Origin of the sequence: Ensifer canadensis (genome assembly GCF_017488845.2) — a bacterium.
Lineage (GTDB): Bacteria > Pseudomonadota > Alphaproteobacteria > Rhizobiales > Rhizobiaceae > Ensifer > Ensifer canadensis.
This window is the reverse complement of the sequence record NZ_CP083370.1, coordinates 845,132-958,353: the sequence shown is the minus strand read 5'-3', so window position 1 is coordinate 958,353 and position 113,222 is coordinate 845,132. Positions and strand designations below refer to the sequence as shown.

At 61.8% G+C, this 113,222-nt stretch carries 105 protein-coding genes and 1 pseudogene (1 of these 106 cut by a window edge); 52 read left to right on the top strand and 54 right to left on the bottom strand.

Annotation, left to right across the window (positions count from 1 at the left end):
• The 5 genes from glyA to J3R84_RS04625 all read right to left on the bottom strand — a co-directional run.
• Positions 1 to 701: the 5' portion of a serine hydroxymethyltransferase gene (gene glyA, locus J3R84_RS04645; RefSeq protein ID WP_057211440.1), read on the bottom strand. The gene continues 595 nt to the left of window position 1, outside the view; only the first 701 of its 1,296 coding nucleotides appear in the window; its start codon is at positions 699 to 701; the stop codon falls past the left edge of the window.
• A gap of 183 nt (positions 702 to 884) precedes the next feature.
• Positions 885 to 2,210, bottom strand: a complete 1,326-nt coding sequence (locus J3R84_RS04640; protein WP_025426519.1) for a L,D-transpeptidase family protein — start codon at positions 2,208 to 2,210, stop codon at positions 885 to 887.
• Between the two features lie 389 nt (positions 2,211 to 2,599).
• Positions 2,600 to 3,112 carry a transcriptional regulator LdtR gene (gene ldtR / locus J3R84_RS04635; protein ID WP_025426518.1) on the bottom strand — a complete coding sequence of 171 codons (513 nt, stop codon included), beginning with the start codon at positions 3,110 to 3,112 and terminating at the stop codon, positions 2,600 to 2,602.
• Positions 3,113 to 3,242: 130 nt separating this feature from the next.
• A complete protein-coding gene (locus J3R84_RS04630) occupies positions 3,243 to 3,680 on the bottom strand; it encodes a DUF6163 family protein (protein ID WP_025426517.1) in 438 nt (145 codons plus the stop codon).
• The gene (locus J3R84_RS04625) at positions 3,670 to 3,828 is read right to left on the bottom strand and encodes a hypothetical protein (RefSeq protein WP_156585923.1); all 159 of its coding nucleotides are present in this window, start codon (positions 3,826 to 3,828) and stop codon (positions 3,670 to 3,672) included. Before J3R84_RS04625 ends, J3R84_RS04630 begins: the two co-directional genes overlap by 11 nt.
• 35 nt (positions 3,829 to 3,863) lie before the next feature.
• On the opposite strand from J3R84_RS04625, the gene hemB reads away from it, so the two are divergent.
• From hemB to J3R84_RS04605, 4 genes are all read left to right on the top strand, one after another.
• Positions 3,864 to 4,880 carry a porphobilinogen synthase gene (gene hemB, locus J3R84_RS04620; RefSeq protein WP_025426516.1) on the top strand — a complete coding sequence of 339 codons (1,017 nt, stop codon included), beginning with the start codon at positions 3,864 to 3,866 and terminating at the stop codon, positions 4,878 to 4,880.
• Between the two features lie 103 nt (positions 4,881 to 4,983).
• Entirely contained in the window at positions 4,984 to 5,448 is a 465-nt protein-coding gene (locus J3R84_RS04615; RefSeq protein ID WP_025426515.1) for an RDD family protein, read from the top strand.
• Positions 5,449 to 5,582: 134 nt separating this feature from the next.
• On the top strand, positions 5,583 to 6,371 hold the full coding sequence (locus J3R84_RS04610; protein WP_025426514.1) for an arginyltransferase: 789 nt from the start codon (positions 5,583 to 5,585) through the stop codon (positions 6,369 to 6,371).
• A gap of 3 nt (positions 6,372 to 6,374) precedes the next feature.
• Positions 6,375 to 7,271, top strand: a complete 897-nt coding sequence (locus tag J3R84_RS04605) for a DMT family transporter (protein ID WP_025426513.1) — start codon at positions 6,375 to 6,377, stop codon at positions 7,269 to 7,271.
• A gap of 50 nt (positions 7,272 to 7,321) precedes the next feature.
• Here the strand turns inward: J3R84_RS04605 and J3R84_RS04600 are convergent, their stop codons facing one another.
• Positions 7,322 to 7,651, bottom strand: coding sequence for a helix-turn-helix domain-containing protein (locus tag J3R84_RS04600; RefSeq protein ID WP_371412276.1), 330 nt, complete (start codon positions 7,649 to 7,651; stop codon positions 7,322 to 7,324).
• A 145-nt stretch (positions 7,652 to 7,796) separates the two neighbouring features.
• Complete coding sequence (gene parC / locus J3R84_RS04595; RefSeq protein ID WP_203527286.1) at positions 7,797 to 10,073, bottom strand: DNA topoisomerase IV subunit A; 2,277 nt, start codon at positions 10,071 to 10,073, stop codon at positions 7,797 to 7,799.
• A 451-nt stretch (positions 10,074 to 10,524) separates the two neighbouring features.
• Between parC and J3R84_RS04590 the strand changes: the two genes are divergently transcribed.
• From J3R84_RS04590 to groL, 5 genes are all read left to right on the top strand, one after another.
• Positions 10,525 to 11,718: an aq_1923 C-terminal domain gene (locus J3R84_RS04590; protein ID WP_057211441.1), complete on the top strand. Its 1,194-nt coding sequence runs from the start codon at positions 10,525 to 10,527 to the stop codon at positions 11,716 to 11,718.
• 526 nt (positions 11,719 to 12,244) lie between these two features.
• Positions 12,245 to 13,675: a cytochrome P450 gene (locus J3R84_RS04585; RefSeq protein WP_025426509.1), complete on the top strand. Its 1,431-nt coding sequence runs from the start codon at positions 12,245 to 12,247 to the stop codon at positions 13,673 to 13,675.
• Positions 13,665 to 14,672, top strand: a complete 1,008-nt coding sequence (locus tag J3R84_RS04580; RefSeq protein WP_025426508.1) for a lysophospholipid acyltransferase family protein — start codon at positions 13,665 to 13,667, stop codon at positions 14,670 to 14,672. Before J3R84_RS04585 ends, J3R84_RS04580 begins: the two co-directional genes overlap by 11 nt.
• A 171-nt stretch (positions 14,673 to 14,843) precedes the next feature.
• Positions 14,844 to 15,062 carry a hypothetical protein gene (locus J3R84_RS04575; RefSeq protein ID WP_025426507.1) on the top strand — a complete coding sequence of 73 codons (219 nt, stop codon included), beginning with the start codon at positions 14,844 to 14,846 and terminating at the stop codon, positions 15,060 to 15,062.
• Positions 15,063 to 15,177: 115 nt separating this feature from the next.
• The gene (gene groL, locus J3R84_RS04570; RefSeq protein WP_057211442.1) at positions 15,178 to 16,806 is read left to right on the top strand and encodes a chaperonin GroEL; all 1,629 of its coding nucleotides are present in this window, start codon (positions 15,178 to 15,180) and stop codon (positions 16,804 to 16,806) included.
• Between the two features lie 186 nt (positions 16,807 to 16,992).
• Here groL and aspS read toward each other — a convergent pair whose 3' ends face one another.
• Positions 16,993 to 18,780, bottom strand: a complete 1,788-nt coding sequence (aspS, locus tag J3R84_RS04565; protein ID WP_057212547.1) for an aspartate--tRNA ligase — start codon at positions 18,778 to 18,780, stop codon at positions 16,993 to 16,995.
• A gap of 316 nt (positions 18,781 to 19,096) precedes the next feature.
• On the opposite strand from aspS, the gene J3R84_RS04560 reads away from it, so the two are divergent.
• The 4 genes from J3R84_RS04560 (at position 19,097) to J3R84_RS04545 (ending at position 24,288) form a co-directional block, all read left to right on the top strand.
• Entirely contained in the window at positions 19,097 to 20,335 is a 1,239-nt protein-coding gene (locus tag J3R84_RS04560; RefSeq protein WP_025426504.1) for an MFS transporter, read from the top strand.
• A 103-nt stretch (positions 20,336 to 20,438) separates the two neighbouring features.
• Positions 20,439 to 21,839: a multicopper oxidase family protein gene (locus tag J3R84_RS04555; protein WP_025426503.1), complete on the top strand. Its 1,401-nt coding sequence runs from the start codon at positions 20,439 to 20,441 to the stop codon at positions 21,837 to 21,839.
• A 78-nt stretch (positions 21,840 to 21,917) separates the two neighbouring features.
• Positions 21,918 to 23,069 carry a ribonuclease D gene (gene rnd, locus J3R84_RS04550; RefSeq protein ID WP_038575996.1) on the top strand — a complete coding sequence of 384 codons (1,152 nt, stop codon included), beginning with the start codon at positions 21,918 to 21,920 and terminating at the stop codon, positions 23,067 to 23,069.
• Positions 23,070 to 23,241: 172 nt separating this feature from the next.
• Positions 23,242 to 24,288 (top strand): adenylate/guanylate cyclase domain-containing protein, encoded by a 1,047-nt coding sequence (locus tag J3R84_RS04545; protein ID WP_025426502.1) that lies wholly within the window; start codon positions 23,242 to 23,244, stop codon positions 24,286 to 24,288.
• A gap of 3 nt (positions 24,289 to 24,291) precedes the next feature.
• On the opposite strand, the gene J3R84_RS04540 is transcribed toward J3R84_RS04545, so the two are convergent.
• A complete protein-coding gene (locus tag J3R84_RS04540) occupies positions 24,292 to 24,699 on the bottom strand; it encodes a DUF2000 family protein (protein ID WP_057211443.1) in 408 nt (135 codons plus the stop codon).
• Here J3R84_RS04540 and J3R84_RS04535 point away from each other — a divergent pair.
• The 3 genes and pseudogenes from J3R84_RS04535 to J3R84_RS04525 all read left to right on the top strand — a co-directional run.
• Positions 24,611 to 25,153: pseudogene (locus J3R84_RS04535) on the top strand (AraC family ligand binding domain-containing protein); the annotation flags it as partial. The gene J3R84_RS04540 and the pseudogene J3R84_RS04535 overlap by 89 nt on opposite strands.
• 74 nt (positions 25,154 to 25,227) lie before the next feature.
• Positions 25,228 to 25,593, top strand: coding sequence for a helix-turn-helix domain-containing protein (locus J3R84_RS04530; RefSeq protein WP_239637567.1), 366 nt, complete (start codon positions 25,228 to 25,230; stop codon positions 25,591 to 25,593).
• Positions 25,594 to 25,799: 206 nt separating this feature from the next.
• Positions 25,800 to 27,158 (top strand): esterase-like activity of phytase family protein, encoded by a 1,359-nt coding sequence (locus tag J3R84_RS04525; RefSeq protein WP_025426500.1) that lies wholly within the window; start codon positions 25,800 to 25,802, stop codon positions 27,156 to 27,158.
• Positions 27,159 to 27,217: 59 nt separating this feature from the next.
• On the opposite strand, the gene ppx is transcribed toward J3R84_RS04525, so the two are convergent.
• The 4 genes from ppx to J3R84_RS04505 form a co-directional block, all read right to left on the bottom strand.
• The gene (gene ppx, locus J3R84_RS04520; RefSeq protein ID WP_203527288.1) at positions 27,218 to 28,741 is read right to left on the bottom strand and encodes an exopolyphosphatase; all 1,524 of its coding nucleotides are present in this window, start codon (positions 28,739 to 28,741) and stop codon (positions 27,218 to 27,220) included.
• 11 nt (positions 28,742 to 28,752) lie between these two features.
• Positions 28,753 to 30,939: an RNA degradosome polyphosphate kinase gene (locus tag J3R84_RS04515; protein ID WP_203527290.1), complete on the bottom strand. Its 2,187-nt coding sequence runs from the start codon at positions 30,937 to 30,939 to the stop codon at positions 28,753 to 28,755.
• A gap of 65 nt (positions 30,940 to 31,004) precedes the next feature.
• The gene (gene hdaA / locus J3R84_RS04510) at positions 31,005 to 31,694 is read right to left on the bottom strand and encodes a DnaA regulatory inactivator HdaA (protein WP_025426497.1); all 690 of its coding nucleotides are present in this window, start codon (positions 31,692 to 31,694) and stop codon (positions 31,005 to 31,007) included.
• 27 nt (positions 31,695 to 31,721) lie between these two features.
• Positions 31,722 to 32,843, bottom strand: coding sequence for an AI-2E family transporter (locus tag J3R84_RS04505; RefSeq protein ID WP_038575993.1), 1,122 nt, complete (start codon positions 32,841 to 32,843; stop codon positions 31,722 to 31,724).
• Between the two features lie 260 nt (positions 32,844 to 33,103).
• On the opposite strand from J3R84_RS04505, the gene purM reads away from it, so the two are divergent.
• Positions 33,104 to 34,174, top strand: a complete 1,071-nt coding sequence (gene purM, locus J3R84_RS04500; protein WP_025426496.1) for a phosphoribosylformylglycinamidine cyclo-ligase — start codon at positions 33,104 to 33,106, stop codon at positions 34,172 to 34,174.
• Entirely contained in the window at positions 34,174 to 34,845 is a 672-nt protein-coding gene (gene purN / locus J3R84_RS04495; RefSeq protein ID WP_025426495.1) for a phosphoribosylglycinamide formyltransferase, read from the top strand. Before purM ends, purN begins: the two co-directional genes overlap by 1 nt.
• Positions 34,846 to 34,852: 7 nt before the next feature.
• Here purN and J3R84_RS04490 read toward each other — a convergent pair whose 3' ends face one another.
• From J3R84_RS04490 to J3R84_RS04470, 5 genes are all read right to left on the bottom strand, one after another.
• On the bottom strand, positions 34,853 to 36,238 hold the full coding sequence (locus J3R84_RS04490) for a virulence factor family protein (protein WP_025426494.1): 1,386 nt from the start codon (positions 36,236 to 36,238) through the stop codon (positions 34,853 to 34,855).
• Positions 36,235 to 38,844: a bifunctional lysylphosphatidylglycerol flippase/synthetase MprF gene (gene mprF / locus J3R84_RS04485; RefSeq protein WP_203527291.1), complete on the bottom strand. Its 2,610-nt coding sequence runs from the start codon at positions 38,842 to 38,844 to the stop codon at positions 36,235 to 36,237. Before mprF ends, J3R84_RS04490 begins: the two co-directional genes overlap by 4 nt.
• Positions 38,845 to 38,947: 103 nt before the next feature.
• Positions 38,948 to 39,544, bottom strand: a complete 597-nt coding sequence (locus tag J3R84_RS04480) for an NUDIX domain-containing protein (RefSeq protein WP_025426492.1) — start codon at positions 39,542 to 39,544, stop codon at positions 38,948 to 38,950.
• Positions 39,545 to 39,592: 48 nt separating this feature from the next.
• Entirely contained in the window at positions 39,593 to 40,486 is an 894-nt protein-coding gene (locus tag J3R84_RS04475) for a cation diffusion facilitator family transporter (protein WP_025426491.1), read from the bottom strand.
• 21 nt (positions 40,487 to 40,507) lie between these two features.
• Positions 40,508 to 42,643, bottom strand: a complete 2,136-nt coding sequence (locus tag J3R84_RS04470) for a molybdopterin-containing oxidoreductase family protein (RefSeq protein ID WP_025426490.1) — start codon at positions 42,641 to 42,643, stop codon at positions 40,508 to 40,510.
• A gap of 69 nt (positions 42,644 to 42,712) precedes the next feature.
• Here J3R84_RS04470 and J3R84_RS04465 point away from each other — a divergent pair, with 69 nt between their 5' ends.
• From J3R84_RS04465 to J3R84_RS04450, 4 genes are all read left to right on the top strand, one after another.
• Positions 42,713 to 43,585 carry a 23S rRNA (adenine(2030)-N(6))-methyltransferase RlmJ gene (locus J3R84_RS04465; RefSeq protein WP_203527292.1) on the top strand — a complete coding sequence of 291 codons (873 nt, stop codon included), beginning with the start codon at positions 42,713 to 42,715 and terminating at the stop codon, positions 43,583 to 43,585.
• A gap of 47 nt (positions 43,586 to 43,632) precedes the next feature.
• Positions 43,633 to 44,079 (top strand): hypothetical protein, encoded by a 447-nt coding sequence (locus tag J3R84_RS04460; RefSeq protein WP_025426488.1) that lies wholly within the window; start codon positions 43,633 to 43,635, stop codon positions 44,077 to 44,079.
• Between the two features lie 2 nt (positions 44,080 to 44,081).
• The gene (locus tag J3R84_RS04455) at positions 44,082 to 44,798 is read left to right on the top strand and encodes a ribonuclease T2 family protein (protein ID WP_057211525.1); all 717 of its coding nucleotides are present in this window, start codon (positions 44,082 to 44,084) and stop codon (positions 44,796 to 44,798) included.
• A gap of 106 nt (positions 44,799 to 44,904) precedes the next feature.
• Positions 44,905 to 45,495, top strand: coding sequence for a glutathione S-transferase (locus tag J3R84_RS04450; protein ID WP_025426486.1), 591 nt, complete (start codon positions 44,905 to 44,907; stop codon positions 45,493 to 45,495).
• Positions 45,496 to 45,545: 50 nt separating this feature from the next.
• Here the strand turns inward: J3R84_RS04450 and J3R84_RS04445 are convergent, their stop codons facing one another.
• A complete protein-coding gene (locus J3R84_RS04445; RefSeq protein WP_203527293.1) occupies positions 45,546 to 46,184 on the bottom strand; it encodes an outer membrane protein in 639 nt (212 codons plus the stop codon).
• A 364-nt stretch (positions 46,185 to 46,548) separates the two neighbouring features.
• Here J3R84_RS04445 and J3R84_RS04440 point away from each other — a divergent pair, with 364 nt between their 5' ends.
• The 5 genes from J3R84_RS04440 to J3R84_RS04420 all read left to right on the top strand — a co-directional run bounded on the left by J3R84_RS04440 (position 46,549) and on the right by J3R84_RS04420 (position 50,878).
• On the top strand, positions 46,549 to 47,313 hold the full coding sequence (locus tag J3R84_RS04440) for an SDR family oxidoreductase (RefSeq protein ID WP_025426484.1): 765 nt from the start codon (positions 46,549 to 46,551) through the stop codon (positions 47,311 to 47,313).
• On the top strand, positions 47,310 to 49,334 hold the full coding sequence (uvrC, locus tag J3R84_RS04435; RefSeq protein WP_025426483.1) for an excinuclease ABC subunit UvrC: 2,025 nt from the start codon (positions 47,310 to 47,312) through the stop codon (positions 49,332 to 49,334). Before J3R84_RS04440 ends, uvrC begins: the two co-directional genes overlap by 4 nt.
• Before the next feature lie 230 nt (positions 49,335 to 49,564).
• Entirely contained in the window at positions 49,565 to 50,152 is a 588-nt protein-coding gene (gene pgsA, locus J3R84_RS04430) for a CDP-diacylglycerol--glycerol-3-phosphate 3-phosphatidyltransferase (protein ID WP_025426482.1), read from the top strand.
• The gene (gene moaD / locus J3R84_RS04425; protein ID WP_057211447.1) at positions 50,149 to 50,409 is read left to right on the top strand and encodes a molybdopterin converting factor subunit 1; all 261 of its coding nucleotides are present in this window, start codon (positions 50,149 to 50,151) and stop codon (positions 50,407 to 50,409) included. The genes pgsA and moaD overlap by 4 nt, the downstream gene beginning before the upstream one ends.
• Positions 50,410 to 50,413: 4 nt before the next feature.
• On the top strand, positions 50,414 to 50,878 hold the full coding sequence (locus J3R84_RS04420; RefSeq protein WP_025426480.1) for a molybdenum cofactor biosynthesis protein MoaE: 465 nt from the start codon (positions 50,414 to 50,416) through the stop codon (positions 50,876 to 50,878).
• Positions 50,879 to 50,880: 2 nt separating this feature from the next.
• On the opposite strand, the gene J3R84_RS04415 is transcribed toward J3R84_RS04420, so the two are convergent.
• Entirely contained in the window at positions 50,881 to 51,777 is an 897-nt protein-coding gene (locus J3R84_RS04415) for a branched-chain amino acid ABC transporter permease (RefSeq protein WP_025426479.1), read from the bottom strand.
• A gap of 68 nt (positions 51,778 to 51,845) precedes the next feature.
• On the opposite strand from J3R84_RS04415, the gene J3R84_RS04410 reads away from it, so the two are divergent.
• Together J3R84_RS04410 and J3R84_RS04405 are read left to right on the top strand one after the other, a co-directional pair.
• Positions 51,846 to 52,403: a CGNR zinc finger domain-containing protein gene (locus J3R84_RS04410; protein ID WP_025426478.1), complete on the top strand. Its 558-nt coding sequence runs from the start codon at positions 51,846 to 51,848 to the stop codon at positions 52,401 to 52,403.
• 29 nt (positions 52,404 to 52,432) lie between these two features.
• On the top strand, positions 52,433 to 52,912 hold the full coding sequence (locus J3R84_RS04405; protein WP_225906181.1) for a hypothetical protein: 480 nt from the start codon (positions 52,433 to 52,435) through the stop codon (positions 52,910 to 52,912).
• A 75-nt stretch (positions 52,913 to 52,987) separates the two neighbouring features.
• Here J3R84_RS04405 and ndk read toward each other — a convergent pair whose 3' ends face one another.
• The gene (gene ndk, locus J3R84_RS04400; protein ID WP_025426476.1) at positions 52,988 to 53,410 is read right to left on the bottom strand and encodes a nucleoside-diphosphate kinase; all 423 of its coding nucleotides are present in this window, start codon (positions 53,408 to 53,410) and stop codon (positions 52,988 to 52,990) included.
• A 103-nt stretch (positions 53,411 to 53,513) separates the two neighbouring features.
• A complete protein-coding gene (locus J3R84_RS04395) occupies positions 53,514 to 54,203 on the bottom strand; it encodes a glutathione S-transferase family protein (protein ID WP_025426475.1) in 690 nt (229 codons plus the stop codon).
• 141 nt (positions 54,204 to 54,344) lie between these two features.
• Here J3R84_RS04395 and J3R84_RS04390 point away from each other — a divergent pair, with 141 nt between their 5' ends.
• Entirely contained in the window at positions 54,345 to 54,857 is a 513-nt protein-coding gene (locus J3R84_RS04390) for a DinB family protein (RefSeq protein ID WP_025426474.1), read from the top strand.
• On the opposite strand, the gene J3R84_RS04385 is transcribed toward J3R84_RS04390, so the two are convergent.
• Entirely contained in the window at positions 54,798 to 57,464 is a 2,667-nt protein-coding gene (locus tag J3R84_RS04385) for an AMP-binding protein (RefSeq protein WP_025426473.1), read from the bottom strand. The genes J3R84_RS04390 and J3R84_RS04385 overlap by 60 nt on opposite strands.
• 248 nt (positions 57,465 to 57,712) lie before the next feature.
• Here J3R84_RS04385 and J3R84_RS04380 point away from each other — a divergent pair, with 248 nt between their 5' ends.
• The gene (locus J3R84_RS04380; protein ID WP_203527294.1) at positions 57,713 to 58,798 is read left to right on the top strand and encodes a GGDEF domain-containing protein; all 1,086 of its coding nucleotides are present in this window, start codon (positions 57,713 to 57,715) and stop codon (positions 58,796 to 58,798) included.
• 22 nt (positions 58,799 to 58,820) lie between these two features.
• Here the strand turns inward: J3R84_RS04380 and J3R84_RS04375 are convergent, their stop codons facing one another.
• From J3R84_RS04375 to J3R84_RS04365, 3 genes are all read right to left on the bottom strand, one after another.
• Positions 58,821 to 59,291, bottom strand: a complete 471-nt coding sequence (locus J3R84_RS04375) for a MarR family winged helix-turn-helix transcriptional regulator (RefSeq protein WP_025426471.1) — start codon at positions 59,289 to 59,291, stop codon at positions 58,821 to 58,823.
• Between the two features lie 88 nt (positions 59,292 to 59,379).
• Positions 59,380 to 59,658, bottom strand: a complete 279-nt coding sequence (locus J3R84_RS04370) for a hypothetical protein (RefSeq protein ID WP_025426470.1) — start codon at positions 59,656 to 59,658, stop codon at positions 59,380 to 59,382.
• Positions 59,659 to 59,727: 69 nt separating this feature from the next.
• A complete protein-coding gene (locus tag J3R84_RS04365) occupies positions 59,728 to 60,015 on the bottom strand; it encodes a hypothetical protein (protein ID WP_025426469.1) in 288 nt (95 codons plus the stop codon).
• Positions 60,016 to 60,338: 323 nt separating this feature from the next.
• Between J3R84_RS04365 and J3R84_RS04360 the strand changes: the two genes are divergently transcribed.
• The gene (locus tag J3R84_RS04360) at positions 60,339 to 62,228 is read left to right on the top strand and encodes an ABC-F family ATP-binding cassette domain-containing protein (RefSeq protein WP_057211449.1); all 1,890 of its coding nucleotides are present in this window, start codon (positions 60,339 to 60,341) and stop codon (positions 62,226 to 62,228) included.
• A 39-nt stretch (positions 62,229 to 62,267) separates the two neighbouring features.
• Here the strand turns inward: J3R84_RS04360 and J3R84_RS04355 are convergent, their stop codons facing one another.
• Complete coding sequence (locus J3R84_RS04355; protein WP_203527295.1) at positions 62,268 to 63,110, bottom strand: GNAT family N-acetyltransferase; 843 nt, start codon at positions 63,108 to 63,110, stop codon at positions 62,268 to 62,270.
• A 329-nt stretch (positions 63,111 to 63,439) separates the two neighbouring features.
• Here J3R84_RS04355 and J3R84_RS04350 point away from each other — a divergent pair, with 329 nt between their 5' ends.
• Positions 63,440 to 64,366 (top strand): Gfo/Idh/MocA family protein, encoded by a 927-nt coding sequence (locus J3R84_RS04350; RefSeq protein WP_025426466.1) that lies wholly within the window; start codon positions 63,440 to 63,442, stop codon positions 64,364 to 64,366.
• 76 nt (positions 64,367 to 64,442) lie between these two features.
• Here the strand turns inward: J3R84_RS04350 and J3R84_RS04345 are convergent, their stop codons facing one another.
• A complete protein-coding gene (locus J3R84_RS04345) occupies positions 64,443 to 64,892 on the bottom strand; it encodes a DNA polymerase III subunit chi (protein WP_203527297.1) in 450 nt (149 codons plus the stop codon).
• Between the two features lie 41 nt (positions 64,893 to 64,933).
• The gene (locus J3R84_RS04340) at positions 64,934 to 66,424 is read right to left on the bottom strand and encodes a leucyl aminopeptidase (protein WP_025426464.1); all 1,491 of its coding nucleotides are present in this window, start codon (positions 66,422 to 66,424) and stop codon (positions 64,934 to 64,936) included.
• A gap of 325 nt (positions 66,425 to 66,749) precedes the next feature.
• On the opposite strand from J3R84_RS04340, the gene lptF reads away from it, so the two are divergent.
• The 6 genes from lptF to rsmA all read left to right on the top strand — a co-directional run bounded on the left by lptF (position 66,750) and on the right by rsmA (position 74,343).
• Positions 66,750 to 67,919 (top strand): LPS export ABC transporter permease LptF, encoded by a 1,170-nt coding sequence (gene lptF / locus J3R84_RS04335; RefSeq protein ID WP_025426463.1) that lies wholly within the window; start codon positions 66,750 to 66,752, stop codon positions 67,917 to 67,919.
• Positions 67,916 to 68,998, top strand: coding sequence for an LPS export ABC transporter permease LptG (gene lptG / locus J3R84_RS04330; protein WP_025426462.1), 1,083 nt, complete (start codon positions 67,916 to 67,918; stop codon positions 68,996 to 68,998). Before lptF ends, lptG begins: the two co-directional genes overlap by 4 nt.
• Entirely contained in the window at positions 68,998 to 71,346 is a 2,349-nt protein-coding gene (locus J3R84_RS04325; RefSeq protein WP_025426461.1) for an LPS-assembly protein LptD, read from the top strand. The genes lptG and J3R84_RS04325 overlap by 1 nt, the downstream gene beginning before the upstream one ends.
• Before the next feature lie 184 nt (positions 71,347 to 71,530).
• Positions 71,531 to 72,472, top strand: coding sequence for a SurA N-terminal domain-containing protein (locus J3R84_RS04320; RefSeq protein ID WP_025426460.1), 942 nt, complete (start codon positions 71,531 to 71,533; stop codon positions 72,470 to 72,472).
• A gap of 15 nt (positions 72,473 to 72,487) precedes the next feature.
• Positions 72,488 to 73,516: a 4-hydroxythreonine-4-phosphate dehydrogenase PdxA gene (pdxA, locus tag J3R84_RS04315; RefSeq protein WP_025426459.1), complete on the top strand. Its 1,029-nt coding sequence runs from the start codon at positions 72,488 to 72,490 to the stop codon at positions 73,514 to 73,516.
• On the top strand, positions 73,516 to 74,343 hold the full coding sequence (gene rsmA / locus J3R84_RS04310; RefSeq protein WP_025426458.1) for a 16S rRNA (adenine(1518)-N(6)/adenine(1519)-N(6))-dimethyltransferase RsmA: 828 nt from the start codon (positions 73,516 to 73,518) through the stop codon (positions 74,341 to 74,343). The genes pdxA and rsmA overlap by 1 nt, the downstream gene beginning before the upstream one ends.
• Before the next feature lie 202 nt (positions 74,344 to 74,545).
• Here rsmA and gmk read toward each other — a convergent pair whose 3' ends face one another.
• The 7 genes from gmk to fabD form a co-directional block, all read right to left on the bottom strand.
• The gene (gene gmk / locus J3R84_RS04305; protein WP_203527299.1) at positions 74,546 to 75,205 is read right to left on the bottom strand and encodes a guanylate kinase; all 660 of its coding nucleotides are present in this window, start codon (positions 75,203 to 75,205) and stop codon (positions 74,546 to 74,548) included.
• Between the two features lie 3 nt (positions 75,206 to 75,208).
• Positions 75,209 to 76,096, bottom strand: a complete 888-nt coding sequence (locus J3R84_RS04300) for a YicC/YloC family endoribonuclease (RefSeq protein ID WP_025426456.1) — start codon at positions 76,094 to 76,096, stop codon at positions 75,209 to 75,211.
• Positions 76,097 to 76,199: 103 nt separating this feature from the next.
• Positions 76,200 to 77,390, bottom strand: a complete 1,191-nt coding sequence (gene mltG, locus J3R84_RS04295; RefSeq protein ID WP_025426455.1) for an endolytic transglycosylase MltG — start codon at positions 77,388 to 77,390, stop codon at positions 76,200 to 76,202.
• A gap of 366 nt (positions 77,391 to 77,756) precedes the next feature.
• Positions 77,757 to 79,022, bottom strand: a complete 1,266-nt coding sequence (fabF, locus tag J3R84_RS04290; RefSeq protein WP_025426454.1) for a beta-ketoacyl-ACP synthase II — start codon at positions 79,020 to 79,022, stop codon at positions 77,757 to 77,759.
• Positions 79,023 to 79,243: 221 nt separating this feature from the next.
• A complete protein-coding gene (locus tag J3R84_RS04285) occupies positions 79,244 to 79,480 on the bottom strand; it encodes an acyl carrier protein (protein ID WP_003531676.1) in 237 nt (78 codons plus the stop codon).
• Between the two features lie 336 nt (positions 79,481 to 79,816).
• Entirely contained in the window at positions 79,817 to 80,554 is a 738-nt protein-coding gene (fabG, locus tag J3R84_RS04280; protein ID WP_057211450.1) for a 3-oxoacyl-[acyl-carrier-protein] reductase, read from the bottom strand.
• Between the two features lie 27 nt (positions 80,555 to 80,581).
• Positions 80,582 to 81,526 carry an ACP S-malonyltransferase gene (gene fabD / locus J3R84_RS04275; RefSeq protein WP_025426452.1) on the bottom strand — a complete coding sequence of 315 codons (945 nt, stop codon included), beginning with the start codon at positions 81,524 to 81,526 and terminating at the stop codon, positions 80,582 to 80,584.
• Positions 81,527 to 81,775: 249 nt separating this feature from the next.
• Between fabD and J3R84_RS04270 the strand changes: the two genes are divergently transcribed.
• The 6 genes from J3R84_RS04270 (at position 81,776) to rplI (ending at position 86,111) form a co-directional block, all read left to right on the top strand.
• Positions 81,776 to 82,819 carry an aldo/keto reductase gene (locus J3R84_RS04270; protein WP_057211451.1) on the top strand — a complete coding sequence of 348 codons (1,044 nt, stop codon included), beginning with the start codon at positions 81,776 to 81,778 and terminating at the stop codon, positions 82,817 to 82,819.
• Between the two features lie 14 nt (positions 82,820 to 82,833).
• Positions 82,834 to 83,346 carry a ClbS/DfsB family four-helix bundle protein gene (locus J3R84_RS04265; RefSeq protein WP_025426450.1) on the top strand — a complete coding sequence of 171 codons (513 nt, stop codon included), beginning with the start codon at positions 82,834 to 82,836 and terminating at the stop codon, positions 83,344 to 83,346.
• 284 nt (positions 83,347 to 83,630) lie between these two features.
• The gene (rpsF, locus tag J3R84_RS04260; protein ID WP_025426449.1) at positions 83,631 to 84,077 is read left to right on the top strand and encodes a 30S ribosomal protein S6; all 447 of its coding nucleotides are present in this window, start codon (positions 83,631 to 83,633) and stop codon (positions 84,075 to 84,077) included.
• 27 nt (positions 84,078 to 84,104) lie between these two features.
• Positions 84,105 to 84,353, top strand: a complete 249-nt coding sequence (rpsR, locus tag J3R84_RS04255) for a 30S ribosomal protein S18 (protein WP_025426448.1) — start codon at positions 84,105 to 84,107, stop codon at positions 84,351 to 84,353.
• Positions 84,354 to 84,617: 264 nt separating this feature from the next.
• On the top strand, positions 84,618 to 85,502 hold the full coding sequence (locus tag J3R84_RS04250; RefSeq protein WP_225906189.1) for a YybS family protein: 885 nt from the start codon (positions 84,618 to 84,620) through the stop codon (positions 85,500 to 85,502).
• A 33-nt stretch (positions 85,503 to 85,535) separates the two neighbouring features.
• Positions 85,536 to 86,111: a 50S ribosomal protein L9 gene (gene rplI, locus J3R84_RS04245; RefSeq protein ID WP_025426446.1), complete on the top strand. Its 576-nt coding sequence runs from the start codon at positions 85,536 to 85,538 to the stop codon at positions 86,109 to 86,111.
• Positions 86,112 to 86,184: 73 nt separating this feature from the next.
• On the opposite strand, the gene J3R84_RS04240 is transcribed toward rplI, so the two are convergent.
• From J3R84_RS04240 to J3R84_RS04230, 3 genes are all read right to left on the bottom strand, one after another.
• The gene (locus J3R84_RS04240; RefSeq protein ID WP_025426445.1) at positions 86,185 to 87,249 is read right to left on the bottom strand and encodes an HlyD family secretion protein; all 1,065 of its coding nucleotides are present in this window, start codon (positions 87,247 to 87,249) and stop codon (positions 86,185 to 86,187) included.
• 18 nt (positions 87,250 to 87,267) lie between these two features.
• Positions 87,268 to 88,854: an MFS transporter gene (locus tag J3R84_RS04235; RefSeq protein WP_038576834.1), complete on the bottom strand. Its 1,587-nt coding sequence runs from the start codon at positions 88,852 to 88,854 to the stop codon at positions 87,268 to 87,270.
• Between the two features lie 119 nt (positions 88,855 to 88,973).
• Positions 88,974 to 89,417 carry a MarR family winged helix-turn-helix transcriptional regulator gene (locus J3R84_RS04230; RefSeq protein ID WP_025426443.1) on the bottom strand — a complete coding sequence of 148 codons (444 nt, stop codon included), beginning with the start codon at positions 89,415 to 89,417 and terminating at the stop codon, positions 88,974 to 88,976.
• Positions 89,418 to 89,745: 328 nt separating this feature from the next.
• On the opposite strand from J3R84_RS04230, the gene J3R84_RS04225 reads away from it, so the two are divergent.
• Positions 89,746 to 91,248 carry a replicative DNA helicase gene (locus tag J3R84_RS04225; RefSeq protein ID WP_025426442.1) on the top strand — a complete coding sequence of 501 codons (1,503 nt, stop codon included), beginning with the start codon at positions 89,746 to 89,748 and terminating at the stop codon, positions 91,246 to 91,248.
• A gap of 18 nt (positions 91,249 to 91,266) precedes the next feature.
• Here J3R84_RS04225 and J3R84_RS04220 read toward each other — a convergent pair whose 3' ends face one another.
• The 3 genes from J3R84_RS04220 to J3R84_RS04210 form a co-directional block, all read right to left on the bottom strand.
• Positions 91,267 to 91,572: an AzlD family protein gene (locus tag J3R84_RS04220; RefSeq protein WP_025426441.1), complete on the bottom strand. Its 306-nt coding sequence runs from the start codon at positions 91,570 to 91,572 to the stop codon at positions 91,267 to 91,269.
• The gene (locus tag J3R84_RS04215) at positions 91,569 to 92,222 is read right to left on the bottom strand and encodes an AzlC family ABC transporter permease (RefSeq protein ID WP_051509157.1); all 654 of its coding nucleotides are present in this window, start codon (positions 92,220 to 92,222) and stop codon (positions 91,569 to 91,571) included. Before J3R84_RS04215 ends, J3R84_RS04220 begins: the two co-directional genes overlap by 4 nt.
• Positions 92,223 to 92,345: 123 nt before the next feature.
• Positions 92,346 to 93,203, bottom strand: a complete 858-nt coding sequence (locus J3R84_RS04210; protein ID WP_025426439.1) for an AraC family transcriptional regulator — start codon at positions 93,201 to 93,203, stop codon at positions 92,346 to 92,348.
• A gap of 154 nt (positions 93,204 to 93,357) precedes the next feature.
• On the opposite strand from J3R84_RS04210, the gene alr reads away from it, so the two are divergent.
• The 5 genes from alr (at position 93,358) to J3R84_RS04185 (ending at position 99,205) form a co-directional block, all read left to right on the top strand.
• Positions 93,358 to 94,497, top strand: coding sequence for an alanine racemase (gene alr, locus J3R84_RS04205; RefSeq protein WP_025426438.1), 1,140 nt, complete (start codon positions 93,358 to 93,360; stop codon positions 94,495 to 94,497).
• A 158-nt stretch (positions 94,498 to 94,655) separates the two neighbouring features.
• Positions 94,656 to 96,059, top strand: a complete 1,404-nt coding sequence (gene radA / locus J3R84_RS04200; protein ID WP_025426437.1) for a DNA repair protein RadA — start codon at positions 94,656 to 94,658, stop codon at positions 96,057 to 96,059.
• Between the two features lie 134 nt (positions 96,060 to 96,193).
• Complete coding sequence (locus tag J3R84_RS04195; RefSeq protein WP_025426436.1) at positions 96,194 to 96,817, top strand: CvpA family protein; 624 nt, start codon at positions 96,194 to 96,196, stop codon at positions 96,815 to 96,817.
• Positions 96,818 to 96,961: 144 nt separating this feature from the next.
• Positions 96,962 to 98,452 (top strand): amidophosphoribosyltransferase, encoded by a 1,491-nt coding sequence (gene purF / locus J3R84_RS04190; protein ID WP_025426435.1) that lies wholly within the window; start codon positions 96,962 to 96,964, stop codon positions 98,450 to 98,452.
• A 12-nt stretch (positions 98,453 to 98,464) separates the two neighbouring features.
• Positions 98,465 to 99,205 carry an SDR family NAD(P)-dependent oxidoreductase gene (locus J3R84_RS04185; RefSeq protein WP_025426434.1) on the top strand — a complete coding sequence of 247 codons (741 nt, stop codon included), beginning with the start codon at positions 98,465 to 98,467 and terminating at the stop codon, positions 99,203 to 99,205.
• Positions 99,206 to 99,445: 240 nt separating this feature from the next.
• Here J3R84_RS04185 and pssA read toward each other — a convergent pair whose 3' ends face one another.
• The 4 genes from pssA to J3R84_RS04165 form a co-directional block, all read right to left on the bottom strand.
• Positions 99,446 to 100,324, bottom strand: a complete 879-nt coding sequence (pssA, locus tag J3R84_RS04180; protein ID WP_025426433.1) for a CDP-diacylglycerol--serine O-phosphatidyltransferase — start codon at positions 100,322 to 100,324, stop codon at positions 99,446 to 99,448.
• Between the two features lie 9 nt (positions 100,325 to 100,333).
• Positions 100,334 to 101,032, bottom strand: coding sequence for a phosphatidylserine decarboxylase (locus J3R84_RS04175; protein WP_025426432.1), 699 nt, complete (start codon positions 101,030 to 101,032; stop codon positions 100,334 to 100,336).
• Positions 101,033 to 101,146: 114 nt separating this feature from the next.
• Entirely contained in the window at positions 101,147 to 103,039 is a 1,893-nt protein-coding gene (locus J3R84_RS04170) for an ABCB family ABC transporter ATP-binding protein/permease (RefSeq protein ID WP_025426431.1), read from the bottom strand.
• A gap of 219 nt (positions 103,040 to 103,258) precedes the next feature.
• Positions 103,259 to 105,025 carry a LysM peptidoglycan-binding domain-containing protein gene (locus J3R84_RS04165; RefSeq protein ID WP_025426430.1) on the bottom strand — a complete coding sequence of 589 codons (1,767 nt, stop codon included), beginning with the start codon at positions 105,023 to 105,025 and terminating at the stop codon, positions 103,259 to 103,261.
• Between the two features lie 243 nt (positions 105,026 to 105,268).
• Between J3R84_RS04165 and J3R84_RS04160 the strand changes: the two genes are divergently transcribed.
• A complete protein-coding gene (locus J3R84_RS04160) occupies positions 105,269 to 105,889 on the top strand; it encodes an LOG family protein (RefSeq protein ID WP_203529440.1) in 621 nt (206 codons plus the stop codon).
• Positions 105,890 to 106,065: 176 nt separating this feature from the next.
• Here J3R84_RS04160 and rarD read toward each other — a convergent pair whose 3' ends face one another.
• The 8 genes from rarD to cysS all read right to left on the bottom strand — a co-directional run bounded on the left by rarD (position 106,066) and on the right by cysS (position 113,200).
• Positions 106,066 to 107,004 carry an EamA family transporter RarD gene (gene rarD, locus J3R84_RS04155; protein ID WP_025426428.1) on the bottom strand — a complete coding sequence of 313 codons (939 nt, stop codon included), beginning with the start codon at positions 107,002 to 107,004 and terminating at the stop codon, positions 106,066 to 106,068.
• A 234-nt stretch (positions 107,005 to 107,238) separates the two neighbouring features.
• Positions 107,239 to 108,855, bottom strand: a complete 1,617-nt coding sequence (cimA, locus tag J3R84_RS04150) for a citramalate synthase (RefSeq protein WP_025426427.1) — start codon at positions 108,853 to 108,855, stop codon at positions 107,239 to 107,241.
• A gap of 26 nt (positions 108,856 to 108,881) precedes the next feature.
• Positions 108,882 to 109,844 carry a prolyl aminopeptidase gene (gene pip / locus J3R84_RS04145; RefSeq protein WP_203529442.1) on the bottom strand — a complete coding sequence of 321 codons (963 nt, stop codon included), beginning with the start codon at positions 109,842 to 109,844 and terminating at the stop codon, positions 108,882 to 108,884.
• A 2-nt stretch (positions 109,845 to 109,846) separates the two neighbouring features.
• Positions 109,847 to 110,344, bottom strand: coding sequence for a GFA family protein (locus J3R84_RS04140; RefSeq protein ID WP_025426425.1), 498 nt, complete (start codon positions 110,342 to 110,344; stop codon positions 109,847 to 109,849).
• On the bottom strand, positions 110,341 to 110,817 hold the full coding sequence (locus J3R84_RS04135) for a GFA family protein (RefSeq protein WP_025426424.1): 477 nt from the start codon (positions 110,815 to 110,817) through the stop codon (positions 110,341 to 110,343). Before J3R84_RS04135 ends, J3R84_RS04140 begins: the two co-directional genes overlap by 4 nt.
• Entirely contained in the window at positions 110,814 to 111,305 is a 492-nt protein-coding gene (locus J3R84_RS04130; protein ID WP_025426423.1) for a GFA family protein, read from the bottom strand. Before J3R84_RS04130 ends, J3R84_RS04135 begins: the two co-directional genes overlap by 4 nt.
• Positions 111,306 to 111,317: 12 nt before the next feature.
• Complete coding sequence (locus J3R84_RS04125) at positions 111,318 to 111,698, bottom strand: VOC family protein (protein WP_025426422.1); 381 nt, start codon at positions 111,696 to 111,698, stop codon at positions 111,318 to 111,320.
• 110 nt (positions 111,699 to 111,808) lie between these two features.
• Positions 111,809 to 113,200, bottom strand: a complete 1,392-nt coding sequence (gene cysS, locus J3R84_RS04120; protein ID WP_203529444.1) for a cysteine--tRNA ligase — start codon at positions 113,198 to 113,200, stop codon at positions 111,809 to 111,811.
• Between the last annotated feature and the right edge of the window lie 22 nt (positions 113,201 to 113,222).

Genomic DNA, 113,222 nt, shown 5'->3' with positions numbered 1-113,222 from the left:
GTGGTCGTCGTTGCAACGTGGCAATGCGCAACCGGCGACGGATGCTGGTCACCGGCAACGAGGCCGGCAATGTGCGCCATGTCGACCATCAGATAGGCGCCGATTTCGTCGGCGATCTCGCGGAAACGCTTCCAGTCCCAGATGCGGGAATAGGCGGTGCCGCCGGCGATGATCAGCTTCGGCTTATGCTGGCGCGCTTTCTCGGCGACGGCGTCCATGTCAAGCAGGTGATCGCTCTCGCGAACGCCGTAGGAAACCACGTTGAACCACTTGCCGGACATGTTGACCGGCGAGCCGTGCGTCAGGTGACCGCCCGAATTGAGGTCGAGACCCATGAAGGTGTCGCCTGGCTGCAGGAGTGCCAGGAACACGGCCTGATTCATCTGCGAGCCGGAGTTCGGCTGCACGTTGACGAACTTGGCACCGAAGAGCTTCTTGGCACGCTCGATCGCCAATTCCTCGGCGATATCAACGAACTGGCAGCCGCCGTAATAGCGCTTGCCCGGATAGCCCTCGGCATATTTGTTGGTCATGATCGAGCCCTGGGCCTCGAGCACGGCGCGCGAAACGATGTTCTCGGAGGCGATCAGTTCGATCTCGTGGCGCTGGCGACCCAGCTCCTTTTCGATCGCACCGAAGATTTCCGGATCGCTGTCGGCGAGAGAGCGGGTGAAGAAGGCATCATTGTTCTGTGCAAGCATCGGGCGAGGCTCCTCTCAAAGGTGGCAGTTCTTTAGCTTCCTCGCACGGCGAGAGCAATATCCGCTGTGCGGTTTGCGTCATTTCCCCCATCTGCCGCGCCTAAACATCGCAGCCATGGACCAACGAAAAAGCCGCACTGCCAAGGCAAGCGCGGCTTTTTCAAATTATTGTCCCGACTTTGCTTATTGCGGCAGAGCGTCCTGCTCGACCGAGCCGGAGGACTGCTCGACGCCATAGGGCGTCTGCAGTGCAAGTTCTGTCGCGCCATCGCGCTGATAGATGTCGTCGCGGAACTGGACGACGCCATCTGTCGCCGACCAGGCGGTGATGTAGGTGAAAAAGACCGGAACTTCTTCGGCCAGCGTGATCGGAGTGTTGACGCCGGTCTTGATCGTGGCTTCCATCTGCTGGCGCGACCAGCCGGGTGTTTCCTTCAACAGCCAGCTCGAAAGGTCGCGAACGTTCTGGACGCGAACGCAGCCGGACGATTCGAAACGCATCAGCTTGTTGAACAGGCCCTGCTGCGGCGTATCGTGCATGTAGACCTGATGCTCGTTGTGGAAGTTGATCTTCGTCGACGACATCGCGTTGATCTTGCCCGGATCCTGACGGAACATCAGGTTCGGCGCCTTCTCGGCATTCCAGTCGACCGTTTCTGGCGACACTTCGCCACCGCTGCCATCGAACAGGCGGATGGCATTGCGCTTCAGGTAGGTCGGATCCTTGCGCATCAGCGGCATGATATCCTTCTGGATGATCGAGCGCGGCGCGGTCCAATAGGGGTTGAGAATGACCTCGTAGATCTTGGAATTGAGGATCGGCGACTGGCGGTCGATCTTGCCGACGATGGCGGTGTGGCGCAGCGCGACGCGGCCGTTCTCCACAGCTTCGATGTAGGCAGCCGGGATGTTGACCATCACGTAGCGGCGGCCGAGGTCACCGGACATCGACTGCAGGCGCACGAGATTGGTCTGCAACTGGCCGAGACGGGTGGTCGCCGGAACGTTGATGGCCTTCAGCGTGTATTCGCCAATGACGCCGTCCGCCGGGAGGCCGTGGCGGGCCTGGAAGCGCTTTACGGCGCCGTCGACGTAGGAATCGAACTGCGACGAAATGCCGGCCGAACGCGGCAGGTCGCCGGAAACCATCAGGCGCTGGCGCAGTTGCTGCACCGAAGGATCGGTAACGCCGATCTCGAGCTTGAGGCTGGTTGCCACCATCGGCCAACCGCCTGACGAAACGATGTTCTGATAGTCGAAGATCGCCTGCTGGACATGGCTGATCGTCTCCGGGCCGAAGACCGGCGTATTGGACACGACCGTGGTCGCCGTGCGCGATGCCTTGGCGTCGTACTGGTCGTCCCAGGAGCCGCGGCGTGGCGAATTGATGATCTCGTTCAGGGCGTCCTGTGCGCCCGCGGCTCCCGCGCAAGCGACGGCACCGAAGGTTGCGGCCGAGCGCAGAAATGCACGGCGCGAGAATGCATCAATTCCATTCTTTTTCGACATATTCCTACCATCCCAATGCGTTGGCACGCGCCCTATGCGCAGGCACGCATGTTGCCGGAGCCCTAACACGATCGTGGTTAACAAAGGTCAACCAACGAGCCACCCTGCCCTCGCATTTCACGATACCGCGAGCGAGGTCCCTCATCCGGCAGGCGTACGCGAAACGAAACCACATCGATGAAAACACGTGGGCGCACCTACCGCATGCTCTCGTCGCTGTCACACCAATATGGCCAATTCGTGTCTCGGGCGGCGGCCGAAGGCATGTGGCACGCCTCTTGCTTGGGCCCACTGCGGCCTTTCGGCAACATCGCCGGGACCGAAAAACGGCAAAGGCCGGACACGCAAGGATTGCGTCCGGCCATTGAACTGGAGGTAAGCGACGCCGATTACAGGCGGTACATGATCGAGTCGTTCCAGAAGCGATCGAGGCGCTGCAGCAGCTTGTTCATCTGGGTGAACTCATCTGAACCGATGCCGCCAACCTTCTGGATCGAGCCGATGTGACGCTCGTAGAGCTTGGCGACGGTTTCGGCGATTTCCTGACCGTCTTCCGTCAGGCTGATGCGGACCGAACGACGGTCGACCCGTGAGCGCTGGTGGTTGATGAGACCGAGGTCGACGAGCTTCTTGACGTTGTAGGAGACGTTCGAGCCGAGGTAGTAGCCGCGGGAGCGAAGCTCGCCGGCGGTCAGCTCGGAGTTGCCGATGTTGAACAGCAACAGAGCCTGGACGGCGTTGACATCGTCGCGACCCTGACGGTCGAACTCGTCCTTGATAACGTCGAGCAGACGGCGGTGCAGACGCTCGACGAGGTGGAGGGATTCCATGTAGAGACCGCGGATGGTTTCTTCCTGAGGGTCTCGGGGCGCAGCGACCTGCGGCTTCATCTTCGTGTTCATTTGACTGCCTCACTGTTTTGTTTGGCGGTGTCTGTTTGTCTTCCCGCCTTGAGTGAGACCCTATCGAATACGTCTAAAATTCTACTTAAACCGCAGCCTTAACATGAGCTTACCATTCGGCGAGTCTGTCTCAGGGTGAATCAACTCTTACCTGTCTCGCCTGCCGGTAGCGTTGATAGAACAGCGCGGCCCTGAAAAGGATGAAGGTAACGGCGACGGCCCCGTGCAGCGCAATCAGCAACGGACGGGCGCCGAAACTGACGGGATAGAACTCGTACATCGCGATTTCGATCGCTGCCGCTACCACCCAGACCACCGGTCCCCAGGAGACCAGCAGCCACAGCCCGAGGGCAGCCACGGGGTAGACCACGGCAAGCGCGGTAGCCGCTGCCCGCCACTCCGGCGTCAATAGATCGAAACGGCCGGCACCGCCATGGGAGAAGCCGATCAGCATGGCCCAATAGTTCAGCGCGAACCAGAAGCACGAGGCCGACACCAGCCGCAGGAACAGACCGAAAAGGATCTCGGTCAGCGATGGTTTCGGCACATGGGCAGAATCATGAAGCATGGGCGGCAAGATAGGGCGGGTCGACGCCATCCGCCAGCACGAAGGAAGCCCCTCCCCCCCTTTGTCGATTGGCGACGGGGAAGAAATGCCGCAGGCCGGTCGTGCGCGGCGCGGTTTCCAAGCGTGGCCCCCACATGATAAAGCGCATGCCACCTCACAGTTTCCAAGGAAAGGCGCGGCGCGATGAACGACAGGACGAATCTTGTGGACAGGATTACCGGACACCGCCGCATGCGCCGCAACCGCAAGGCCGATTGGACGCGCCGGCTGGTGCAGGAAAACCGCCTGACGGTCGACGACCTGATCTGGCCGATCTTCATCGTGCCGGGCAGCAACATCGTGCAGCCGATCGATGCCATGCCTGGCGTCAACCGCATGAGCATCGACACGGCGGTGGAAGCGGTGAAAGAAGCCGCCGATCTCGGCATCCCGGCAATCGCCACCTTTCCCAATATAGATCTGTCGCTGCGCGACGAGACCGGCTCCAACAGCCTTGCCGCCGACAATCTCATCAACCAGGCGACGCGCGCCTTCAAGAAGGCCGTGCCCGAGATCGGCGTCATAACCGACGTGGCGCTCGACCCGTTCACCAGCCACGGCCACGACGGCATCCTGCGCGATGGCGAAATCGTCAACGACGAGACGGTGGAGACGATCGCCAGGGCCGCTGTCGGCCAGGCCGACGCCGGCGCCGATATCATCGCGCCTTCCGACATGATGGACGGTCGCATCGGTGCGATCCGCCAGGCGCTCGACGCGGCGGGCCACCAGAATGTCGGCATCATGGCCTATGCGACGAAATTCGCTTCCGGCTTCTACGGTCCCTATCGCGAGGCGATCGGCACCGGCGGTCTGCTCAAGGGCGACAAGAAGACCTATTATATCGACCCGGCCAACGGCACCGAGGCGATCCGCGACGCCGCACTCGACGTCGAGGAAGGCGCCGACATGCTGATGGTCAAGCCCGGCCTGCCCTACCTCGACATCTGCTGGCGCATGAAGGAGGCCTTCGGCCTTCCGGTTTTCGCCTACCAGGTGTCGGGCGAATACTCTCAAGTCAAGGCGGCGGCCGCCAATGGCTGGATCGACGGCGAGAAGGTGATGCTCGAAACGCTGCTCGCCTTCAAGCGCGCCGGCTGCGACGGCATCCTCAGCTACTTCGCCATCGAGGTCGCAAGGATCCTGGCCAAGGGGCGGTAACGCCCTCACCTTTGCAAACTGCAGGCGGCGCGTGGCGGGCAATCCTTGTTTTGCACGCAATGCCAACCCATATCGAGCTTACAACTATGCGGGGCCTATAGAGATGACGATGCACAACGAAGAACTGCGGCTGCCGAGCAATGACTGGCGCGCCTATCAGGGTGTGCTGTCGCGGCGGGTGTTCGCCTTCATTCTCGACTATGTCATCATCGCGCTCTTGTGGATCCCGGCCGCCGTCGTTGTGTTCTTCCTCGGCATCCTGACGCTCGGCCTCGGCTTCCTGCTCTATCCCGTGCTTTTTGCGCTGGTAGCGATGCTCTATTTCGGCGTGACCGTGGGCGGCCGCGAGCAGGCATCGCCCGGCATGCGGATGATGGGACTGGCGATTGCGCGCACTGACGGACGACCAATGGACTTCCTGACGGCGATCGTGCATCTCGTCATCTTCTGGATCGCCAACGCGCTGTTGACGCCGCTGATTCTGCTGATCGGACTGTTTACAGATCGCAGCCGCCTGCTGCACGATCTGCTGATTGGCACCGTAACGGTCCGTCGCGACACCTACTGAACCCTGCCGAAGCAATCGACGACGAACAATCCGCGCGCAAGGGGCGACCGCCCCAAACGTGTGAGTTGACGTTTTCCATTCTTCCGCCATGCTACTGTCATGAACAACCGCGCGAAGAGTGACCGCCGCACTCGATGAACACACAGACCACACCGTCTCCGCAATTCTATCTCACTGCACCGGCAGCCTGCCCTTATCTGCCGAATGAGATGGAGCGAAAGGTGTTTACCCACATGGTGGGCGAGCGCGCACCGGAGCTCAACGACCTCCTGACCCAGGGCGGCTTCCGCCGCTCGCAGAACATCGCCTATCGGCCCGCCTGCGAAACCTGTCGCGCCTGCATTTCCGTTCGAATTCTCGCCAACGAATTTTCGCCGAGCCGGTCGATGCGCCGCGTGCTCGCGACCAACAGCGACGTGATCTCATCGGAATATCCGGCCGAGCCGTCGAGCGAACAGTACAACCTCTTCCGCCGCTATCTCGACCGACGACACCAGAAGGGTGGCATGTCCGACATGTCGGTTCTCGACTATGCGATGATGGTCGAAGACACCCATGTGCACACCAAGATCATCGAGTATCGCTTAAGGACCGAAGGCGACGGCATCAGCGAGAGAGCGCGCGGACCGCTGATCGCGACAGCGCTGACCGACCGCATGGGTGACGGGCTTTCGATGGTCTATTCCTTCTTCGACCCTGCGCATGAGGAGCGCTCGCTCGGCACCTTCATGATTCTCGATCATATCCGGCGCGCCAAGGAGCGCGGCCTCCCGCATGTCTATCTCGGCTATTGGGTCAAGGGGTCGCGCAAGATGGGATACAAGACGAAATTTTTGCCGCAGGAGCATCTTATGCCGCGCGGCTGGGAGCGCTACGATGGTCCTGACGCTCCTTCAGAAATGCCCTCGACGGAAACGGATTGAAAATTGAACCCTTCCACTGATGCCGCGCTGCACCGGCGCGGACTTGCGATCACCGGCCTTGGCGGCCTTGCTCTCTCCTTCGACATTCCGCTCATCCGATCCGCCGGCGGCGAGGTCTGGTCGCTGCTCGCGGTGCGCAGCCTTTCGACTTTCTTCATCGGCCTCCTGGCATGGTTCGTGCTCAATCGGCTGCTTCGCCGCAAGATCTCACTCATTCCGGGCAAGACCGGGCTGGTCGTCGGTCTGTTTTACGGCATCAACTCGTGCACGTTCCTGCTGGCCGTCTTCAACACGTCAACGGCAAACGTCGTCTTCATTCTTGCCTTCACGTCGATGTTCGCGGCACTGCTTTCCTGGATCTTCCTGAAGGAACGCCCTTCCAACGCAACGCTCGTGACGATGGCAGCCATGGTGATCGGCGTGGGGCTGATCGTGCAGGACGGGCTTGAAAGTGGCCATATCTTCGGCGACGCGATGGCGGCAAGTTCCGCCTTCCTGCTCGCCAGCGCCATCACCATCAGCCGGGCAAGCGGCCGCGACATGGCTTTGGTGCCGCTGGTGACCGCCATCTTTCCGGCCGCAGTCGCGCTTCTGCTCTTGCCTGCCGGCGGCTTCGCGATCGCGGCTCCGCAATACATCCTGTTCAACGGCCTGGTGATGATCCCGCTTGCCTTCTTCTGTCTGGCAACAGGGCCGCGGTTCCTGTCGGCACCGGAAGTGGGTATGTTCTATCTGCTCGAAACCATCCTGGCACCGATCTGGGTCTGGCTTGTCTTCGCCGAAAGCCCGACGACGCAGACGCTTGCCGGCGGCGCCGTCCTTATCCTTGCGCTTATCGGCCACTCTCTCTGGCAGATGCGCAGCCGCCCCGTCCGCGCGGCTCTGCCCTGCCCCGAATAGGTAGCGGCCGTCCGCAAGGCGGCGAAATAACGATTGTCAGCGAAGGTTCGTCAGGCTGACGTTCTACCGCCCTCCAAAGAGTACGCCACTTGGCTGTGCATCGACCAAAGCGCACGGTTCATGTCGATCCAGGCGGCAGCGACATCAAGAGGTGCGGGATTGCCGCACACGGCCTCGCCATCACGGGCAGGTAGACGCGAAACCAGGCTGGCTTCCTCAAGGATGCGCAGGTGCTGCTCGAGTGCATCCGGCGTCACGGCGACGGCGGCGGCCACCTCGACAACCCGCGTTTCTCCGCCGAGCAATATCTCGAATATCCGCCGGCGAACCGGATTCGCGAGTGCGAGCAGAATGTCGTCAAGGGCAGCAGAATTTGGCATGGTCTTCATCCTGTTGGACGATTATTGATCCACGACCGCACGTTGCTTTCAAGCGCCGAAAACGGGGCATTCTACTAAATTTCAGATTGCTTTAGAAGCAGATGGGTATCGGCCTGCGCAGCCAAGCCGCGCAGGCAGCGATGGATCAGCCGCTGAACTTGCCGCTGCGCGGGAAGCCCTTGGGCACGACGCGACCGGCAGAGGCGCGATCGGCCAGCCACTCAATCAGTTCGTCCTTGCCCTTGGTGAAGACGCGGCCGGCGCTGTCTTCCCAGACGAGGCCGTCTGCGATTGCAAAGCAGCGGATATCGGAGATGCCGCCATCCTTGTAGCGCTGCAGCCGGACGCCCTTGCCCCGCGCCATTTCCGGAATCTGCGCCAGCGGGAAAACGAGCATCTTGCGGTTTTCGCCGACAACGGCGACATGGTCGCCCTTGACGGAAACAACCAACTTCGCCTCATCGTTGTTGGCGACATTCATCACCTGCTTGCCCTTGCGGGTATTGGCGACGATATCGCTTTCCGTCACGACAAAGCCGTTACCGGCAACAGAGGCCACGATGAGCTTTCTCGCCGGGTCGTGCACGAATGCCGTCAGCACGTCCTGGTCATTTTCCATATCGACGATGATGCGCAAGGGTTCGCCATGACCGCGACCGCCGGGCAGCTTGTCGCCGCCGAGCGTATAAACCTTGCCGCCCGTGGTGAAGACGAGGATCTTGTCGGTCGTCTGCGCTGGGAACGCCACCTTGAGCGCATCCCCCTCCTTGAATTGCAACGTCGAGGTATCGGAGATGTGGCCCTTCAGCGCCCTGATCCAGCCCTTTTCAGAGATGACGACGGTGATCGGTTCCTTCTCGATCATCGCCTGCTGGATGGCTTCGATGTCGGCGTCCGGCGCATCCGCAAAGGTGCTGCGCCGCTTGCCGATCTCGGTCGCCTTGGCAAACTTTTTCTTCACCTCGCCGATTTCCCAGGCGACAGTCTGCCACTGCTTCTCCTCGGAAGCGAGCAGCGCCTCGATCTCGGCCTTTTCGTTCGACAACGCGTCGAACTCCGTGCGAATCTCGAATTCTTCCAGCTTGCGCAAAGAGCGCAGCCGCATGTTGAGGATCGACTCGGCCTGGAGGTCGGTGAGCGAAAACCGCTCCATCATCACGGCCTTCGGCTCATCCTCCTCGCGGATGATGCGAATAACCTCGTCGATATTGAGATAGGCGACGAGATAACCGCCAAGAATCTCGAGGCGCCGCTCGATCGCAGCCAGGCGGTGGCGCGAACGACGCTGCAGGACGTCGCGGCGGTGAGCAAGCCACTCCGTCAACACTTCGTTGAGCGCCATGACGCGCGGCACGCGTCCCATCGACAGCACGTTCATGTTGATCGGGATGCGGCTTTCAAGCTCTGTCAGCTTGAAGAGCGATTCCATCAGGATGCCGGCATCGACGGAACGGCTCTTCGGCACCAGCACAATGCGGATATCTTCCGCCGATTCGTCCCGGATATCCTCCAGCAGCGGCAGTTTGCGCGCAACGAGCAGTTCGGCGATCTTCTCGATCAGCCGCGACTTCTGGACCTGATAGGGGATCTCGGTGATGACGATCTGGTAGCCGCCGCGACCGAGCTCTTCCGAAACCCAGCGCGCCCGCACGCGAAAGCCACCGCGACCGGTGCGATAGGACTCCGCCATGCTCGCACGGCTTTCGACGATGATGCCGCCGGTCGGGAAATCCGGCCCTTCGATCCCGCCCCGCTGCGGATTGGCAGGATCGTAGAGCAGATCCTCGACGGTCGCCTCGGGATGGCGGATCAGATGCAGCGCTGCGTCGCACAGTTCATGGGCGTTGTGCGGCGGGATCGATGTCGCCATGCCGACGGCAATGCCGGTCGCACCATTGGCAAGCAGGTTCGGGAAGGCGCCGGGAAGCACCGCCGGCTCCTGGTCTTCCTCGTTGTAGGTGGGACGAAAATCCACCGCGTCCTGATCGATGCCCTCAAGCAGAAGCGAGGCGACGTCGGTCATCTTCGCTTCGGTGTAACGCATGGCAGCGGCGTTATCGCCGTCGATATTGCCGAAGTTGCCCTGCCCGTCCACCAGCGGATACCGGATCGCGAATTCCTGGGACAGGCGCACCAGTGCGTCGTAGATCGAGGCGTCGCCATGGGGGTGGAACTTACCCATGACGTCGCCGACGATGCGGGCGCATTTCTTGAACGAGGTGTTCGGCCTGAGCCCCATCTCGCTCATGGCATGAACGATGCGTCGATGCACCGGCTTCAAGCCGTCGCGGACATCAGGAAGCGCGCGATGCATGATGGTCGACAAGGCATAGGCGAGGTAACGCTCTTCCAGCGCCGCCTTCAGGTCAACCGGCTGAATATGATCATCCCCGCCAGACGGGGGAGTAAGGCTTTGTCCCATATGTTCTTGCTAGCGCAACAAACCCGGAACATCAAGGATTTCAGGGGATCGCGCTGTGGAGAACCACAAGTCGCCGCCGGCGCGCTATTGAACGGCGCAGACCGGGCGCTGCAATGTTCATGCAACGCTTAGACGGTTATGCCATGGATGAGCGATCGCCACCAGTAACGCCCTGGAAAGCATCCGGGCGCGGAAGCTGTGTGATTTCATCAAGCGAATATAATTTCGCCCTGTTTCGTATTAGGTTCGGCTGCTGTTGATTTGGATGATTTGCGAGGGGGACATTGCGGGACGCGAACTGAGGGGAGATGGAGCCATAGGCACGGCATATTTCGTCGGCCGACACGGCTGTCCACCTCAGTTGACGCAGCTTGCCGATATGAACCAGATTAGCGACACCGCTTCTTCAACACAGCTAAACAATCAAATATTTTCACGAAGGAACTCCACAATGATGCATACGCGCAAGATCCGCCTGATGATGGCCAGCGCCGCACTCCTGACCCTGACCGGCCCGGCCTTCGCGCTTGATGGTGCGGACATGATGAAGAAGCTCGATGCGGCGACGAACTCGAACGGCACCACGCTCACCTTCGACAAGGCCGAAGTCAGCGGCGACACCGTCACGGCCTCGGGCGTCCAGGTCAAACTCGCGGGCCAGCCCGGCGACGCGCTGAAGATCGGCGACATCACTTTTGAAGGCGTCGAAGAAACCGAAGGCGGCGGCTACTATGCCGAGACCGTCTCCTTCCCCGACGTCAATGTCACGCAGGACGCGGGCAGCTTCGCCGTCAAGGATATTCTCGTTTCGGGTCTGTCGATCCCCGCCAACCCGGCCGGCGGCACGATCAACGATATCCTGCTCTACGAGAGCGCCAGCACCGGCCCGATCACGGTCAGCGCCAAAGGCAAGGAAGTTTTCTCGCTCGAAAGCAGCGAAGCAAACCTCGCCCGCCAGGAAAACGATGCCGGCTTTGACTTCGACGCAACGGCTGCCGGCCTCAAGGCCGACCTTTCCGAAGTCGAAGACCCCAAGACCAAGGACGCCATCGAGAAGCTCGGCCTGACCAAGCTTGATGGCGCCGTGACCATGAAGGGCAGCTGGGAAATCGAAAGCGGCAACGTCGCGCTGGAAGAATATGCCTTCGACTTCAAGAATGTCGGGCGGCTGAACCTCGCCGTCGACATCTCGGGCTACACGCTTGCCTTCATGAAGTCGCTCCAGGAAGCCATGAAGACCGCAGAAGCCAACCCGAACAAGGAAGAGGCCAATCAGGCCATGGGCCTTGCTATGATGGGGCTGATGCAGCAGTTGACCTTCAACAGCGCCGAGGTCCGCTTCGACGACGCCTCCATCACCAAGAAGGCGCTCGACTATGCGGGTTCGCAGCAGGGCGTTACCGGCGATCAGCTGGCCCAATCGCTGAAGGGCCTCGTTCCATTGATGATGGCGCAGCTCAACGTGCCGGAACTGCAGAATCAGGTATCGTCCGCGGTCAACACCTATCTCGACGGCCCGAAGAGCCTGACGATCAGCGCCGCACCGGAAAAGCCGGTGCCGTTCCCCATGATCATGGGTGCGGCAATGGGCGCGCCGAACACCATCCCTTCGGTGCTGGGCGTCAAGGTGACGGCGAACGATTGATCGCTAAAGTCATAGTCTGACAATCGCCGCCGGCGACTTCGCAAGACACTGTTGTCATCGAAGTCGCCGGCGTTTTAGCATCGGCGCCCGGTGCCGGCGCTGCCGGTTAAACGGACGATCAAGCCGGCCGGCGCGTACTGGAATAGCTGTTGCCCCGCGCTTTTCGGTTGAAAACCCGCATTTCCGTGCGCCGTTTTATTTCGCCTGCCTTGCTTCCCCATGTCCGCGCAGCCACTATTACTGGCGCGCCTCTCGCGGGCGACTGCATCTTTTTTCAGCATGACTTGCAAGCGTAAGACCTGAATGGCGCTTTGCCTGACACCTCTTTCTGCGCGACTTTTTCGACCGCATACCGATACCGACAGCCAAACAAATCCACGCTGACGACTTCGATCCAAGGAAGAACAGCTAAGAATACAAGCGGCGGATTTCCTGTTTGGAGAGCCGTTTTCTTGCGAACAACCAGCTGAACTGAACGCCGAACGCAGAAGTAATCATCTCTCTTTTTTCGACAGATCGGACGTCAATGGCTGGGTGGTTCCATCAACCGGTAAAGTTCAGGGAAGAGCTGTCGGAAGAAAAATTTGAGCCTGCGCGCGCCGAATATTATGCAGGCCCACCAGGCAAGCCCCTCAGACTTCTGCTTCAGGCGAGAACAGATTTCCTATCCATCTGGCGAAACAACGACTTTACCGAGAAGGTTTCCCAGATCCGGCTGATCGGCCGGCAGGTCATTCTGGTCAACTCGCCCGACCTCATCCGTCAGGTCGTCGTCAAGCGTCATGAGAACTTCGAGCGCAAGAGCCCGCAGATGCGCCGGGCGCTCGAGTTCCTTTTGGGCGACGGCCTCTTCATCTCGGACGGCGAAACCTGGAAACAGCGGCGTCCCCTGGTCGCCGACATCGTGCATGCCAAAAGAGTGCCGGCCTTCGGTCCGGTGATGGAGCGCACGACCACCGAATTGGTCGAGCGCTGGAACGGGATGCCGGACGGCACGCAAGTCAACGCCCTGCACGAAATGGCTGGACTGACCGCCGAAATCATTGCCCGCAGCGTTTTTGGAAACCAGCTCGGCGACGACAGTGCTGCGGCGGTCACCGACAGCTTCACGAGCTACCAATCGCTGGTCGATTCGATCAACCTCGGCTACTTCCTCGGTTTCGACGACGGGCTACCGATCTTGCGAACGCCGACGCTTCGCCGCTCGGTCAAGCGTATCCATCAGATCATCGACAAGGTGGTCGAGGATCACCTGGAAGGTCGCGGCGATCACAATTCGATGGTTGAGCTGCTGATCCGTCGACAACAACGAAACCCGGAGTTGAAACTCGACCTGGTTGCCCTGCGCAACGAAGCGGCGACCATCTTCATGGCGGGCCATGAAACGACAGCCGCCACGCTGACCTGGGCCTGGTATCTGCTGTCTCGCGCCAAATGGGTGGAAAAGGCGCTCCATGAAGAGATTGGCCGTGTCTGCGGCGATCGCGTTCCGACGATCGACGACGTACCGCAACTCGAATGGTGCAAGGCCATCATTGAAGAGACCCTTCGCCTCTATCCGCCCGTCCCCATTCTCGCGCGCCAAACGCGCCAAGCCGAAATGATCGGCGATATCGCCGCTGAACGCGGATCGCTCGTTCTGATCGTCCCGTGGCTTCTCCACCGAACGGAAAGCCTGTTTGAGGACCCGCACCATTTCCGCCCGGACCGCTTCATGGGCGGACGTCGCCCGACGCCCTATAGTTACATTCCGTTTGCAAGCGGACCACGCGTGTGCCCGGGCTTGCATTTCGGCCTGACCGAAGCAATCCTGTGCCTGGCGATCATTGCACAGCAGTTCCGGGTGACCGTCGTCGACGGCCACAAGGTCGAGCCCATCTGCCGCCTGACGCTGCGGCCAAAGGGCGGGCTTCCGGTGACCCTTCATCGACGGCAGAAAGCATCCCATGACCACTGAAGAGCCGAGCCAGGCCGAAAGAATCGCCAAGCGAAAGGCGTGGACATTCGCCAGCGAAGGGCGGCCCTCCTTTGTGGATGCCCTTTCCGGCCGCGAAGGCTTCCGCGCCTTCTGGCGCTATTGGGTGACGGACAATCTCTGGAACCTCGCGCACCTCTCCGGGCATTTCGGGATGAAACTCCTGCCGATGGACGCCTGCTCCAACCTTGGTGCAGCCCTTGGTCTGTTTGCCGTGCCGCGTTTCCACAAGGTGGCATCACGGCGTGCGCAAGAAACGATCCGCGCACTGCGACCCGATCTCAACGAGGCCGAGCAGGCGGCGCTCTTTCGCGAGAACTGCCGGGCACAGGGTCGGCTGATGACCGAATTCTCCGTCGTGAACCGGTTGCAAAACAACCGTGACCGCCTGACATTGCACGGCCTCGACATTATCGGCGAAGCGGCCAAGGCCGGCCCGGTCATCATCGTCGGTATGCATCTTGGCAACTGGGAAGTTGGTCCGACTGTACTGCAGAGCATCAATGTCCACCCCCATGCCTTCTACCTCCCGCCCAAGGGCCGCGCCAAAGCCTGGATCGCCGAGCGCGTCCGCAGCAAGGCGGGCTTGCGGTTCCTGCCGCCGGGCGCCGAGGGCATTCGGCCGGCGATCAAGATCCTGAAGAATGGCGGCGTCGTCAGCACGTTCTGCGACGAAGGTTTTGGCGGCTTCATTCGCGGACCATTCTTCGACCGCAAGCCGCATCTCGAAGGAAACTTTGCCATTGCCATTCGTCTGGCACGCATGACCGGCGCCACCATTTGCCCGTGGTACAATCTGCGCACCGAGGGTTTCCGCTTCGAATGCCGCGCGCTGGCGCCTATCCGGCTCCCGCCCGAAGAGCGCCCCGGGGCACGCCAGCTTGACGATATCCTGATGCTGAACAACGCCATCGAGCCGGTTATCCGGGCAAATCTCGACCAGTGGTACTTTCTCGACAATTCGCTCCGACCGGAGTGACCCGAACCGGGCCATGGCAAGTATAGCGACTTCCGCCGGGCTTTTTCGCGCGCGTGCGTTCCATGTTATGATCGTATCTGCTTGATGCCCGCGAGCAGTCGCCTATCTACATCTGTCTGAAGACAAGACTCCATCCCGCATTCCTGACCGATCACACGGAAGGAGAACGCCATGGGACTGAAACACGCGGATATCACCGCCATTCTTGGCCCGGTCGACGAAACGCTGATGGCAGAGCTGCTGGCTACCGGGGCCAGTGCGGCCGAACTCGCCGAAGCGATCGCCTGGGTCAACAACGACGAAGCGCTGATCGGCGAAGGACGACATCTGCCGGCCGGGCGCGTTGCGGCTTTGATCGACATCCTGACGCCGGATGACGGCGAGGAATGAACTTTGGGGCGCTGAGGAGACGCCCGACGAGGCAGATGTAATGACCAAGACGTCAGGAGCCATCTCGTGATGGCTGGCCACGTGACTGCGAGTTTCGTGTTGAGGGAGGCCGACTATGACAGCCAAGGAAGTCAAGTTCAGTAGCGATGCCCGCGATCGCATGCTGCGCGGTGTCGATATTCTTGCCAATGCCGTGAAAGTGACGCTCGGGCCAAAGGGACGAAATGTCGTCATCGAAAAGTCCTTTGGCGCCCCGCGCATCACCAAGGACGGCGTGTCCGTCGCCAAGGAGATCGAGCTCGAAGACAAGTTCGAGAACATGGGCGCGCAAATGCTGCGCATGGTGGCGTCACGCACCAGCGATGTTGCCGGCGATGGGACAACGACGGCAACCGTGCTCGCGCAGGCGATCGTGAAAGAAGGCGTCAAGGCGATTGCCTCCGGCATGAACCCCATGGACCTCAAGCGCGGCATAGATCTCGCCGTCGACGCCATCGTCGCCGAACTTAAGGTCCGCGCCCGCAAGATCGCCAATAATGAGGAGATCGCCCAGGTCGGCACCATCTCCGCCAACGGCGATACGGAGATCGGCCGATATCTCGCCGAGGCGATGGCCAAAGTCGGCAACGAAGGCGTGATCACCGTTGAGGAAGCCAAGACCGCCGAGATCGAACTCGAAGTCGTAGAGGGCATGCAATTCGACCGGGGCTACCTTTCGCCCTACTTCATCACCGACCAGGAGAAGATGCGGGTCGAGTTCGAAGATCCCTACATCCTCATCCACGAAAAGAAGCTCTCCAACCTGCAGGCGATGATCCCGATCCTCGAATCGGTCATCCAGGCGAGCCGCCCGCTGCTCATTATCGCCGAAGACGTCGAAGGCGAGGCATTGGCGACGCTGGTCGTCAACAAGCTGCGTGGCGGGCTCAAGATCGCCGCCGTCAAGGCACCGGGTTTCGGCGACCGGCGCAAGGCGATCCTTGAGGATATCGCGGTGCTGACGGGCGGGACGGTGGTTTCCGACGACGTCGGCATCAAGCTTGAGAATGTCACGCTGGAAACGCTCGGCCGCGCCAAACGCGTGATGATCGAGAAGGAAAACACCACCATCGTCGATGGCGCCGGCACCAAGGCCGACATCGGTGGCCGCATCAGCCAGCTCAAGGCGCAGATCGAGGAGAGTACCTCCGACTACGACCGGGAGAAGCTGCAGGAACGGCTTGCTAAGCTCTCGGGCGGTGTTGCCGTGATCCGCGTCGGCGGCTCGACCGAGGTCGAAGTGAAGGAAAAGAAGGACCGTGTCGATGACGCGCTGCATGCGACGCGCGCGGCCGTCGAGGAAGGCATCTTGCCGGGCGGCGGCGTCGCCCTGCTTCGGGTCGTCAACGCGCTCGACAATATCAAGACTGCCAATGCGGAACAGCGCGTCGGCGTCGAGATCGTCAGGCGTGCAATCGAGACGCCCGTGCGCCAGATTGCCGAGAATGCCGGCGCCGAAGGCTCTATCATCGTCGGCAAGCTGCGTGAGAAAACCGATTTCGCTTACGGCTGGAATGCTCAGACCGGCGAATACGGCGATCTGTTCAAAATGGGCGTCATCGATCCGGCCAAGGTCGTGCGCGCCGCTCTGCAGGACGCAGCGTCAGTCGCCGGGCTCCTGGTCACAACCGAGGCGATGATCGCCGAAAAGCCGAAAAAGGATGGCGCCGCGCAACTGCCGGGCGGACCCGGAATGGATTTCTAGGATCAACGGGCTAGCGCCATCGGCTGCGAGTTGGCGTGGGTCAGACCGAGGAATCGGACGGCACCGAGTTCACCCGGGGCGTTCGCGACGCGCTCTATGCCCAGCCGTAAGCCCTTGGATTGCCGAAATGAAAAAACCCGGCAGCGAGCGCTGCCGGGTCCGTTGCTTCTTTGATCGCTTCGGACCTTAGTCCTTCTTCTGCGGGATCGGGCGAAGCGCCAGTTCGCGCAGTTGGGCTGATGTCGCCTCGGACGGCGCGCCCATCAGCAGATCGACAGCCTGCTGGTTCATCGGGAAGATCGAGATCTCGCGCAGGTTCTTGGCGCCGACCAGCAGCATGACGACGCGGTCGATGCCGAAGGCCATGCCACCATGCGGAGGCGCGCCGTACTGGAACGCTCGGTAGAGACCACCGAACTGCTCTTCCACTTCCTGCTGCGACTTGCCGGTCAGCTCGAACGCCTTGACCATGACTTCCGGCAGCTGGTTACGGATCGAGCCGGACGCGATCTCGAAGCCGTTGCAGACCATGTCGTACTGGTAGGCCTTGAGCGACAGCGGATCTTCGCTGTTCAGCGCCTCGAGGCCACCCTGCGGCATCGAGAAGGGGTTGTGGGCGAAGTCGATCTTCTTTTCGTCTTCCAGCCATTCGTAGAACGGAAAGTCGACGATCCAGCAGAATTCAAAGCGGTCACGGTCTACGAGGTTCAGTTCCTCGCCTGCCCGCGTGCGGGCTTCGCCTGCAAACTTGTAGAATTTCGACGGGTCGCCGGCGACGAAGAAGCAGGCATCGCCATCATCGAGGCCGAGTTGGGTGCGGATCGCATCGGTGCGCTCCTCGCCGATGTTCTTGGCAAGCGGACCGGCGCCTTCGAGCTTCTCGCCTTCCTTGCGCCAGAAGATGTAGCCGAGACCCGGCTGGCCCTGGCTCTGGGCCCAGGCGTTCATGCGGTCGCAAAACGCGCGCGAACCACCGGTCTTGGCCGGGATGGCCCAGACTTCGACCTTCGGGTTCGAGGCGATCATGTTGGCGAAGACCTTGAAGCCTGAACCGGCAAAGTGCTCGGTAACGGCCTGCATCTCGATCGGGTTGCGCAGGTCCGGCTTGTCGGAACCGTATTTGCGGATCGCCGTGTCGTAAGGAATGCGCGGGAACTTTTCCGTCACCGGCTTGCCGTCGGCAAACTCGACGAAGATGTCGCGGATCACCGGCTCCATCGTCGTCCAGACGTCTTCCTGCTCGACGAAGCTCATTTCGAGGTCGAGCTGGTAGAATTCGCCCGGCAGGCGGTCGGCGCGCGGGTCTTCATCGCGGAAGCACGGCGCGATCTGGAAGTAGCGGTCGAAACCGGCGACCATCAGCAGCTGCTTGTACTGCTGCGGCGCCTGCGGCAGCGCGTAGAAGCTGCCGGGATGGATGCGCGACGGCACGAGGAAGTCGCGTGCGCCTTCCGGCGACGACGCCGTCAGGATCGGGGTCGTGTATTCGGTGAAGCCGACGTCGCCCATGTGGCGGCGCATCGACGAGATGATCTGGGTGCGCTTGACGATGTTCTTGTGCAGCGTGTCGCGGCGCAGGTCGAGGAAGCGGTACTTCAGGCGCACGTCTTCCGGATAGTCCGGCTCGCCGAACACCGGCAGCGGCAGTTCCTTGGCGGCCGAGAGAACCTCGATCTCCTGGGCGTAGAGCTCGATTTCACCTGTTGGCATGCCCTTGTTGACGGTGTCGTCCATACGGGCCTTGACGAGGCCATCAATACGGACAACCCATTCGCCGCGGACGGTCTCGGCGGCCTTGAAGGCAGGGCTATCGGGATCGGCGACGACCTGGGTGATGCCGTAATGATCGCGCAGGTCGATGAAGAGCAGGCCGCCATGGTCGCGGACGCGGTGGACCCAGCCGGAAAGGCGAACGGTGGAGCCGACATCCGACTTGCGGAGGGCGGCACAGGTGTGGCTGCGGTAGCGGTGCATGGTGTTATCCCGGAATTGCAAAGCGCCGCGCAGGCTCGCCGGAACGGCGCGCGGCAACATGATCAAAATCGGGCGGAAAAGCGCATGATGCGCCGGCTTTGTCAAGCCGAGACCTCCGCGCTCCCCGAGGGAAGCGCCGCTCAACCGGGACAAGTTCGACCCTATTCATGGGCTTGAGACAAGTGCATTCGCCCAAACGGCGCGAAAAGAACGGATATCGTCACAATTCGCGACTGTGCGCCACGGGAATGCGCCGCTACACATAATGGGTCCGCCTTATCCGACTCGCGAGCACCATTCGGAAGTCGCCTGCCCCATGTCGCAAATTCGTCCGCTCATTCCGCTTCTCGTCACCGCAGGCATCCTCATCGGTGGCAACGGACTACAAGGCACCTTCATTTCGCTGCGGGCGCTGGAAGAAGGCTTTTCGACCTCGCTGATCGGTGTCATCGGCGCCGGCTACAACATCGGCTTCGCGCTCGGCTGCGTCTATGTCACGCGCATCCTGCGCTCGATCGGCCATATCCGCACGTTCTCGGCGATGGCAGCGATCGCGTCGGCGGCGGCGATCGCCATGGTGCTGATCATCAATCCGTTCATGTGGTTCCTGATGCGGCTCGTCGCCGGTATCGCTTTCGCCTGTCTTTTTGCGACCGTCGAAAGCTGGCTGAATGCCAGCGTCACCAATACTAACCGCGCGCGCACGCTTTCCGTCTATCGTCTGGTCGATCTCGGCTCGGTCACCGCGGCCCAATATATCATTCCCGGCGTCGGTATCGGCGGCTTCGAACTCTTCGCGATCATCTCGATGGCATTGACTTTGTCGCTCGTGCCGATTTCCTTTGCCGACCGGTCGAGCCCGGTGGCGCCGGAAGCGATCCGCTTCGACGTCAAGGCGCTCTGGAACATCTCGCCGCTCGCGACCGTCGGCTGCATCGTCGTCGGCCTCACCAACGCCGCCTTCCGCTCGCTAGGCCCCATCTACGCGCAGGGGATCGGCCTCTCGGTGACGGCAATCGCCACTTTCATGAGCGCCGGCATCATCGGCGGCGTGGTGCTGCAATATCCGCTCGGCCATTACTCGGACCAGATCGATCGGCGCCTGATCATCCTGATCGCCACCCTCGGATCATTGCTCGCCGGACTTTTCCTTGCGTTTGGCGCCGGCAATGATGAGTGGCTCAATTTCGCCGGTATCTTCCTCTTCGGCGCCTTCGCCATGCCGCTCTATTCGCTCTGTTCGGCCCATGCCAACGACCATGCGGCGGAAGGTCAGCATGCGCTGGTATCGGCGGGCATGCTGTTCTTCTGGTCGCTCGGCGCCATCATCGGCCCGCTGTTTGCCTCTTTCCTGCTCGAAATTTTCGGTCCGCAGGCGCTGTTCATCTATACCGCCGCGATCCTCTTCCTCTTCATGCTCTACACGGTCAGGCGCATGACAGCGCGCAGCGGCGTTCCCGCGGAAGCGCGCGTCATGCCTTTCCGCAACCTGCTGCGGACCTCATCGTTCTTCAACAAGCTCGCCGGCGGCAACCACGCCCGCAAAGACGACTGATACCAACCTGCGGCAAGATGTGCCTGCGGCAAAGAATTGCTGATTGCGGCGATCAGGTTTAAAAACCGAGCAGTCGTCCTATCCAGTTGCCGAGATTGCCAAAATGTCCCTGATCAGCCGCCGTACGTTCCTCCAGGGCTCTGCCGCTTTGGGAGGCGCCTTCGCATTCGGAGCCGGCATGGCGGCACGCGCCGGTGCGGCACCGGATCCGCAGGTCCTGACGGCACAGCTGACGCAGGCACAGATCGCCTCAGATGGCGTGACACCCAAGGTGATGACCTACGGGCTGGGCGATGCGACCACTAACGGCATGCCGCCTGTCTTGCGGATGCGCATGGGCGAGCCCTATGCCGCAAGACTGATCAACAAGCTCGACGAACCGACGACTGTCCACTGGCACGGACTTCGCATACCCAATGCCATGGACGGCGTGCCCGAGATGACCCAGCCCTATGTCTATCCGGGCGATCCCTTCGACTACATCTTCACGCCGCCGGATGCCGGCACCTTCTGGTATCACCCCCACTGCAATACGCTGACGCAGATGGGAAGCGGGCTGACCGGCGTCATCGTCGTCGAGAACCCGGATGATCCAGTATTCGACGCCGAGATCGTCTTGAACCTGCGCGACTGGCGGCTCGGCAAAGGCGGCGTTTTCATCGACCCGTTCAAACCGAGGGACGCTGCGCGCGGCGGCACCTACGGCACGGTTCGCACCGCAAACTGGCAGCAGGAGCCGAGCTACGACGCGCCGGCCGGCGGCCTCGTGCGGGTCCGTATCGCGGCGACGGATGTCACGCGGATATATACGGTCGGCCTGGAGGGGGCGGAGGCCATGGTCGTCGCGCTAGATGCAAATCCGGTCGACAAGCCCTTCCCGCTCGACCGCTACGACGTCGGCCCGGGCCAGCGCATCGACCTCGTCGTCAGGATGCCCGACAACGAAGGTGCGACGGTGAAGCTCGGCAATCTGCGTGGCTCGCATCCCTGGACGATCGCCAATTTCCGCGCAACGGGCCAATCCTTGAAGCGCGATATCCGCGATGTGGCTGCCCTTCCCGCCAATCCGATCGCCGAGGCGGACCTGTCGGTTGCCACTCGCGTTCCGATCGATCTGACGGCCACGGCAGAACACAAGGCGACGCCGTCGATCTGCGGCTCGCTCGGCTACACCTTCTGGGCAATCAACAAGGTACCGTGGCCGGGCGACACGCCCGATCCGATCGCGCCGATCGAGGAGATGAAGCTCGGCAAGAGCTATGTCCTGCAGATCGCCAATCGGACGCCGCATGCCCATCCGATCCACCTGCATGGCATGAGCTTCCGAATTCTCAATTCGAACAAGCGGACCTTCCTGCCACCACCGACGGACACCATCCTGCTTTTGCCCGACGAACAGGCGGAAATCGCGCTCGTCGCCGACAATCTTGGCGATTGGGTGTTCCATTGCCACATCATCGAGCACCAGAAGACCGGCATGACCGGTTATTTCAAGGTGGTTTGAGATTTTCGATTGTGACGGATGGCATGAAGGGCTACACGAAAAACCTAGCCGCATTTTTGCCACAGTGATTTAAATCCGATGATTGAAACAACCGCAGATCTAGAGGCCGCCTGCCAGCAGCTGGCCCGCTCAAGTTATATTACGATAGACACGGAATTCCTGCGTGAGACCACCTTCTGGCCAGAGCTTTGCCTGATCCAGATGGCAAACCCGGATATGGCCGTCATCGTCGACCCGATGGCCAAGGGCATCGATCTCACGCCGTTCTTCGCGTTGATGGCCAACCCCGACGTGATCAAGGTCTTCCATGCCGCGCGCCAGGATATCGAGATCATTTTCCATCTCGGCAATCTGATTCCGCATCCGATCTTCGACACCCAGGTTGCGGCCATGGTCTGCGGCTTCGGCGACAGCGTCTCCTATGACCAGCTCGTCAACCGCATCAAGGGCGAGCAGATCGACAAGTCCTCGCGCTTCACCGATTGGAGCCGGCGGCCGCTGACCGAGAAACAGCTCGATTACGCGCTGGCCGATGTCACGCATCTGCGCGACATCTATCAGTACCTGAATGCGCAGCTCGAGCGCGAAAGCCGCTCGCTATGGCTTTCCGAGGAAATGGCGATCCTCGAAGCCCGCGATACCTACGACCTGCACCCGGACGATGCCTGGCAGCGCCTGAAAATGCGCGTCAAGAAGCCGATCGAGCTTGCCGTGCTGCAGAAGGTCGCAGCCTGGCGTGAACGCGAGGCACGCAACCGCAACGTTCCGCGCGGGCGTATCATCAAGGACGATGCGATCTATGAAGTCGCGCAGCAGCAGCCGAAGGACACCGAGGCGCTGGCGCGGCTGCGAACCATTCCGAAGGGCTGGGAACGATCGAGCGCCGGGGCTGCGCTGATCGAGGCGGTCAACGAAGCGCTCGCCATCCCCAAGACCGACCTGCCACGGCTGCCGCGGCAGAGCCATACACCTGAAGGCGCAGCCGCCGCCACCGAAATGCTGAAGGTGCTGTTGAAGCTGATCGCCGAGAAGCAGGGCGTGGCTGCCAAGATCATCGCCAACAGCGAGGATCTCGACAAGATCGCCGCCGAGGGCGAGAACGCCGATGTCGGCGCGCTCAAGGGGTGGCGGCGCGAGCTGTTCGGCGATACGGCACTGAAATTGATCAATGGTGAAGTGGCTCTGCGCTTCGTCGACAAGAAGATCGAAGCGATGGAAATCGGTGACTGAAAAACGGACGGGCGGACAACAACTTTCCGCCCGAATCCGGCTCTAGCCAAGGCCCTGCAGCGGGACTGATTCGCAATCGCGTCGAGCAGACATCAGAGCGCTGACGCGTGACGCGACAACCAGGGTGTCCGACGCGTTTTTTCTTCGTTGTCCGGGTTCGAGGCTCTTCCGCATGCGCTGGCGTTTCTCCATGTTCGAGGGAATTTTGCTGCTGTTGATCGTCAGTAGCGCCGGCGCCATCTATGCGACGATCGCCTTCGACGGTGGCGGCGGATTGATCGGCGCCACGTACGCATTGTGCGTCTGCGTCCCGATCCTCGCCTTTGAACGGCGCATCATTCTCCGGCGTCTCAACCGCAAGATCCATTCCTATTCGACGCCCGCTTTCTTCCTCGCTTCGATCGCCGTCTATCTGGTGTTTATCGAGCTGGGCTACGGCGTCGCCGGCTTCCTGATGCAGATGAGCGGGCAAATAGACGCGGATTGGAAGGACGCGGTCGTCCCCTCAAGCACGGCGCTTCTGTTCGCCCTGGCGGTCTCGGGCTCGATCGTTTTCGCGCTTCGCGTGCGCGAACTGTTGGGCCGTGACGTGTTTCTGAGCCTTTTGACCGGGCGCTATCGCAAGCCGATGCAGGAGGAGCGCGTCTTCCTCTTCATCGATCTTGCCGGCTCCACCGCCTATGCCGAGCGATACGGCGATCTCAGGATGCAGGAATATCTCAGCAAGCTGTTTGCAACACTTGCCGACCCCGTACTGCGCTATCGCGGCGCGATCGACGACTATGTCGGCGACGCGGCCGTGATTACCTGGCCCTTCGACCGTGCTGTCAAAAACGCCGCCTGCGTGCACTGCGTTTTCGACATTCTCGAAGAGATCGAAGCCGGCGCCCACCGTTGGCGCAAGGAGTTCGGCGAGGTTCCGCGCCTACGGGCAGCGCTTCATGGCGGCACCATCGTCGCCGCGGAAATTGGCGTCGACAAACACAAGATCACCTATTTCGGCGACACGGTGAACACCACCGCTCGCCTCGAAGGCCTGTGCAAGTCACTGAACCATCAGGTGCTGATTTCCACCGACCTCGCCCGCAAGATGCGGCTGCCGCACTATGTCCGCGTGGAAGATCTTGGCGAGCACGCCGTGAAGGGACGCGGGCAGAAGCTCGGCGTCCTGGCGCTTCGGGCCGGGGGCACGCCTGCACCGCCAGTGGCTGTCAATTAGCCGTCAACCGTGCAGTTTTGCACCCTTGGTGATCTTGTCGACCAGCTTCTTGTCGGCATGAATGGCGATGCCGGCGACCTTCGCGCCGTCGGGTCGCGTTTCGGCGAAGACCGCGCGGTTGGCACTGTCGTGGCCGGTCGAAAACATCGCATCGACATAAACAGAGGTTTGTATTTCCCTTTCGATCGCACGGCGTTGAATATTGCCAAGCGTCGCACCATCTGCCGATAACACGATGATCGGCTGAACGCTCAGAGCGTTGTAGATGTGGCCGGCGCCGTCGCGATAGGGTTCGCCGATAATCGCCGGTTTCTGCCCGGCGATGCCGGTTGCCAGAAACGCGGTGACGTTCAGCTTCTGCCAGGTGGCCAGATCGTCGCGCAAAACGATCGCAAACTTGGTGTCGAACATGACGGGTATCTCCATTTCAGGACATCAGGGCGTGCCCAAGGAGGCCTTAACCGAGGACGCAGCGATCAATCTTGAACGATTGTGCGGATCGCCGGGCGATGGCATCCGCGTCGCGGCACCGGTGGACGGCATAGAGCGCATCGAGGCCCGGCTGCACGGCAAGGTCTTCGAGCCGCATCGCCACGACACCTATGCGCTTGGCGTGACGCTTGGCGGCATCCAGACCTTCCAGTATCGTGGCGAGAGCCGCTACAGCACGCCTGGAAGCATCATCATCATTCACCCCGACGAACTGCACGATGGCAGCGCGGGCACGGAAGCGACGCTTCGCTACAGGATGATGTATCTGCAGCCGGAGCGATTGATCGCGGCGCTTGGCGACAGTGGCGGCGCCTTGCCCATCATAGCCGCCCCGGTTGTTGGTGACGTGGCCCTGCGCCAGGCGATCGGCGAGGCCGTCATGGATCTCGACGGCGGTATTGACGAACTCGCGCTCGACGACATTCTTACACGCATTGCAGAAGGCTTGTGCCGCCATGCCGGCACGACAAGCAAGGCTGCCGGCAGGTCGGCCAAGCGGGCGGTTTCGAGGCGACGGACTATCTCAAAGCCAACCTCGATCGCCCGGTCGGCTCGCAGGAACTCGAGGCCGTCAGCGGCCTTGATCGCTTCACCCTCGCCCGCCAGTTCCGCAAGGTTCTCGGCACCAGCCCGCACCGCTACCTTCTGATGCGGCGGCTGGAGCAGGCGCGCCGGATGATTGCCGCCGGTCACAGCCTGGCAGGTGCCGCGCTCGAAACCGGCTTTGCCGACCAGGCCCATTTCACCCGCCATTTCAAACGTGCCTACGGTGTAACGCCCGGGCGCTGGGCGAGCCTGGCGCTCGCCGGCTGAAGCACCGGCGCCGCTGGGTCGTTGCGGCCCGGAACCAGTGTCCGGTCACGCGCAACAATTCGAACTCGGCGAGTTTCTCCCCTCGGGCGCAGCGCCTTTCGTCTGTCATCAAAGCTTCACCAGCCTGTAAGCCAAGCATCACCCAACCGTCATCAAAGCCGCCTATCGGGTTCCCGTACTTTGGCATCCAACCCACGGTGACTTTCATGACCAAAACGCTTCTCGCCGCTGCGGCGCTCACACTTTTGATGACGACGACCGTCCTGGCCGAGGAAAAGGCCTTTCCCGCAACCCTGAAGGCACATGCGATCCTACCGGCAAACACGATCCTGGCAGCACCGTCCGACGCACCGGAATACCTGAAGACATCGGGCAAATTCACCACGGCGGACCGCAAGCGCGCTGACGCGCTCGGCACCGTGCCCGGCAAGGATGGCGTGCGCCCGACCGGCCTTTCACTGCCGTTCAACGGCCAGCCGATGCAGGGCTTCTCCGGCATCAGGGCCATGGAAGACGGCACCTTCTGGAGCCTTTCCGACAACGGCTTCGGCAACAAGCTGAACTCAACCGATGCCATGCTGATGCTGCACCACGTGAAGATGGACTGGGACGCCGGCAAGGTCGAGGCGCTGAAAACACTGTTCCTCACCGACCCGGACCGCAAGGCCCCCTTCCCGATCGTCATGGAAGGTTCCGACAAGCGCTACCTGACCGGCGCTGACTTCGACGTTGAGTCGATCCAGCCGGTCGCCGACGGCTTCTGGGTCGGGGAAGAATTCGGTCCCTATATCCTGAAATTCGATGTCGACGGCAAGCTGACCGACGTCATCGCGACAACAGTTGACGGCAAGCCGGTTATGTCGCCCGACAATCCGACCCTGACACTGCAGGGCGATCCGTCGAAGAAGACACCCGCCTTCAACCTGAAGCGCTCCGGCGGCTATGAAGGCATGGCACTGTCGAAGGACGGCTCCAAGCTCTACGGTCTGCTCGAAGGGCCGATCTGGACCGACAGCGAAACCGTGGAACAGGCCGATGGCCGTCCGACACTACGCGTCATCGAACTCGATGTCGCAGCCAAGGCCTGGACGGGCCGCAGCTGGCTCTATCCGCTGGCCGAAGGCGGCGAGGCAATCGGCGACTTCAACATGCTCGACGACAAGACGGCACTGGTGATCGAACGCGACAACGGCGCGGGCACGCTCGACAAGGCCTGCGCCGATCCGAAGGATCCGAAGCCGGATTGCTTTGCCGTCGGCTCGAAGGTGAAACGTGTCTACAAGATTGCCTTCGATGACAGCAATGTCGGCAAGGCCGTCCGCAAGATCGGTTACATCGACCTCCTGAAGATCGCCGACCCCGACAACAAGAAGCGCCAGGGCGGTGGTGACGGCTATTACGACATGCCGTTCGTGACGATCGAAAACGTCGATCGCGTCGATGACACGCACATCATCGTCGGCAATGACAACAACCTGCCGTTCTCGGCCGGCCGGGCGCTTGATAAGGCCGACGACAACGAGTTCGTTCTGCTCGAAGTCGGCGAATTCTTGAAAGCCGAATAATCAAAAAAGGGCGCGCGGATTTGCGTCCGCGCGCCCCTTCGTCAAAGATCTGAGTGCGTTCAGCTCTCGAACTGGAACGCCAATCTTCTGCCGGTCAGCTTGCCGAGCTGCTGCAGCCGTCCGTCGAGGCGCTCGCCGGCAAATTCCGAATAGGCCGCAGGCACGACGATCTCCAGATCGACATCCGGCAGGGACGATTTGCGGAAGGTCAGATTCCTCGCCACGCCCGGCATCGACGCCGAGAACAGATAGGCGACGCGCAGCAGGCCGCCGAGCAGTTTCGCCAGTTCCAGCAGTCGCGGCGTGGTAATGCCGGTCAGTGCGCCGGTCGCGCCATCGTCGTTCAGGCCTTCGAAGCGATAGTAGTTGGCGAGCGCGATATAGGCCCGCCCCGCATGGGTGATGCCGGAGAAGGTCGAGTGGGCGATGATGTTCAGCGCCTGCAGACCGCGATAGTCCGGATGGGCGCGCCAGCTGATATCGGCGAGCAGGCAGGCAGCCTGGCGATAGCGGCTTTCCTCTTCGGTTTCCTCGACGCCGAAGAACGGCACCATGCGGCCGGTCCAGTCGGCAAGTTCGCGGGCATGCTCGGGGGAACGCGCCCGCAGGATGGCGATTTCGCCGGCGGCGGTCAGCAGCGGATCCTGCGCACGCTCGCTCTCGTTCAACAGAGAGAAGAGATAGCCTTCGCGCACGCCGAGCGCCGAGAACGAAATCCGCTCCGGCTTCATGATCGACAGTGCTTCCTGCATCGCGATCGCGCCAAAGGGAAGCAGGCTGCGGCGGCTTTTGGAGATCGTCGCATAGGCCGATGGCTTGATGTTCCTCGGCTCGATCACCTCCGGCAGCAGCGCCATCGCCTCGTCGTAGGAGATCTCGTAGCCTTGCATCATATGCAGCGGATAGTTTCGGATTTCCATGTGCAGCTTGGCGATCGAGCGCCAGGTGCCGCCGACGGCATAAAAGGTGCGGCCGGTGCCGGTCTTCAGCACCGGCGAGCTTTTCATGAATTTGCGCACCCAGGTGCGAGCCTTCGGCAGCGAGCCGCCGCTATGCTCGAAGAGGCGGATACCCCCGAGCGGCAGGGTGATGCCCTTGCCGATCTTTGTGCCGCTGACCTCGACAAGTTCCAGCGAGCCACCGCCAAGGTCACCGACCACTCCATCAGGGTCGTGATAGCCGCTGACGATGCCCATGGCGGAGAAATAGGCTTCCTCTTCGCCGGAGAGGATGCGCACCTTGTGGCCGAGGATCGCCTCGGCCTTCTCGATGAAGGCAGGTCCGTTGCTCGCCTCGCGAGCGGCTGCGGTGGCCAGAACATACATGGAGGTCGCACGCGCCTGCTGCGACAGCGCATGAAAGCGATGCAGCGCCCGGAGAGCGCGCTCGACGCTCTCCTCGTCCATGCGTCCGGTGGCATCGATGCCCTTGCCCAGACCGCACATGACCTTCTCGTTGAACAGCATGGCCGGAGCGCGGCTCAGGCCTTCGTAGACGACAAGGCGAATGGAGTTGGAGCCGATATCCACAACGGAAACCGGGCGGATGCCGGGCAGACGCCCCTGCGCTTCAGATTCGACCATGCAATTCCGTTTTACTTGTGCCAGCTGCTCTTCCAGCCGGCAATCAGCTTCGGTGCACTGGACTTCAGGGCTTCACCCCGGCCGGAGAGGCTGGGATTGGTCATGAAATAGTGCTGCGCGTTGAAAGGTTCGGCGTCCTTGCCGACTTCCATCCGGCGAGACGTACCGTCGGGAAGAATTTCGTAGCTCTGCTGGTTATCGATGAGATTGCCCAGCATGATCTGCGAAAGTACCTGTTCGTGCACAGTCCGGTTGATAAGAGGCACAAGCGTCTCAACCCGCCGGTCCAGATTTCGCGGCATCATATCCGCCGAGCCGATATAGACAAGCGCATTCTCCGATGGAAGGCCGTGACCGTTGCCGAAGCAGAATATGCGGGAATGTTCAAGGAATCTGCCGACGATGGACTTGACACGAATATTGTCGGACAGCCCCGGCACCTGCGGCCTCAGGCAGCAGATGCCGCGTACCACCAGGTCGACTTCAGCCCCGGCACGGCTTGCCTTGTAGAGCGCGTCTATGATTTCCGGATCGACGAGCGAGTTCATCTTCATCCAGATCGCCGCAGGCCGGCCGGCCTTGGCGTGCTCGATCTCCTCCTCGATATGCTTGAGGATGCGGGGGCGAAGCGTGTGCGGCGAAACCGCCAGCTTCATGCCGGCTTCCGGCTCGCCGTAACCGGTGATGAAGTTGAAGATGTTCGCCATGTCATGGGCGATGACCGGGTTGCAGGTGAAGAATGACAGGTCAGTGTAGATCTTCGCCGTGACCGGATGGTAGTTGCCGGTGCCGAGGTGGCAATAGGTGCGCAACCGGCCCTCTTCGCGACGCACCACCATCGACATCTTGGCATGGGTCTTGAGTTCGATGAACCCGAAGACCACCTGCACGCCGGCGCGCTCCAGGTCGCGCGCCCAGCGGATGTTGGCTTCCTCATCGAAGCGGGCCTTCAGTTCGACCAGCGCCGTCACGGACTTTCCGGCTTCGGCAGCGTCGACAAGCGCGCGCACAATCGGACTGTCGTTCGAGGTACGGTAGAGCGTCTGCTTGATGGCGACCACTTCCGGATCGCGCGCCGATTGCAGCAGGAACTGCACCACGACGTCGAAGGACTCATAGGGGTGGTGGACCACCATGTCCTTTTCGCGGATCGCGGCAAAACAATCGCCGGCGTGTTCGCGCACGCGCTCGGGGAAGCGCGGATTGTAAGGTTCAAAGCGCAGATCGTCGCGCGGCGCCTTGGTGATTTCCGACAGCGTGTTCAGCGCCAGAAGCCCCGGCAAAACGGCGACGCGGTTTTCCGGAACGCTGAGTTCTTGAACGACGAACTGGCGCAGCGAAGCGGGCATTTCCGAATCGAGCTCGATGCGGATCACCGATCCGCGACGACGACGCTTCAGCGCCGTTTCGAAGAAGCGCACCAGATCTTCGGCCTCTTCTTCGACTTCGATATCGCTGTCTCTGATGATGCGGAACGTGCCCGAGCCCTTGACCTCGTAGCCTGGGAACAGCCGTTCGATGAACTGACTGACCATGTCTTCGAGCGTGATGTAGCGGATGACGTTCTTGAAATCGGGCAGGCGGATGAAGCGGTCGAGCGCCACCGGCAGGCGCAAGAGCGCCGTCATTGGCTCACGGCCGGTCTTGCTGACGAGCTGCAGGCCCATCGAGAACCCGAGGTTCGGGATGAACGGGAACGGATGCGCCGGGTCGATCGACAGCGGCGTCAGCACCGGAAAGATCGCCTGGTCGAATTCGTTGGCAAGCCAGCTTTTGTCCTGCGCCGACAAGGACGCCGGGCGGACGATGAGGATATCTTCCTTGGCCAGATACTGCTGCAGGACGGCGAGCGACGCCTGCTGCTCCATCTGCAGGTTGTCGATTTCCTTGAGGATGTCTTCGAGCTGTTCGGCCGGCGTCTTGCCATCAGGCGACCGCATGGCGAGCCCCTGCCGCACCTGGCCCTCGAGGCCGGCGACGCGCACCATGAAGAACTCATCAAGGTTGGCGGCCGAAATCGACAGAAAGCGGACACGCTCCAGGAGCGGATGCGCCGTGTTCAGGGTCTCCTCAAGCACGCGGCGATTGAATTGCAGCCACGAAAATTCGCGATTGATGAACCGTTCCGGGCTGGAGAGCAGGTCTAGCTCCTCCGCGGCCTGTTTGTTCTCATTCACCGCAGACGTCGCATTATCCATTACCGGTCAGACCCCATTTCTTCGCATGCAGGAACTATAACAGTTTGACGACGGAACTGTGACAATCAATCGGAATGGCGTTGATTTCCAAGCTCTTCCAGGACTTCGGCGGCAAGCGATCGGGTCAGCTTGACGCCGCGGGCGAGTGCCAGCCTGTCGATGCGTTCGACGATCGTCTGGGCAGCCTCGAGCGAGCGTTCCATGCGCTGGACGATATAGCCGACGAGCCTTTCGTCGATGAAAAGCTGGCGATCGGCAAAGAGCTTGATCAATACCTGCGTCAACAACTCATCGTCGGGCTCGCCGATCTCGACGACGGTTGCTGCTTTCAGGCGCGAGCGCAGGTCCGGAAGAACGACCGGCCAGGACATCGGCCACAGGCGCGAGGTCATCAAGAGGCCCGTGCCATGCTGGCGAACGCTGTTGATGACATGAAACAGGGTGGTGTCGTCGAACCCCTGACGGTCGGCATCCTCGAACAGCACAGGACCGTTGGCGGCGATCAACGCCACATCCGAGTCCGCAACCGGGTGGATCGCCCGCGCGCCCGCCCTCTCCTTCCAGATGCTGGCGAGATGCGATTTTCCGGAACCGATCGGGCCGGCGATGATGACAACCGGCGACGGCCAGTCTGGCCAGTGATCGACGATCGCGATCGCCGCGCTCAACCGATCGGAAACGAGCAGATCCTCACGACCCGTTGCCGGGTCGTGGTCGAATGCCAGAGGCAGTTGTTCGAAGGGACGTTTTGTCATGCTGTACTCGGGACAAGGATGGGACTATCAGCCGGGCTGACTGCCCTTTGCCTTCTTCGCCGCGACCTTTCCATGCCCATGGTAGAGATCGCTATCAAGGTATCGCTGGATGCCGAAGCGAACAAGCACGCCGATGGCGGCGGCCGCGGGAACCGCAACCAGAAGCCCGACGAAACCGAAGAGGGCACCGAAGGCAAGAAGCGCGAACATCAGCCAGACCGGATGCAGGCCGACGCTCTTGCCCACCAGCTTGGGCTGCAGGATGTTGCCTTCGAGGAACTGGCCGCTGAAGAAGATGGCAGCGACAAGCCCGATCCAGAGATAATCGGGCCAGAACTGTACAAGCGCGACGCCGACGGCCAGCACCAGACCGACCATCGATCCGACATAGGGGATAAAGCTGATCATGCCGGCAAAGAGGCCGATCAGCAGGCCGAAATTGAGACCGACGAGCGACAGGCCGATGCCATAGTAAAGGCCGAGGATGATGCAGAGCGAGCCCTGGCCGCGAACGAAGCCGGCGATCGTCGTGTTCATGTCCCGGGCGATCTGGCGGACGACGCTGACATAGTCGCGCGGAACCCAGCTATCGACCCGGTTGACCATCCGGTCCCAGTCGAGCAGCAGATAGAAGGCGACGACCGGCGTGATCACGAACAGCGACAGAATGTCGAGCAGCGCCATGCCAGAGTTCCAGAGCTGCTGGAACAACGTGCCGAGGAAGCTCGCGCCCTGCTCCAAAAGCTTGGCTGAATTCTGCTTGATCGCCGTCATCTGGTCCGCCAGCCATTGTGGCAGCAGCGTCGACTGGCTGTCGGTCAACAGCGCCTGCAGCTTGGAGATGTAACCGGGCATCTTCTGAATGAAGTCGGCGGCCTGGGTGAAGATCACCGGGATGATGATCATCAGCGACAGGGCGAAGATCACCACGAAGCCGATGAGGATCACCACCGTCGCCATCAGCCGACTGAGGCCGAGGCGCTCAAGGCGGTCGGCGACCGGGTCGAGGAAATAGGCCAGTGCCATGCCCGCGAGGAACGGCAGCAGGATCGAGCTGAAAACCATCAGGAAGGCGATGAAGGCGGCGAGCACCAGCAGCCAGAAGATAACCTGGCGCTGTAGTCCCGAACCGCTGACTTTTATGTCCATGGTGTTCCCCGTAACACGCCAAGCATGCCTTTACCGCATCATATTCTGTATGAGGAGATAGGTGGCGTGGCGCGCACCGGTCAAGTCCGCGTGCTTCTCAGCCCGGTAAATTGAACCCTCCATACCGTTCTTGCCGGTGGGATATGGGCAAAATGTTGAAAAAAGGCCGAGAAGGCAGGCTGTCGGCTTGCACTCCCTTGCCCATCGTGCCAATCGCATCCGCAAAATACCTGTCGCGCGACCAGCCTTGGAGAACCAGCATGAGCCAGTCGGGAAAGAACGGCCTCACCTACAGTGACGCAGGCGTGGATATCGATGCCGGCAATCTGATGGTGGAGAAAATCAAGCCGCATGTGCGCTCGACCCGGCGCCCGGGTGCCGACGGCGAGATCGGCGGCTTCGGCGGCCTGTTCGACCTGAAGGCCGCCGGTTTCACCGACCCGGTGCTCGTTGCCGCCAATGACGGTGTCGGCACCAAGCTCAAGATTGCCATCGACGCCAACAAGCACGACACCGTTGGCATCGACCTCGTTGCCATGTGCGTCAACGACCTGGTGGTCCAGGGTGCCGAGCCGCTGTTCTTCCTCGACTATTTCGCCACGGGCAAGCTCGATCCCGATCAGGGTGCCGCAATCGTTGCCGGCATTGCCGCCGGGTGCCGCCAATCCGGTTGCGCATTGATCGGTGGCGAGACCGCGGAAATGCCGGGCATGTATTCCGGAGGCGACTATGACCTTGCCGGCTTCGCTGTCGGTGCGGCCGAACGCGGCCAGCTGCTTCCAGCGGGTGACATTGGTGAAGGCGACGTCATCCTCGGCCTTGCATCGTCAGGCGTTCACTCCAACGGTTACTCTCTCGTTCGCAAGATCGTCGCGCTGTCGGGTCTTGCCTGGGATGCACCTGCCCCGTTTGGTGAAGGCACGCTTGCCGATCTCCTGATGACGCCGACGCGCATCTATGTGAAGCCGCTCCTGAAGGCGATCCGCGAAACCGGCTCGATCAAGGCGCTGGCGCATATCACCGGCGGCGGGTTCCCCGAGAACATTCCGCGCGTGCTGCCGAAGCATCTTGCAGCCGAGATCGATCTCGACGCCATCAAGGCGCCGAAGGTCTTCTCCTGGCTTGCCCAGACCGGCGGCGTCGCGGCCAACGAAATGCTGCGCACGTTCAACTGCGGCGTCGGCATGATCGCCGTCGTTCCGGCGGAAAAGGCGCAGGACGTTGCAGCCGTGCTGGAAGCCGAGGGCGAAACCGTCTTCACGCTCGGCCGCATGGTTGCCCGCGCCGAAGGCGCGCATGGCACGATCTACAAGGGCAGCCTCGCCCTATGATGAACGACGTGACGGCAGGCAGGAAAAAAGTCGTCGTCTTGATCTCGGGCGGCGGCTCCAACATGCTTTCGCTGGCCAAAGCTGCCGCCGAGCCTGGTTTTCCGGCCGAGATCGTCGCAGTGATTGCCGACAAGGCCGATGCCGGAGGCCTTGCCAAGGCTGCAGCGCTCGGCATCCCAACCTATGCGTTCCTTCGCAAGGATTTCGACAGCAAGGATGCGCACGAGGCGGCGGTCCTTGCCGAACTCGAGCGGCTGTCTCCCGATATTATCTGCCTTGCCGGCTATATGCGGCTGTTGTCGGCGAACTTCATCCAGCGCCACGAAGGCCGGATCATCAACATTCATCCGTCGCTTCTGCCGCTCTTTCCGGGTCTCCACACCCATCAGCGCGCCATTGACGCCGGCGTGAAAGTGGCGGGATGTACGGTGCATTTCGTCACCGAGGGCATGGATGAGGGTCCGATCGTCGCGCAGGCGGTCGTACCGGTTGTCGACGGCGACACGGCCGACACCCTTGCCGCTCGCGTGCTGACGGTCGAGCACCGCACCTATCCGATGGCGCTCAGGCTGCTGGCGGAAGGCAAAGCCTGGATGGAAGACGGACGGGTCGTCACGCAGGGCATCAGTCCCGTGCCCGCGTCTTCAACTCTGATTTCGCCGGCCGTATAAACCACCACTACTTTGCCGAAGCCAACCGCCGGTCGAGCGCGTCGAGCACACGCCGGGTCAAGGCGGGATAGTCCTCGTCGAAATGGTGACCGCCTTCGATCGCGACGACATCGACGCCCGCGCCCTTCAGGTCAGGGCAGGCGTCGTCTTCTTCCTCGGTGCCGTGAATGCACTGCACCAAAGAGGGGTCGATGTGCTTGATATCGTCGAGCGGATCGCCGCCATCGCCCTGCCCGGCCGCGCCGAGCCAGCCAAGCACCGAAATCTTGTAGTCGACCTGATGCGATAGCGCCATCAGCGTGACCTGCCGCACATGGGCGCGCTCTGCGGGCGGGAGCAGATTGAAAGTGCGTGGCAGGATATCGGCACCGAAGGAGTAACCGATCAAGAGAACATTGCGGACGTTCCAGCGCTTGCGATAGTAGCTCATCACCTTGGCGAGATCGTCGGCCGTCGCCTGCGGTTCGCGCTCGGACCAGAAATAACGCAGAGAATCGATGCCGACGACAGGGACACCTTGCTGCTGCAGGACGTCTCCGACCTGCTTGTCGATATCGCGCCAGCCGCCATCGCCGGAATAGATCACCGCCATGGTGTCGCGTGTCGGCTTGGTATCGAGCACCGTCAGGGGCAAGCCGAATGGATTGTCTGCCGCGCTCTCGCTGTCGATCAGATCCGTCAGATGACCTGATAGCGCCGCATAGGCTTCGTCGTCGCTGTCTTCCTGCGTGATATCAGGGTGTTTTTCGATGAGTTTAGCCACATGGCTTCGGCCGTCGTCGGATGCCGTCGGCGTAAAGACGACGGAGATCGGGTCCGGCAGGGCACCGTCCGTCAGGCCGTACACCATGCGATCGGCCTTCAAGGTCTTCTCCGCCGGCGTGCAGAGCTGCTTCGTCAGCGCAACGCCTTCCTCCGGATCGACCGCAAGCGTCTGGCCGATGGTCGCAGCCGGCGTCTGTGCGGCGATGGCCAGCGCCATGGCCCCGCCCGCTCCGACCCCGGCCACAATCGGCGGGAGGTAGGCATCGCTCTTGAGGACGCGCTGGACCTGCTGGCTCAACGCTTCGATATCCGACACCGTGTAGATGCAGTCGCCGTCGTCCTTGGCGAGCGAGGCAAGATAGGCCTTGAGGTCGATACCGATGACGACCGCCTTGTCGTCGACAAGGGCGCGAGCGACCGCATCTTCCTTGTCGCTCCAGCCATCCGCATTGGACAGCAGAACAACAAGGGCGGATGCCTTGTCCTTCGGGACGAGGATATGGGGTGCCGGGATCATGCCGGTGTCGTAGGTCGCCGCCGTCTCCTGCCCTAAAGCCGGTGCAACCGTCGCGATGGCGAGAAGGGCGGCACCTGCCAGAGGCTTCCAGATCATCGGGATCCGCATCATTTCTTCATCACTCCCTTGAGGCCGCCGCCGATCAGGAATGTTACATCCATCAAGGCAAGGATCGGATTGATGCCGCCGCTCGCCACGAGATAGCGCGGCTGCCAATGGGGGTGGAACTTCGACTTGAAGGCGCGAAGTCCCTTGAAATTGTAGAAGCGTTCGCCGTGCTCGAAGAAGGTTCGCCCTGCCCGATCCCAGACCGGCGCGATCTGGCGCGAGGACATACCAGACAGCGGCGCCATGCCAAGATTGAAGGTCCGGTACCCCTCGGCCTTCAGATATTCCATCACCTTCGCGAACAGGAAATCCACCGATCCCTTGGGGGCATCCGGCGAGAAGCGCATGAGATCGACGGTGCCTTCCTGCTTGGTTGCCGTCACCAGGATATTGGCGAAGGCGACGATCCGTCCCTCGTAGGTGAGGATCGCGACCGGCTGTTCGGCCAGATACTCAGGATCGAAAGCCCCAAGCGAAAAACCCTTTTCCTTGGCATTGTGATGGGCAAGCCATGCATCGGAAATCGCCGTCAATTCGCCCATGATCGCCGGAACGTCTGCTGGAGCCACCATTTTGAACTCCAGCCCGTCGCGCTGGGCGCGGCTGACCTGCTGGCGCAGATTGGCCCACTTGCCGCCCTTCATCTCGAAACGGGCGAGATCGACATGGGCGAGCTCGCCGAGCCTGAAGGCGCGAAGTCCCGCATCGGCATAGTAGGCGAGCCCAAGTGGCGAAACCTGATAGAACACCGCGCGGCAGCCGCTGGCGCGGGCCCTCTCGAAGAACTGCCAGATCAGTTCCGGCCAGGCATCGACCGGCCCCACCGGGTCGAACAGCGCGATCCACGAGCGGGCGCGCTGGCCATACATGATGAAGGCGCGACCATCGGCGGAAAACATCAGGCTCTTGTCTCCCATGCGCACCAGATTGGCATCGGACATGTCCTGCGCCTCGACGATCGCCAATGCCCGCTCCATGGCATCGTCGGTTGCCGGCTCCGCGCCTGAGGCCGCCGGGCGCATCAGGCTCCAGATGGCAACAGCGCTGGCGCCGATCGTCACACCCAGAAGCGCACGCAGGCCGCGCGGCGCCTCGGCAGAGAATTCGAACTGCCACCAGAGTTCATGGCTGTATTCGACGTCGCGATAGACGAACAGCAGGACGACCAGCCCACCCAGGCAGATCACCCCGAGTGCCGTCAACCACGGCAGCGTCAGCGCCTGGCCGAAGAGCGAAGCCGGCCGAACAAACAGACGGCGGCTGGCGAGGAGACCGACGAGAAAGAAGGCAAGCATGCCGGCCTCGACCAGCGCGATCGCCTTGATCAGCGAAAGCAGCAGTGCGGCAACGGCGATTGCGACCGACGCCCACCAGGCGCCATCGAGCCGCTGTGCGAGCCCGCGCGAGACGATGACGAGCGCAAGGCCGAGCAAGCTTGCCAGAAAGTGCGCGCCCTCGACGATCGGCAGCGGCAGCAGACCCTCGAGGAAGGCGAGATTCTCATCCGGCGTCGGCGTGACGCTCGACAGCACCAGCATGATCGCCAGCACGATGCCGAGTGTTGCCAGGAGAAGCGGCGTGATACGGCCGCCGATACGGCGCACGCTGGAGGCGACGGGATGGCCGGAAAGCTGACGAAGCTCGGTGCCGATGACAACCGCGATCGCGATCAGCAGCGGCAGCACGTGATAAATGACACGGTAGAGAACCAGCGCACCGAGGATCGTGTCGACATCGGCGCTGTGACCGAGCGTGGCGATGATGATCGTCTCGAAGACGCCGAGCCCGGCCGGAACATGGCTGAGAACGCCGATACCGACGGCAAGCGAATAGATCGCCAGGAAGGCGGGCCAACCGATTGTGCCCGCCGGAAGCAGCACGTAGAGCACCGTCGCCGATGCCGCCAGATCCAGCGCCGTGACGAGGAACTGGCGCGAGGAGGTGCGCGAATCCGGCAGGCGCAGTGTGAAGCGCCCGAGGCTGACCTCATGACCGTCACGCGCCTTGACGAAGACAGCGAGCACGACGCCGAGAATGGCAACCGCGATCATCCGCAGCCAGAAGGGGTTAAGACCCGTCAAGGGCGCCACATATTCGCCGACGGCGAGCAGGCTCAGGCACGTGACCGTCAAAAGCCCAAGGCCGAAGGCGAGCGTCACGAAGGCGATGATCCGGGCGATGTTTTCCGGCTCGATGCCCAGCCGCGAATAGGACCGGTAGCGGATGGCGCCGCCACTCAAGGCGCCAAAGCCGGCCGTGTTGCCGACCGCATAGGCGCAGGCCGCCGTCAACGCGACATCGGCATAGGGCAGCTTGCGCCTGACGTAATCAAGCGCGCCGACATCGTAGAAGGTGAGCGCGAAAAAGCTCAAGGCGGTGAAGAACACCGCCGCGGCGACAGAGGTCCAGCTGGTATCTGCAAGCGCCTGGACCACGTCGCCGTACTGCACTTCGGAGGTCAGATGAAAGATCGCCAACCCGAAGAGGGCGATCACCAGCAATGTCGCAAGTGCCTGCAGATAGCGCCGGTTACGGCGCAGAAAGGGTCTCCATCCTACCTCGATCTGCTGATCGTCGTTGGCTGCACGTTCCGTAAGGGAGGACGTCATGGGTTGCCCATGTCATTGATGAAGACATCAGCGCTGTAGCCTACCCGAGAACGATCAAAAAGTGAAATATCCGTAATGTATTGTTCTCTTATAAAACAAGGTCTTATGCCGTGAGCTTGCCGCGGTTCAGCTGGGCCCACTGCAGCAGCATGATGGTTTTGGCATCGCAGATCTCGCCGGTCGCGATCATGGCGACCGCTTCATCAAAGGGAATTTCGAGAACCTCGATATCCTCGCCCTCATGCGCCAGGCCGCCGCCATCACCGGCCTTTTCTGTGACATCAACAAGCCCAACGAAGAAGCTGGTGCGCTCGGTGAGCGCGCCGGGGCTCATATAGGCATCGAAGAGGTGAGTGGCCTTGTCGACATGGTAGCCGGTCTCCTCCAGCACCTCACGGCAGATCGCGACTTCAGGCGTATCGTCGTCGAGCAGGCCGGCCGGCGCTTCGATCATATAGGCGGGATCGCCCTGCAGCAGCACCGGCACGCGCAGCTGGCGGACGAGCACGACGCTCTCACGCCTCGGATCGAACAGCAGGATGGTCGCGGCGCTGCCGTGATCATGCACTTCACGCGTGAGCGTCGCCGTGCCGCCGCCTGACATGTCCTGCTCAAGGGTGATTTCTTCCAGATGAATGAAACCGTCCGAGAGCGTGCGCCGCTCGATGATCCTGACACGGGGATCGTGGTGGTTCGTCATGGCGGGGTCCTTGGTCGGGAGAGGAAAGGATGTGGTCGCAGTCGACCGTCAGTGAATGTGTTCCGAAGGGGCGCAGCTTTCGCGTTCCATCTGCAAGGTCGTGTGGTGCAGGTCGAACTCGTCGCGCAACCGTTGTTCGATCGCACGCCGCACCGTCTCGCCGTCGGCCTCTTCCGCCAGAACGACATGCGCCGTCAGCGACGGCTGGCTCTGGGTGATCGCCCAGAGATGCAGATCATGCACCGAGGCAACGTCGGGCACGGTCGTGATTGCCGCATGGATATCGGCCAGGCGCATGCCAGGCGGCACGCCTTCCAGCAGAATGTTGACGCAGTCCTTCAGCAGCACCCAGGTGCGCGGAAAAACCATGAAGCCGATACCAACGGCGAGCAACGAATCGACCCATTGCCAGCCGGTAAACCAGATGATCGCCGCGCCTGTTATCACCGCCAGCGACCCGAGCATGTCCGACCAGACCTCGAGATAGGCGCCCTTGACGTTGAGGCTCTCGTCCTTGTGGCTGGTCAGAAGCCGCATGGAGATCAGGTTGACGACAAGACCGATGACGGCAATCAGCAGCATGCCGCCCGACTGGATTTCCTGCGGCAGCGACAGGCGCTGCCAGGCCTCGTAGAGAATGTAAAAGGCGACGGCGAGCAGCAGCAGGGCGTTGAAGGCCGCCGCGAGAATCTCGAAGCGGGCATAGCCGTAGGTGCGCAGCAGATCCGACGGCCGGCGGCCGACATGGATGGCGACCAGCGCGATGGCCAATGCCGCCGCGTCGGTCAGCATATGCATCGCATCCGAGATCAGCGCCAGGCTGCCGGTCAGAATGCCGCCGACGACCTCGGCCAGCATGAAGCCGCCCGTCAGCCCGAGCGCACCCCAGAGACGCGAGACTGGCGTGTTGCTGACATCCGCATGTTGATGGTCGCCGCTCATGAAGGCATCCGGTGGCTAGAGTCAGGGTGCCGGTTTCACCCAGACCCTGTTGTCATGGAAAGCCGCGCCGCCATAGGGCGCAACTGCATCGGCGCCAGTAAGCACATTGATGCCCTCCCCGTCGAGATGGGCGCCGTTCGGCCACAGGCCTTCAGCGATCACCACGCCGCGCCGCGCGCCGCCGCCGACCACCACATGCAGGCGCACTTCGCCGCGTTGGTTGCCGAGCTTGACGATATCACCGTCGCCGACGCCAAGTGAGGCGGCGTCATCCGCATGCATCATTACCATCGGGCGGACTTCCTTCTGGATCGACGACGGGGTCTCGGCGAAGGTCGAATTGAGGAAAGAGCGCGCCGGCGAGGTAGCGAGACGGAAGGGGTGTTTCGCATCCGTGACCTCGATCAGGTCGACATGATCAGGGAACTCAGGCAGTGCCGCATGCGGCCCCTGCAGACCCATCGACTTCGGGGGACGGTTCGGCGCCGGCGTGCCGGTCCAGTCCGCCTTGAAGCGGAATTTGCCGTCGGGATGACCGAAGCCCTTGAGATAATGCGCGTCCTCGAACGCCGGCTGACAGTCGAGCCACTTCTCGCGCTTCATCTCGTCATAGCCGATGCCGTAGTTGGCAAGCAGCCGGTCGATATGCTGGCGCTCGCTCAACCCAAAGCCGGCATGATCGGCGACGCCGAGGCGCCTCGCCAGTTCCTCAATGACGAAGAGATTGGTGCGCACGGTCGATGGCGGCTCCACCACCTTCGGCCCAATCAGGATGTGTTGATGGCCGCCGCCGCGATAAAGGTCGTCATGTTCCAGGAACATCGTCGCCGGCAGCACGACATCCGCAAGCTGCGCCGTGTCGGTCATGAACTGTTCGTGCACCGCGACAAACAGGTCGTCCCGCAGGAACCCGCGTTTCACCAGCCTTTGTTCCGGGGCGACGTTCACCGGATTGGTGTTCTGGATCAACATCGCCGTCACCGGGCCGCCATGGCGCAGCGCCTCGGCATCGCCGGTCAGCACCCGCCCGATCTGCGACTGGTCGAGCATGCGCACATCAGGATCGTGGAATGCGGTGCCGACAAGCTCACGCTTGTCGAGCTTGAAGATGTCGTTGTTGGAATGAAACGCCCCGCCGCCTTCGTGCTTCCACGATCCAAGAACCGTGGCAACGGAGGCGGCTGCATGGATCGCCACCGATCCGTTGCGCTGGCGGGTAAAGCCGTAACCGAGGCGGAAAAAGCTCTTCGGCGTCGTGCCGACGAGTTTCGCGAACGCCTCGATCTCCTGGACGGACAGACCGGTGATCGCCGACGCCCATTCGGGGCTGCGCGACTTCAGATGCGTTTCGAGCCCGGTCGGGTCATCGGCGAATTCGGCCATGTAGGCGCGGTCGGCATAACCGTCGCGGAAGGCGACATGCATCACCGCGCAGGCGAGCGCCGCATCCGTGCCCGGTCTCAGCACCAGGCCCATATCGGCCTGCTTGACCGTGGGATTGTCGTAGATGTCGATGACGACGATCTTGGCGCCGCGATCCTTGCGGGCCTTCACCGCGTGGGTCATGACGTTGACCTGGGTGGCGACCGCGTTTGTCCCCCAGATCACCACGCAGTCGGACTTCGCCATCTCGCGCGGGTCGGGGCCGCGCAGCGAGCCGGTTGCCATCGAGAAACCGGTCCAGGCCATATTGGTGCAGATCGAGCCGAAGAAGCCGGAATAGCGCTTGGCGTGGCGCAACCTGTCGATGGAATCGCGTTGCACTTGCCCCATGGTACCGGCGTAGAAATAGGGCCAGATGGCTTCGGCCCCATGCTTCTGCTCGGCCCTGACGAACTGGTCGGCGATCTCGTCGAGTGCCGCCTCCCAGGAAATCTCCTGCCAGTTGCCGCTGCCCTTCGCTCCGGCGCGCCGCTGTGGCACCATCAGCCGGTCAGGATGATAGATGCGCTCGGAATAGCGCGCGACCTTGGCGCAGATGACGCCAGCGGTGTATGTGTTGGCGGCGGCACCGCGCACGCGGCCGATGCGGCCTTCGGCCGTCAGGTCCACTTCCAGCGCGCAAGCCGAGGGACAGTCGTGCGGACAGACGGAGTGGCCGATCGACTTTTCTGCTTTGATGGGGGTCGCAACGTTCATGGCTTTTCTATATGGCATCGACAATCGGGCTCAAAGAGCCAAACGCGCATCCATCGAAACAATTGATCACAGCCATCGGCGGCCCTCATGAACTATCGGCATATCTATCACGCGGGCAATTTCGCCGATGTTCTCAAGCATGCGGTGCTGGCACGGCTCGTCACCTATCTCCAGCAAAAGGAGAAGGCGTTCCGGGTTCTCGACACCCATGCCGGCATCGGTCTCTACGATCTGTCGAGCGAAGAAGCGCAGAAGACCGGCGAGTGGCGCGACGGCATCGGCCGGCTGCTCGAGGGTGATCTGCCAGCGCCGGTCGCAGCTATTCTCGAACCCTATCTGGCGACCGTTCGCGAGCTCAACACCGGTTCGGAGCTGACGCGTTATCCCGGCTCTCCGAAGCTGGTTCGCATGCTTTTTCGCTCGCAGGACCGTCTGTCGGCGATGGAATTGCACCCTGATGACTACGAGACGCTGCACCGGCTCTTCGACGGCGACTTCCAGAGCCGGATCACCGAGCTTGACGGCTGGCTGGCGCTTGGCGCTCACCTGCCGCCCAAGGAAAAGCGCGGCCTCATCCTGGTCGACCCGCCCTTCGAGATCGAGGGAGAATACGAACGGCTCGCCGACGGCCTCGCCAGGGGTTATCGACGCTTTGCCGGCGGCACCTTCTGCCTGTGGTACCCCCTGAAGAAGAATGCGCCGATCAAGGCCTTCCATGAGGCACTCAAGGCGCTCAACATCCCGAAAATGCTCTGCGCCGAGCTTGCCGTGCGCAGCGACCGCGACACCACGGGATTGTCGGGTTCGGGCCTGATCATCGTCAACCCACCCTTCACGCTCAAGAGTGAACTCGACGTGCTGTTGCCCTTCTTGAAAACCCGGCTCGGACAAGACCGTTTCGCTTCGGCACGCTGCTTCTGGCTGCGTGGGGAAGATGCAGCAACTCGGGGCCTTGACTGAAAGGCTCTTAAAGCCGCAATCTTGCGAGACGATCCAGGGAGACGCCCATGACTCGCAAGCTCGCCGCAACGCTTCTGGCCTCGCTTTCCTTCGCCGCCACGACAGCGCCCGCCGCTTCGGCGGCCGACTATCTCGGGACCTACCGCGACCAGCCGACGTCCTATAGCGCGGGCGTCTGTGGCGACGCCTCGGTTCTCGGCTTCATCACCTCGCGGTTCGAATACAAGGCGGCGAACTATCTGCACGCCAATCTCTCGATCGCCGAGATCCGCAACATGGGCCAGAACCGGCTGGAACTACGCGACTACACGCACCGCGTCGAGCGCGAGTATTGCCGCGCGACTGCCGTCATGACGGATGGCGACCAGCGGCCGCTCTATTATCTCATCGAGCGCAACTGGGGCTTTGCCGGCATCGGCCGGAGCATCGAGTTCTGCGTCGGCGGCCTCGATCCCTGGTATGTCTACGGCGCACATTGCGCTTCGCTTCGCTGACCATGCCGAGGTATTGCCGACAGCGCCGGCTCCTGCCGGCGCTTTTCGTTGTGTTGGCACTTGTCGGCTGCAGCGAAGACAGCGCCGAGAAGAAGCCGCCATTGCAAACTGCAGGCCACACAAAAACGGATGTCGCCCTCCCCGTCGGCCAGGGCTTTGATTTCTACGTCCTCTCACTCTCTTGGTCGCCGACTTGGTGCGATGACAACGACCCATCAGGCAAAATCGGACAGTGCAAGATCGGCAGCAACCGCGGGCTGATCGTACATGGGCTGTGGCCGCAGGATGAGCGAGGGTACCCCGATTTCTGCCCGACGCGCCAATCCGATCGTGTGCCGGAAGCGCTCGGCCGCCAGTATCTCGATCTCATTCCTTCGATGGGGCTGATCGGCCATCAATGGCGCAAACATGGCACCTGCTCGGGCCTCAGCCAGCAGGACTATTTCGCCGTGACACGTGCAGCGCGCGAGCGCGTTGCATTGCCGGCGGAACTCGGTGCTGCGCGTCGCGAAAATTCGATGTCCGTCAGCGCCATCGAGGCCGCGTTCGTGGCCAGAAATCCGGGCATGACGACAAACGCCGTCGCTGTTACCTGCGAGGGCAAGCGGCTGGAGGAAATCAGGATCTGCTTCGACAAGGCGCTGAGCTTCCGGCCCTGCCCCGAAGTGGATCGCCAGGCCTGCCGAAGAGACACCGTGACACTGCCTCCAGCATCCTAGGCCGATACCTTGCCAATGGGTGCGGGAGCCGCTCCTATGTTTTGAAACTGCGTGTGGCCTTCCGTACTCGATTTCGGGCGGTGCGCGCGAAAGTGAAAGATGCTCGATGAGAATACTCTACTCGCCCACATCCCCCTACTCCAACAAGGTCCGCATGGCCGCGCATTATGCCGGGTTTGCGGTTGAAAGCGTGCTGACCGATACCAATGCCAACTCGCCAGAGCTTATCGGCAGCAATCCGCTCGGCAAGATTCCGACGCTGATTACCGGCGATGGCAAGTCTATCTACGACAGCCGCACGATCATGCACTTCATCGACCGGGGAACGAAAGGCAAGCTCTACCCGAAGAATGCCGGCAAGCGCTTGGATATCGAAATCCTCGAGGCGCTGTGTGACGGCATTTGTGACTGCCTGCTGGCGATCGTCTACGAGAAGCGCATCCACCCGCCGGAAAAGGTCCATCAGCCCTGGATCGACATGCAATGGACGAAGATCGAACGCGGCCTCGACCATCTGAACGAAAACCTACCCAAGACCGGAGCCAAGCTGCATGCGGGGCATTTCGCGCTCGCGGCACTGCTGCGCTACATTGAGCTGCGCTTCAGCGGCGAATGGCAGCGGGGTCGCGCCAAGCTCAAGAACTGGCCGGCGAAGTTCGAAAAGCACTTTCCGGATTATTCCAAATTCAAAGCATAAAAAAAGGCCGGGTCACCCCGGCCTTCTTTCTTTGATCCGGCAGAAGCCGATCAGAACTTCACACCCATACCGACGCGAACGCTCTGCTCATCGTAACCGGTCGAGACGCTCGTACCGCCCATATGGAAGTCCTTCGAGCCGTAGTCCGTGTAGCGATACTCAACGCGGGCGGTGATGTTGTCCGTCACGAAGGTTTCGGCACCAGCACCAGCCGCCCATCCGACCATGGTCTTGTCGTCGGCGCCAGCCTGAGTTCTAACTTTGGCGTTACCGACGGCGAGACCGGCCGTGCCGTAAACCAGGACCGGGTTCAGATCGACACCGACGCGGCCGCGGATCGAGCCGTTCACACCTTGCGTAACGCTGCGGTTGCTGGAATGAGAATCGTTGCCGGCGTAGCCGATATCGGCTTCACCACCGTAAACCATTTGGCCGCTCTGAACGTTGTAGCCGCCATAGAGGCCGCCGCCAAATCCAACCGCGGGGTTGTTGCCGGTCGCGTCGGCTTCGCCATGGCGCCAATCAACGGTACCACCGACATAAGCGCCCGACCAGTTCTTCGCAGCCGGCTCGGTGTATTCAGCCGCCGGAGCCGCCGGAACTTCGTCGATCGCGTCTGCAGCGTGGGCGGCCTGGAAGGCGATGAGGGATACGGCCGAAGCCATGAGGGTGGTGGTGAACGTACGCATAAATATTCTCCTTTACGAACCGATGCCTCGAGGGTTGGGATCCCGCAATGAAACATCGGACAACTTTCAATTAACCCGCCCGGTTGAGCTGAAATTGGCCAGCAAATGAGGATTCACAAGAGCCAAAATGTGAAATTTTGGTGGCACAATCACGCCCAAAGTTTGATGTTGCTTTCACGCCACAGGAGTTTTATTAACCATCTTTCAAGATTAACGAAAGATATACTATATGGCTTCAAAATAATACAATTTACGCGAATTCCATTAATTTTTGCGAAATGAATCGTCAGGGAGAGTTTCAGGGCGGCGTTTCTTGCCTATATCTTCGTCCGCTGGCGCGAAGATTCGAAAAGCGGGATGAAACGTGAAGAAATCACTGAAGGCGGCACTCGTAACCGGTGGCGCCAAACGGATCGGCAAGGCTATAGTTGAAGACCTCGCGGCGCACGGCTTCGCGGTCGCAATCCACGCCAATGGCTCGCTCGATGAGGCGGAGGCGCTTGCGGCTTCGCTTGTCAAAACCGGGGTCGCAGCCGTTGCCGTGAAGGCGGACCTTACCGACACACAGGAAACCTTGGCGCTGATGGCGCAAGCCAACGAAGCGCTCGGACCGATCGACCTGATCGTCAACAATGCCTCGCTGTTCAAGAAGGATAGCCTCGACGCTTTCGACGAAGCCGTCTGGGACCGGCATTTCGCCCTGCATGTAAAAGCACCCTCCCTGCTCGCCCGCGATTTTGCCCGCCAGCTGCCACGCGGCGTCTCCGGCCTCGTCGTCAATGTGATCGACCAGCGCGTCTGGTCTCCAAACCCGCGTTTTTATTCCTATATGTTGTCCAAGTCCGCACTGTGGACGGCAACACAAACGATGGCTCAGGCACTCGCGCCGGATATTCGCGTCAACGGCATCGGCCCCGGGCCGACACTGCCGAACGAGCGGCAGGATCCTCGCGATTTCCAGGCTCAGGTCGATGCGGTGATCCTCAAGCGCGGTCCGGCGCTCGGCGAATTCGGGCGGACGATCCGATTCCTTTTCGACACGCCGTCGATTACCGGACAGATGATCGCGCTGGATGGCGGCCAGCACCTCGCCTGGGAAACGCCTGATATCAGGGAGATAGTGGAATGAACGGACGCGTGCCGACTGACGGCGGCATCCTTTATGACGGCAATGACATCGAAGACGACGACGACCTGATCGAGGCGCCTGAAGGCGTGCCCGCAGGCCCGGCGATCGAGTGGGCGGAGAATCGCAACGAGGTCGTGGGCCTCAAGGGCGCCGAACTGATCCAGGCCTTCGTCAAGCGGCTGCCGAACGGCCCTGGCGTCTATCGCATGTTCAATGAGGCCGGCGACGTCCTTTATGTCGGCAAGGCACGCAGCCTGAAGAAGCGCGTCGGCAACTACGCCCAGGGGCGCGGCCACTCCAACCGTATTTCGCGGATGATTCGCGAAACGGCGAACATGGAGTTCGTCACCACCCGCACGGAGATCGAGGCGCTTCTGCTTGAAGCCAACCTGATCAAGCGGCTCCGGCCGCGTTTCAACGTGCTTCTGCGCGACGACAAGTCCTTTCCCTATATTCTGGTCACCGGCGACAGCCGTGCGCCCGCCCTTTACAAACATCGCGGCGCACGCAGCCGAAAGGGCGATTATTTCGGCCCCTTCGCATCGGCGGGCGCCGTCGGACGCACGATCAACTCGCTGCAGCGCGCCTTTCTGTTGAGAACTTGCACCGACAGTGTGTTCGAGACACGCACGCGTCCTTGTCTTCTGCACCAGATCAAGCGCTGTTCGGCGCCCTGCACGGGCGAAATCAGCAATGAGGGTTATGCCGAACTTGTGCGCGAGGCCAAGGACTTCCTCTCCGGCAAGAGCCAGGCGGTGAAAGCGACGATTGCGGCGGCGATGGGCGAGGCTGCGGAAAACCTCGACTTCGAACGTGCCGCACTTTATCGCGACCGGCTCGCAGCACTCAGCCACGTTCAAAGCCACCAGGGCATCAACCCGGCCGGCGTCGAAGAGGCGGACGTCTTTGCGATCCACCACGAGGGCGGAACCTCCTGCATCCAGGTGTTCTTCTTCCGCACCGGGCAGAACTGGGGCAACCGCGCCTATTTCCCGAAGGCGGACCCATCGCTGCCGACGGCAGAGGTGCTTTCGGCCTTCCTCGCGCAGTTCTACGACGACAAGCCCTGTCCGCGGCAGATCCTGCTGTGCGAGGCAGTCGAGGAGCAGGAACTGCTCGGCCAGGCGCTCAGCGAAAAGTCGGGCTACAAGGTGTCGATCCAGGTGCCTCAACGCGGCGAAAAGAAGGATCTTGTTGATCACGCGCTTGCCAACGCCCGCGAGGCGCATGGCCGCAAGTTGGCTGAAACCGCGTCGCAGTCGCGACTGCTCGAAGGTTTTGCCGAAACGTTCAAGCTCGAACGCGCCCCACGGCGGATCGAGATCTACGACAACTCCCACATCATGGGCACCAATGCCGTCGGCGGCATGGTGGTCGCCGGCCCTGAAGGTTTCGTCAAAGGCCAGTATCGCAAGTTCAACATCAAATCGACCGACATCACGCCCGGCGACGACTTCGGCATGATGCGCGAGGTGATGACCCGCCGCTTCTCGCGCCTGCTCAAGGAAGAAGGCAAACCGGACCGGACTGCCGAGGTCGCCGAAGATGCAGCCTTCCCGGCCTGGCCGGACGTCATCCTGATCGACGGCGGCCAGGGACAGATGACGGCTGTCCGCACGATCCTGAGGGAATTGGATGTCGAAGACTGCGTGACGGCGATCGGCGTCGCCAAGGGTGTCGACCGCGACGCCGGGCGCGAGCGTTTCTTCGCGCTCGGGCGCGACAGCTTCACCCTGCCGCCGCGAGATCCGGTGCTCTATTTCATCCAGCGCCTACGGGACGAGGCGCACCGTTTTGCCATCGGCTCCCACCGCGCGCGGCGCAAGAAGGAGATGGTCAAGAACCCGCTCGACGAGATTGCCGGTATCGGGCCGACGCGCAAGCGAGCATTGCTCACCCATTTCGGTACCGCCAAGGCCGTTTCCCGCGCCGGCATGAACGACCTGATGGCGGTCAACGGCATTTCCGAAGCGGTCGCCCGGCTGGTCTACGAGCATTTCCATGAGGACGCGGCAAAATGACCGTTGCAGCGCAGCATGTCGAAGAGGACACGCGGAAGACGCTGTAATGGTTCAACCTTGCCGCATCGTTTCGCCCCCCGATCGATACCGATTTAAGGAATTATGCAGTGGCAATTCACCGGGCGTTCAGGTGAGATGCGCCAATTATGACAACCTTCGCACAATGATTTGTTGACCTGAGGGTCGCAAAGTCATTCTGTACCTCCGAGGAAGACAGAGAACCCGAATCCATGCCCACGCCCGTCGCCTACAGCATCCCCAACCTGCTCACCTATTTCCGAATCCTGATCGTGCCGCTGATCGTGCTCTGCTTCTTCGTCGAAGGCCGGCTGCACAGTTCGGATTTTGCGCGCTGGACGGCGGTCACTCTCTTTGCCATCGCCTCGATCACCGACTTCTTCGACGGTTATCTCGCCCGCATCTGGAAGCAGACCTCGAACATCGGCAAGATGCTCGATCCGATCGCCGACAAGCTGCTGGTCGCCTCGATCCTGCTGCTCGTTGCCGCCGACGGCACGATTGCCGGCTGGTCGATCTGGGCCGCCATCATCATTCTGTGCCGCGAGATCCTCGTTTCGGGTCTGCGCGAGTATCTGGCAGCGCTGAAGGTCAGCGTCCCGGTTACCCGCATCGCCAAGTGGAAGACGACGATCCAGATGGTGGCGATCGTCTTCCTGCTGGCCGGCCCCGCTGGCGACAAGATCCTGCCCTATACGACCGAGGCCGGTATCGTTCTGCTGTGGATTGCCGCGGCGATCACGCTCTACAGCGGTTACGACTATTTCCGCGCCGGCCTGAAACATGTGGTCAACGAATGAGCACCGTCAATCTCGTCTACTTCTCTTGGGTGCGCGAACGCATTGGCAAGGGTGAGGAAACGCTGGAAGTCCCGGCCGACGTCGTCACCATTGCCGATTTGCTTGCGCATCTGAAAACCCTTGGGGAAGAATACGAGACGGCGCTCGAGCACCAGAACGTCATCCGCGCAGCGATCAACCAGGAGCATGTCGAGCATGGCGAACCGATCGCCGGCGCGCGCGAGATCGCTCTCTTCCCGCCGATGACCGGTGGCTGACGCCATGGGCGCGGCCGTCACCGTGCGCGTGCAGCGCGAGGACTTCGATCTTTCGGCCGAGGTTTCCAAGCTCTCTTCCGGCCGCCCTGACATCGGGGCGGTTGTGACGTTTTCGGGCCTCTGCCGCGACGAAGCGGGCACGCTGACCGCTCTCGAGTTAGAGCATTATCCTGGAATGGCCGAAGCCGAAATCGAACGCATCTGCAGGCTGGCGGTCGAACGCTTCGGGCTGCAAGCGGCAACGGCGATCCATCGCTACGGCAAGATCAATCCCGGCGAAAACATCGTGCTGGTGATCACCGCCTCGCCGCACCGGCAGGCGGCTTTCGATGGCGCCAACTTCATCATGGATTTCCTCAAGACCTCCGCTCCCTTCTGGAAGAAGGAGCACTCGAGCGACGGAACGGCCGGCGGTTGGGTCAGCGCCAAGGATGCCGACGACACGGCGCGTGATCGCTGGAAACGCTGACATCAGGGGATGATTTTCTCCTGCCGCGTCACCGCGAGCACGATGACGAGGAAGCCGAAGATCGCGAAATCCCGCCAGAGGATCGGGCCATACGCGCCCCAGAGCGTTTCGAGCAGGCCGATCGCTGCTGCACCGAGCGCGGCACAAAGCGGCGAGGTCTGGCCGCCGATCGCCGCGATGAACAGCACCTTGACCCCGAAGGTTAGCCCGGTGCCGAAATCCATGTTGCCATAGTAGGACGCGGCCAGGATGCCACAGCAGGCGGCGATCAGCGACGCGGCGCCATAGGCGGCGATATAGACACGCGCCGCATCGATGCCGCACAGGGCAGCAGCGCCACGATCCTCTGACACCGCTCGCCACGACCGCCCGGCGCGACTATGCGCCAGAAACCAGTGACCGCTCGCGACCAGCGCCACCATCAACAGCGTGTTGAGCAACTGGATCACCGTCAGCGTCACCGGGAACTTGGCATCGGACCAGAAGACGATGTTGCCGTTCAGAAACGGTGGCAGCCACAGGCTCTTCGTTTCCGACGCCAGCCGCGCGGTCTCCATCAGCACCAGAAGACAGCCAAGCGACGCGACGACGACAGTGTTGGCCGACGAGAATGCAAGCGGGCGCATCACATAGCGCCCGGCGACAAGCCCTGCCCCGACGCCGAGTGTGAGGCCCGCTGCGGCGCCGAGGCCGAGCGCTACCGGCAGCACCAGCCACAGTTGGTTCCAGCCGAAATTGGCAAACAGCACGAACATCTGGCCGGCGAAGGCAAAGAGAGCACCGTAGGTGAGATCGGCCCGGCGGGTCACGGCAAAGGCGATGGCATAGCCGAATGCCAGCGCAGCATAGAGCGCGGCGATAGGGACGGCATTGGCGATCTGCTGCAGGAAATAGAGCATGGCGCATCCGGGAGCGTGACAACATCAATATAACTGGTAAAATCACATTTACCAGTTAGGATTTGTTCATGACCTTCACCTGGACCGCACACCGATTTGCCGGCGGCGCGCTGGCGCTGGATGTCGCCAACTCCGTCATCCTGCGCTTTGATCCCGCGAGGCGGATCGATCGCTTTGCCGACGTCCCGGCGCTCGACGGCTTCGCCGGAGCCGCCAACCGGTTCTGCGCCGAGAGCCAACGCTTTGGCACGCTGTTGCCCGTTGCCGAGCCGAACCGCACCAGGCTCTTGACGTTGCGCGAGGCAACGGATCGGCATTTTCGGGCGCAGGCGGAGGCCGAGCAGCGGGTAGACTTGATGGCCGACCTGCTCGAGGCGATCGCCGCGGTGTTGCGTGGTGCCGGCAACGGTGGAGACGCCGTCGCGCTCGACACCGCTACGGCCCATTCCGCACTCAGCCTCGTCGCCAATCCCGAACCCGATCGGCTGAAGATCTGCCCCAATTGCGGCTGGCTATTTCTGGACAGGAGCCGCAACCGCAGCCGGACCTGGTGCGACATGGCCGTCTGCGGCAACCGCAGCAAGGCCAAGCGTCACTATCGCCGCAGCAAGGAGGAGGCACAATGATAATACGGACGATTGCAACGCTTGCGGCCATGATGACGGTGATGCTGATCGCCGGCTGCCAACGGGAGACCGGCCCCGATCCGCTAAAGCTGACTGGCAAGATGTTCATCTTCAACTACCGCCTCGCCTATGCCGTCTACACGATCACGCTCCAGAAGACGGAGCCCGTGCCCGAGGGTAGCATTGTCATCGCGACATTCGAGAACCCGGTGGGCGGCGAGTCGCTCAAGGTGACGCGCAAGCTCTTTCCAAAGCTCGACAGAGTGGTGCTGGAAAGTCCCGATCTGACTTGTGTGAAAAAGGAAAGGCCCTATGCGGTGACGATCGAGGTGAAAGGACCTGCGGGCGAAACGCTGCAGAAACTGGAGACCACCGTCACCTCCGATGTCGACCAAGATATCTTGCCGGCGAAGCCACTGGTCGAGGGTCCGGCATACGACAAGAATCCGGCGGTCTTCCGGGACGGCAAGGCGCCGGAGCATTTTGAAACGGCAAAGTGCCCGATATGAAAAAACCGGAGCGTTTCCGCTCCGGTTCAATCGAGTGATTTCAAGCCGTTATGGCCGGAAATGCAGATATTGAATTCAGCCGACGATTTCGGTGCCGGAGAACCAGTATGCGATTTCTTCAGCAGCCGTTGCCGGAGCGTCCGAACCGTGAACCGAGTTTTCGCCGATCGAAAGGGCGTGAACCTTGCGGATCGTGCCTTCATCAGCGTTTGCCGGGTTGGTGGCGCCCATGATTTCGCGGTTCTTGGCGATGGCGTTTTCGCCTTCGAGAACCTGAACGATGGTCGGGCCCGAAGACATGGACTCGACGAGTTCGCCGAAGAACGGACGTTCCTTGTGAACGGCGTAGAAGCCTTCAGCTTCGCGGCGGCTCATCCAGACGCGCTTGGAAGCAACGACGCGCAGGCCGGCGTCTTCGAGCATCTTGGTGATGGCGCCGGTCAGGTTACGCTTCGTTGCGTCCGGCTTGATCATCGAAAAGGTACGTTCAATCGCCATTGGCTCAATTCCCTTGTTTTCTTGAGAAGTGGCGGTTCATTAGCCGCCAATTCCGCGCAAAACAAGGGGGTTCACTCACGATTCGCCGCGAGCCTTGCGGGTTTCACGCCGCTGTCACAGAGCGGCCGATGCCATCGTGCAGGTCGAGGCAACGCTCGAACCAGTCTGTGACCGGATCGCCTTGGGAAAGCAGGCGTTGCGGCGAAACGATACGCGCCCATTGCAGCGCACCGAAGACGATGTAGTCGGCAAAGAGTGGCCGCTCGCCGCCGAGATAGGGCTGAAACTTCAGCATATGGCGCAGCGGCTCAAGCTTGTCGGAGAAGGTCGCAAGGGCCGCGCCTCCGGTTTCAGCCACCGCTTCGAGCGAAGTGCCGAAGCGCGCCTCGCGACTTTCGCGGAAATAGACCCGATCGACCGGATCGAGCCTGTCGTGAATATCCTTGATGATGATGCGAGCGATTGCCGGATGCAGCGTCGTCTGCGACCAGCCCTCGATGAAGCGGGCCATGGCCATGCCGCCCGGTCCGCCAAACAGCGACGGCCGATCCGGGTAGTTCTCGTCGAGATAGACGGCAATCTCAAAACTGTCCTGTACCAGCCGGTCGCCGTCGCGCAGAAGCGGCACGAGCTTGGTGGCGCCTTCCTCTACCTTGGGGATCTCGGTAAAGCCGATCGGAACGACGTCGAAGTCGAGCCCCTTATGCGCAAGCGACAGCTTGGTCTTCCAGACATGCGGTGAAAAAGGTCGGGCCCTGTCGGCACCGCAAAGCGAATAGAGTTTCCTGCTCACGTGATCTCCCGGCGAAAATTGGATCGTCTCACCTCATTCGACGCCAGACGGATCGAACGATCAAATGATTAAATTTCATGGGTGGCATTCGCCACAGGAATGCGGATCTGCGCTAACTTCGCGACCACTAAGGAGAAACAGATGCTCGATCATTTTCGCATGTTCGCCGACTACAACATCTGGGCCAACCGCCGGCTCTACGCAGCGGCCGCAGAACTTCCGGACAGCGAACTGAGGCAGAGCAAGGGTGCATTCTTCGGGTCAGCGCTTGCGACGCTCAATCATATCCTTGCCGCGGATCGGATCTGGATGAAACGTTTCACCGGCGAAGGCGACGCGCCGACAGCGCTGGATACGATGCTCCATGAAGATCTCGCCAGCCTTACCAGCGCACGCGAACGGGAAGATGCGCGAATGATTGCCTGGATCTACGGGCTCGATGAGGCGCGGTTTGCCGCCACCTTCAATTACACGACGCTGAGCTCACCAGTGATCGTCACGCAGAAGCTCGGGCCAACGCTCGCCCACGTCTTCAATCACCAGACCCATCACCGCGGCCAGGTGCACGCGACGCTGACAGCGCTTGGGCGTCCATCAATTGTGCTGGATCTCGCGTTCTTTTTGTGGACCGAAGGCGAAAAGTGGGCGAACTAAAACAGCCCATCTGGCACTCGGCCGCAGATGATTAAGCGACAGTCCGGGCTTGGGCCTTCCGTTCACAGCCGCCTTGAGCAATTGGCGTTGCAAGAGCCAGGCGGCGAGGCCAAGCGCGATGCCGCCTGCGATCGAGACTGTGGAAAAGAGCACCGTTGGGAGATGCGGTTGCAGCGGCGTCATCAACAGCTCCGGCACGAAACGGTGCAGGATGTAGATATGGAAGCCGGCAGCCGATAGCGGCAGCACCAGCTGCGCTGCCCAGCGCGGAACGCTGACGCGCGGCGCATAGACCAGAGCAACGAGCACGGCGATCAACAGCAGATACTTGATCTTCGTGCCGATCCAGACGCCCTCGTAAAGGCCGAAAAACAGGAAGGCGCCAGCTCCCGCGACCACCAGAAGCAGTCGCTGCAGATGCGTTTCGGCGATCGCGGCGCACCAGCCGATCACAGCGAGATAGAAGATCCATGGCAAGGTGAAGATCTGCCGGTTGCCGATCGGCCAGAGTATCGGCAAGGCCAGCCTGGCGATCAGCGCCACGCCGAGCAACAGCATGCCCATCGCAAAGGGCTGCCGAGCAGCAAGCCGCCGGAAGCGCTGGATCGCGAACAGCGCCACGAAGACCAGCATCATCTGGCAATAGGCTTCGATGAACCAATAGAGGTAGGGCACCATGCCACGGGTCTCCGGATCGGCGAAACCGAAATTGCCGACAAGGAAGATCGATGCCCAGGGGACTTCGCCCCAAACGGCGGCATAGGCGCCGACAATGAGATAATAGGGCACGAGGATCTGCGTGAGTGGTCGCAGAATAGCCAAGCCACCACCGGCCAGAAGCGGCCCCATCTGGAATCGGGCGAGGCTGAAACCGGCAAGGATAACCATGGCAGCCGATCCGCCCGGCAGCGGCCACAGGGTTTCGTGGTGAAGAACGACGAGCAATATAGCCAAGGCACGGATGATCAGATCCATTCCGATCCTTGCCGTCGCCGTTTCTCGCTTTTCCAGCGCCGCAAGTGTTGCGATCGGCATGGCCTCCCACATCTCCGGAGCCTGTCCAAGCGCCTTTTCGAGACCAATCGAGAGCTGCACGAAACGCAGCGAATCTCCGCCGAGCGAGAGGAAGCTATCCTCCGGCTTCACCCGTGCAGGATAGAACACTTGCTGGAAGAGGCTTTCGATACCTTCGCGATCGCCGTGGCCGGCGGCGATCGCCTGCTTTGCTGCAAGGCTCAGGGCACCATAGTCGACTTTGCCCGATGGCAACCTCGGGATTTCCGGCACGTGCGTGGCCATGATGTGGGCAAGTGTCAGGCCGCTCGCGGCAACGAGCAGGCGGCGCACGTCCTCGAGTCGGCCTTCGCCCTGAAAGAAGGCATGCAGCCCTTCGTCATCGCCGACGATTGCCGCCACAACACCGCGCCGCTCGAGCGCGTGCTCGAGGGTATCGTGGCCGATGCGCAGGCCAGCGATCTTGGACATGCGTTTCATGCGTCCAACGATGCGGAAAAGGCCATCGGTTTCGCGGACCGCCAGGTCGCCCGTATGCAGTTCGTCAAGGTCTGCGCCGCGGGCCAGGTCCTGCCGCGACGAGGCGTAGCCCATCATCACATTGGGGCCGCGATAGACAAGTTCGCCGGCGACACCGGCACCGGCAATCGCTCGCCCCTCATCATCCGCGATCGATAGCATGCCACCGGGAATGGCGACGCCGATCCGGTCTTCATTGCCCTTGAGCCGCGCGGGGGGAACATAGGCGATGCGGGCCGTCGCTTCGGTCTGACCGTACATGACGAATAAAGCGGCGCCTTGGGCGCGAAGATGCTCGTCATAGGCACGAACGCGCTCCGGCGCCATACGTCCGCCGGCAACCGTCATGAAACGCAGTTGCGGGAACGCACGGTCGCGAAAGCCGACCTTTTCCAGGAGTTCATAGGAATAGGGCACGCCGGAAAGATTGGTGCAGCCGCTGGCCGCAAGACCGTCAAGGAATCCTGGATCAAGGATCGAGCCGCTGGGAACGTAAAGGCTGGCGCCGACAGTCAGATGGGCGTTCAGCACCGAAAGGCCATAGGAGTAATGCAGCGGCAGGATCAAGCAGCTGCGATCGTCGGCGCCAAGCTCCAGATATTCGGCAATCGAGCGGGCATTGACCGAAACATTGCCAGCCGAAAGCCGCACCGCCTTGCCGCACCCGGTACTGCCAGAGGTCGACAGCAGGAGGCCGAGGTCCGGATGCAACGGCTTGTCACTGCCCCCCAGATGTTCGGTTCGCCAACGGCCGTCGATCCGGCAATAGGCACAGTCCGGTTCGAACATGTCCGTCCAGGCCGCAGTGCCGGCGGCGCGCGGCGCCTGCATGGCAACCACATGTCCGGCCTTAAGCGCTGCGAGATAGGCAATGATGGCATGTTCGGAGAGTTCGGGCTCAAGCTTTATCAGCGCGCGGGTGCGCGGAAAAAGTGCGACCTGACGGTCGACCCTTTCGTGCAGGTCGCGGTAGCTGACGAAACGCCGACCGGGAAGAACCAGAGCGGGACGCTCGCCCCACGCCGCAAGATCCGCGATGAATGAAGGGGGCATTGTCAAACCATCACTCTGCATTCGAGCCTCCCGCCCGATTTAGCAAGGCGGGATATAATTGTTGACAAGCTCCGTCAACTATAAACATGAACTAAAACAGCAACTTTCGACTTTCCGCTCCAATCGGTTGCGCCAGTCCCTCCTGCGGTGGGATTTCGACAACCATACCGGGCAGATCTGGTATCGCGCCTGGTATCTTCAGACTCCCTTAAACGCAGCGCCGCCATAGTGTTTTCGGATCCCATACAGGCATCGAGGACGACCACGGAATGACCAGGCAAGTTGCCGCGAACACCGGCCGATCGCAGACGAAAAGCACCACCATCATTTTGAAGGTGGCGCAATCCATGTCTCAGCTTGGCATCGCGGCACTGCCACGCAACTATGAACTTGTCTATGAAGCCTTGTCCGGCCGGCTACCGCAGCTTTCGCGCGATCTGGCGGCGCTCGGCGCCACGCCGCAGCAGGACGCCCTCGACGAACTCGCCCTCAAGCATCATCTGGTGGCTCACGGGGCACTTGCCGCCGACAGGGCAAGGGCAGCAGCACAGGAGGCCCTGAGCGAACTTGCTCTGCAGCTGAGGCACAGCCTGGCGCAGAAACACGCCTTCAGAAGCCAGCTCGACCGCTTCAAAGACCGCCTGGTCGCCGACCCGGTTGCCGGCCTGTCGGAGTTTGCCGACGACGCAGCGAGGTTGCGGGATGCGGCCGGCCTGCTGATGAATGAAGAACAGGCTTTTCAAACAGCCTTGCAGGTAAGCGCCGAGCGCTTTGCAGCGCTGGAAGGCGAGTTCGCCGAAAGCCGCAAACCGTTGACCCGCGACCCCGCCACCGGCCTGCCCAATCGCCTGGCCCTGGCGGCGCGTTTGAGAACAATGCTGGAAGCCGAAGGCATAACCGAGCCGGTTGCCCTGCTTGTCGTGTCAGTCGAGGGGTTGCGCGGTATCGCCGAGCAGCACGGCGGCAGCGCGGCAGAAAAGGCGCTCGGCAAACTTTCGACGCTGTTTCGCAAGTCGATCAAGAAGAGTGACTTCGTCGCACGCGTCGGCGGCCAGGAATTTGCGTTCCTCTGCAGCGACGTCACAGAGGAGAACGCCGAAGCAATTGCGCAGCGCATCCAGCAATCGGTGGAGGCGCTGCGCGTCGCCCTGCCCGGCCGTGCTTTCACGACCGAAACCCTTTCGCTCTCGGCCGGCATCGCGACGGCCCAGCCGATGGCGACGCCAGCCGACGTCATGCAGCAGGCCGAACTGGCGCTTGCGGCCGCCCGAACGGGATCGCGCTCGGGAATTCTTGCCTATACGCCGGAGCTTGGCGGCAAACGGGCGAAGATCTATTCGCCGCACGCTGCCTAAAGCGCGTCGCGATCTCCAGGGTTCATGCCGCTTCTGACTGCCGCTCATGCACGGCCATCCGGCTCGTGCCGATTTCGCAAGCCTTGTCACCCAGCCGACCGAGCAGGCGATGAAGATCCGTGCGCTCATTGTCATCGAGCGCCGAGAAAAGCTCTTCGATCATCTGACGACGTGGCCGGAGCGCCGCTTCGAGGCCGGCCCGGCCGAGGTCGGTAATCGAGATGATCTTTGCTCGCCGGTCCTCGGGATCCGGCTCGCGGACGACCATCCCGTCGCGCTCAAGTCCGTCGATCGCCTCAGTGACGGTTCGCGGGGCAAAGCTGAGTGCCGAAGCGATGTCGGCGCAGCGACATGGCCCGAGTTCGCTGAGATAGAACAGGAACTTGCTGCGCGCGAGCGAGACGCCTTCTTCACTCATGGACGCGTTCACCAGGCGGTGGACGCAGTGGTAGAGTTCGAAGAGCCGCTCAGCGACGTGAATTTTTTCTGTCATGGCAAATCACCTCATTGGCAACGCCAAAACGAGATAACCCGGCCCCGCTTGGCGGGACCGGGTTATCTGGTCGTCCGTTTGGCGTGGGTTATTGACTGTCCTGACCGGTCTTGCCGAAGGCCTTCGCATTGCCGTTGGCAATCGCGCCTGTCGCCGCGGCGTCAACCGCCTTGTTCTCGATACCGGCATAGTAATCACCACCGTCGACGGTGTTTGCGGACACGCCGGCACCTGCCGAAGCGTCTGCACGACCGGTAAAGAGCGGCTTCGGGCTGACGCCTTCATAGTAGCTGCCGCCGGCAAAGGCGGTGGATGCGCCGGCCAACGTTGCCGCTGCAACGAGAAGCGTTGCGATGGACTTTTTCATGGGAGTTTTCCTTGATGGGGATGGAGCGTCATGGGGCTGGAAGCCCCATGACCGGAGACGGAATGCGCCTTAGCGGGAGATGCCCTGGTAGTATTCGCCTTCGCCGCCCTGAACAACCTGCGGCCTGGCATCGTAATTGTGGACCGAGCCGGTGGACGTACGGTCGACATATCCGGCTTCCGAACCGCGGATGTTCAAGGCGGAGCTACCGGCGGCCTTGGGAGCGCGTTCGGTAAACAGCGGGGTCGGGCTGATGCCTTCGTAATAGCTGCCGCCGGCAAAGGCGGCGGAGGCGCCGCCGAGAACGGCTGTTGCAACGAGAGCTGCGGCGAGTGCGGTGTGGATCGTGGTTTTCATCGTCTTTGCTCCTGGGAGGCTCGTTCGCTTGAACGAGGGTTTCATCAAAACTACGTTTGGCCGGATCGGTCTTTCCTGGAACGCGGTGGCCTTGCCGATGGCGTTCAGTCGATCGAGGCGTCGGAAGAGCTTTCGCTGCCCTTCGCTTAAACAGATGGTCCCTCACGATGAGGATGTGTAGTATCGATTGTCGGAACGCGTTGTTCATGAATTGATAACAATGGCCCCTTGAAATCCGCGAACCAGACATCCACGCGCCGGGCCGAAACTGCAGTCGCGACGCACCTCTTGCCTTCCGGCTCAAGTCCGGGCAAAAGGCCGCAATGATCCAGATTTCCGGCCTTTCCGCCCGCATCGCGGGCCGTCTCCTCATCGAAAACGCATCCGTGACGCTTCCGGCGGGCACGAAGGCCGGGCTAGTCGGACGAAACGGTGCCGGCAAGTCGACGCTGTTCCGTATCATTACCGGTGAGTTCGCTTCGGAAGCCGGCACAATTTCGCTGCCCAAGAATGCGCGGATCGGCCAGGTCGCACAGGAAGCGCCCGGCACCGAGGAACCGCTGATCGAGATCGTGCTCAAGGCGGACAAGGAACGCACGGCGCTGGTCGCCGAGGCGGAGACCGCGACCGACCCGCACCGTATTGCAGAAATCCAGACCCGGCTCGCCGATATCGGCGCCCACTCGGCGGAGGCGCGTGCGGCGAGCATTCTCGCCGGCCTCGGCTTCGATCACGAAGCGCAGCTGCGCCCTGCCTCCTCCTTCTCCGGCGGTTGGCGGATGCGCGTGGCGCTCGCAGGCGTTCTCTTCTCCGAGCCGGACCTGCTGCTGCTCGACGAGCCGACCAACTATCTCGACCTCGAAGGTACGCTCTGGCTCGAAGATTACATTCGCCGCTATCCGCACACCGTCATCATCATCAGCCACGACCGCGATCTGTTGAACACGGCGGTCAACGCCATCGTGCATCTCGACCAGAAGAAGCTCGCCTACTATCGCGGGCCTTACGACCAGTTCGAGCGACAGAAGGCGGAAGCCGACGAGTTGCAGATGAAGGCGAAGGCCAAGAACGACGCGGCGCGAAAGCACCTCCAGAGCTTCATCGACCGCTTCAAGGCCAAGGCCACCAAGGCCCGCCAGGCGCAGAGCCGCGTCAAGGCACTGGAGCGCATGGGTACGATTGCGGCCGTGATCGAGGATCACGTTCAGGGCTTCTCCTTCCCAGAGCCGGAGAAAGAGGCCGCATCGCCGATTATCGCCGTCACCGGCGGAACCGTCGGATACGAGCCCGGCAACCCGATCCTCAAGCGCCTCAACCTGCGGATTGACACCGATGATCGCATCGCGCTGCTCGGCTCGAACGGCAACGGCAAGTCGACCTTCGCCAAGTTCATCTCCGGGCGGCTGGCGCCAGAATCCGGCGAGTTGAAGATCGCGCCGAACCTCAAGGTCGGCTTCTTCGCGCAGCACCAGCTGGATGATCTGATCCCGACCCAAAGCGCCGTCGAACATGTGCGTCGTCGCATGCCGGAAACACCGGAAGCCAAGGTGCGCGCCCGCGTGGCGCAGATGGGCCTGGCGACCGAGAAGATGGAAACGCCTGCCAAGGACCTCTCGGGCGGCGAGAAAGCACGCCTGCTGATGGGGCTGGCTGCCTTCGACGCGCCCAACCTGCTGATCCTCGACGAGCCGACCAACCATCTGGATATCGACAGCCGCAATGCGTTGATCACCGCGCTCAACGACTATTCCGGCGCCGTGATCCTGATCTCGCACGACCGCCACCTGATCGAGGCGACCGCCGACCGGCTGTGGCTCGTGCGGGACGGAACGGTGACGAGCTACGACGGCGACCTGGAAGACTATCGGAGCCTGATCGTCGGCGGCCCTAAGGCCAAGGAGGACAAACCCAAGGCAGCCGGAGCGGACGATTCCCTGTCAAAGGCGGACCAGCGCAAGGCCAACGCGGACAAGCGCGCATCGCTGGCACCTCTCAGAAAAAAGATCAACGAAATCGAATCGCTGACGGGAAAGCTGGAGAAAGTGATTCAAGCGCTCGACGCTGAACTCGCCGACCCAACGCTTTACGAAAAGTCGCCGGCGAAGGCCGCGCAGAAGGCCAAGGAACGCTCCGACGCAGTCGACAAACTTGCGCATGCCGAGGAACAATGGCTCGAGCTCTCGTCCGAGTACGAAGAGGCGATGGCCATCTGATCCGACACTTTCGAAATGGCTGTCCCGGCACGTCGCCGGTCAGCCGAGTTCGAAGGTGGTGATGCCGTAGATGCGGGCGAGCGGCAGATCGGGCACGACGCCTCGATACATCCGCGCCGTTTCGAAAACCGGTTTCATGTTGTAGCGCTCGCAGAGCGCACGCGCCGAGGCATTCGGCTCGGGAATGTCCAGGTGGATCTCCTCGCCCTTCACCGTCGCAGCCAGCTTTCGAAACACCAGGTCGGCTGCCGTCTCGCTTTCGGAAAAGAGCGGACCGATCCTGTAGCCCTGCCGGCAGGCGCGCAAGGTGCCGTAGCCGGCAATCGCACCGTCCCGGAGCAGCACGACGCTTCGTCGCGTACGGCCCGGTCTCAGCCATTCGGTGAGAAAAGTGTCGCGCCGGGCTGGCATGAAGCGACGGTCGTAGTCGATCAGCATCGGCATGTGGATCGGCGCAACCTCCACCAGGTCCGTACCCGGAGGCTCGACCGCGTCGACGATGCCGCCATAGCGGATATTGGCGTGGGCGAGAACGAAGCCAGACTGCCGGTAGTTCTCCTGCTCGGCAACGACACCGTCGAGACCGACAATGCGTTGTCCCGCCGCCGCCAAGGCGTGCTGCCACATCTGGCCGCCGATACCCTGCCGGCGGAAATCCGGTGCCGTTATGTAGAAGCCAAGGAAGGCATAGTTCTCGTCGTAGCGCACCAGCGATATGGCGGCTGCGAGCTTGTCCTCGCGCTCCGTCACCCAGTATCCTTCCGGATCCGCCGCCCAGAATGCCGCCGCATCGTCGAGCCCCGGGTTCCAGCCTTCGCGGGCCGCCCAATCGATGATGGCATCGAGTTCGTGGCGGCTGGCATGGCGGATTTCGTGGTGCATAATCTCTCCTCGTTCTGCCGGTCACCGCGCGTGTCGCGTTTGCTGCACATGTGGATTGGCATCATGGATTGTAGAAGCTACTGCATGCTCCTTAAATCCTATTCGATTTAAGGATAAAAACATGCAGCAATTCAAAGTGCTACAGCGACCTTTGCGCGTCTGATAAGACGCGCGGCGCTGTAGGGCACAGGAGGCCAGAAAGAATGCGTCCGTTGCCGTTTGTTTGGCGTTCAGCAAACCGGGCTCGCGTCTCTTCGGCAGTGCTTGCCCGCGCCGCGCAATCTGCTACAAGAACCGACAATAAATCATACTAATATGAGCGAAACACCATGCCTCCAATTCAAATCGCGCTTGTCGGCGTCGGCAAGATCGTTCGTGACCAGCACCTGCCGGCCATTGCCAAGAACGACGACTACCACCTGATTGCTGCGGCGAGCCGCCACGGCACGGTCGATGGCATCGATAATTTCAAGTCGATCGAAGCGATGCTGGAGGCCGTTCCCGCAATCGACGCGGTATCGCTCTGCATGCCACCGCAATACCGGTATGAGGCCGCGCGCACGGCCCTTGAGGCCGGCAAACATGTCTTCCTCGAAAAACCGCCAGGCGCCACATTGAGCGAAGTCGCGGATCTGGAGGCTCTGGCTGCATCTAAAGGGCTGTCACTGTTTGCAAGCTGGCATTCGCGCTATGCACCGGCAGTAGAGGCAGCGAAGTCGTTTCTCACCGCGACCGCAATCCACGATGTGAAGATCATCTGGAAGGAGGACGTGCGGCACTGGCATCCGAATCAGGAATGGATCTGGGCGGCCGGTGGCCTCGGTATCTTCGATCCGGGTATCAATGCGCTGTCGATCGTAACGCATATCCTGCCACGGCCGCTGTTCATAACCGCAGCCACGCTGGAATTCCCGGAGAACCGCGACGCCCCGATCGCCGCCACGATCGCCTTCACCGACGCGAACAAGCTGGCGGTTTCGGCAGAGTTCGACTGGCGCCAGACCGGTAAACAGAGTTGGGACATCGTCGCGCAGACCGCATCAGGCGAAATGGTGCTTTCGGAAGGTGGCGCAAAGCTCTCGGTCGACGGCAAGATTGTGCATGAGGAGCCGGAGCAGGAATATCCGATGCTCTACAAGCGCTTCGCCGAAATCATCAGGGCCAAGACGTCGGACGTCGATCTGGCGCCGCTGCGCCATGTCGCCGATGCCTTCATGCTCGGCCGACGCAAATTCGTCGAAGCCTTCCACGACTAGGCGTCCGGACAGGATCGAAAAACAAAACCCGCGGTTTGCCGCGGGCTTTGTCTTCTTGAAGCCGTTCTTGCGTCGCTCAGGCCTTCTTTTCCCAGCGTCCGTCACGGTTCTGTTGCCAATAGGTGAGGTTGTGGCCCTCACCCTTCAGCCGCTTCCAGTGACCGCGAGCGGCTTCGAGCTGTTCCTGGTCGTAGCCGTCGAACATGAAGACGATCCGCTCGTAAGTATCGACCGGTGGCGGGTTGGCACCGTCGACGACGAAGCGAACGGTTGCGGCATTGTGATTGCCCTCGTCCGCCACCAGGAGAACCGGCTGCTCGGCAGCGAGTTCCCCGGCATCTGTCCCGTGCGGCAGGAAACTTTCGTCCCTGTAAACCCAGAGATGCGTATCGAGCGCATCGCGCCTCTCGGCATCGACCGTCTGCACCACCACCCTCCAGCCGCGCTCGACGCTTTTATCGAGCAGCGGTGGAAGTGCGTCCTCGAGCTTCGATTCCGTCAGGTGATAGAAAAGGACCTCGATCACACCGATCTCTCCACGACCTTCACCGCGGCTCACGATGCCGCTCAGGACTCATAGCTCGCGCGGACCAGCTCATCGAGCAGGCGAACGCCGAAGCCGGAGCCCCAGGATTGATTGACTTCGTCGGTCGGCGAGCCCATGGCGGTTCCGGCGACATCGAGATGCGCCCAGGGCGTATCCTTGACGAAACGCTGCAGAAACTGCGCCGCCGTAATCGCGCCGCCATGACGTCCGCCGGTGTTTTTCATGTCGGCAAACTTGCTGTCGATCATCTTGTCGTATTCCTTGCCGAGCGGCATGCGCCAGAGGCGCTCCTGCGTGGCAATGCCGGCGGCCAACAGCTGGCCGGCCAGGCGGTCATCATTCGAAAACAGGCCGGCGTGATGGGTCGCGAGCGCAACCATGATGGCGCCTGTCAGCGTCGCAAGGTCGATCATGGCCTGCGGCTTGAAGCGGTCGTTGCAATACCAAAGTGCATCGCACAGAACGAGACGTCCCTCGGCATCGGTGTTGATGACCTCGATCGTCTGCCCTGACATCGAGGTGACGATGTCGCCTGGGCGTTGTGCGCTGCCATCCGGCATGTTTTCCACAAGCCCGATGATGCCGACGACGTTGACCTTGGCGTGACGGGCAGCGAGCACGTGCATCAAGCCGGTGACGGCGGCAGCACCACCCATGTCGCCCTTCATCTCTTCCATGCCGGCCGCGGGCTTGATCGAAATGCCGCCGCTGTCGAACACGACGCCCTTGCCGACGAAGGCGACCGGGCGATCCTTGGACTTGCCGCCCTTCCACTGCATCACGACCAGCCGCGGCGGACGCGTCGAGCCCTGGGCAACGCCGAGCAACGCACCCATTCCAAGCTTCTTCATTTCCTTTTCGGTGAGGATTTCCACCTCGACGCCGAGCTTTTCCAGCTCCTTCGCCTTGGCGGCGAACTCCAGCGGACCGAGGACGTTTGCCGGCTCGTTGACCAGGTCGCGGGCGAGAAATACGCCCTCGCCGACCGCCTGCGCCGTCGCAAAAGCCTTCTTCGCTGCAATCACCGCGCCGGTAACGATCGTCACCTTGACCGGCTTGCCTGCCGGCTTGGCATCGTCGTCCGCTTTCTTCGTCTTGTAACCGTCGAAGCTGTAGGCGTTCATTTCCATGCCGAGCGCAAAGTCGGCCGCCGCCTTGCCGGTGACATCGAGGTCGGGGACGTCGATGAAGATCGTGGCCTTGTCGGCTCCACGCAATTTTGCGGCTGCCGCGCCGCCTGCCTTCAGCCAATCGTGATCGGTCAATGCATCGGTGTCACCAAGACCAAGAACCACGATCCGGTCCGCGGGCGAGCCATGCGGGGCAATGATATCGAGGGTGGAGAATGCCTTGCCGCTGAACTTCTTGACCTTCGCCGCCTTGGCCAGCACGCCTTCCGGATCGGCGACATCGGCGCCCGCCGCCTGTCCTGCGGCGGCTTTCAGGAGGACCGCAACACCACCCGCCGGGCGATGGGACTTGGCGAAGGTGAACTCAAATTTCATAGACATTACAAAACTCCGGGCATTTTTCGGTCTTACACGACCCGCCCTGTTACCGGGGGGTGACAGTGACAAACATTCGCTGCGTCTACCACCGTCAAAGCTGTGGTCGGCACCCTTCTCGCTTTTCAACGGCTTGGCAAGATGCCCGCAGATGTTTACATGCGGTTAACCGAGGTTCTTCGTCTTAAATTATCCCAGTTGCTTTACGATTTGAGCAGCGCCGGACGTGAGACGGAAGCTCGGTTCCCGCTGATGGCGGCGGCAGCAACAGGCGTTTCGATGCGGCGGTGCGGCACAGAAACATGAGCATGGATTTGGACCGGAAACGGACATGAAGCTGATCGAACGCTACATTTTCCGGCGTGCCCTGACCATGTTCCTCGCTACGCTTTTGCCGTTGCTCGGCATCGTGTGGACGACGCAGGCCCTGACCAACGTCAACCTGGTTACCGATAGCGGGCAGTCCGTCTTCGCCTTCCTGAAGCTGGCAACGCTCATTCTGCCGTCGGTCGTGCCGATCATTCTGCCTTTCGCCCTGGTGATCGGCGTAACCCAGACGCTCACGACGATGAATACCGATTCGGAGCTGACGGTGCTGAACGCGGCCGGAAGCTCGCGCATGACCATCATCCGGCCGATCATCTATCTCGCCGCTGGCCTTAGCGTCCTGTCGTTCGTGGTCGACAATTTTGTCGAGCCCTATTCGCGCGTCGCTGTGCGCAAGATGCTAGCAACGGCCAACGCCGACCTGCTTTCCTCGGTCGTCCAGGAGAACGCCTTCCGCAAGATTACTGACGGCCTCTATGTCCAGGTTGGCGGCCGGCGCGGCGGTGGTGTGCTTGAGGGGATTTTCGTTGCCGATTCGCGCAACCCGGCTTTCGAGCTCGTCTATTATGCGCGCGAAGGTGCCGTGGACGAGAAAAGCTCGGCGCTGGTCATGAAGGACGGCGAAGTCCAACGCAAACTGCCGGACGGCGGCGTGTCGATCATCAAATTCGATTCCTACGCCTTCGATCTGGCCGACATGACGAAGGCGACCCGCGAAGCGACGATACGCGCCAAGGATCGCGACCTTCCCAATCTTTTCAATCCGGATCCCAATGATTCTGTCTACCAGGGCAACCCGCTTGCCTTCACCGCCGAACTGCACCGCCGCCTGACGGAATGGACGTTCCCGCTGGTGTTCGGCCTGATCGCGCTTGTCTTCTGCAGTGATGCACGCTCGCACCGCGAGGCGCGCGTCCATCCGATGGTCAGCGCACTCGGCTCTGCCCTCGTCATCCGATGGATGACGTTCTATGCGGGCAACAGCGCCGAGGATTCCGTCTGGTTCGTTCCGTTGATGTATATCGTGCCCCTTGCGACCGGAGCGCTCGCCATTCACCAACTCGCCAGCAACCGGCGTCTCGACATTCCGATGACCTGGCAGGAAAAGCTGTCCGAGCTGATGGTTCGCCTTCGCCTCGTGCGCCCCTCATCTGACGGGAGCAACGCATCATGATTTTCACCACACTCGGCCGCTACTTTCTGACCCGTTATGCTGTCACGACCTTCTGGTTTCTGGTCGGCATTTTTTCGCTGGTCTTCATCATCGACTTCAGCGAACAGGCGAGCCGCCTGTCCAACCTTCCGCATTATTCGGTCACCGGCGCGTTGCTGATCAGCGCGTTCCGGATCCCGACCATCCTGCAACAAACCGTGCCCTTCGTGGCACTCTTCTCGGCGATGGCGGCTCTGATCTCGCTCAACCGCCGCTACGAGCTCGTGGTTACCCGCGCCGCGGGCATTTCGGTGTGGCAGTTCCTGCGCCCGTTCGTGCTTGGCGCCTTCCTGTTCGGCGTACTCGCCGTGCTTGCGCTAAACCCGCTCGCAGCCTGGGGCACGAAGAAGGAAGAGACCCTGCTTGCTGCCCTCGGGTCATCGCGCACCTCGGATGCCGGCTCGATTCCCTGGCTGCGACAGATCTATGAAGGCACCGATACGATCATCGGCGCACGCTCGGTTCAGGATGGCGGCACCACACTTCTGAACGTCACCGTCATCCACTTTGATCCACAGGGTTCGATCATTCTGAGACAGGATGCCGCCTCCGCTAAACTCGAAGATGGTTACTGGCTTCTTAATGGCGTAACGGAAACAAGCAGCGGACAGCTGCCTCGCCGTCTGCAAACGGCACAACTCCGCACGAATCTGAAGCCAGAGTTTGTTCAGGAAAGGCTTGCAAAGGCTGATTCCATTCAGTTTTTCGACCTTCCGCGGAAGATCGAGGTGGCGCGCTCCTTCGGCTTTTCCACAAACGGCATGGAAACCCAATTCCACTCCCTGTTGTCACTGCCGCTGCTGCTTGTCGCCATGACGCTGATCGCTGCGTGCGTGTCGCTGAAATTTAGCCGGTTCAACCAATCGCGCTCGGTGATTCTCGGTGGAATCCTGTCGGGCTTCGTGCTTTATGTCGTCACCGTGCTTGTCAAAGCATTCGGGAGCAGCGGTATTGTACCTCCCTTCGTTGCAGCCTGGTTGCCAGTTGTTGTAGCGATGGCGCTGGGCTCGACGATTCTTTTAAATCAGGAGGATGGCTAGTGGCGGTAGGCAACCGCAAACGTACAAAGCTGATCAACGCTGCCCTGCTCGCAGGAGTGGCGCTGCAGACACTTGCCATGGGAATGAGTGCACCCGCGCTCGCGCAGCAGACGTCGGAGCGCCTTGATTCGCTGCGCCCGAACATGCCGGAAGATGCCAAGCTGCTTCTGTCCGCCAATGAGCTTGTCTATAACAAGGACGCCGAAAAGGTCATCTTGCGCGGCAACGTGCAGATCGATTACGGCGGCTACAAGATGGTGGCCCGACAGGTCGAATACGACCAGAAATCGGGCCGCATTCATGCCACCGGTGAAATCCAGTTGATCGAGCCGGGCGGCAATGTCGTCTATGCCGAAAAGATGGACGTCACCGATGACTTCGGCAACGGCTTCATTGATGCCTTGCGGATAGAGACGACCGATCTGACACGGCTTGCTGCGACCAGCGGCGAACGGCGGAACGGCGAAGAATTCATCCTCAACGAGGCCGTTTACACCGCGTGCACGCCCTGCACGACGAAGCCCGATCACCGTTCGCTGTGGCACATCAAGGCCCAGCGCGTCGTCCAGAATGGACGTACGCGGACGATACGGCTGGAAAACGCCCGTTTCGAGCTTTTTGGCAAGCCCATCGCCTATATTCCGGTGATGGAACTGCCTGATCATACGGTCAAGCGCAAGAGCGGCTTCCTGTTCCCGCAGTTTCAGTACACACAGAAGCTCGGCGCAGGCGTGGGCGTCCCCTACTATTGGGCGATCTCGCCCTATATGGACGCGACCGCCACCGTGACGGGCCTGAGCCGCCAAGGCTTCCTGCTCGAAGGCGAGTTTCGCCAGAGCTTCCACAACGGCCTTCACACCTTGCGCTTCGCCGGCATCAGCCAGCTCGACAAGAGCCGCTTCACGCCTGGTACGGTCGACGCGCTTGAAACGAACCGCGGCATGGTCGCTTCCAGGGGCGTATTCGAGATCAATCCGCGCTGGAGCTTCGGCTGGAACGTCCTCGTCCAATCCGACAACAACTTCGCCAAGACCTACGAACTGTCGACTTTCGACGGAACGACCTACGTCAACCAGGCGTATCTGACCGGGCTTGGCAAGCGGAACTTCTTCGACCTGCGCGCCTTCTATTTCGATATCCAGGACGCAGATCCGAACAGCATCGCTGAAAACCAGCAGCCTACCGCGCAGGTTCTGGATTATTCCTACAAGGCGCCAGAGCCGGTATTGGGAGGCGAACTTTCGGCGACGGTGAACCTCACCAACATCAAGCGAAACCGGCTTGACCTTGACGCCGTTCCAGACGTCAACAGGTACCTAGGTCTCGAGGGCACGTCGCACCGCCTCACGGCCGAACTCGAATGGAAGCGTACCTACATTGCTCCGGGCGGGTTCGTGCTGACGCCGTTGCTTGCCGCGCGCGGTGATGCGCTCGGCCTGAACATGACGGATCCGGGGCCTGGTTATGCCGGGGATTATGACAACAGCGACGCCGCGACGCGGCGGATGCTGACGGCGGGCCTCGAAGCGCGCTATCCGATCCTCTTCGTCGGCGACAACAGCAGCCACGTACTCGAGCCGATCGCCCAGATCTATGCCCGTCCCGACGAGCAGCATCCCGGTGGCCTGCCAAACGAAGATGCGCAGAGCTTTGTCTTCGACGCGACGAACCTGTTTGATCGCGACAAGTACTCCGGCTTCGACCGCATCGAAGGCGGCACGCGCGCCAACGTCGGTCTTCGCTATACCGGGACATTCGACAGCGGCTACGGCTTGCGCGGCATCGTCGGCCAATCCTACCAGCTTGGCGGTTTGAACTCGTTCGCAACGGAAGACTTGGTCCAGGCGGGAGCGAATTCGGGCCTCGAGAGCACACGGTCCGACTACGTCGCCATGTTCGGTGTCGATGCGCCGTCTGGCCTTATGGCCAGCCTTTCCGGCCGTCTCGATGAAGAGGACCTGGCGCTGCGTCGCGCCGATGCCACCGTGGGGTATCTTGGCCTTACCTGGCAGGCGGCAATGACCTATACGCGCATCGAGGCGCAGCCGCTTTACGGCTCGCTCGACAACCAGGACGAAATCCAGACCGCGGCGGCCTACAGGTTCCACGATTACTGGTCCGTCTTCGGCGCGATAACCTACGACATCAACAACGATGTCATCTCGCGCAATGGCTTCGGCATCACCTATGACGATCAAGACACGCTGTTCTCGCTCGTCTACAAGCAGGAACGCGATACCGACAACACGATTGCGAACGACTGGTCGATCGGCGCCCGCATCAGCTTCCGTACGCTTGGCGACGTCAATGTCGGCGACACGAAGTTCGAAGAGCTGGACTACTATTGATACGCTTCGATCCGAGGGGCATTCGCCACATGTTTGCCCCTCTGCCCGCTGTCGGGCCGGCCAAACGGTCTTGTCATCGTTTGGCCGCATGTATTATGCATTCCCTCCGACAAGATAGAACAACGGCGTGAGCCGGGCTGCGGATCGAAGCACCAGGCTTCGCCCGCGCGAAGGACAGGAAAAGATGATGGGCGGGAAAATGTCGATCTTGAGGACGCTTTCGGCACTGGCTTTGGCCGGCAGCCTGAGCATTGCCGTTTGCGCCAGCGCGCAAGCTGCAAGCCAGGTGACGGTAACGGTCAACAACACCGTGATCACCTCCGGCGACGTTGCCAAGCGCGTCGCCTTCCTTCGCCTGCAACGCCAGGCTGGTGGCGCAGAAGAAGCCAAGAAGCAGCTCGTCGACGAGGTGCTTAAGCGTGGCGAGATCGCGCGGATCGGCCAGTCGGTCAGTACGCAGGACGTGGACGCGGCCTATGCGCGCTTTGCAGCCGGCAACAAGCTCTCGCCGGAGCAGCTCGGCAAGATTCTCGATCAAGCCGGCGTTGGTTCCGACCATTTCAAGCAGTTCATCGCGGTGCAGATGAGCTGGCCTCGCGCCGTCAACTTCCGTTTCGGCAACTCAAGTCGCCTGCAAGGCGCTGATCTCGTCAAGCGCATGATGGAAGGCGGAGGCACCAAGCCGGTCACAACGGAATACTATCTCAAGCAGGTCATCTTCGTCATTCCGGAGAAGAAGCGCGGCGCCATCACCGGCAAGCGTCAGGCGGAAGCCAACGCAGCGCGTGGTCAGTTCCCGGGATGCGATACCGCCAAGGTTTTCGCGGCAAACTACCGTGACGTTTCTATCCGCGATCTCGGCCGCATGCTTGTCCAGCAGTTGCCGGACGAGTGGAAGCCGCTCGTCGAGAAGGCCGGCGACGGCAACACGACGGGAACACGCGTGACCGAAAAGGGCGTCGAATTCCTGGCGATCTGCAAGAAGCGCCAGGTCAATGACGACACCGCAGCCGAAATCGTCTTCCGCGCCGAGGACATCGGCAAGAAGAAGGCCGGCGGTGAAGACCCGAACAGCGAAAAGTACCTCGAAGAACTGCGCAAGAAGGCGCAGATCGTCAACAAGTAAGATCAGCGGGCAAAAATGCGTGACACGACCGGCGGGCCCCTTGCCCTGACCATGGGCGATCCTGCCGGGATCGGACTCGACCTTAGCCTGACCACCTGGCTTGGCCGCCGTGAACGCGCGACCCCGCCATTCCTTTTCATCGGTGACCCCACAGTTCTCGCGGCGCGGGCAGCATTGCTCGGGCATACGGTTGCGATCCGCGAGACCGATTGCCGGGATGCCGTCTCCATTTTTGCCGACGCCTTGCCCGTTCTGCCGGTGCGCTGCCCTTCTCCCGTCATTGCTGGCGAGGCCGATTCTGCCAACGCTCCGGCCGTAACGGGGTCGATTGACACAGCGGTACAGCTGGTCATGGATGGCGAGGCTTCAGCCGTCGTCACGAACCCGATCGCCAAGGCCGTGCTCTACGAAGCCGGCTTCCGCTTCCCCGGCCATACCGAATACCTTGCTGATCTCGCGGAGAAGGCCACCGGCGAGCCCCTGTTGCCGGTGATGATGTTGGCCGGCCCCAAGCTTCGTGCCGTGCCGGTGACCATCCACATCCCGCTGAAAGACGTGCCCGCCCAGCTCACGGCAGATCTGATCTATCGAACCTGCACCATTACCGCGGCGGATCTTCGCACGCGCTTCGGCCTCGACAGGCCGAAGCTGGCACTCGCCGGGCTCAATCCCCACGCCGGCGAAGGTGGAGCGCTGGGCGCCGAAGACGATGCCATTATCCGTCCGGTCGTCGAACGGCTGCGCGCCGAAGGCATCGATGCAACCGGGCCTCTGCCCGCCGATACGATGTTTCACGACCGCGCGCGTGCGACCTATGACGTGGCGATCTGCATGTATCACGACCAGGCGCTCATCCCCGCCAAGGCACTTGGTTTCGACGATAGCGTCAATGTCACGCTCGGCCTCCCCTTCATCCGCACGTCGCCCGATCATGGCACCGCCTTCAGCCTCGCCGGAAAGGGCATTGCCAGGGACGACAGCCTGCTCGCAGCCTTGAAGCTCGCGGCAGAACTTTCCAACAATACCGCAGGAGTTATCGTCTGATGGCCGCTCTCGACGGGCTCCCGCCGCTTCGGGATGTCATCCAACGCCATGGCCTCGACGCCAAGAAGGCGCTCGGGCAGAACTTCCTGCTCGATCTCAATCTCACACAGAAGATTGCCCGGACGGCCGGCCCGCTCGAGGACGTGACAGTCATCGAAGTCGGCCCAGGCCCGGGCGGCCTGACGCGAGCAATCCTAGCACTTGGCGCAAAGAAGGTAGTGGCGATCGAAAGGGACGCGCGCTGCCTGCCGGCGCTTGCCGAAATCTCCGGCCACTATCCGAACCGTCTCGATGTCATCGAGGGTGACGCGCTCAAGATTGACTTTGAGGAGATCACCGGTGGTGGCCCGGTCAAGATCATCGCCAACCTGCCCTATAATGTCGGCACGCAGCTTCTGGTCAATTGGCTGCTGCCAAAGACATGGCCGCCCTTCTGGCAGTCGCTGACACTGATGTTTCAGCGCGAGGTAGGCTTGAGGATCGTGGCCGACGCTGACGACGATCATTACGGGCGTCTGGGGGTTCTGTGTGGCTGGCGAACGAACGCCCGCATGGCCTTCGACGTGCCGCCGCAGGCCTTCACGCCCCCGCCCAAGGTGACATCCTCGGTCGTGCATCTGGAGCCGGTCGCCAATCCGATCCCCTGCGCGGTGTCGTCTTTGGAGAAAGTGACGCACGCCGCCTTCGGCCAGCGCCGCAAGATGCTCCGCCAGAGCCTGAAGCCGCTTGGTGGCGAAACGCTGCTGGCAAAAGCCGACATCAATCCACAGCGGCGCGCCGAAACGCTCTCCGTGGAAGAATTCTGTCGGCTGGCAAACTGCCTCTAGAGCATTTCCAGGAAAAGTGCGAAGCGGTTTTCCGTCAGGAAATGCATAAAAACAAGGAGATAGAGCGTTTCTGCGACTCCGCTTAAACCGGAAACGCTCTAGCGCATGTCGCCCGAAAGGGCGCTGCGGCTTTGCGGGAGCGGCAAACGTACTCGCGATAGCAATATCTACGGATGGCCGGCATTGCCGGCCATGCCTCCGGTCAGAACGGGTTTTCCGTCAGAAGTCCATTGACGAATTCGAACAGGCCCGGGCGGCGATCTCGGCGCAGGCGCTCGGCCTCGACGATGGCGCGTACCGCCGAGAAGGCGCGGTCGAGATCGTCGTTGAGAACGATATAGTCGTACTCGCGCCAGTGCTCGATTTCTGCACGTGAATTGGCCAGACGCGTGGCGATCACTTCCTCGCTGTCCTCGGCGCGACGATGCAGCCGCGATTGCAGCTCGGCCATCGACGGCGGCAGGATGAAGATCGAGACGACGTCGCCGGCCATCTTCTCCTGAAGCTGCTGTGCGCCCTGCCAGTCGATATCGAAAAGCATGTCGCGGCCTGCAGCCATCGCCGCTTCGACGGCGTCGCGCGGTGTGCCGTAGAAATTGCCGTGAACCTCAGCCCATTCCAGCAGCGAGTCGGTCGCCCGCAATCCTTCGAACTCGCGGATAGACTTGAAGTGATAGTGCCGTCCATCAATTTCGCTCGGACGGCGCTGACGCGTGGTCACGCTTACCGAAATGCTCATATCGGGATCGGCTTCCAGCAGATTGCGCGCGATCGTCGACTTTCCCGCACCCGAGGGTGAGGAAATGACCAGCATCAGCCCGCGGCGGGCGATCTTGATGGGCGAAGGGGTCGCCGGTTTCATGCGTTACTCCAGATTTTGAACCTGTTCGCGGAACTGATCGATCACCACTTTCAACTCGATGCCGGCGGCGGAGACCACTGCCGCATTCGATTTGGAACAGATCGTATTCGATTCGCGGTTAAATTCCTGTGCCAGGAAATCAAGCTTGCGGCCGACCGGCCCGCCTTTCGACAAGAGGTCGCGGGCAGCGACAATATGAGAGCCAAGCCTGTCCAGCTCCTCTCTCAAATCGGCCTTGGTCGCAAGCAGTGCCACTTCGGCATGCAGCCGGTCGCGATCGAGCGAAGAGCCGCTGCCCATCACCAGCGCCACCTGCTGCGCCAGCCTTTCGGCAATTGCCCCCGGGCTGCGCGAGGGATCATTCTCGACTGTTGCCGTCAGTGCTTCGATGCTGCCGACCTGCGCCAGCAGGATCTGACAGAGCGCCCCGCCCTCTTCGGCGCGCATGCTGCGCAGATCGCTGAGAGCAAGCTTGAGGCCCGTCATGATATCGTCGTCGAGGGACGCGCGTTGCGCTTCACTCTCCTCGGGCTCACGGAAGTCGACAATGCCTCGGATCGCCAGCAGCGTGTCGAACTTGAGCGGTGCGGGATCGACGAGGTCTCCGAGCTGTTCGCGCAAGGTCAGGACAGCCGTCAGCGCCGCCTGGTTCACCACCGCTTCGACAGCGCTCTCCGCTCCACTGACGGACAGGCTGATCTGCAGATTGCCTCTTGAGAAAAATTCTGCAGTGAGCCGGCGCACATCCGGCTCGAACCGCTCAAGTCCCTGCGGCAGGCGAAGCCTGACATCGAGGCCCTTGCCGTTGACGGAGCGCAATTCCCAGGCCCAGCGATGCCGGCCGCTGCTGCCTTCTCTCCGGGCAAAGCCGGTCATCGATTGGAGCGGCATCCTCACCTCCGTGGCATTTTCTGGAAAAGCAATAAGGCGACGGCGCGGTATCCCGCAAGGGATATCCGCGCCGTGACAAGTCCGTCCACAATGCAGGCCGTTGTTACTGAGGCTGTGCCGTCGTTGCCGCGTCCTGGGCGGCCTTTGCCGCTTCGGCTGCCTTTTCGGCTTCGACCTTGCGCCAGCGGCGAACATTGGCGTTGTGTTCATCCAATGTCACGGCAAAGACGTGGCCGCCCGTGCCGTCGGCCACGAAGTAGAGTTCCGGTGTGCGCGACGGATTGGCAACGGCTTCAAGTGCGGCGCGGCCCGGGTTGGCGATCGCCGTCGGCGGCAGGCCCTTGATGATATAGGTATTGTAGGGCGTATCCTTATCGAGGTCCGACTTCAGGATCGGCCGGTCCGCCGGTTTCCCGTCACCGCCGAAAATGCCGTAGATGATCGTCGGATCGGACTGAAGGCGCATGCCCTTGTCGAGCCGGTTGATGAAGACCGAGGCAACACGCGGGCGCTCGTCGGCGCGTCCGGTTTCCTTCTCCACGATCGACGCAAGCGTCACGAACTCCTCGACAGTCGAGACCGGGAGGTTCGGATCGCGCTTTTCCCAGATCTGGTCGACAAGCGCCTTCTGGGCAGCCGCCATCTGCTGGACGATTTCGACGCGCTTGGTGCCGCGCGTAAACTTGTAGGTGTCAGGCTTCAGCGAACCTTCGGCAGGCAGCTCCTGCGGCAGGTCGCCGACGAGGACTTCGTCATCGGACAAGCGATGGAACATCTGCTTGACGGTCAGACCTTCCGGCAGCGACACGGAATAGAGAATGGACTTGCCGGATTTCAGGAGCTGCATGATCTCCTGCATCGATGATCCAGCCTTGATCTCGTACTCGCCGGCCTTCAGTGTGTCGTTGTCCAGGTAAGCCTCCGAGACGAACCGGAAGACGCGGCCATCGGTGATGATGTTGCCACGCTCGAGGCCGCTGGCGATCTCGCTGATACCGGCGCCGCTTCTGACGATGAAGTTCTTGTTGGCTTCGAGCGGGCCTGCTTTTTCGTACTGATGCATCGCATAATAGACGGTCCCGGCCGCTGCGAGCGCGACGAAGACGATAACGGTCATGACGAAATTCAGGAAGATCACGACCTGGCTGCGCGCCTTGCGCGAACGCTTCGTAGGCGGCTGCGGCGCCTTCTCGGGGCGCAAGGCTTCGCTGGCCGATTTCGGAATGATCGGCCCGTTGTTCCCGGTGTCGCTGCGGCCGAATTGCGCCGCGCCGTTCTCGTTTGAGTCGCTCACGATTGTCCCGAACCCGAAATTCGCATCCTCATTCTAGCTGCCGCGGTGCGAATTTCGGCCTGGACCGTGGCAGGTATAAAACAAAACGTTTGAGCCGCAGCCATCCCCTTGGATTGGCAGTGGAATAAATGGTCTCGGCGCACCCGCCGGTCAACGGCGTTTTCGCTCGAAGACAGCCAGCATGCGCCCGGCAATAGCGATACAACAAACTGTCAGATGTGCCTTGCGCGAACATAGCCGTCAGGCAGCGCCAATCCCTGAAAAGGGCCGACACGTCCTCCTGCTACATGCTTGTAGCGAGCAATGCGGCAAAAGCAGGATCAACGGGCCAGTGACATGCATCGCCCCGTTGATAATTCGGCAATATCAAACGCCGGTGTAGCGGCGCAGAACCAGCGAAGCGTTCGTGCCGCCGAAGCCGAAGGAATTCGACAGCGCGACGTTGATTTCGCGCTGGCGCGCAACATGCGGTACGAGATCGATCTTGGTCTCGACGGAGGGATTGTCGAGGTTCAGCGTCGGCGGTGCGACGCCGTCGCGAATCGCCAGCGCCGAGAAGATCGCTTCCACAGCGCCGGCGGCGCCCAGCAGGTGGCCGATCGCCGATTTGGTCGACGACATGGAGATCTTCGAGGCATGCTCGCCGACCAGCCGCTCGACGGCGCCAAGCTCGATCGTGTCGGCCATCGTCGATGTGCCATGGGCGTTGATGTAGTCGACGTCTGCCGCCGTCAGGCCGGCGCGCTTCAGCGCCATCTGCATGCAGCGGTAGGCACCGTCGCCATCCTCGGACGGCGCGGTAATGTGGTAAGCATCGCCAGAGAGACCGTAGCCGGCGACTTCAGCATAGATCTTGGCGCCGCGCGCCTTGGCGTGTTCCAGCTCTTCAAGGATCACAATGCCGGCACCCTCGCCCATGACGAAGCCGTCGCGGTCGACATCATAGGGACGCGATGCCTTCTGCGGATCATCATTGTGCTGCGTGGATAGCGCCTTGCAGGCGGCAAAGCCGGCCAAAGAGATACGGCAGATCGGCGATTCGGCGCCACCGGCAACCATGACGTCGGCATCGCCGAGCGCGATCAGGCGGCCTGCGTCGCCGATGGCGTGGGCGCCGGTCGAACAGGCGGTGACCACAGAGTGATTGGGACCACGCAGCTTGTGGCGGATCGAGACCTGACCCGAGGCAAGGTTGATCAGACGGCCGGGAATGAAGAAGGGCGAAATGCGCCGAGGCCCCTTGTCGCGCAGCGTATAGCCGCCTTCGACAATGCCTTCGAGACCGCCGATGCCCGAACCGATCAGGACGCCGGTTGCAATCTGGTCTTCGTCGTTTTCGGGCTTCCAGCCGGCATCGGCCAGCGCCATGTCGGCAGCGGCCATCGCATAGACGATGAAGGGGTCAACCTTGCGTTGCTCCTTCGGCTCCATCCAGTCGTCGGCATTGAAGGTGTTGTTCGAGCCATCGCCGAACGGAATGCGGCACGCGATCTTCGCGGGCAGATCTTCGACTTCGAATTCCGTGACCTTGCGCGCAGCATTGTCGCCCGCGATCAGGCGCGCCCAAGTTGCCTCGGTTCCGCAACCCAAGGGAGATACCATGCCGGTACCGGTGATAACGACACGTCTCATAGTCCGCGACCCACCCTGACTGTTCAATTTCAGAGCCGGATCGGACCACGCGTGACGAACCCGATCCGTGCATCCATTTTAAGTTCTTGTAGCAACGATCAGAGGGAAATGCGGGACCGCTTTGCTGATCGAAAACCCGCGCCCAGCGCGAGACAGCCCACTTCCCCTGGGCTGATTACGGGCCGCTGAACGCGGCCCGCCAATGGCTTGATCGCAAAAGATCAGGCCTGAGCTTTTTCGATGAACTTGACGGCGTCGCCGACAGTCAGGATCGAATCCGCGGCATCATCCGGGATTTCGACGCCGAATTCTTCTTCGAATGCCATGACCAGTTCGACGGTGTCGAGCGAGTCCGCGCCGAGGTCATCGATAAAGCTTGCGCCTTCGCTGACCTTTTCGGCGTCGACGCCAAGATGATCAATAACAATTTTCTTTACGCGTTCTGCGATATCGCTCATGTCGGAGTTCCTCGACCTTCGTTTCTCTGGGCGCCTTTCTGGCACCGGTACTCTCAATAAGCCTGATAGACCAAGACGGTCCAACGGGCAATCCATCCAACCAGAACCGCGGCAAACCCAAGGCAGCCAAGGCTGCCGGACACCTGGCGGGGCCGGTCGACTGCTAACAGTCATGGCCCGATTAACACGGTTTAAGTCTGCCGCAAAGTGCGAAAATGCCTGACAATCGCTTGCTCAACATTGAATTTCAGGCATTTGGCCGGTGGTGTGCCGGAGCATTGCAGGCCAAGATCACGCCCGTTTCGCGTGCGTGGCATGCAGGCCCCGGACACCTCGTCAGATCATTGCCATGCCGCCGTTGACGTGTATGGTCTGGCCGGTGACATAGCCTGCCTCGTTCGAAGCGAGATAAACGACGGCAGATGCAATCTCGGCACCGGTGCCCATGCGCCTCATCGGGATCGCTCCCATGATGCCTTCCTTCTGCTTGTCGTTCAGCTTGCCGGTCATGGCGCTCTCGATGAAGCCGGGCGCAACGCAGTTGACCGTGACATTGCGGGTGGCGATTTCCTGGGCGAGCGACTTCGAAAAGCCGATCATGCCGGCCTTCGAGGCGCAGTAGTTGGCCTGGCCGGGATTGCCGGTGACGCCGACGATCGACGTGATGTTGACGATACGGCCGAAGCGGCGGCGCATCATCGGATGGGTCAGCTCGCGGGTCAGGCGGAACACGGCGGTCAGGTTGACCTCCAGAACATTGTCCCAGTCGTCGTCGCTCATACGAACAAAAAGGCCGTCCTTGGTGATGCCGGCATTGTTGACGAGAATGTCGACGCCGCCCAGTTCAGCCTCGGCCTTTTCGCCGAGCGCCTTGACTTCGGCGCGATCGGAAAGATTGGCCGGGAACAGCTGGACACGCTCGCCGAGTTCGTTGGCAAGCGCCTCGAGCTTTTCGACGCGCGTGCCGTGAAGGCCGACGATTGCGCCCTGAGCGTGCAGCATGCGGGCGATTTCTTCGCCGATACCACCGGATGCACCGGTTACAAGAGCCTTACGGCCGGAAAGATCGAACATCGGATTGATTCCTTATAACTGGAGCACTCAGGCCAGAAGCGCCGAGAGCGCGGTGTCGATATCGGCAGGCGTGTTGACAGTAATACCGGTGACTGACTTGTCGATCCGGCGGGCAAGCCCGGTAAGAACCTTGCCGGAGCCCACTTCATAAAGCGTCGTGACGTTGTTGGCGGCGAACCATTCCACCGTCTCGCGCCAGCGAACCTGGCCGGTGACCTGCTCGACGAGAAGGCGCGCAATCTCTTCGGCGTTGCTGACGGGAGCGGCCAGGACGTTGGCGATAACGGGCACGGACGGATTGTGCTTTTCGACCTTGGCAAGCGCTTCACGCATTGCCTCGGCGGCAGGCGCCATCAGGCTCGAATGGAAGGGCGCAGAGACCGGCAGCATCAGCGCGCGCTTGGCGCCTTTTTCGGATGCAAGTGCCGCAGCCTTTTCGACGGCCGCCTTCTCGCCGGAGATCACCAGCTGACCGCCGCCATTGTCGTTGGCGATCTGGCAGGAGCCGAGAGCAGAAGCTTCGCGGCAGATCGCGTCGACGTCCGCATGCTCAAGACCGATGATGGCCGCCATCGCGCCCTTGCCAACGGGCACGGCCGCCTGCATGGCGTTGCCACGGATGCGCAGCAGGCGCGCGGTGTCGGCGATCGAGAAGGTTCCGGCGGCACAGAGCGCCGAATATTCGCCGAGCGAATGTCCGGCCACGAACGAGACTTTGCTCTTCAGATCGAGGCCTTTGGCTTCGAGCACACGGATCACCGCCATCGATACCGCCATCAGCGCCGGCTGGGCGTTCGCCGTCAGCGTCAGCGTTTCCTCGGGGCCGTTCCACATGATCTCGGAGAGTTTTTCGCCGAGCGCGTCGTCGACCTCGGCAAACACTGCCGCTGCTTCCGGAAACGCGTCCGCCAGATCCTTGCCCATGCCGACAGCCTGGCTGCCCTGGCCCGGAAACGTGAATGCAATACTCATGGGATTGTCCCTTCCCTGGTTTTCCTCTCCATTCACATTCCTGACCGGCGAGTCAAGCGCGCGGGCCCGGCTTTGCGGGCTTCAGCCGGCCTTTTGCCCTTGATCTTCGCCAATCAAGGCGTAAGTTTGCCGCGCATCGCCGCCCTGCCCGATCGACCGTCCCCTGGGCTTGCGGCCTTCACCCAATTCTGCCGCGGGCACCCCTTTCCTCCCGGGTCGAGGCTCGCCTTTCACAAGGACCATCACTGCATGCGTTACAACACGCTTGGCCGGACCGGCATCAAGGTTTCCGAAATCTGCCTGGGCACAATGACCTGGGGCTCTCAGAATTCCGAGGCTGAGGCGCACGAACAACTCGACTATGCGTTCGACAAAGGCGTGAACTTCATCGACACCGCCGAACTCTACCCGACGACCCCGCTTTCCGCCAAAACCTACGGCAATACCGAGCGCATCATCGGCGAGTGGCTGGGCAAGCGCGGCCGCCGTGACGACGTCGTTGTCGCCACCAAGGTCGCTGGCTCCGGCCGCCCCTACATCCGCAACGGCGGCCCGATCACCCCTGAGGGCATCGGCGAGGCGGTCGACGCCAGCCTCAAGCGGCTGAAGACCGAATACATCGATCTCTACCAGATCCACTGGCCGAACCGCGGCCACTACCATTTCCGCAACGCCTGGTCTTATGAGCCCGCCAAGCAGAACAAGGCCCATGTGGCCGCCGACCTGAAGGCTATCCTCGAAAAGCTCGGCGACGTGGTGAAGGCAGGCAAGGTACGCGCGATCGGCCTGTCCAACGACACCGCCTGGGGCACGATGAAGCTGATCGACATGGCGGAGCGGCACGGGCTGCCGCGCGTTGCCTCGATCCAGAACGAATACAATCTTCTCTATAGGGCCTACGACCTCGACCTTGCCGAACTCTCACACCACGAGGACGTCGGGCTGCTCGCCTATTCGCCGCTCGCCGCCGGCCTGTTGACCGGCAAGTATCTTGACGGCGCCAGGCCGACTGGGTCGCGCCTTGCGATCAACGGCGATCTCGGCGGTCGCTTCACGCCACACCAGGAACCGGCCGTCGCCGGCTACGTGGCGCTTGCCCGCGAACACGGGATCGACCCGTCGCAACTGGCGATCGCCTTCTGCCTCGCCCGCCCGTTCATGGCGTCCGTCATCATCGGCGCAACCTCGATGGATCAGTTGAAGACGGATCTCGGCGCTGCCGGAATGACGCTGTCGCAGGATGTCATGAACGGCATTCGTCGCCTGCACCGGCTCTATCCGATGCCGATCTGAGCGCGAAACAGCAGATGGCCGTGCCCCAGACGAAAGCGGAATTGCTGAACGCCATCGAGACCGAATTCGCCAAGCTCGAGCGCGAACTCGATGGCATTCCGCCGGCGGGATTCGCCGAACCATCGCTCGATGGACACGCCAAGGGCACGATGATGAGCGTCGGCGACCTCGTCGCCTACCTCACCGGTTGGGGCGAACTGGTGGTCAAATGGATCGAATGGGACGAGCAAGGTCTGCCGGTCGACTTTCCGGAAACGGGGTACAAGTGGAACGAGCTCGGTCGTCTCGCGCAGAAATTCTACGGCGACTACCGAGCGCTCCCGCCTTCGGAACTCCTGTCTCGCCTCGCGGCCAGCAAGGACGCATTGGTCGCACTGATCGAGGCGCGTGACGATCAGACCCTCTACGGACAGGCGTGGTACGGCAAATGGCCGCTCGGCCGGATGATCCAGTTCAACACGTCCTCGCCCTATGCCAATGCGCGAGGTCGTTTGCGCCAGTGGAAGAAGCTCAAGGGAGCCGCTTAAAGGGCAAAGCGTGGCGAAAAGACCGCGCAAGCCTTGCCTTTCGATGAAATATGCGTATAAGCGCGCTGTTCGAAATGCCCGGTCTTCTGGCTGGTGGCTGAACGGAGGGCCGGCTTCCTCGAGGGGAGCCGTTAGGATTGCAAGTCTTTCCGGCCTCCCGTGTCTCCGCTCTCGACCGTCTCGATACAACACTTTCTTGCCGGCTGCCTGTCAGCCAATAAGAACAGTCGTTGAGGCTTAGCCGCCGATGTCCGGGCTGATTAACGCAAGAAAGGTAAGCCACAATGGCTCTTTATGAACACGTATTCCTGGCCCGCCAGGACATCACGCCGCAGCAGGTCGACGGTCTCGTCGAGCAGTACAAGGGCGTGCTCGAAGCAAACGGCGGCAAGGTCGGTCGCGTCGAGAACTGGGGCCTCAAGTCCCTCACCTACCGCATCAAGAAGAACCGCAAGGCTCACTACGTTCTCATGGACATCGATGCTCCGGCAGCGGCCGTTCATGAAATCGAGCGCCAGATGCGCATCAACGAAGACGTCCTGCGCTACATGACGATTGCCGTCGAGAAGCACGAAGAAGGCCCGTCTGCCATGATGCAGAAGCGCGACCGCGACGACCGTCCGCGCCGCGATGGCGACCGTCCGGAGCGTGGCTTCGGTGACCGTGGTCCGCGTCCGGACCGTGGCGACCGCGAAGACCGCCCGCGTCGTCCGCGCGAAGACCGCGCTTAATCAAGAAGCTTTAGGAGATTAAAGACAATGGCTGAAGTTTCTTCCGCTCCGGTTCGCCGCCCGTTCCACCGTCGCCGCAAGACCTGCCCCTTCTCGGGCGCAAACGCTCCGCGGATCGACTACAAGGACATCCGTCTTCTGCAGCGCTACATTTCCGAGCGCGGCAAGATCGTTCCTTCCCGCATCACGGCCGTTTCCCAGAAGAAGCAGCGCGAACTCGCCCAGGCGATCAAGCGCGCCCGCTTCCTCGGCCTGCTGCCCTACGTCGTTTCGTAAGAACGGCTGACGTTCCGTTGGTCGCCTGACTCAACGGAAACCGACTCTAGGGCAAGGCGCTCCCCTTGGGTGATCGCCTTGCCCTCTCCCTTCCGCGTTGGGCGCGGATCGGAACCCGTGTGGAAACACTCGGAAATCCCATGTTGGGGTTGAGCCTTTGGCCATCCCCTAACTGCACGAAGCAGGACAGCGAACGTGAACAAGTTGAACAAGACATCGCTGCTGACCGGCGTTCTCGCCGGCTTTACCGCTGCCCTTCTGTCGATGGGCGCGAATACGCAGTCGTCGCTTGCGATCGTTCTTTATGCCGCTTCGGCGCTTCCCATTCTCATTGCCGGTCTTGGCTGGGGCAATGCGGCCGCCATCACGGCCATCGTCAGCGCCGGCGCTACTGCCGCCGCTCTGGTCTCGCCCTATTTCGCGCTGCTGATTCTCGTCGTGACGCTCATTCCGGCCGGCTGGCTCAGCCATCTCGCCAATCTGGCGCGCCCGGCCACTGAGCTCGGCGGACCTGATGGCGCGCTTGCCTGGTACCCGCTTTCCGACATTCTCAGCCACCTCGCCGGCCTGGTGACCGCGGGCATGATCATCGTCGGCTTCATCGTCGGATATGATTCTGATGTGTCCGACCGTATGGTCGACATCGTCATTCAGGCGGTGAAGGCGCAGGAACCGCTCTACAACCCCGATGCTGCGGCGATCTCCCAGATCAAGTCGATCTTCACGCTGGCGCTGCCGCTCATCCAGGGCGCCGTCTGGGTGGTGATGCTGTTTTCCGCCTATTATGTCGCCACCCGCATCGTGCAGATGTCGGGCCGGTCGCTGCGCCCCCGCGAAGACATTCCGTCGACGCTGCGCATGCACCGCAATGCGATCTTCATCTTTCTCGGCGGCCTTGTCCTGACCTTCTTGGGTGGCGCGCCTGCCACGATCGGCGCGCTGGTCTGCGGAACCTTCGGTGCAGGCTTCCTGCTCGCCGGCTTCGCATCCTTCCATTTCCGCACGCGCGGCAAGTCCTGGCGGCTTCCCGTGCTGTGGATCGCATACCTGTCGGTGCTCGTGTTCACGATCCCGGCAATCTTCTTCCTCCTCACGGGCCTGACCGATACGCGACGCACCATCGCAGTCACCCCGGTGGAAAAAAACTGACCAACGAAAACTGAACTCTGAAAGGAAACGAACATGCAAGTCATTCTTCTCGAACGTATCGCAAAGCTCGGCCAGATGGGCGAAACCGTAAAGGTTCGCGACGGCTTCGCACGCAACTACCTGCTGCCACTCGGCAAGGCACTGCGCGCCAACGCTGCTAACAAGGCCCGTTTCGAATCCGAGCGTTCGACGCTCGAAGCCCGTAACCTCGAGCGCAAGTCGGAAGCCCAGAAGGTTGCCGAGAACCTCGACGGCAAGTCCTTCATCATCGTCCGTTCCGCTGGCGAAACCGGCCAGCTCTACGGTTCGGTTGCCGCTCGCGACGTCATCGAAGTGCTGGCTGCAGAAGGCTTCAACATCGGCCGCAACCAGGTCGACCTGAACCACCCGATCAAGTCGATCGGCCTGCACAACGTCACGCTGCACCTGCATTCGGAAGTCGAAATCGCGGTTGAAGTCAACGTTGCCCGTTCGGCTGAAGAAGCTGAGCGCCAGTCAAAGGGCGAAAGCCTGACCTCGGCCGACGCCATCTACGGCGTTGACGAAGATGCCCTGAAGCCGGAAGACTTCTTCAACCCGGAAGCCGAATTCGAAGGCGAAGAAGAATAAGCCTTACAGGCCATTCTGAATGCGAAAGCCCGGATCCTTGGACCCGGGCTTTTTCTTTGCTGTCGGCTTGACTTCAGCTGTGGGCAAGCTCGGCCACAGGTGCTGCATCCTTGTCCACACGTACGACGACCGACAGGCCGGGCGACAAGAGATCGGCAAGCGGCTGGCCGGGATCGACGGCGATCCGGACGCCCACGCGCTGGGCGACCTTGGTAAAATTGCCGGTGGCGTTGTCCGGGCGGATGATGCTGAACTCGGAGCCGGCGGCAGGCGCAAAGCGCTCGATGTGCCCGGTCAGCGTGTTCCTTTGCAGCGCATCGACCGAAATGGTCACCGGCTGGCCGGCCTTCATGCCGTCGAGCTGCGTTTCCTTGAAATTCGCAAGCACCCAAACATCATGCGGCACGACGGCGAGCAATTGCGAGCCGGCGGTGACATATTGGCCGAGGCGCGCACCGATCTCGCCGAGCTTTCCGTCACGGGGAGCGACGATCCGGGTGTTTTCCAGATCGATCCGGGCCAGTTCGACGGCGGCCTCGGCGCCGGCAACGGCAGCCTGCAGACCGGCACGGGCGCCAAGCGTGGTGGCCAGTGCTTGGCGCGAAACCTCCAGCCCCGCTTCGGCCTGGTTGACGGCGGCCTGTGCCTGTTCGAACGCTGCGCGCGATTGATCGGCTTCGCTGCGTGTCGAGATGCCCTTCTCCGCCAACGGCCGGATTCGGTCCCAAGATGCGCTCGCTCTGTTGAACGCAGCCTTCGCGCTGTCCAGCTGTGCTGCGCTGGCAGCAATACCGGCCTTGGCCGACAGTTCCTGCTGACGCGAATTGGCATGCGATGCCTTCTGGGCGGCAAGTGTCGCCTCTGACTGGGCCAGTTTCTGGGCGTAGATCCGGTCGTCGATCCTGACGAGCAATTGCCCGGCCTTGACCTCCTCGTAGTCGTGCACCGGCACCTCGGCGACATAACCTGACAGTTGCGGGCTCATGACCGTCAGGTAACCCCTGACATAGGCGTTCTCCGTCATCTCGACGGAACTGGGGAACGGCGGCAGTCGCCAGGCATAGAGAACCAGGGCGAGGCCCGAGAGGCCGGCGAGCAAGACGATGATCGTGGTGGGTGAGCGCAAGGATTTCAGCATGGTCGTCAACTCTGTTCGTCAAGAAGAGAAGGCGGGTGCGGGAGGCGCAAGGCGCGCCGCGATCCGCTTGTAAAGGATATGCACCAGCAGACCGGCCAACGCGCAAAGGGCAATGCCGGACGCCAGCAGAAAGGCATCGTTGTAGGCGAGAATGTTGGCCTCGCGGGTAACCTGCTGCCCCAACAACGCCACGCCCTCGCCGTTCAGCAAGGTCCTGTCGCCGATCACCCGGCCATAGCTTGCGGCCAGCTGGCTGAGGCGCTGGGCGATGAGCGGGTTCGACATCACGATCTGCTCGGCCAGCACATTGGAATGGAACTTCTCCCGCAGGGTGACGAAGCTTCCGAAGGTCGCGGTGCCGATCAGGCCACCGATGCTTTGGGTGAACAGGAAGATGACGATGAAGCTGAGAATGTAGCTCGGCCCCTTCATCAGCGCCGCCTTGAAGCCGCTGGCCATGGCCGGCGGCAGGAACAGAGCGGTTCCGGCGGCGATCATGGCCTGGCTGATATACATCTGCTCGGGTCGTGTCAGATTGGTCGCCTGGCTGTCGATATAGGCACCGCCAGCCAGCAGGCTCAGCGCCAGAACATGCACGAACTCGGCGTGGTCAGGATTCATTAGTGCGGCGCACAAAAGGCCGCCGGCGATCGATGCGCCGAGAATGACCCAATAAAGCGTCGCGACCTGCTCGAACTGCAATCCGAGCAGCTGATAGAAGTTTGCCGCGATCGCCGACTGCTCCGAGGCGACAAGGCGAAAGACCAGCAGCACCGCGGTAAAATGCAGGATCTCCCTGGAGGCGAGCCAGCGAACGTCGATCAACGGCAGTTCACGATTGAGTTCGATCAGCACCACGCTGGTCAGCGCCACGATCGCCACAGCCAGGAGCACACCCAGCCACGGCGCTTCGAACCACCAGTAGAGCCGCCCCATGGTCAGCACGATGGCGATACAGCCGAAGCCGACAGCCACCAGCAGGTAGCTCAGAATATCGGTGCGCTGGATCACTTTGGCGTGCGGCACCGGCGTCAGCGGCAGCAGGTAGATGATCGGCAGCGCCATCAGCGCCAGGGCCATCTCGAGCGTATAGAGCCCATGCCATTGGCCGTATTCGATCAGCTTCGGCGAGATCAGCCGGGTGATCGGTGCCGAAATGGTCGTGCAGGTCAGCGCCAGGGCAAGACCGACCGTCAGCTTGCGCGCCGGCAGGAAGGCCTCCAGCATATAGAGGAAACCGAGCGTCGACATGGGGGCCGCCGCGATGCCACTGATGAAGCGAACGACGATCGCCGACTGCAGATCGGAAACAAAGACGTTCATCAGCGAAACGATAACAAAGCCGACAATGCCGATTTCTGCGAACCGGCGCAGTCCGTATTGCGCCCGGATTTTGACGAGCGCGATCGAGAGAGAGACATTCGGCGCCATGTAGGCTGCCGAAAGCCAGGCGGCCTCGATCGAGGTGGCGGAAAGTGATCCCTGCAGCTGGGTAAGATTGGCGAGCGCCAGATTCATGCCGAGGCCCTGGGTGAGGAACAGTAGCGCCGAGCAGACGACGTAGGTCGCGGACCTGGCAACGCTCATCGGCCGTGGCACGGGCATCGTTGCGGTGGCCGTGACTTGCTGTTGTGCTGGCTCGCCAGAGGGCGCCTCCGCCTCGTCGTCGCCAAGGGCTGTCCTGTTGTCGTTTGCTGCGGGCCTTGCGGCGGCACTCATCGATGTCATTCCTTCGCCAGCGATTGAACGTTATCGGCGATGGTGCGCACGACCTTCAGCACCGCCGCGACCTCGTCTTCACCGACGCCCTGCAGCACTTCTGCCCGGATCTCGTCGGCAAGCTTCAGGATCTCGTCGGCGATGGTGCGCCCAAGTTCGGTCATGTGGATCTGCTTGGCCCTGCGATCCGACACCTCGACCCTGCGCTCGATGAAACCCTGCTTTTCCATTCCGTCCAGCAGGCGCACGATCGTCGGCGTCTCGATATCCAGTTCGTCGGCCAGTTCGCGCTGGTTCAAGCCATCCTTCTTGGTTAGCGCAAACAGCGCCCTCGCCCGAGCCAGGGTCAGGCCACGCTCCTTCACCCTGGCATCGAAGACAGCCCGCAGCTTACGATTGACCATCGACAAGGCGTCGAACAGTTCGCGATTGACGATGGGCTGATACATAGTACCTTTTCCATATTAGTAGCATGCTAATTATTCTGCTCCTATCTAATCCATCCCAAGGCAATTTTCAAGACGGCGTTTTGAGAGGGGGCAAACGGCGCTAGAATTGGCGCAGTCGCCGATTGCAGCGATTCGCGGCGTCAACGTCGTTCTTCATGCGGACTTTATTTTTTGCACTTTCGTGATGTCGGCCTGTGGATCAGTCGAACAACGGGCAAATGCGATGGGCCGCGCCACATGGTCTGCGACTGTGGCACTGCTGCACTTGACCCGCAGAGACGCAGACAGCAAACCGGGTGCACACCAGAAGAGGCAGAGACGAACGACCATGAACGACGCAGCGCGAAAGCTCGCCCCTATCGGCAAGGACCAATCGGACCAGCATTACCGCGAGGCGCCGAACAACCTTGAAGCCGAACAGGCGCTGCTCGGCGCGATCCTCGTCAACAATGATGCGTTCTATCGCGTCTCGGACTTCCTGAAGCCGGTCCACCTGTTCGAACCCCTGCATCGCCGCATCTACGAGGTTGCCGGCGACATCATCCGCATGGGCAAGACCGCCAACCCGGTGACGATCAAGACCTTCCTCAAGGCCGACGAAAAGGTCGGCGACCTGACGGTCGCGCAGTATCTTGCCCGCCTTGCCGCCGGCGCCGTCTCGATCATCAACGCCGAAGACTACGGCCGCGCAATCTACGATTTGGCGCTGCGCCGTTCGCTGATCACCATCGGCGAGGACATGGTCAATATCGCCTTTGACGCACCGCTCGACATGCCGCCGCAGGGCCAGATCGAGGACGCGGAACGGCGCCTGTTCGAGCTCGCCGAAACCGGCCGCTACGACGGCGGTTTCCAGTCCTTCAACGATGCGGTCGCGCTTGCCATCGACATGGCCGGCGCGGCGTTCGAGCGCGACGGCAGCCTGTCGGGTATTTCGACGGGCATCCTGTCGCTCGACGCCCGCATGGGCGGCCTGCAGCGCTCGGACTTGATCGTACTTGCGGGACGTCCCGGCATGGGCAAGACCTCGCTTGCCACCAACATCGCCTACAACATTGCCGCCGCCTACGACCCGGAGGTTCAGGCGGACGGTTCGTTCAAGGCCAAGAACGGCGGCGTCGTCGGCTTCTACTCGCTCGAAATGTCGTCCGAACAGCTGGCAACGCGTATCATCTCCGAGCAGACCGAAGTCTCCTCCTCGAAGATCCGCCGCGGCGACATCTCCGAAGCCGACTTCGAAAAGCTCGTCGCCTGCTCGCAGATGATGCAGAAAGTTCCGCTGTTCATCGACCAGACCGGTGGTATCTCGATCGCCCAGCTCTCCGCCCGTGCGCGCCGCCTCAAGCGCCAGCGCGGCCTCGATTGCCTGGTCGTCGACTATATTCAGCTGATGACCGGCTCGGGCAAATCGAGCGACAACCGCGTGCAGGAAATCACCCAGATCACCACCGGCCTGAAGGCACTCGGCAAGGAGCTGAACGTGCCGATCATCGCGCTGTCGCAGCTCTCCCGTCAGGTGGAAAGCCGCGAAGACAAGCGCCCCCAGCTCTCCGACCTTCGCGAATCGGGCTCGATCGAGCAGGACGCCGACGTCGTGCTCTTCGTGTTCCGTGAGGAATACTACGTGAAGAACCTCGAGCCTCGCGACGAATTCGATCCGAAGTACGACGAGTGGAAGATGAAGATGGAACAGGTGAAGGGCACGGCCGACGTGATCATCGCCAAGCAGCGTCACGGACCGACCGGCACCGTCAAGCTCGCCTTCCAGTCGGAATTCACCCGCTTTACCGATCTGGCCGATCCGTCCTTCACCCAATACGAAGAACACTGAGAAAGTCGGGGGGCGTCTTTACGCCCCCAGCAACATTCTGAAGATCGCCACGGTCACGACGCCGGCCGCGACAGCGGCGAGCAACGGCAACCGCATGGCGACGAGTGCCGTTACCACCGTAGCGATCGTTTCCGCCGGCCCGGTGACCAGCGCCGTCGGCGCGATCACCGCCATCAACACGGCCGGCGGGATCGCCTCCAGGGCCCGCTTCTGCGTTTCTCCGATCGTCACAAACCGAATGAGCACCAGGCCGCCGATGCGGGTGGCAATGGTTGCGATTGCCATGGCGACGATGGCCAGAAGCGTGTTCGGATCGACGGTCATGCGTGCACCTCCTGGCTACGGCCGGCAAGAAGCGCGACCGCAACCCCGGCAGCAGCACCAGCGGCGATGTACCAGACACCCGGCAGAAACTGATGCGTCAGCACCGCGGCAGCGGCGCTTGCGGCAAGCACAACCCCGGTCTCACGGCCTTTCCAGAAACCCATCACCAGCACGATGAAAACCGCGGGAAAGGCGAAGTCGAGCCCCGTCACCTTCGGATCGCCAAGGAAGGCCCCCAGCAACGCGCCGGCAAGGCTTGTCGTCACCCAGACGAAGTAGAACGGCACGGCGATTCCCGCGAACCAGGCGGGCGTCAGCCTGCCCTCTTTCGCGCGCATCTCCGCCATTGCCCATATCTCGTCGGCAAGCAGCAGCATCGAGGCGTATTTCGTCGGGCCTGAGAACCCCTGGAGCTTGGCGCCGAGCGACGCGCTCATCAGCACGTGCCTGACATTGACCAGCAAGGCGGAGAAAGCGAGTGCCGCCCAAGAGGCCGGATGCGTCCAGATGTCCATGGCCACGAATTGCGAGCCGCCGGCAAAAACCAGCGCGCTCATCAATGTCACCTCCGCGCCCGAAAGCCCCTTGCCGGCGGCAACTGCGCCGAAGACGAGCCCAATCGGCATGACCGCCACGATGAGCGGCGCCATCGCCATGGCTCCGGCTCGAAAGTCTGGACCGAATCCCGTGTCGCTCAATGTTCATGCCTCCCGATCGATAACGAACGGAGCACACCTAAACCGGCCCGAGCGGGGCGTATTGAACGAAAGTGATCAACCGGCGCGGAAGGCGCCGGGCGTGACGCCGGTTCGAGCCTTGAAGTGTCGGCTGAAATGCGCCTGATCGGCAAACCCGCACTGATAGGCGGTATCGACCGCCGACCAGCCGTGCCGCAGCAGTGTCTTTGCCGCCCGCACGCGCTTGTCAGTCAGGAAGGCATGCGGTGTGATGTGAAACTGGCGCCGGAAGGCGCGGATCAGATGCGCCCGGCTGAGGCCCGCGACCTTGGCCAGCTCCTCCAGGCCGATATCCTGCGCGTAGTTCTCGGTCAGATAGTCGCGCGCCCGCTGGACCGCGGACTGCTCCTTCGTTTCGACCGGCACGATGATCGTGCTGCCGTGCCGCTCGAACATGGTGGCGAGCACGCCGAACATGCGTTCCTCGGCTTCGAGCGCGCCAGTCGCGTGCTCCAGCGCCTTGTGGGCGTGATAGAAGGAGTGGGCCAGATCCGGATCGCACAGCATGCGCTTGGAAAAGGACGGCGTTCCCTTGAACGGCCGCCCGGTGACATCTTCCAGAATGTTCACCAGCAATTCGGTACTCGGATAGACCATGCGATAGCGGTAACCGCTACCACCTGGGTGACCGTCATGGATCTCGTCTGGATTGATGAGATAGAAGTCGCCGGGCCCCGCTTGCGATCGTTCGCCCCTGATCTTGCTGATCTGCGAGCCGGCCTCGATCGCGCCGATGCTGAAGGTGTCGTGCGCGTGCGGCGCAAATTCGTGCGTAATGAAAGTCGCGGTCAGGCATTCCATGCCATCGAACCGGAGGTCCCGCCAGAATCGGGTCCGCTCCGCGCCTTCCAGCGGCATGACATCGATGGCCTGTTCCTGCGAAATCGTGTGCATGTGGCGATCCTAACGTCCGCCACGACCAGCGTCTTGCATAAAAGTGCTCTTCGCCCTCGCCGCCCAACCGAATGCCGCCATCCGACAGGACGGCATTTGCGGGCAAGCGTGGTTGGCTGTATTGGTCCTTCATCGTCCACGCAGAGTGCCAGGCATGCTCAGTCCAGAATTCCTCTCCGCCTCCAACCGGCTCACGATCGACCTCAACGCATTGGCAGACAACTGGCGCTCGATGAATGCCCGCTCGGGCAAGGCCCGTGCCGCTGCGGTGCTGAAGGCGGATGCCTACGGCCTCGGCATCGACGAGGCGGCGCCAGCGCTTTACGCCGCCGGTGCCCGCGATTTCTTCGTCGCCAATGCGGAAGAAGGTGCTGACCTGCGGCCGCTGGTGCCGGAAGGCCGGATCTACATTCTGGCCGGCATGTGGCCCGGCAATGAGGTGCTGTTCTTCGACAATGATCTCGTGCCGGTGATCAACTCGGAGGAGCAGCTTGCCGTTTTCATGGCGGCGCTGTCCGAGCGCGGCGACCACCCTTGCGTGTTGCATGTCGATACCGGCATGAACCGCCTGGGGCTGTCGGTCGAAGAAGCCGTCGCTCTTGCCAACGATCCGGCCCGCCCGGCGAGCTTCTCGCCGGTCCTGATCATGAGCCACCTCGCCTGCGCCGACGATCCGGGCAACCCGCTCAATAGTTATCAGTTGCAACGCTTCCGCGAAGCCTCTGCTGCATTCGAAGGCGTTGATGCCAGCCTGGCAAACTCCGGCGGCGTGTTCCTGGGCGACGACTACCATTTCAACCTGACGCGCCCGGGCATCGCCGTCTATGGCGGCGAAGCGGTCAATGACGTCGCCAATCCGATGAAGCCGGTCGTGACGGCAGAAGCCCGCATCATTCAGGTACGCAACGTCGCCGCCGGCGGGCACGCAAGCTACGGAGCGTCTGCCCGCTTCAACCGCGACAGCCGCATCGCCACCGTCGCCGTCGGTTATGCCGATGGCTATCACCGCTCCGTCTCGGGCGGTGGCGTGACCTTGCGCCAGGCGACGCCTTCGGGCGCCTTCGGCTTTCTGCACGGCGAGAAGGTGCCGCATGTCGGCCGGGTGACGATGGACCTCAGCCTCTTCGACGTCACCGACCTGCCGGAAAACGCGGTGCGCGCCGGCGACTATATCGAGCTGTTCGGCCGGCATGTCGCACTGGACGACGTGGCGCGCGCCGGCGGCACGATCGGCTATGAGATGCTGACCAGCCTCGGCCATCGCTACGACCGCCACTATATCGGCGCGGTCTGAGCCGGCTTTCGCACCGATACTTTACAGTCCGTCGTCGAAAATCACCTTTTGTTCCGCGTTTCGCGGCATTATGTGAAGGCAAAAGTGATTCTCCGATCACCGGCAGTGCCGCCACAGACGGCACGTCGAAAGTCTCCGCACTGTGAAAGTCGTTGCCGATGGCGAAAGCCCGCACACAATTCGTCTGCCAGAACTGCGGCACCATCCATACCCGCTGGGCCGGTAAGTGCGAGGGCTGCGGCGAATGGAACACGATCATCGAGGACGACCCGACAGCCGGCATCGGCGGCGGCCCGTCCCGCGCGCCGAAGAAGGGGCGCCCGGTTGCGCTCACCACGCTATCGGGTGAAATCGAGGACGCCCCGCGCATCCAGACCGGGATATCCGAGCTCGACCGCGCCACCGGCGGCGGCTTCGTTCGCGGCTCTGCCCTCCTCATCGGCGGCGATCCCGGCATCGGTAAATCGACAGTGCTGATGCAGGCGGCAGCGGCCCTTGCGCGCCAGAAACACCGTGTCATCTATGTCTCGGGTGAAGAGGCCGTGGCCCAGGTGCGCCTTCGCGCCCAACGGCTGGGTGCTGCCGACAGCGACGTGCTGCTGGCAGCTGAAACCAACGTCGAGGACATTCTCGCGACGCTTGCCGAGGGCAAGCGCCCCGATCTCGTCATCATCGACTCGATCCAGACACTCTGGAGCGACATCGTCGATTCGGCGCCCGGCACGGTGACCCAGGTGCGGACCGGCGTGCAGGCGATGATCCGCTTTGCCAAGCAGACGGGAACCGCCGTCGTGCTCGTCGGCCACGTCACCAAGGAAGGCCAGATCGCCGGTCCCCGCGTGGTCGAGCACATGGTCGATGCCGTGCTCTATTTCGAAGGCGACCGCGGCCATCACTACCGCATCTTGAGAACAGTGAAGAACCGCTTCGGGCCGACGGACGAGATCGGCGTCTTCGAGATGTCGGACAAGGGTCTGCGCGAGGTCGCCAATCCATCGGAACTGTTCCTCGGCGAGCGCAACGAAAAATCGCCGGGGGCCGCCGTCTTTGCCGGCATGGAGGGAACACGGCCGATCCTGGTTGAGGTGCAGGCGCTGGTGGCGCCGACCTCGCTCGGCACGCCGCGCCGTGCCATCGTCGGCTGGGACTCCGCCCGCCTCTCGATGATCCTTGCGGTGCTTGAAGCCCATTGCGGCGTGCGGCTCGGGCAGCACGACGTCTACCTCAACATCGCCGGCGGCTACCGAATTTCCGAGCCTGCCGCCGACTTGGCTGTGGCTTCCGCACTGGTTTCGTCGCTTGCCGGGCTTGCCCTTCCGGCTGATTGCGTCTATTTCGGCGAAGTCAGCTTGTCGGGCGCCATCCGGCCGGTTGCGCATACCGCTCAACGCCTCAAGGAAGCCGAGAAGCTCGGTTTCTCGCAGGCTGTTCTGCCAGCTGCCTCGACCGAATTGCCGAAGAACGGCAATGGCCGGTGGAGCGAGTTGGAAAGCCTGCCGGATCTGGTGGCGCGCATCGCGGGATCGCGAAACGCCTTGAGACCGGCAGAGGATGCAGATTGAAGGTGCGGGTGCTGCAAGCGGCTCCACGGGACGCCTTCTGAGCAGGCTCATAACAATGCCCTGAACATCAGGCAGGGCCGACGGCGGATAGGCTTGAGGAGACCCGGACGAACCGGGTTCGGAGTAAGGACAAAATGCCCATTACAATTCTCGACGGTATCGTTCTCGGCGTCGCGCTGTTTTCAGCAATCCTGGCAATGGTCCGAGGCTTCTCACGCGAAGTCCTGTCGGTTGCCAGCTGGGTTGGCGCGGCGGCGGCGGCCTACTTCCTCTACCCGCACCTCCTGCCCTATGCCAAGCAGTATACCAGCAGCGACACGGTCGCGCTGATCGGCTCGGCGGCAGTGATCTTCCTGGTTGCGCTGATCATCATTTCCTTCATCACCATGCGCGTCGCCGATTTCATCATCGACAGCCGCATCGGCGCGCTCGACCGCACGCTGGGCTTTCTCTTCGGCGCCGCGCGCGGCATCCTGCTCGTGGTCGTCGCCATGCTGTTCTTCAACTGGCTGGTCGCTCCGCAGCAGCAGCCGGGTTGGGTCACGCAGGCGAAGTCCAAGCCGCTTCTCGACAATCTCGGCAACAAGCTGATCGCGCTTCTGCCCGAGGAAGCCGACGCCACCATCCTCGACCGCCTGCGCGGCAAGGACACGACCGGCGAAGGCGAAGGCGAGACCCCGGCCGGCACGCCCGGACAGGCACCGTCGGGTTCGCCCGACCAGGCGCCCGTTGACGACGCCCCGGCCACCAACGGCTGAGACATGGAAGAACTGCCGACAAAGCCCGCTGCGCGGGCTTTGTCCTTTTGGGAATAACGCTTGTGTCCGTTTTCAGCTAAGATCGCTTGAAGACGGCGGGCCTGATCACGATATGCGCACCGGCACGGAGCAAAGGCGACTGTGATGACCGATCTGAGATCCACGGAAATCCATGACGAACTCGATGGCGATACCCTGCACGAAGAGTGCGGCGTCTTCGGCATCCTGGGGCACCCGGATGCGGCGGCGCTGACGGCGCTCGGCCTGCATGCGCTCCAGCATCGCGGCCAGGAGGCCGCCGGTATCGTCACCTTCGACGGCAAGCAGTTCTGCACCGAAAAGCGCATGGGTCTCGTCGGCGATCACTACACCGATCCCGCAACGCTCGCGAAGCTCCCGGGCTTCATGTCCATCGGCCACACGCGCTACTCGACGACAGGCGAAGTGGCGCTGCGCAACGTCCAGCCGCTCTTTGCCGAGCTGCATGAAGGCGGCATCGCGATTGCCCATAACGGCAACTTCACCAACGGCCTGACGCTGCGCCGCCAGATCATCTCGGACGGCGCCATCTGTCAGTCGACCTCCGACACCGAAGTTGTCCTCCACCTCATCGCCCGCTCCAAGCACGCTTCGACCACCGACCGCTTCGCCGATGCGATCGCGCAGGTCGAGGGCGGCTACTCGATGCTGGCGCTGACACGCACCAAGCTGATCGCCGCCCGCGACCCGCACGGCATCCGCCCGCTCGTCATGGGCGACCTCGACGGCAAGCCGATCTTCTGCTCGGAAACCTGCGCACTCGACATCATCGGCGCCAAGTTCGTGCGCGACGTGGAGAATGGCGAAATCATCATCTGCGAGATCCAGCCCGACGGCTCGATCTCGATCGATTCGCGCAAGCCGCTGGCTCCGCAACCGGAGCGGCTCTGCCTGTTCGAATACGTCTATTTCGCCCGTCCGGATTCGGTCGTCGGCGGCCGCAACGTCTATGTGGCGCGCAAGAACATGGGCCAGAACCTGGCCAAGGAAGCCCCTGTCGAGGCCGATGTCGTCGTCCCGGTTCCCGATGGCGGTACGCCCGCCGCAATCGGCTACGCACAGCAGAGCGGCATTCCCTTCGAGCTCGGCATCATCCGCAACCATTATGTCGGCCGGACCTTCATCGAGCCGACGCAGCAGATCCGCGCCTTCGGCGTCAAGCTGAAGCACTCGGCGAACCGCGCGATGATCGAGGGCAAGCGCGTCGTGCTCGTCGACGATTCGATCGTTCGCGGCACCACCTCGGTCAAGATCGTGCAGATGATCCGCGATGCCGGTGCACGCGAAGTGCATGTGCGTGTTGCCAGCCCGATGATCTTCCATCCGGACTTCTACGGCATCGACACGCCGGACCGCGACAAGCTGCTCGCCAACCAGCATGCCGACCTTGCGTCCATGTGCCGCTTCATTGGCGCGGACTCGCTCGAGTTCCTGTCGATCGACGGCCTCTACGAGGCTGTGGGCGGCATCAAGCGCGATCTCAAGTCGCCGCAGTTCACCGATCACTATTTCACCGGGGACTATCCGACCCGCCTTCTCGACCAGGAAGGCGCCAGCAATGTCCGCAAACTCTCGGTTCTCGCCAGCAACGGATAATCAGACAATAAAATGACGATCAATTTGAAAGACCGGGTCGCCGTCGTCACCGGCGCATCGCGCGGTATCGGCTATTTCACGGCCCTCGAACTCGCCAAGGCTGGCGCCCACGTCGTCGCCTGCGCCCGCACCGTCGGTGGCCTCGAAGAGCTGGATGACGCGATCAAGGCGGTCGGCGGCTCGGCAACGCTCGTTCCGTTCGATCTCGCCGACATGGCTGCGATCGACAAGCTCGGCGGCGCGATCAACGAGCGCTGGGGCAAACTCGACATCATGGTCGCCAATGCCGGCGTGCTCGGCACCATCTCGCCGATCGGCCATGTCGAGGCCAAGGTGTTCGAGAAGGTGATGAACATCAACGTCAATGCCACCTGGCGCCTGATCCGCACGCTCGAGCCGTTGCTCATCAAGTCCGATGCCGGACGTGCGCTCATTCTCTCCTCTAGCGCTGCCCACAAGTGCAAGCCGTTCTGGGGCCCCTACTCTGCCTCCAAGGCCGCCGTCGAAGCGCTCGCCCGCACATGGGCCGGAGAGACACAGCGACTACCGCTGCGCATCCTCAGCGTCGATCCGGGCGCAACCCGCACCGCGATGCGCGCCCAGGCGATGCCCGGTGAAGATCCGGAGACCGTGCCGCACCCCTCCGAGGTCGCGGCGGAGCTTCTGCCACTGGTCGGCCCGGACCAGACCGAGACCGGCAAGCTTTACATCGTTCGCGAAAAGAAGATCGTCGACTACCGCCTGCCGGAGTGACGTCACCACAAAGCCGAGATCAAAAAGGCCACCGTGTTTCCACGGTGGCCTTTTTATTTTGCGCTGACATTCAGCGTTAATGCGCGCCGCGATCTCTACTGCATGTGCAGCAATTCAAAGCGCTACAGCGCCGCGCGTCTAATAAGATGCGCGGCGCTGTAGGATTCGCTTACCGCGCTTTAAGCTCTCGTTTTGCGCATGTTGTTATCGCAAAACCGCCGCGCACTTTTGCGACATGCTTCAGTCGACCTTGTCGCCCGGCAGGCCGTCGCCGCCATGGGCGGGATGGGCGGGCCAGTCGCCGCCATACTTGCGCTGCCACGAGCGCGCGCCGAACGGCAGCGTGATCAGGTAGCCAAGCGCCGTCACCGCCATTGTCTCCCAGGTGTAGGTCATCAGCGTCGCGACATAAAAGACGACGACGAGAATGACCGGCAGGACGAGATCGCGGCGAACGCGGCTGTTTTCCGACTTGCCCGACCAGACCGGCAGACGGCTGACCAGCAGGAAGGCAATCAGCACGGTGTAGCCCGATGCGATCAGCGCGAAGGTGCGCTCAGGTGCCAAGCCCAGCAGGCCGAGATAGACCGGCAGCAGCACCAGCATGGCACCCGCCGGCGCAGGCACGCCGACGAAATACTCCGACTGCCACGCTGCCTTGGACTGGCGCTCGGCCATGACGTTGAAGCGGGCCAATCGCAGGCCGCAGGCGATCGCGTAGATCAACGCCGCAATCCAGCCGATCGAGCGGGCCTGATCCAGGATGAAGACGTAGAGAACGAGCGCCGGCGCCACGCCGAAGTTGATGATATCGGCGAGGGAGTCCATCTGGCCGCCGAAGTTCGACGTCGCCTTCAGCAGGCGCGCGACGCGACCGTCGATACCGTCGAGAAAGGCCGCAAGCAACACCATGGCAACGGCGAGCTCGATGCGGTTTTCGAAGGCGAGCCGAATGCCGGAGAGACCTGCGCAGATCGCCAGCACGGTGATCATGTTCGGGATCATCAGGCGCAGCGGTATCTCGCGCAGTCGAGGGCCGCGACCGGTATCGCTTGAACCGTTCGCCTCGCCCGCGACTTTCGGCGGTTCGGCTGGGTTTTCCTGTTGAGGACCTTCCATAGGGGCTCCTTATGCGCGACGGCTGATGACCGGGCCCTTGGCCGAGCCGAATTCGGCAAGCACGGTTTCACCGGCAATCGCGGTCTGGCCGAGGCTGACGCGGGGCTCGACACCATCAGGCAGGAAAACGTCGAGGCGCGAGCCGAACCGGATGAGGCCGAAACGCTCACCGGCGTCGAGCGAGCCGTTTTCATACTTCCAGCAGATGATGCGGCGGGCAACCAGACCGGCGATCTGTACGACGCCGATTTCACCATGCTTCGTCTGGATGACGAGGCCGTTGCGTTCGTTCTCGTGGCTGGCCTTGTCGAGTTCGGCGTTGACGAACTTGCCGGCGCGGTAGGCGATGCGGCTGATGGTGCCGGTCATCGGCGCACGGTTCACGTGGCAGTTGAAGACGTTCATGAAGACCGAGATGCGCAGCATCGGTTCGGAACCAAGACCCAGCTCTTCCGGCGGCGTCACCATGGCAATCGACGAAACGCGGCCATCGGCCGGGCTGATCACCAGATCGTCGTCGATCGGCGTCATGCGCTCGGGGTCACGGAAGAAATAGGCGCACCAGGCGGTGAGCAGGAAGCCGATCCACATCAGCGGCTCCCACAGCAAGCCCAGCACCAGCGACGCGACGAAGAAGATCGCGATGAAGCGATAGCCTTCCTTGTGCACCGGGACCAGCGTGTTGCGCACCGTATTGACCAAGCTCATGAACTCTACTCCAAATTTGCTGTGGAACGTGACCTAGCGCGAAATGCCGCCCGCGGCAACGCTGCCCGCCCGACAGCGACAAAACGCGTCGCGATCAGCGACAAGACATGGCCGTCATAGGGCCGGCTCGCCACGCGTGACGATACCGAGGTCGTCGCTCTCGCGCACACGCTTCAATTGTTCTTCCGCCTGGGTCGCCTCGCGCTGGCGGCTCCACATGGAAGCATAAAGTCCGTCGCGATCGATCAGTTCCCCGTGCGTGCCGCGCTCGGCGATGACGCCATCCTTGAGCACGATGATCTCATCGGCATTGATGACCGTCGAAAGCCGGTGGGCGATAACCAGTGTCGTGCGGTTGCGGGAAACCACGTCGAGCGCCGACTGGATTTCCTGTTCCGTGCGCGTGTCGAGCGCGGAAGTTGCCTCATCGAGGATGAGGATCGGCGGTGCCTTCAGGATCGTACGGGCGATGGCGACACGCTGCTTCTCGCCGCCCGAAAGCTTGAGGCCGCGCTCGCCGACCATTGCCTGAAACCCTTCGGGAAGCGACTGGATGAAGGTCGCGATCTGTGCCGCCTCAGCCGCAGCGACAACCTCCTCCTCGGTTGCCGAAACGCGTCCGTAGCGGATGTTGTAGGCGATGGTATCGTTGAACAGCACGGTGTCCTGCGGCACCATGCCGATCACGGCGCGCAGGCTCTTCTGTGTCACACCGCGCACGTCCTGCCCGTCGATAGTGATCGTGCCCTGTTGCACGTCGTAGAAGCGATAAAGAAGCCGCGACAGCGTCGACTTGCCGGCCCCCGACGGGCCGACGACGGCAACGGTCTTGCCGGCAGGCACCTCGAAGCTGATGCCTTTCAGGATCGGTCGCGCTGCATCATAGGCAAAGTGCACGTCCTTGAAGGCGATGGCGCCGTTTGCAATGGCGAGCTGCCGCGCATCCGGGCGGTCGACCACTTCGGCTTCGACGTCGAGCAGATCGAACATGTGTTCGATGTCGGTCAGCCCCTGGCGGATTTCGCGATAGACGAAGCCGATGAAATTGAGCGGAATGGCCAGCTGGATCAGCATGGCGTTGATGAAGACGAAGTCCCCGAGCGTCTGCTCGCCGCGCTGCACCGCGAGCGCGGACATGACCATCATGACTGCCGTGCCAGCGCCAAAGATCATCGCCTGGCCGAAGTTGAGCCAGCCGAGCGAGGTCCAGACCTGGGTCGCCGCCTTCTCATAGCGCTCCATGGATCTGTCGAAGCGCTTGGCTTCCATTTCTTCGTTGCCGAAATACTTGACGGTCTCGAAGTTCAAGAGCGAGTCGATCGCCTTGGTGTTGGCGTCGGTGTCGCTGTCGTTCATGGAGCGGCGGATGGCGATGCGCCAGTCGCTCGCCTTGACCGTAAACCAGATATAGAGCCAGACGGTGATGGCCGTGACCAGCAGGTAGCTGAAACCGTAGCCCCACCAGAAGATCACGGCGGTCAGCAAAAATTCGATCAGCGTCGGTACACTGTTCAGAATGGTGAAGCGAACGATGGTCTCGATGCCCTTGGTGCCGCGCTCGATCACGCGCGACAGGCCGCCGGTGCGTCGCTCGAGATGAAAGCGCAGCGACAACTGGTGCATATGCACGAAGGTCTTGTAGGCGAGTTGCCGGACCGCATGCTGCCCGACGCTGGCAAACAGCGCGTCGCGCAACTGGTTGAGCCCCGCCTGCAGCAAACGCGCGAGGTTATAGGCAAGCACCAGCATGACTGCGCCGCCCAGGAACTGCGGCAGGAAGCCCAGTGCATCCGGCTTGTTGTTCAGCGCATCCGTCGCCCACTTGAAGAAATAAGGAACGAGGATGAGGACGACCTTGGCAATCACCAGGATGATCGTCGCCCAGACGACTCGAAGCTTCAGATCAGCCCGATCTGAAGGCCACATGTAGGGCCACAGGTTGACGATGGTTCGAAACGGGTTGCTCGTATCGGCGGAAATCGTCTTCGTCTGGTTCTGAGGTGCCACGTCTTGATCCGCCTTCACTCTTTCGCACGCCCGGGCGGACGGTCATGCCAATCCACCGGCGTCGCGCAGTTGCGGCTCCGCGCCTCGAACCTTTGGGCAAGGACATCGGGGCACATCATCGCCATCCAATGAAAAGCGGCGTCTCGTTGAAGACGCCGCCTTCTTTGACAAATAGGTCTCCGTCGACACTGCCGCAATGCGATGATGTCGATGAACAGCCTATTGCTCGTGTTTCATGTGCTTCTTGTGAATTTCGCGCGATTCTTCATCGGAAAGTGCCTGATCGGGAACGCCGAAGACCTGGCCAGGGCGGATGCGATCGGGGTTTTCGATCTGTGCCTGGTTGGCGAGGTAGATCGTGGTGTAGCGAACACCCGCGCCATAGACACGCCGTGAGATCTGCCAGAGCGTATCACCGCGACGGATGATCACGGAACTCTTGCTTTCCTTCAGCGGCGCCTGCTCCACCGTTGCCGGCTGAGCCTGGGTTTCAGTCGAGGCCATGGAAGGCTGCGCAGCGGCGACGTCATTGGTGATCGAGCTGCCGGCACCCTTGACCTTCGACGCGCCGGAAGCCTCGGCGATCTCGCCCGATGCGATGGTGTTGGCAACCGCCGGCGTGACACTGCCGCGTTCAGCAAGGATTGCACCGACCGAGGCTTCGACCTTGGTTAGGGCCGCAGCGACACTTGAGGCATCCTGCGGGGCCTCCTTCAGCACGGCCAGCGCATCGGCAGCAGCCTTTGCTGTCCGGGCGACCTCGCCTGCGAGCGCCTGATCGGAATTGTCGGCGAGCCTGAAATCGGCCAGCGACTTCAGTGCGAATTCGCTTGCTGAGCGTGCTGCCGCGAGTTGCTCGCCCGTCGGCACCTTGCCATTGGAGAAAAGCCCCTTCAGCAGCGCGAGCGCCTTGCCGGCTTCGGCACGCAGCCCGTCGAGGCCGGCTGTCGCGGCGGCCGAAACCGGGCCGGCAACAGCTGCGACCTGGCTACCGGCCGGGCGGTCGAACGGCACCGATGCGCGCATGACGACCTTGCTTGCGTCCTCGCTCAACATGTCTGCACGGATGATGTGGCTGCCGACCGCAAGGTCGATCTGACCGTCTACGACAAAGTGGCCCTTGTCATCCGCCTTCATTTCGCCGAGCAGCTTGTCGTCCGCGTAGATGCGAACGACGGCACCGGGCTTTGCGCTACCGGCGACGAACATCTTGGCGCCCTCGATCTCGACGGCGGTGACCTGCAGCCCTGCAGCGCCGTTTGGCTTTGCCGCCGTTGCGTCGCTCGTCGTCTGCGGCGTTGCAGACGCCACATCGGCGGATGTCGCCGCGGCCGGCTGCGAAGCAGGCGCGTCAGCCGTCTGCGCAACGCCCGCCAGCGCGTCAGGCGTGGTGAGCAGCCGGCTGGCAGTGCCGGGCTTAGAGACCATGGCAAGCAATTGGCCGGTCGGGTCCTTTGGAACGGAAACCGTTGCGACTTCTTGCGAATTCTTGGCAACGCCGTCTTCGCCGACCGCGCGCAGGGTCAGCTGGTAGTCCCCGGCCGGAAGCGGCTTGTCGAAGACGGCGGCGAAATCGCCGGTCACGCCGACATCAGCCGTTCCGACGATCGTCGCGCCGTTGAGGATTTCCAGCTTGGAACCGGGTGCGGCGTGGCCGGCAACAACGGTCGAACCATCGGGCTCGACGCGCAGCACGTCAAAACCGGGAATAGATGCATCCTCGACCGGTGATTTCGCGTCAGCGGCGCTTGCCGCCTGTTGCGGCTCCGCCATTTTGCTGGCGTCATCGGACTTCGCCGAGTCCGAAGTGGGCTGAGGCCCGCCGGTCGACGATGCCGCGTCACCGGTTTGGGCCGGAGCGTTTGCCGTGCCATCGGCCGAGGCTTCCTTGCCGTCACGCAAATTCGGTTGAACTACAAAAACCATCAACGCTGTTGCTGCCGCAAGGACAGTAAGGGCCACCCAGCCGGCCTTGTTCTTGATCATGCCACTCTCCACAGGAGCGGAGCGACGCTCCGCGCATGCCCTCTCATCGGCCTAAGGCGCGGGGCTTGCGCGGTCATTATAGCGCAACTGCGAGCTACCCGCCCAATTTCTTCAATCGATCCCTGAAATTGCTAGCGTTTCCTAGTGTAGCAGACAAGCAGCCGCCCCTGCTGCAGGCGCCGCGAACCAAGCTTTCCCCTCATTTTTCTTGACCCTTGCTGCGCTGCAATGCTTTTTGACCGGATGAGCACTGAAACCAGCACGATTCGATCCATCTGCGTCTACTGTGGTTCGCAGCCCGGGCGCGACCCGATTTACATGGAAGCCGGCCGCGCGCTCGGCCGCTCGATCGCCGACCATGGCCTGCGTCTGGTCTATGGCGGCGGCACGCGCGGCATCATGGGAGCGGTCGCCAGCGGCGTGCATTCCAATGGCGGCGAGGTCACCGGCATCATCCCGGAATTCCTGATGGACAAGGAAGCGACGCGCCATTCGCTCGGCCAGCTCAACGAGCTGATCGTCACCGCCGACATGCATGAGCGCAAGCACACCATGTTCGAGCGGGCGGACGCCTTTGTCGCCCTGCCGGGCGGCATCGGCACGCTGGAAGAGATCGTCGAGATCATGACCTGGGCGCAGCTCGGTCGTCACCGCAAGCCGATGGTCTTCGGCAACATGAACGATTTCTGGAAGCCGATGCTGGACCTGCTGCAGCACATGCGCGCTGAAGGCTTCGTTCACACGGCCCACCTCGTCCAGCCGCTTGTCGTCGACAAGGCCGAGGACATCGTGCCGGCGATCCTTGCGGCCGCTAGCGGCGCAAACGGCCGCGAAGGCGAAGCCGAGATCATCTCCCGCCTTTAGGCCTGTGTTACACCCCCAAAATCAGAAAAGGCGCGCCTGACGGACGCGCCTTTTTCCATTCTTGCCTACTGCATGTTTTCTTAAATCACATTCGATTTAAGGATAAAAACATGCAGCAATTCAAAGTGCTACAGCGGCCTTTGCGCGTCTAACACGACGCGCGGCGCTGTAGTGTCTTATTCGGCCGGGCTGACCTGTTCGGCGCGACGGGCGCGGCTCTGTGCCAGCATGGCGCCGGAATAAATAACCAATGCGGCCCAGATCAGTGCGAAGGCGATCAGCTTTGCGGTGCCGAAAGGCTCGTGGAAGACGAAGACGGCAATCAGGAAGATCATCGTCGGCGCGATATACTGCATGATGCCGATGGTCGACAGCCGCAGCAGCTTGGCGCCATTGGCATAGATCATCAGCGGGATCGCGGTGACAATGCCGCAGGACATCAGCCACAGCACGTCAGTCATGCCCGTGTCGCCGAAGTGCCCTTGGCCGGTCGCCTCGAGCCAGATGATGTAGCCGATCGCTGGAACGCTGAGCAGCAGCACTTCGAGGAAGAAGCCCTGGTTCGGCCCGATCGGCAGCGTCTTGCGGAAAAAGGCGTAGAAGCCCCAGGAGAGGCAGAGCCCGATCGACACCCAGGGCAGACCGCCGGCATCGAAGGCGAGTACGCCAACGGCGGCAGCGGCCAGCGCGATCGCCACCATCTGCGCCGGGCTTGGCTTTTCCTTCAGCAACAGAGCGCCGAGGAAAATCGAGAAAAGCGGATTGATGTAATAGCCGAGCGCCGTCTCGATCGCGCGACCAGCACCGATCGCCCAGACATAGATACCCCAGTTGATGGTGATGAGCACGGCAGTGAGAGCCGCCATGCGCAACATGCGCGGTGAACGAAGGGCGACCTTGACGTCTTCCGTGCGCCCAAGCCACACCAGCACGAGGCCCGCGAGCGGAACCGACCAGACGATGCGGTGCGCAACCACTTCCGGCGCCGGGATATGGGCGATCGCCTTCATGAAGAAAGGCAGGAATCCCCAGAGCAGATAGGCCGTGAGCGCAAAGGCGAAGCCCTTGGCGGAATCGGTGTTTTCTGCGGGTACTTTCGCGTTCGGCTCGGCCATGACATTTTTCCTGATGTAGTCGCCGGAGGCTGTCTTGGCGATGACGCCCGCTCCGGTCGCAATCGAAGGTGCAGCCTTACCGGCCGACGAACCCTTCCATGGGGCGTCGTACTCCAATGACCATCAATGCACCAATTCATTTCCGTGAACGGATGGTGAATTTTGCTCATACTTTAGGCAAGAGCAACGACGCCCAGCGGGGTGCCTATGCTCTCCCTCACCTGAAGCAGGCGCTTACTCGGCGGCGATCAGTCCGACATGGTCGCGATTCTTCAACAGCTTGAAAATGATACTGTCCATCAACGCCTGGAACGAGGCATCTATGATGTTGTCGGAGACGCCGACCGTCCACCAGCGCGCGCCCGTGCCATCGGTCGATTCGATCAGAACGCGCGTGATCGCCTCAGTCCCGCCGTTGAGGATACGGACCTTGTAGTCCGCAAGCTCCAGGTCTTCGATCTCCGACTGGTATTTGCCGAGGTCCTTGCGCAGGGCCAGATCGAGCGCATTGACCGGCCCGTGGCCTTCGGCCACCGACATCATGGTTTCGCCATCGACGACGACCCTGACGACCGCTTCCGACACGGTTTTCAGATGACCGTTGGCGTCGAACCGACGTTCGACCATCACCCGGAAGCTTTCGACGTGGAAGAAATCCGGCACCGTCCCGAGGATGCGGCTGGCCAGCAGCGCGAAACTCGCATCGGCGCCCTCATAGGCATAACCGGTCGCCTCGCGCTCCTTGACGATCGCGATCAGCTTGTCGAGCTTGGGATCGTCTTTGCCAACCACGATCCCCCGCCGCTTCAGCGCGTTGATGAAGTTCGCCTTGCCGCCCTGGTCGGACACCATGACCTTGCGCAGATTGCCGACACTTTCAGGGGCGATGTGCTCGTAGGTGCGTGGATCCTTCAGAAGCGCCGAGGCGTGAATGCCGGCCTTGGTGGCAAAGGCCGAGGCACCGACATAGGGCGCCTGCATGTCCGGCGAGCGGTTCAATAGTTCGTCGAAAGCATGCGAGAGCTTCGTCAGTTCCTGCAGGCGGTCGGAATCGATCGCCGTTTCGAACCTGCTGGAATAGATCTCTTTCAGCGCGAGGGTGGGGATAAGCGTCACCAGATTGGCGTTGCCGCACCGCTCGCCGATGCCGTTCAGCGTTCCCTGTATCTGGCGGACGCCGGCCTCGACGGCTGCAAGCGAATTGGCTATCGCCTGCCCCGTGTCGTTATGGGCGTGGATGCCGAGACTGGCGCCGGGCACACCGGCGGCGATAACAGCCGAAACGATCTCGCGCACCTCGTGCGGCTGGGTGCCGCCATTGGTATCACAAAGCACGATCCAGCGTGCGCCCGCTTCGAAGGCAGTCTGCGCACAGGCAAGCGCATAGGCGCGGTTCGCCTTGTAGCCGTCGAAGAAATGCTCGCAGTCGACCATGGCCTCGCGGCCGGCGCCGACAACGGCTGCGACGGAAGCCCGGATGTTGTCGAGGTTTTCCTCGTTGGAACAGCCGAGCGCCACCGCCACGTGGTAATCCCAGCTCTTGGCCACGAGACAGATCGCGTCGGTGTTTGCTTCGAGCAGGGCGGCAAGGCCCGGGTCGTTCGAGGCGGAAACGCCAGCGCGCTTGGTCATGCCGAAGGCGACGAAGGAGGCCTTCTTCGTGCGCTTGCGCTTGAAGAACTCCGTATCGGTCGGGTTTGCCCCGGGATAGCCGCCTTCGACATAGTCCATGCCGAAATCGTCGAGCAGGGTGGTAATCGCGATCTTGTCCTCGACGGAAAAGTCGATGCCGGGCGTCTGCTGCCCGTCCCGTAGCGTCGTGTCGAAGAGGTAGATGCGTTCCCTGGTCATGGCTCGTTTCCAATAATGCTCAGTCGTTATTCGGTCTTGCCGGCGAATTTGTCAGTGGCGCGGATCAACCGGTCGAGGATACCGGGTTCGGAATAGGCGTGCCCTGCCCCCTCGATCAGGTGGAACTCAGCCTCGGGCCAGGCCTTGTGCAACTGCCAGGCATATTTTGCCGGGCATGGCATGTCGTAGCGGCCCTGGACGATCACGCCGGGGATGCCATGCAGACGATGGGCATCCCGCAGCAATTGGCCGTCGTCCATCCAGCCGGCATTGACGAAGAAGTGGTTCTCGATGCGCGCGAAGGCATCGGCAAACTCGTCCTCCTCAAAACGGCCGCTGGTCGACAGTTCCGGAAGCAGCGTGATCGTCTCACCTTCCCATATGCTCCAGCTCCGGGCAGCTGCCAAACGCGTCGCCCTGTCGTCGCTGGTCAGGCGCCGGTGATAGGCACGCATCATCTCGTGCCGCTCATTCTCCGGGATCGGCGCGATGAACCGCTCCCATTTGTCCGGAAACATCTCCGAGACGCCGAACTGATAGTACCAGTCGAGCTCGGCCTTGGTCAGGGTATAGATGCCGCGCAGCACCAGTTCCGTCACCCGACCCGGGTGCTTTTCCGCATAGGCGAGTGCCAGGGTCGATCCCCAGGAGCCGCCGAACACCAGCCATTTCTCGACCCCTGCCATCTCGCGCAGACGTTCGATATCGGCGACGAGGTGCCAGGTGGTGTTGGCTTCGATCTCCGCATGCGGCTTCGACATGCCGCAACCGCGCTGGTCGAACAGCGTCACGTCGTAAAGCTTGGGATCGAACAGCCGGCGATGGTTGGGCGAGATCGTGCCGCCCGGCCCGCCATGCAGGAACACCGCCGGTTTTGCGCCTGGCGTTCCTACCCGTTCCCAATAGACCGAATGACCGTCGCCGACGTCGACGTGACCCGACGCATGGGGTTCGATTTCCGGGTAGAGCGTATGCAATTGAGCAGTCATCTTCAGTCTCTCATCGGTGGCCAGTGCACCGTATCGTAATCGGGATGCTGGCGGTTCGTTTCGAGCACGAGCAGGTGCCGGGTGGCGGAAAGCTCGGTGCCGTCGTCGGTCTGCCTTTCGGGAAGCTTCGCAAGCCGCGAGAACCAAACCATGCGCGATTCTACCCCAGACTGATAAACCGGTGGCAGATCGTCTGGATCATCGAGCGAGCCGAGCACGATGTTGAGGAAATCCTCGTCCGGCATGTCATAGAAGAGCGGCGTTCCGCAATCGTGGCAGAAGGCGCGGCGCACCAGATGCGAGGAGCGAAACCATGAGGGTTGCCCGCGGGTGATGTCGAAATTGTCGCGCGCGATGTTGGCGAGCGGCATGAAATAATTGCCGGCGGCCTTCTGGCACATGCGACAGTGACAGATATGCGCATCCGCCAGCACGCCTTCGGCGCGGTAGCGGATCGCTCCGCACTGGCAGCCGCCGGTAAAGATGCGCGAAATCGTCATCGGAACACTCCCGGTTGGTGCCACTGCTCGGTGTCGTGATCGGGATGCTGGAAGGAAATGACACTCTCCTGCCTGCTATAGAAATCCGGATCCGTCAGCACCGGCTGGTCGAAGATGGTCTCGACCCAGGGGAGCCGCGAGGCATAATTAACCTGTATCTGCGGGGCCAGATCGCTGCGATCATCGAACGTGCCGATGGCGATTTCCATGCCGCCGGGATGGCGGTAGATCATCGGCGTGCCGCATTTCGGGCAGAAACCACGATCGATATTGACCGAGGATTGGAAGTAGCTCGGCTCGTCGCGCGTCCACTCGACGCCATCCTTCGGCGCTGTCACCAGCGCCGAGAAGAAGGCGCCGAACTGCTTCTGGCACATGCGGCAATGGCAGATCGACGGACGGCCGAGTTGTCCCCGAATGCGGAAACGGACCGCGCCGCACTGGCATCCGCCTGTTCGCACTGTATCGGTCATTTCTCGTCCTCCGGGGGCCAGGTTTCGGTGTCATGATCAGGATGCTGGTAGGAAACGAGATCGGCAAGGAATGCCACGGCGTCGGCATCGGCCAACGTCTCCTCCCCCGGCAATTCAGGCACTTGATCGACATAGGGCAGCTTAGCCTCGATGCCCCACTGGATTGTCGGCACGATCCCCTGAGGTTCGTCGAAGGCAGCAATCGCCAGCGCCATGCCATCGGGCGCCTCATAGGTTAGAGGCGTGCCGCAATCACCGCAAAATCCACGCCAGCCAAAATTGGACGACTGGAAGCGTTTGCGCTCGCCACGCGTCCAGTTGACGGTAGCGCCACGCACCGACACCAACGGCAGATAGAAGTTTCCGCTCGCCTTCTGGCACATGCGGCAATGGCAGACGGAAGCGTCGCCGAGAACGCCCTCGACGCGGAAACGCACGGCACCACATTGGCAGCCGCCGGTATGATACGGCCTGTTGTCGAGACTCATCGCAACGTCTCCTCAAGTCGACACATGACAGACCGCCTCGATGTTGTTGCCGTCGGGATCGAAGACGAAGGCGGCATAATAATCCGGGTGGTAGTGCGGGCGCAGTCCCGGCTTGCCATTGTCGCGGCCGCCGGCAGAAAGAGCTGCGTCGTAGAAGGCATCGACTTCGCTGCGGCTGCGTGCGGTAAAAGCATAGTGCCTGCCCGGACCTGCGGCCGCCTCATGCAACCAAAAGACCGGACGTTCGCGACCGTAACCGCCGACCTTGACGCCGCCGGTGTGCTCGGCCGGCACCATCATCAGGAGGGAGGCGCCAAGCGGCGCAAACGCCCCGTCGTAGAACGACTTCGCCTTGTCGAAATCCGCAACCGAGATACCAGTATGATCGATCATTGCACGAACTCCTCCTTCATGCGCCTCTCCTCATGCCGTCAAGCTGCGACCGCCGTCCCCTGCCCGGACACCGTCGGCATCCAAGGGCAATAGGGGATGGCAGGCCGTCTTCATCGCTTCACTTCCCAGGTCGTCAGGCGCTCGCCAGTCGCCGGGTCCTTGCCGTCTTTCAACTGGATGCCCTGGGCGAGCAGATCGTCACGGATTCTGTCGGCCGCAGCGAAATCCTTGGCCTTCAGCAATTCGAGACGTGCCCTGACGCGGCCATCGACTTCGTGCACGACGGCCTCGTCGAGTTCGACCGCCTGCGGCACGATGCCGAGCAGCGACGCGCTGGCGGCAAAGCTGCCCCTCAGGCTTGGATCGCTGGCGGTCTTCTGCGCCAGCGCATGCAGCGCCTGAACCGCCGCCACCGTGTTCAGGTCGTCGGACAGCGCCGTAACGATGGCCGGATCGACCTCGCCCTTGGCGTCGCCCGGCACCGGCCATTTCGACAGCAGATGCTCGGCCTCCTCCAGGCGCTTGATCGAGAAATCGATCGGCTCGCGGTAGTGGGTCATCAGCATGGCAAGGCGCAGCACGTCGCCCGGCCACTTCCGGCCGCCGAATTTTTCGGTGTGCAGCAATTCGTAGATGGTGACGAAGTTGCCTTCGGACTTCGACATCTTGCGGCCTTCGACCTGCAGGAAGCCGTTGTGCATCCAGACATTCGCCATCACATCCGTGTCGTGAGCGCAACGCGACTGGGCAATCTCGTTCTCGTGGTGCGGGAAGATGAGATCGAGCCCGCCGCCGTGGATATCGAAGACCTCGCCCAGATAACGCCCGCTCATGGCCGAGCACTCGATGTGCCAGCCCGGACGCCCCCTGCCCCATGGGCTTTCCCAGCCCGGTTCGTTGTCGGCCGAGAGTTTCCAGAGCACGAAATCGCCCGGGTGTTTCTTGTGCACCTCGACGGCGACGCGGGCACCGGCCTGCTGCTCGTCGAGATTGCGCTTGGAAAGCTGCCCGTAATCCGGCATCGATCTGGTATCGAACAGCACCTCGCCACCGGCCTTGTAGGCATGGCCCTTGGCAATCAGCTTGTCGATGATGTCGATCATCTGCGGAATATTGTCGGTGGCGCGCGGCTCGACATCAGGATCAAGGCAGCCGAGCGACTTGGCGTCTTCGAGGAACTGCGTCTCGGTCTTCTCGGTCACATGCCGGATCGCCTCGTTCAGCGGCAGGCCGGGATAGTCGCGCAGGGCCCGCGCGTTGATCTTGTCGTCGACGTCGGTGATGTTGCGAACATAGGTCACCCTCTGCGGCCCATAGACATGGCGCAGCAGCCGGAACAGGATATCGAAAACGATGACCGGACGCGCATTGCCGATATGGGCATAGTCGTAGACGGTCGGGCCGCAGACATACATGCGGACATTGTCAGGATCGATCGGCCGGAAATCGACCTTCTCCCGCGTCAGCGTGTTGTACAGCTTAAGTGTCGGCACTCCGCCCATTCCAAATCTCCAATACGCATGC

Excerpts from the sequence above, each read along its gene's own strand:
- J3R84_RS04640 (WP_025426519.1), bottom strand. The coding sequence starts at position 2,210 with ATGTCGAAAAAGAATGGAATTGATGCATTCTCGCGCCGTGCATTTCTG.
- ldtR (WP_025426518.1), bottom strand. The coding sequence starts at position 3,112 with ATGAACACGAAGATGAAGCCGCAGGTCGCTGCGCCCCGAGACCCTCAG.
- J3R84_RS04630 (WP_025426517.1), bottom strand. The coding sequence starts at position 3,680 with ATGCTTCATGATTCTGCCCATGTGCCGAAACCATCGCTGACCGAGATC.
- J3R84_RS04625 (WP_156585923.1), bottom strand. The coding sequence starts at position 3,828 with ATGCGCTTTATCATGTGGGGGCCACGCTTGGAAACCGCGCCGCGCACG.
- hemB (WP_025426516.1), top strand. The coding sequence starts at position 3,864 with ATGAACGACAGGACGAATCTTGTGGACAGGATTACCGGACACCGCCGC.
- J3R84_RS04615 (WP_025426515.1), top strand. The coding sequence starts at position 4,984 with ATGACGATGCACAACGAAGAACTGCGGCTGCCGAGCAATGACTGGCGC.
- J3R84_RS04610 (WP_025426514.1), top strand. The coding sequence starts at position 5,583 with ATGAACACACAGACCACACCGTCTCCGCAATTCTATCTCACTGCACCG.
- J3R84_RS04600 (WP_371412276.1), bottom strand. The coding sequence starts at position 7,651 with ATGCCAAATTCTGCTGCCCTTGACGACATTCTGCTCGCACTCGCGAAT.
- parC (WP_203527286.1), bottom strand. The coding sequence starts at position 10,073 with ATGGGACAAAGCCTTACTCCCCCGTCTGGCGGGGATGATCATATTCAG.
- J3R84_RS04590 (WP_057211441.1), top strand. The coding sequence starts at position 10,525 with ATGATGCATACGCGCAAGATCCGCCTGATGATGGCCAGCGCCGCACTC.
- J3R84_RS04585 (WP_025426509.1), top strand. The coding sequence starts at position 12,245 with ATGGCTGGGTGGTTCCATCAACCGGTAAAGTTCAGGGAAGAGCTGTCG.
- J3R84_RS04580 (WP_025426508.1), top strand. The coding sequence starts at position 13,665 with ATGACCACTGAAGAGCCGAGCCAGGCCGAAAGAATCGCCAAGCGAAAG.
- J3R84_RS04575 (WP_025426507.1), top strand. The coding sequence starts at position 14,844 with ATGGGACTGAAACACGCGGATATCACCGCCATTCTTGGCCCGGTCGAC.
- groL (WP_057211442.1), top strand. The coding sequence starts at position 15,178 with ATGACAGCCAAGGAAGTCAAGTTCAGTAGCGATGCCCGCGATCGCATG.
- aspS (WP_057212547.1), bottom strand. The coding sequence starts at position 18,780 with ATGCACCGCTACCGCAGCCACACCTGTGCCGCCCTCCGCAAGTCGGAT.
- J3R84_RS04560 (WP_025426504.1), top strand. The coding sequence starts at position 19,097 with ATGTCGCAAATTCGTCCGCTCATTCCGCTTCTCGTCACCGCAGGCATC.
- J3R84_RS04555 (WP_025426503.1), top strand. The coding sequence starts at position 20,439 with ATGTCCCTGATCAGCCGCCGTACGTTCCTCCAGGGCTCTGCCGCTTTG.
- rnd (WP_038575996.1), top strand. The coding sequence starts at position 21,918 with ATGATTGAAACAACCGCAGATCTAGAGGCCGCCTGCCAGCAGCTGGCC.
- J3R84_RS04545 (WP_025426502.1), top strand. The coding sequence starts at position 23,242 with ATGCGCTGGCGTTTCTCCATGTTCGAGGGAATTTTGCTGCTGTTGATC.
- J3R84_RS04540 (WP_057211443.1), bottom strand. The coding sequence starts at position 24,699 with ATGTTCGACACCAAGTTTGCGATCGTTTTGCGCGACGATCTGGCCACC.
- J3R84_RS04525 (WP_025426500.1), top strand. The coding sequence starts at position 25,800 with ATGACCAAAACGCTTCTCGCCGCTGCGGCGCTCACACTTTTGATGACG.
- ppx (WP_203527288.1), bottom strand. The coding sequence starts at position 28,741 with ATGGTCGAATCTGAAGCGCAGGGGCGTCTGCCCGGCATCCGCCCGGTT.
- J3R84_RS04515 (WP_203527290.1), bottom strand. The coding sequence starts at position 30,939 with ATGGATAATGCGACGTCTGCGGTGAATGAGAACAAACAGGCCGCGGAG.
- hdaA (WP_025426497.1), bottom strand. The coding sequence starts at position 31,694 with ATGACAAAACGTCCCTTCGAACAACTGCCTCTGGCATTCGACCACGAC.
- J3R84_RS04505 (WP_038575993.1), bottom strand. The coding sequence starts at position 32,843 with ATGGACATAAAAGTCAGCGGTTCGGGACTACAGCGCCAGGTTATCTTC.
- purM (WP_025426496.1), top strand. The coding sequence starts at position 33,104 with ATGAGCCAGTCGGGAAAGAACGGCCTCACCTACAGTGACGCAGGCGTG.
- purN (WP_025426495.1), top strand. The coding sequence starts at position 34,174 with ATGAACGACGTGACGGCAGGCAGGAAAAAAGTCGTCGTCTTGATCTCG.
- J3R84_RS04490 (WP_025426494.1), bottom strand. The coding sequence starts at position 36,238 with ATGATGCGGATCCCGATGATCTGGAAGCCTCTGGCAGGTGCCGCCCTT.
- mprF (WP_203527291.1), bottom strand. The coding sequence starts at position 38,844 with ATGACGTCCTCCCTTACGGAACGTGCAGCCAACGACGATCAGCAGATC.
- J3R84_RS04480 (WP_025426492.1), bottom strand. The coding sequence starts at position 39,544 with ATGACGAACCACCACGATCCCCGTGTCAGGATCATCGAGCGGCGCACG.
- J3R84_RS04475 (WP_025426491.1), bottom strand. The coding sequence starts at position 40,486 with ATGAGCGGCGACCATCAACATGCGGATGTCAGCAACACGCCAGTCTCG.
- J3R84_RS04470 (WP_025426490.1), bottom strand. The coding sequence starts at position 42,643 with ATGCCATATAGAAAAGCCATGAACGTTGCGACCCCCATCAAAGCAGAA.
- J3R84_RS04465 (WP_203527292.1), top strand. The coding sequence starts at position 42,713 with ATGAACTATCGGCATATCTATCACGCGGGCAATTTCGCCGATGTTCTC.
- J3R84_RS04460 (WP_025426488.1), top strand. The coding sequence starts at position 43,633 with ATGACTCGCAAGCTCGCCGCAACGCTTCTGGCCTCGCTTTCCTTCGCC.
- J3R84_RS04455 (WP_057211525.1), top strand. The coding sequence starts at position 44,082 with ATGCCGAGGTATTGCCGACAGCGCCGGCTCCTGCCGGCGCTTTTCGTT.
- J3R84_RS04450 (WP_025426486.1), top strand. The coding sequence starts at position 44,905 with ATGAGAATACTCTACTCGCCCACATCCCCCTACTCCAACAAGGTCCGC.
- J3R84_RS04445 (WP_203527293.1), bottom strand. The coding sequence starts at position 46,184 with ATGCGTACGTTCACCACCACCCTCATGGCTTCGGCCGTATCCCTCATC.
- uvrC (WP_025426483.1), top strand. The coding sequence starts at position 47,310 with ATGAACGGACGCGTGCCGACTGACGGCGGCATCCTTTATGACGGCAAT.
- pgsA (WP_025426482.1), top strand. The coding sequence starts at position 49,565 with ATGCCCACGCCCGTCGCCTACAGCATCCCCAACCTGCTCACCTATTTC.
- moaD (WP_057211447.1), top strand. The coding sequence starts at position 50,149 with ATGAGCACCGTCAATCTCGTCTACTTCTCTTGGGTGCGCGAACGCATT.
- J3R84_RS04420 (WP_025426480.1), top strand. The coding sequence starts at position 50,414 with ATGGGCGCGGCCGTCACCGTGCGCGTGCAGCGCGAGGACTTCGATCTT.
- J3R84_RS04415 (WP_025426479.1), bottom strand. The coding sequence starts at position 51,777 with ATGCTCTATTTCCTGCAGCAGATCGCCAATGCCGTCCCTATCGCCGCG.
- J3R84_RS04410 (WP_025426478.1), top strand. The coding sequence starts at position 51,846 with ATGACCTTCACCTGGACCGCACACCGATTTGCCGGCGGCGCGCTGGCG.
- J3R84_RS04405 (WP_225906181.1), top strand. The coding sequence starts at position 52,433 with ATGATGACGGTGATGCTGATCGCCGGCTGCCAACGGGAGACCGGCCCC.
- ndk (WP_025426476.1), bottom strand. The coding sequence starts at position 53,410 with ATGGCGATTGAACGTACCTTTTCGATGATCAAGCCGGACGCAACGAAG.
- J3R84_RS04390 (WP_025426474.1), top strand. The coding sequence starts at position 54,345 with ATGCTCGATCATTTTCGCATGTTCGCCGACTACAACATCTGGGCCAAC.
- J3R84_RS04385 (WP_025426473.1), bottom strand. The coding sequence starts at position 57,464 with ATGCAGAGTGATGGTTTGACAATGCCCCCTTCATTCATCGCGGATCTT.
- J3R84_RS04380 (WP_203527294.1), top strand. The coding sequence starts at position 57,713 with ATGACCAGGCAAGTTGCCGCGAACACCGGCCGATCGCAGACGAAAAGC.
- J3R84_RS04375 (WP_025426471.1), bottom strand. The coding sequence starts at position 59,291 with ATGACAGAAAAAATTCACGTCGCTGAGCGGCTCTTCGAACTCTACCAC.
- J3R84_RS04370 (WP_025426470.1), bottom strand. The coding sequence starts at position 59,658 with ATGAAAAAGTCCATCGCAACGCTTCTCGTTGCAGCGGCAACGTTGGCC.
- J3R84_RS04365 (WP_025426469.1), bottom strand. The coding sequence starts at position 60,015 with ATGAAAACCACGATCCACACCGCACTCGCCGCAGCTCTCGTTGCAACA.
- J3R84_RS04360 (WP_057211449.1), top strand. The coding sequence starts at position 60,339 with ATGATCCAGATTTCCGGCCTTTCCGCCCGCATCGCGGGCCGTCTCCTC.
- J3R84_RS04355 (WP_203527295.1), bottom strand. The coding sequence starts at position 63,110 with ATGCACCACGAAATCCGCCATGCCAGCCGCCACGAACTCGATGCCATC.
- J3R84_RS04350 (WP_025426466.1), top strand. The coding sequence starts at position 63,440 with ATGCCTCCAATTCAAATCGCGCTTGTCGGCGTCGGCAAGATCGTTCGT.
- J3R84_RS04340 (WP_025426464.1), bottom strand. The coding sequence starts at position 66,424 with ATGTCTATGAAATTTGAGTTCACCTTCGCCAAGTCCCATCGCCCGGCG.
- lptF (WP_025426463.1), top strand. The coding sequence starts at position 66,750 with ATGAAGCTGATCGAACGCTACATTTTCCGGCGTGCCCTGACCATGTTC.
- lptG (WP_025426462.1), top strand. The coding sequence starts at position 67,916 with ATGATTTTCACCACACTCGGCCGCTACTTTCTGACCCGTTATGCTGTC.
- J3R84_RS04320 (WP_025426460.1), top strand. The coding sequence starts at position 71,531 with ATGATGGGCGGGAAAATGTCGATCTTGAGGACGCTTTCGGCACTGGCT.
- pdxA (WP_025426459.1), top strand. The coding sequence starts at position 72,488 with ATGCGTGACACGACCGGCGGGCCCCTTGCCCTGACCATGGGCGATCCT.
- rsmA (WP_025426458.1), top strand. The coding sequence starts at position 73,516 with ATGGCCGCTCTCGACGGGCTCCCGCCGCTTCGGGATGTCATCCAACGC.
- gmk (WP_203527299.1), bottom strand. The coding sequence starts at position 75,205 with ATGAAACCGGCGACCCCTTCGCCCATCAAGATCGCCCGCCGCGGGCTG.
- J3R84_RS04300 (WP_025426456.1), bottom strand. The coding sequence starts at position 76,096 with ATGCCGCTCCAATCGATGACCGGCTTTGCCCGGAGAGAAGGCAGCAGC.
- fabF (WP_025426454.1), bottom strand. The coding sequence starts at position 79,022 with ATGAGACGTGTCGTTATCACCGGTACCGGCATGGTATCTCCCTTGGGT.
- J3R84_RS04285 (WP_003531676.1), bottom strand. The coding sequence starts at position 79,480 with ATGAGCGATATCGCAGAACGCGTAAAGAAAATTGTTATTGATCATCTT.
- fabG (WP_057211450.1), bottom strand. The coding sequence starts at position 80,554 with ATGTTCGATCTTTCCGGCCGTAAGGCTCTTGTAACCGGTGCATCCGGT.
- fabD (WP_025426452.1), bottom strand. The coding sequence starts at position 81,526 with ATGAGTATTGCATTCACGTTTCCGGGCCAGGGCAGCCAGGCTGTCGGC.
- J3R84_RS04270 (WP_057211451.1), top strand. The coding sequence starts at position 81,776 with ATGCGTTACAACACGCTTGGCCGGACCGGCATCAAGGTTTCCGAAATC.
- J3R84_RS04265 (WP_025426450.1), top strand. The coding sequence starts at position 82,834 with ATGGCCGTGCCCCAGACGAAAGCGGAATTGCTGAACGCCATCGAGACC.
- rpsF (WP_025426449.1), top strand. The coding sequence starts at position 83,631 with ATGGCTCTTTATGAACACGTATTCCTGGCCCGCCAGGACATCACGCCG.
- rpsR (WP_025426448.1), top strand. The coding sequence starts at position 84,105 with ATGGCTGAAGTTTCTTCCGCTCCGGTTCGCCGCCCGTTCCACCGTCGC.
- J3R84_RS04250 (WP_225906189.1), top strand. The coding sequence starts at position 84,618 with ATGGGCGCGAATACGCAGTCGTCGCTTGCGATCGTTCTTTATGCCGCT.
- rplI (WP_025426446.1), top strand. The coding sequence starts at position 85,536 with ATGCAAGTCATTCTTCTCGAACGTATCGCAAAGCTCGGCCAGATGGGC.
- J3R84_RS04240 (WP_025426445.1), bottom strand. The coding sequence starts at position 87,249 with ATGCTGAAATCCTTGCGCTCACCCACCACGATCATCGTCTTGCTCGCC.
- J3R84_RS04235 (WP_038576834.1), bottom strand. The coding sequence starts at position 88,854 with ATGCCCGTGCCACGGCCGATGAGCGTTGCCAGGTCCGCGACCTACGTC.
- J3R84_RS04230 (WP_025426443.1), bottom strand. The coding sequence starts at position 89,417 with ATGTATCAGCCCATCGTCAATCGCGAACTGTTCGACGCCTTGTCGATG.
- J3R84_RS04225 (WP_025426442.1), top strand. The coding sequence starts at position 89,746 with ATGAACGACGCAGCGCGAAAGCTCGCCCCTATCGGCAAGGACCAATCG.
- J3R84_RS04220 (WP_025426441.1), bottom strand. The coding sequence starts at position 91,572 with ATGACCGTCGATCCGAACACGCTTCTGGCCATCGTCGCCATGGCAATC.
- J3R84_RS04215 (WP_051509157.1), bottom strand. The coding sequence starts at position 92,222 with ATGGCGCCGCTCATCGTGGCGGTCATGCCGATTGGGCTCGTCTTCGGC.
- J3R84_RS04210 (WP_025426439.1), bottom strand. The coding sequence starts at position 93,203 with ATGCACACGATTTCGCAGGAACAGGCCATCGATGTCATGCCGCTGGAA.
- alr (WP_025426438.1), top strand. The coding sequence starts at position 93,358 with ATGCTCAGTCCAGAATTCCTCTCCGCCTCCAACCGGCTCACGATCGAC.
- radA (WP_025426437.1), top strand. The coding sequence starts at position 94,656 with ATGGCGAAAGCCCGCACACAATTCGTCTGCCAGAACTGCGGCACCATC.
- J3R84_RS04195 (WP_025426436.1), top strand. The coding sequence starts at position 96,194 with ATGCCCATTACAATTCTCGACGGTATCGTTCTCGGCGTCGCGCTGTTT.
- purF (WP_025426435.1), top strand. The coding sequence starts at position 96,962 with ATGACCGATCTGAGATCCACGGAAATCCATGACGAACTCGATGGCGAT.
- J3R84_RS04185 (WP_025426434.1), top strand. The coding sequence starts at position 98,465 with ATGACGATCAATTTGAAAGACCGGGTCGCCGTCGTCACCGGCGCATCG.
- pssA (WP_025426433.1), bottom strand. The coding sequence starts at position 100,324 with ATGGAAGGTCCTCAACAGGAAAACCCAGCCGAACCGCCGAAAGTCGCG.
- J3R84_RS04175 (WP_025426432.1), bottom strand. The coding sequence starts at position 101,032 with ATGAGCTTGGTCAATACGGTGCGCAACACGCTGGTCCCGGTGCACAAG.
- J3R84_RS04165 (WP_025426430.1), bottom strand. The coding sequence starts at position 105,025 with ATGATCAAGAACAAGGCCGGCTGGGTGGCCCTTACTGTCCTTGCGGCA.
- J3R84_RS04160 (WP_203529440.1), top strand. The coding sequence starts at position 105,269 with ATGAGCACTGAAACCAGCACGATTCGATCCATCTGCGTCTACTGTGGT.
- rarD (WP_025426428.1), bottom strand. The coding sequence starts at position 107,004 with ATGGCCGAGCCGAACGCGAAAGTACCCGCAGAAAACACCGATTCCGCC.
- cimA (WP_025426427.1), bottom strand. The coding sequence starts at position 108,855 with ATGACCAGGGAACGCATCTACCTCTTCGACACGACGCTACGGGACGGG.
- pip (WP_203529442.1), bottom strand. The coding sequence starts at position 109,844 with ATGACTGCTCAATTGCATACGCTCTACCCGGAAATCGAACCCCATGCG.
- J3R84_RS04140 (WP_025426425.1), bottom strand. The coding sequence starts at position 110,344 with ATGACGATTTCGCGCATCTTTACCGGCGGCTGCCAGTGCGGAGCGATC.
- J3R84_RS04135 (WP_025426424.1), bottom strand. The coding sequence starts at position 110,817 with ATGACCGATACAGTGCGAACAGGCGGATGCCAGTGCGGCGCGGTCCGT.
- J3R84_RS04130 (WP_025426423.1), bottom strand. The coding sequence starts at position 111,305 with ATGAGTCTCGACAACAGGCCGTATCATACCGGCGGCTGCCAATGTGGT.
- J3R84_RS04125 (WP_025426422.1), bottom strand. The coding sequence starts at position 111,698 with ATGATCGATCATACTGGTATCTCGGTTGCGGATTTCGACAAGGCGAAG.
- cysS (WP_203529444.1), bottom strand. The coding sequence starts at position 113,200 with ATGGGCGGAGTGCCGACACTTAAGCTGTACAACACGCTGACGCGGGAG.